Annotated in this window: 100 protein-coding genes, 2 tRNA genes and 2 pseudogenes (2 of these 104 cut by a window edge); 53 read left to right on the top strand and 51 right to left on the bottom strand. The window is 26.7% G+C overall.

All coding sequences use genetic code 4. The features are described from left to right. From Q346_RS0100860 to asnS, 3 genes are all read right to left on the bottom strand, one after another. On the bottom strand, positions 1-367 hold the 5' portion of the coding sequence (locus Q346_RS0100860) for an RDD family protein (protein ID WP_027332654.1). The gene continues 287 nt to the left of window position 1, outside the view; the window shows 367 of its 654 coding nt (coding positions 1-367); it begins with the start codon at positions 365-367; its stop codon lies off the left edge, out of view. Positions 368-473: 106 nt separating this feature from the next. After that, complete coding sequence (locus Q346_RS0100855) at positions 474-1,478, bottom strand: glycosyltransferase family 2 protein (protein WP_027332653.1); 1,005 nt, start codon at positions 1,476-1,478, stop codon at positions 474-476. A gap of 6 nt (positions 1,479-1,484) precedes the next feature. Then, on the bottom strand, positions 1,485-2,852 hold the full coding sequence (gene asnS, locus Q346_RS0100850) for an asparagine--tRNA ligase (RefSeq protein WP_027332652.1): 1,368 nt from the start codon (positions 2,850-2,852) through the stop codon (positions 1,485-1,487). An 88-nt stretch (positions 2,853-2,940) separates the two neighbouring features. On the opposite strand from asnS, the gene Q346_RS0100845 reads away from it, so the two are divergent. Beyond that, positions 2,941-5,286 (top strand): MIP family Ig-specific serine endopeptidase, encoded by a 2,346-nt coding sequence (locus Q346_RS0100845; RefSeq protein ID WP_027332651.1) that lies wholly within the window; start codon positions 2,941-2,943, stop codon positions 5,284-5,286. 12 nt (positions 5,287-5,298) lie between these two features. Continuing rightward, entirely contained in the window at positions 5,299-6,615 is a 1,317-nt protein-coding gene (locus Q346_RS0100840) for a C1 family peptidase (RefSeq protein ID WP_027332650.1), read from the top strand. Positions 6,616-6,639: 24 nt separating this feature from the next. On the opposite strand, the gene mf1 is transcribed toward Q346_RS0100840, so the two are convergent. The 3 genes from mf1 to Q346_RS0100825 form a co-directional block, all read right to left on the bottom strand. Then, positions 6,640-7,461, bottom strand: a complete 822-nt coding sequence (gene mf1 / locus Q346_RS03755; protein ID WP_051521779.1) for a diacylglycerol cholinephosphotransferase Mf1 — start codon at positions 7,459-7,461, stop codon at positions 6,640-6,642. 92 nt (positions 7,462-7,553) lie between these two features. After that, a complete protein-coding gene (locus Q346_RS0100830; protein ID WP_027332649.1) occupies positions 7,554-10,262 on the bottom strand; it encodes a cation-translocating P-type ATPase in 2,709 nt (902 codons plus the stop codon). A gap of 80 nt (positions 10,263-10,342) precedes the next feature. Next, positions 10,343-10,433, bottom strand: a tRNA-Ser gene (locus Q346_RS0100825). 119 nt (positions 10,434-10,552) lie between these two features. On the opposite strand from Q346_RS0100825, the gene Q346_RS0100820 reads away from it, so the two are divergent. Continuing rightward, positions 10,553-11,278 carry a phosphotransferase gene (locus tag Q346_RS0100820; protein WP_027332648.1) on the top strand — a complete coding sequence of 242 codons (726 nt, stop codon included), beginning with the start codon at positions 10,553-10,555 and terminating at the stop codon, positions 11,276-11,278. 19 nt (positions 11,279-11,297) lie between these two features. On the opposite strand, the gene Q346_RS0100815 is transcribed toward Q346_RS0100820, so the two are convergent. Further along, the gene (locus tag Q346_RS0100815; RefSeq protein ID WP_027332647.1) at positions 11,298-12,113 is read right to left on the bottom strand and encodes an HAD-IIB family hydrolase; all 816 of its coding nucleotides are present in this window, start codon (positions 12,111-12,113) and stop codon (positions 11,298-11,300) included. A 23-nt stretch (positions 12,114-12,136) separates the two neighbouring features. On the opposite strand from Q346_RS0100815, the gene Q346_RS0100810 reads away from it, so the two are divergent. From Q346_RS0100810 to plsY, 5 genes are read left to right on the top strand one after another with little or no spacing between them, the layout of a single operon-like run. Then, the gene (locus Q346_RS0100810; RefSeq protein ID WP_027332646.1) at positions 12,137-12,595 is read left to right on the top strand and encodes a hypothetical protein; all 459 of its coding nucleotides are present in this window, start codon (positions 12,137-12,139) and stop codon (positions 12,593-12,595) included. Further along, the gene (locus tag Q346_RS0100805; protein ID WP_027332645.1) at positions 12,595-13,110 is read left to right on the top strand and encodes a hypothetical protein; all 516 of its coding nucleotides are present in this window, start codon (positions 12,595-12,597) and stop codon (positions 13,108-13,110) included. Before Q346_RS0100810 ends, Q346_RS0100805 begins: the two co-directional genes overlap by 1 nt. Then, positions 13,100-13,474, top strand: a complete 375-nt coding sequence (locus Q346_RS0100800) for a hypothetical protein (RefSeq protein ID WP_036437830.1) — start codon at positions 13,100-13,102, stop codon at positions 13,472-13,474. Before Q346_RS0100805 ends, Q346_RS0100800 begins: the two co-directional genes overlap by 11 nt. A gap of 55 nt (positions 13,475-13,529) precedes the next feature. Next, complete coding sequence (locus Q346_RS0100795; RefSeq protein WP_027332643.1) at positions 13,530-14,537, top strand: nicotinate phosphoribosyltransferase; 1,008 nt, start codon at positions 13,530-13,532, stop codon at positions 14,535-14,537. Continuing rightward, positions 14,537-15,253 carry a glycerol-3-phosphate 1-O-acyltransferase PlsY gene (gene plsY / locus Q346_RS0100790; RefSeq protein ID WP_027332642.1) on the top strand — a complete coding sequence of 239 codons (717 nt, stop codon included), beginning with the start codon at positions 14,537-14,539 and terminating at the stop codon, positions 15,251-15,253. Before Q346_RS0100795 ends, plsY begins: the two co-directional genes overlap by 1 nt. Positions 15,254-15,307: 54 nt before the next feature. Here the strand turns inward: plsY and Q346_RS0100785 are convergent, their stop codons facing one another. Then, complete coding sequence (locus Q346_RS0100785; protein WP_027332641.1) at positions 15,308-16,855, bottom strand: TrkH family potassium uptake protein; 1,548 nt, start codon at positions 16,853-16,855, stop codon at positions 15,308-15,310. Positions 16,856-16,940: 85 nt separating this feature from the next. Here Q346_RS0100785 and Q346_RS0100780 point away from each other — a divergent pair, with 85 nt between their 5' ends. The 5 genes from Q346_RS0100780 (at position 16,941) to ftsZ (ending at position 21,520) form a co-directional block, all read left to right on the top strand. Beyond that, positions 16,941-17,615: a potassium channel family protein gene (locus Q346_RS0100780; protein WP_153019323.1), complete on the top strand. Its 675-nt coding sequence runs from the start codon at positions 16,941-16,943 to the stop codon at positions 17,613-17,615. 167 nt (positions 17,616-17,782) lie between these two features. After that, a complete protein-coding gene (locus tag Q346_RS0100775; protein WP_036437827.1) occupies positions 17,783-18,220 on the top strand; it encodes a division/cell wall cluster transcriptional repressor MraZ in 438 nt (145 codons plus the stop codon). Next, a complete protein-coding gene (gene rsmH, locus Q346_RS0100770; RefSeq protein ID WP_027332638.1) occupies positions 18,204-19,112 on the top strand; it encodes a 16S rRNA (cytosine(1402)-N(4))-methyltransferase RsmH in 909 nt (302 codons plus the stop codon). The genes Q346_RS0100775 and rsmH overlap by 17 nt, the downstream gene beginning before the upstream one ends. 24 nt (positions 19,113-19,136) lie before the next feature. Further along, on the top strand, positions 19,137-20,357 hold the full coding sequence (locus Q346_RS0100765) for an MAG3720 family protein (RefSeq protein ID WP_027332637.1): 1,221 nt from the start codon (positions 19,137-19,139) through the stop codon (positions 20,355-20,357). 50 nt (positions 20,358-20,407) lie between these two features. Then, on the top strand, positions 20,408-21,520 hold the full coding sequence (gene ftsZ, locus Q346_RS0100760; RefSeq protein ID WP_036437824.1) for a cell division protein FtsZ: 1,113 nt from the start codon (positions 20,408-20,410) through the stop codon (positions 21,518-21,520). A gap of 81 nt (positions 21,521-21,601) precedes the next feature. Here the strand turns inward: ftsZ and Q346_RS04215 are convergent, their stop codons facing one another. The 6 genes from Q346_RS04215 to Q346_RS03745 form a co-directional block, all read right to left on the bottom strand. Then, a complete protein-coding gene (locus tag Q346_RS04215; protein ID WP_244874343.1) occupies positions 21,602-22,273 on the bottom strand; it encodes a DUF4368 domain-containing protein in 672 nt (223 codons plus the stop codon). Beyond that, positions 22,174-23,256 (bottom strand): recombinase family protein, encoded by a 1,083-nt coding sequence (locus Q346_RS03750; protein ID WP_027332634.1) that lies wholly within the window; start codon positions 23,254-23,256, stop codon positions 22,174-22,176. The genes Q346_RS04215 and Q346_RS03750 overlap by 100 nt, the downstream gene beginning before the upstream one ends. A 79-nt stretch (positions 23,257-23,335) precedes the next feature. Then, entirely contained in the window at positions 23,336-23,497 is a 162-nt protein-coding gene (locus Q346_RS04185) for a transposon-encoded TnpW family protein (protein WP_162148275.1), read from the bottom strand. Positions 23,498-23,653: 156 nt separating this feature from the next. Continuing rightward, positions 23,654-24,559 carry a phage major capsid protein gene (locus Q346_RS0100740; protein WP_027332633.1) on the bottom strand — a complete coding sequence of 302 codons (906 nt, stop codon included), beginning with the start codon at positions 24,557-24,559 and terminating at the stop codon, positions 23,654-23,656. A 15-nt stretch (positions 24,560-24,574) separates the two neighbouring features. Further along, a complete protein-coding gene (locus Q346_RS04135) occupies positions 24,575-24,844 on the bottom strand; it encodes a hypothetical protein (RefSeq protein ID WP_155946922.1) in 270 nt (89 codons plus the stop codon). Between the two features lie 422 nt (positions 24,845-25,266). After that, on the bottom strand, positions 25,267-27,570 hold the full coding sequence (locus tag Q346_RS03745; protein ID WP_155946921.1) for a phage/plasmid primase, P4 family: 2,304 nt from the start codon (positions 27,568-27,570) through the stop codon (positions 25,267-25,269). A gap of 500 nt (positions 27,571-28,070) precedes the next feature. Between Q346_RS03745 and Q346_RS0100720 the strand changes: the two genes are divergently transcribed. The 7 genes and pseudogenes from Q346_RS0100720 to Q346_RS04280 all read left to right on the top strand — a co-directional run bounded on the left by Q346_RS0100720 (position 28,071) and on the right by Q346_RS04280 (position 34,158). Further along, positions 28,071-29,141: a DNA adenine methylase gene (locus tag Q346_RS0100720; protein WP_027332630.1), complete on the top strand. Its 1,071-nt coding sequence runs from the start codon at positions 28,071-28,073 to the stop codon at positions 29,139-29,141. A gap of 83 nt (positions 29,142-29,224) precedes the next feature. After that, positions 29,225-29,881 (top strand): PDDEXK family nuclease, encoded by a 657-nt coding sequence (locus Q346_RS0100715; protein WP_027332629.1) that lies wholly within the window; start codon positions 29,225-29,227, stop codon positions 29,879-29,881. 13 nt (positions 29,882-29,894) lie between these two features. Next, positions 29,895-30,416 (top strand): hypothetical protein, encoded by a 522-nt coding sequence (locus Q346_RS0100710; protein ID WP_036437816.1) that lies wholly within the window; start codon positions 29,895-29,897, stop codon positions 30,414-30,416. 46 nt (positions 30,417-30,462) lie between these two features. Then, the gene (locus tag Q346_RS0100705) at positions 30,463-30,987 is read left to right on the top strand and encodes a hypothetical protein (protein ID WP_027332627.1); all 525 of its coding nucleotides are present in this window, start codon (positions 30,463-30,465) and stop codon (positions 30,985-30,987) included. 25 nt (positions 30,988-31,012) lie between these two features. Continuing rightward, positions 31,013-31,765 (top strand): TRM11 family SAM-dependent methyltransferase, encoded by a 753-nt coding sequence (locus tag Q346_RS0100700; RefSeq protein WP_027332626.1) that lies wholly within the window; start codon positions 31,013-31,015, stop codon positions 31,763-31,765. Further along, positions 31,765-33,480, top strand: a complete 1,716-nt coding sequence (locus tag Q346_RS0100695; protein WP_027332625.1) for a DUF262 domain-containing protein — start codon at positions 31,765-31,767, stop codon at positions 33,478-33,480. Before Q346_RS0100700 ends, Q346_RS0100695 begins: the two co-directional genes overlap by 1 nt. Before the next feature lie 333 nt (positions 33,481-33,813). Further along, a pseudogene (locus tag Q346_RS04280) lies at positions 33,814-34,158 on the top strand (DUF6809 family protein). Between the two features lie 145 nt (positions 34,159-34,303). Here Q346_RS04280 and Q346_RS0100685 read toward each other — a convergent pair. The 6 genes from Q346_RS0100685 to Q346_RS0100655 form a co-directional block, all read right to left on the bottom strand. Further along, the gene (locus tag Q346_RS0100685) at positions 34,304-34,765 is read right to left on the bottom strand and encodes a hypothetical protein (RefSeq protein WP_051521777.1); all 462 of its coding nucleotides are present in this window, start codon (positions 34,763-34,765) and stop codon (positions 34,304-34,306) included. 197 nt (positions 34,766-34,962) lie between these two features. Then, on the bottom strand, positions 34,963-35,844 hold the full coding sequence (tsf, locus tag Q346_RS0100675) for a translation elongation factor Ts (RefSeq protein ID WP_027332623.1): 882 nt from the start codon (positions 35,842-35,844) through the stop codon (positions 34,963-34,965). 22 nt (positions 35,845-35,866) lie between these two features. Further along, positions 35,867-36,739: a 30S ribosomal protein S2 gene (gene rpsB / locus Q346_RS03740; protein ID WP_036437813.1), complete on the bottom strand. Its 873-nt coding sequence runs from the start codon at positions 36,737-36,739 to the stop codon at positions 35,867-35,869. A 367-nt stretch (positions 36,740-37,106) separates the two neighbouring features. Next, entirely contained in the window at positions 37,107-37,670 is a 564-nt protein-coding gene (locus Q346_RS0100665; RefSeq protein WP_027332622.1) for a hypothetical protein, read from the bottom strand. A gap of 59 nt (positions 37,671-37,729) precedes the next feature. Continuing rightward, entirely contained in the window at positions 37,730-39,250 is a 1,521-nt protein-coding gene (locus tag Q346_RS0100660) for a hypothetical protein (protein ID WP_027332621.1), read from the bottom strand. Further along, positions 39,234-41,264: a S8 family serine peptidase gene (locus Q346_RS0100655; protein WP_027332620.1), complete on the bottom strand. Its 2,031-nt coding sequence runs from the start codon at positions 41,262-41,264 to the stop codon at positions 39,234-39,236. The genes Q346_RS0100660 and Q346_RS0100655 overlap by 17 nt, the downstream gene beginning before the upstream one ends. Before the next feature lie 292 nt (positions 41,265-41,556). Here Q346_RS0100655 and deoD point away from each other — a divergent pair, with 292 nt between their 5' ends. From deoD to Q346_RS0100620, 7 genes are all read left to right on the top strand, one after another. Beyond that, positions 41,557-42,258: a purine-nucleoside phosphorylase gene (gene deoD, locus Q346_RS0100650; RefSeq protein WP_027332619.1), complete on the top strand. Its 702-nt coding sequence runs from the start codon at positions 41,557-41,559 to the stop codon at positions 42,256-42,258. 6 nt (positions 42,259-42,264) lie between these two features. Continuing rightward, the gene (locus Q346_RS0100645) at positions 42,265-43,560 is read left to right on the top strand and encodes a thymidine phosphorylase (protein ID WP_027332618.1); all 1,296 of its coding nucleotides are present in this window, start codon (positions 42,265-42,267) and stop codon (positions 43,558-43,560) included. 11 nt (positions 43,561-43,571) lie between these two features. After that, complete coding sequence (gene deoC, locus Q346_RS0100640) at positions 43,572-44,243, top strand: deoxyribose-phosphate aldolase (RefSeq protein WP_027332617.1); 672 nt, start codon at positions 43,572-43,574, stop codon at positions 44,241-44,243. Between the two features lie 100 nt (positions 44,244-44,343). After that, the gene (gene rmuC, locus Q346_RS0100635) at positions 44,344-45,924 is read left to right on the top strand and encodes a DNA recombination protein RmuC (RefSeq protein ID WP_027332616.1); all 1,581 of its coding nucleotides are present in this window, start codon (positions 44,344-44,346) and stop codon (positions 45,922-45,924) included. A 157-nt stretch (positions 45,925-46,081) separates the two neighbouring features. After that, on the top strand, positions 46,082-46,492 hold the full coding sequence (locus tag Q346_RS0100630) for a hypothetical protein (RefSeq protein ID WP_051521776.1): 411 nt from the start codon (positions 46,082-46,084) through the stop codon (positions 46,490-46,492). Positions 46,493-46,502: 10 nt separating this feature from the next. After that, on the top strand, positions 46,503-47,888 hold the full coding sequence (locus tag Q346_RS0100625) for a site-specific DNA-methyltransferase (protein WP_027332614.1): 1,386 nt from the start codon (positions 46,503-46,505) through the stop codon (positions 47,886-47,888). Continuing rightward, positions 47,875-50,235, top strand: a complete 2,361-nt coding sequence (locus Q346_RS0100620) for a DEAD/DEAH box helicase (RefSeq protein WP_027332613.1) — start codon at positions 47,875-47,877, stop codon at positions 50,233-50,235. Before Q346_RS0100625 ends, Q346_RS0100620 begins: the two co-directional genes overlap by 14 nt. A 59-nt stretch (positions 50,236-50,294) precedes the next feature. Here the strand turns inward: Q346_RS0100620 and Q346_RS0100615 are convergent, their stop codons facing one another. Genes Q346_RS0100615 through Q346_RS0100605 form a run of 3 tightly spaced genes read right to left on the bottom strand, consistent with a single transcriptional unit; the run spans position 50,295 to position 53,931 of the window. Then, complete coding sequence (locus Q346_RS0100615; RefSeq protein ID WP_027332612.1) at positions 50,295-51,197, bottom strand: MSC_0882 family membrane protein; 903 nt, start codon at positions 51,195-51,197, stop codon at positions 50,295-50,297. 60 nt (positions 51,198-51,257) lie between these two features. Next, positions 51,258-51,905 carry a DUF402 domain-containing protein gene (locus Q346_RS0100610; RefSeq protein WP_198763691.1) on the bottom strand — a complete coding sequence of 216 codons (648 nt, stop codon included), beginning with the start codon at positions 51,903-51,905 and terminating at the stop codon, positions 51,258-51,260. Position 51,906: 1 nt separating this feature from the next. After that, complete coding sequence (locus Q346_RS0100605; RefSeq protein ID WP_027332610.1) at positions 51,907-53,931, bottom strand: MYPU_1760 family metalloprotease; 2,025 nt, start codon at positions 53,929-53,931, stop codon at positions 51,907-51,909. Positions 53,932-54,147: 216 nt separating this feature from the next. Here Q346_RS0100605 and rpmF point away from each other — a divergent pair, with 216 nt between their 5' ends. From rpmF to pip, 8 genes are all read left to right on the top strand, one after another. Next, the gene (gene rpmF, locus Q346_RS0100600) at positions 54,148-54,348 is read left to right on the top strand and encodes a 50S ribosomal protein L32 (protein ID WP_027332609.1); all 201 of its coding nucleotides are present in this window, start codon (positions 54,148-54,150) and stop codon (positions 54,346-54,348) included. Positions 54,349-54,417: 69 nt separating this feature from the next. Continuing rightward, positions 54,418-56,052: a coiled-coil domain-containing protein gene (locus tag Q346_RS0100595; RefSeq protein ID WP_027332608.1), complete on the top strand. Its 1,635-nt coding sequence runs from the start codon at positions 54,418-54,420 to the stop codon at positions 56,050-56,052. Beyond that, complete coding sequence (gene thiI / locus Q346_RS0100590; protein ID WP_027332607.1) at positions 56,009-57,148, top strand: tRNA uracil 4-sulfurtransferase ThiI; 1,140 nt, start codon at positions 56,009-56,011, stop codon at positions 57,146-57,148. The genes Q346_RS0100595 and thiI overlap by 44 nt, the downstream gene beginning before the upstream one ends. A gap of 126 nt (positions 57,149-57,274) precedes the next feature. Continuing rightward, positions 57,275-58,642: a phosphopyruvate hydratase gene (gene eno / locus Q346_RS0100585; protein WP_027332606.1), complete on the top strand. Its 1,368-nt coding sequence runs from the start codon at positions 57,275-57,277 to the stop codon at positions 58,640-58,642. 129 nt (positions 58,643-58,771) lie between these two features. Then, a complete protein-coding gene (locus Q346_RS03735) occupies positions 58,772-64,951 on the top strand; it encodes an MGA_1079 family surface serine endopeptidase (RefSeq protein WP_051521773.1) in 6,180 nt (2,059 codons plus the stop codon). Between the two features lie 439 nt (positions 64,952-65,390). Continuing rightward, positions 65,391-66,716 carry a hypothetical protein gene (locus Q346_RS0100575; RefSeq protein ID WP_027332605.1) on the top strand — a complete coding sequence of 442 codons (1,326 nt, stop codon included), beginning with the start codon at positions 65,391-65,393 and terminating at the stop codon, positions 66,714-66,716. A 430-nt stretch (positions 66,717-67,146) separates the two neighbouring features. Beyond that, complete coding sequence (locus tag Q346_RS0100565; RefSeq protein WP_027332603.1) at positions 67,147-67,620, top strand: hypothetical protein; 474 nt, start codon at positions 67,147-67,149, stop codon at positions 67,618-67,620. Positions 67,621-68,137: 517 nt separating this feature from the next. Continuing rightward, complete coding sequence (pip, locus tag Q346_RS0100555; protein WP_027332601.1) at positions 68,138-69,082, top strand: prolyl aminopeptidase; 945 nt, start codon at positions 68,138-68,140, stop codon at positions 69,080-69,082. 28 nt (positions 69,083-69,110) lie between these two features. Here pip and Q346_RS0100550 read toward each other — a convergent pair whose 3' ends face one another. The 6 genes from Q346_RS0100550 to Q346_RS0100530 form a co-directional block, all read right to left on the bottom strand. After that, positions 69,111-69,422 carry a hypothetical protein gene (locus tag Q346_RS0100550; RefSeq protein WP_027332600.1) on the bottom strand — a complete coding sequence of 104 codons (312 nt, stop codon included), beginning with the start codon at positions 69,420-69,422 and terminating at the stop codon, positions 69,111-69,113. 237 nt (positions 69,423-69,659) lie between these two features. Then, positions 69,660-69,896: a hypothetical protein gene (locus Q346_RS04005; protein WP_051521772.1), complete on the bottom strand. Its 237-nt coding sequence runs from the start codon at positions 69,894-69,896 to the stop codon at positions 69,660-69,662. Continuing rightward, positions 69,877-70,314 carry a hypothetical protein gene (locus tag Q346_RS03730; protein ID WP_051521771.1) on the bottom strand — a complete coding sequence of 146 codons (438 nt, stop codon included), beginning with the start codon at positions 70,312-70,314 and terminating at the stop codon, positions 69,877-69,879. Before Q346_RS03730 ends, Q346_RS04005 begins: the two co-directional genes overlap by 20 nt. Positions 70,315-70,417: 103 nt before the next feature. After that, the gene (gene lpdA, locus Q346_RS03725; protein ID WP_081774417.1) at positions 70,418-71,860 is read right to left on the bottom strand and encodes a dihydrolipoyl dehydrogenase; all 1,443 of its coding nucleotides are present in this window, start codon (positions 71,858-71,860) and stop codon (positions 70,418-70,420) included. A gap of 127 nt (positions 71,861-71,987) precedes the next feature. Further along, entirely contained in the window at positions 71,988-74,339 is a 2,352-nt protein-coding gene (locus Q346_RS0100535) for an MSC_0775 family lipoprotein (RefSeq protein ID WP_027332599.1), read from the bottom strand. Between the two features lie 8 nt (positions 74,340-74,347). Next, complete coding sequence (locus Q346_RS0100530) at positions 74,348-75,208, bottom strand: MAG4940 family membrane protein (RefSeq protein WP_027332598.1); 861 nt, start codon at positions 75,206-75,208, stop codon at positions 74,348-74,350. Between the two features lie 129 nt (positions 75,209-75,337). On the opposite strand from Q346_RS0100530, the gene Q346_RS0100525 reads away from it, so the two are divergent. The 3 genes from Q346_RS0100525 to Q346_RS0100515 are packed head-to-tail and all read left to right on the top strand — an operon-like array spanning position 75,338 to position 80,802. Next, positions 75,338-77,161 carry a M3 family oligoendopeptidase gene (locus tag Q346_RS0100525; RefSeq protein WP_027332597.1) on the top strand — a complete coding sequence of 608 codons (1,824 nt, stop codon included), beginning with the start codon at positions 75,338-75,340 and terminating at the stop codon, positions 77,159-77,161. Positions 77,162-77,176: 15 nt separating this feature from the next. Beyond that, on the top strand, positions 77,177-78,988 hold the full coding sequence (locus tag Q346_RS0100520; RefSeq protein WP_027332596.1) for an ABC transporter ATP-binding protein: 1,812 nt from the start codon (positions 77,177-77,179) through the stop codon (positions 78,986-78,988). Positions 78,989-78,999: 11 nt separating this feature from the next. Further along, positions 79,000-80,802, top strand: coding sequence for an ABC transporter ATP-binding protein (locus Q346_RS0100515; protein WP_036437806.1), 1,803 nt, complete (start codon positions 79,000-79,002; stop codon positions 80,800-80,802). Positions 80,803-80,853: 51 nt separating this feature from the next. Here the strand turns inward: Q346_RS0100515 and Q346_RS0100510 are convergent, their stop codons facing one another. Beyond that, the gene (locus Q346_RS0100510) at positions 80,854-81,225 is read right to left on the bottom strand and encodes a hypothetical protein (RefSeq protein ID WP_027332594.1); all 372 of its coding nucleotides are present in this window, start codon (positions 81,223-81,225) and stop codon (positions 80,854-80,856) included. Between the two features lie 164 nt (positions 81,226-81,389). Here Q346_RS0100510 and map point away from each other — a divergent pair, with 164 nt between their 5' ends. Genes map through rplQ form a run of 7 tightly spaced genes read left to right on the top strand, consistent with a single transcriptional unit; the run spans position 81,390 to position 84,637 of the window. Continuing rightward, positions 81,390-82,139, top strand: coding sequence for a type I methionyl aminopeptidase (gene map / locus Q346_RS0100505; RefSeq protein ID WP_027332593.1), 750 nt, complete (start codon positions 81,390-81,392; stop codon positions 82,137-82,139). Further along, positions 82,139-82,354 (top strand): translation initiation factor IF-1, encoded by a 216-nt coding sequence (gene infA, locus Q346_RS0100500; protein ID WP_027332592.1) that lies wholly within the window; start codon positions 82,139-82,141, stop codon positions 82,352-82,354. Before map ends, infA begins: the two co-directional genes overlap by 1 nt. Before the next feature lie 8 nt (positions 82,355-82,362). Continuing rightward, positions 82,363-82,476, top strand: a complete 114-nt coding sequence (rpmJ, locus tag Q346_RS0100495; RefSeq protein ID WP_027332591.1) for a 50S ribosomal protein L36 — start codon at positions 82,363-82,365, stop codon at positions 82,474-82,476. Positions 82,477-82,482: 6 nt separating this feature from the next. Beyond that, positions 82,483-82,851, top strand: a complete 369-nt coding sequence (gene rpsM, locus Q346_RS0100490) for a 30S ribosomal protein S13 (RefSeq protein ID WP_027332590.1) — start codon at positions 82,483-82,485, stop codon at positions 82,849-82,851. Between the two features lie 18 nt (positions 82,852-82,869). Next, entirely contained in the window at positions 82,870-83,253 is a 384-nt protein-coding gene (gene rpsK, locus Q346_RS0100485) for a 30S ribosomal protein S11 (protein WP_027332589.1), read from the top strand. Between the two features lie 17 nt (positions 83,254-83,270). Continuing rightward, on the top strand, positions 83,271-84,278 hold the full coding sequence (locus Q346_RS0100480; protein WP_027332588.1) for a DNA-directed RNA polymerase subunit alpha: 1,008 nt from the start codon (positions 83,271-83,273) through the stop codon (positions 84,276-84,278). Further along, a complete protein-coding gene (rplQ, locus tag Q346_RS0100475) occupies positions 84,278-84,637 on the top strand; it encodes a 50S ribosomal protein L17 (RefSeq protein WP_027332587.1) in 360 nt (119 codons plus the stop codon). The genes Q346_RS0100480 and rplQ overlap by 1 nt, the downstream gene beginning before the upstream one ends. Before the next feature lie 176 nt (positions 84,638-84,813). Here the strand turns inward: rplQ and Q346_RS0100470 are convergent, their stop codons facing one another. Both Q346_RS0100470 and secA read right to left on the bottom strand, forming a co-directional pair. After that, the gene (locus tag Q346_RS0100470; protein WP_027332586.1) at positions 84,814-89,262 is read right to left on the bottom strand and encodes a M60 family metallopeptidase; all 4,449 of its coding nucleotides are present in this window, start codon (positions 89,260-89,262) and stop codon (positions 84,814-84,816) included. A 231-nt stretch (positions 89,263-89,493) separates the two neighbouring features. Next, on the bottom strand, positions 89,494-92,001 hold the full coding sequence (gene secA / locus Q346_RS0100465; RefSeq protein WP_027332585.1) for a preprotein translocase subunit SecA: 2,508 nt from the start codon (positions 91,999-92,001) through the stop codon (positions 89,494-89,496). A gap of 60 nt (positions 92,002-92,061) precedes the next feature. Here secA and Q346_RS03720 point away from each other — a divergent pair, with 60 nt between their 5' ends. Beyond that, the gene (locus Q346_RS03720; protein ID WP_051521770.1) at positions 92,062-92,598 is read left to right on the top strand and encodes a DUF4256 domain-containing protein; all 537 of its coding nucleotides are present in this window, start codon (positions 92,062-92,064) and stop codon (positions 92,596-92,598) included. Between the two features lie 32 nt (positions 92,599-92,630). Here the strand turns inward: Q346_RS03720 and Q346_RS0100455 are convergent, their stop codons facing one another. Together Q346_RS0100455 and secY are read right to left on the bottom strand one after the other, a co-directional pair. Further along, a complete protein-coding gene (locus tag Q346_RS0100455; protein WP_027332584.1) occupies positions 92,631-93,290 on the bottom strand; it encodes an adenylate kinase family protein in 660 nt (219 codons plus the stop codon). Further along, positions 93,284-94,786 (bottom strand): preprotein translocase subunit SecY, encoded by a 1,503-nt coding sequence (gene secY / locus Q346_RS0100450; protein ID WP_155946920.1) that lies wholly within the window; start codon positions 94,784-94,786, stop codon positions 93,284-93,286. Before secY ends, Q346_RS0100455 begins: the two co-directional genes overlap by 7 nt. Before the next feature lie 192 nt (positions 94,787-94,978). Between secY and Q346_RS0100445 the strand changes: the two genes are divergently transcribed. Next, positions 94,979-95,650, top strand: a complete 672-nt coding sequence (locus tag Q346_RS0100445) for a LemA family protein (RefSeq protein ID WP_027332582.1) — start codon at positions 94,979-94,981, stop codon at positions 95,648-95,650. A 55-nt stretch (positions 95,651-95,705) separates the two neighbouring features. Here the strand turns inward: Q346_RS0100445 and Q346_RS0100440 are convergent, their stop codons facing one another. Next, a complete protein-coding gene (locus Q346_RS0100440) occupies positions 95,706-96,911 on the bottom strand; it encodes a YitT family protein (protein WP_051521769.1) in 1,206 nt (401 codons plus the stop codon). A 95-nt stretch (positions 96,912-97,006) separates the two neighbouring features. Between Q346_RS0100440 and Q346_RS0100435 the strand changes: the two genes are divergently transcribed. Next, positions 97,007-97,834, top strand: coding sequence for a Cof-type HAD-IIB family hydrolase (locus tag Q346_RS0100435; RefSeq protein WP_027332580.1), 828 nt, complete (start codon positions 97,007-97,009; stop codon positions 97,832-97,834). On the opposite strand, the gene Q346_RS0100430 is transcribed toward Q346_RS0100435, so the two are convergent. From Q346_RS0100430 to gyrA, 10 genes are all read right to left on the bottom strand, one after another. Further along, complete coding sequence (locus tag Q346_RS0100430; protein WP_027332579.1) at positions 97,831-98,562, bottom strand: DNA-processing protein DprA; 732 nt, start codon at positions 98,560-98,562, stop codon at positions 97,831-97,833. The genes Q346_RS0100435 and Q346_RS0100430 overlap by 4 nt on opposite strands. A gap of 88 nt (positions 98,563-98,650) precedes the next feature. Continuing rightward, a complete protein-coding gene (gene rpmA, locus Q346_RS0100425; RefSeq protein WP_027332578.1) occupies positions 98,651-98,911 on the bottom strand; it encodes a 50S ribosomal protein L27 in 261 nt (86 codons plus the stop codon). 9 nt (positions 98,912-98,920) lie between these two features. Then, positions 98,921-99,220 (bottom strand): 50S ribosomal protein L21, encoded by a 300-nt coding sequence (rplU, locus tag Q346_RS0100420; RefSeq protein WP_027332577.1) that lies wholly within the window; start codon positions 99,218-99,220, stop codon positions 98,921-98,923. Positions 99,221-99,349: 129 nt separating this feature from the next. Then, positions 99,350-99,595: a hypothetical protein gene (locus Q346_RS03715; RefSeq protein ID WP_051521768.1), complete on the bottom strand. Its 246-nt coding sequence runs from the start codon at positions 99,593-99,595 to the stop codon at positions 99,350-99,352. 60 nt (positions 99,596-99,655) lie between these two features. Next, a complete protein-coding gene (locus tag Q346_RS0100410) occupies positions 99,656-100,537 on the bottom strand; it encodes a nucleotide exchange factor GrpE (protein WP_027332576.1) in 882 nt (293 codons plus the stop codon). 4 nt (positions 100,538-100,541) lie between these two features. Then, positions 100,542-101,558, bottom strand: a complete 1,017-nt coding sequence (hrcA, locus tag Q346_RS0100405; protein WP_027332575.1) for a heat-inducible transcriptional repressor HrcA — start codon at positions 101,556-101,558, stop codon at positions 100,542-100,544. Between the two features lie 88 nt (positions 101,559-101,646). Continuing rightward, positions 101,647-101,865, bottom strand: a complete 219-nt coding sequence (gene rpmE, locus Q346_RS0100400) for a 50S ribosomal protein L31 (protein WP_027332574.1) — start codon at positions 101,863-101,865, stop codon at positions 101,647-101,649. Between the two features lie 23 nt (positions 101,866-101,888). Then, entirely contained in the window at positions 101,889-102,491 is a 603-nt protein-coding gene (gene rpsD, locus Q346_RS0100395; RefSeq protein WP_027332573.1) for a 30S ribosomal protein S4, read from the bottom strand. Positions 102,492-102,659: 168 nt separating this feature from the next. Continuing rightward, the gene (locus Q346_RS0100385) at positions 102,660-104,180 is read right to left on the bottom strand and encodes an MAG5620 family putative phospho-sugar mutase (RefSeq protein ID WP_027332572.1); all 1,521 of its coding nucleotides are present in this window, start codon (positions 104,178-104,180) and stop codon (positions 102,660-102,662) included. Beyond that, complete coding sequence (gyrA, locus tag Q346_RS0100380; RefSeq protein ID WP_027332571.1) at positions 104,173-106,887, bottom strand: DNA gyrase subunit A; 2,715 nt, start codon at positions 106,885-106,887, stop codon at positions 104,173-104,175. Before gyrA ends, Q346_RS0100385 begins: the two co-directional genes overlap by 8 nt. A gap of 177 nt (positions 106,888-107,064) precedes the next feature. Here gyrA and gltX point away from each other — a divergent pair, with 177 nt between their 5' ends. Further along, entirely contained in the window at positions 107,065-108,459 is a 1,395-nt protein-coding gene (gene gltX, locus Q346_RS0100375; RefSeq protein ID WP_027332570.1) for a glutamate--tRNA ligase, read from the top strand. After that, a complete protein-coding gene (locus Q346_RS0100370) occupies positions 108,450-108,854 on the top strand; it encodes a hypothetical protein (protein ID WP_027332569.1) in 405 nt (134 codons plus the stop codon). Before gltX ends, Q346_RS0100370 begins: the two co-directional genes overlap by 10 nt. Before the next feature lie 21 nt (positions 108,855-108,875). Here Q346_RS0100370 and Q346_RS0100365 read toward each other — a convergent pair whose 3' ends face one another. Further along, positions 108,876-110,237 (bottom strand): M17 family metallopeptidase, encoded by a 1,362-nt coding sequence (locus Q346_RS0100365; protein ID WP_027332568.1) that lies wholly within the window; start codon positions 110,235-110,237, stop codon positions 108,876-108,878. Between the two features lie 74 nt (positions 110,238-110,311). Between Q346_RS0100365 and Q346_RS03710 the strand changes: the two genes are divergently transcribed. Further along, positions 110,312-111,289, top strand: a complete 978-nt coding sequence (locus tag Q346_RS03710) for a glycosyltransferase family 2 protein (protein WP_051521767.1) — start codon at positions 110,312-110,314, stop codon at positions 111,287-111,289. Positions 111,290-111,419: 130 nt separating this feature from the next. Here Q346_RS03710 and Q346_RS0100355 read toward each other — a convergent pair. The 4 genes from Q346_RS0100355 to Q346_RS0100340 form a co-directional block, all read right to left on the bottom strand. Then, a tRNA-Gly gene (locus tag Q346_RS0100355) sits at positions 111,420-111,493 on the bottom strand. 58 nt (positions 111,494-111,551) lie between these two features. Further along, on the bottom strand, positions 111,552-112,229 hold the full coding sequence (locus Q346_RS0100350; protein ID WP_027332567.1) for a chromate transporter: 678 nt from the start codon (positions 112,227-112,229) through the stop codon (positions 111,552-111,554). Then, the gene (locus Q346_RS0100345) at positions 112,223-112,804 is read right to left on the bottom strand and encodes a chromate transporter (protein ID WP_027332566.1); all 582 of its coding nucleotides are present in this window, start codon (positions 112,802-112,804) and stop codon (positions 112,223-112,225) included. Before Q346_RS0100345 ends, Q346_RS0100350 begins: the two co-directional genes overlap by 7 nt. A gap of 1 nt (position 112,805) precedes the next feature. Then, a complete protein-coding gene (locus Q346_RS0100340; RefSeq protein WP_027332565.1) occupies positions 112,806-113,513 on the bottom strand; it encodes a B3/B4 domain-containing protein in 708 nt (235 codons plus the stop codon). Between the two features lie 217 nt (positions 113,514-113,730). Between Q346_RS0100340 and Q346_RS0100335 the strand changes: the two genes are divergently transcribed. Continuing rightward, positions 113,731-114,324, top strand: a complete 594-nt coding sequence (locus tag Q346_RS0100335; RefSeq protein ID WP_027332564.1) for a PMP-22/EMP/MP20 family protein — start codon at positions 113,731-113,733, stop codon at positions 114,322-114,324. 87 nt (positions 114,325-114,411) lie between these two features. Here Q346_RS0100335 and fusA read toward each other — a convergent pair. Then, positions 114,412-114,704 (bottom strand): annotated as a pseudogene (gene fusA, locus Q346_RS04270) (elongation factor G); the annotation flags it as partial. 103 nt (positions 114,705-114,807) lie between these two features. Here fusA and Q346_RS0100325 point away from each other — a divergent pair. Further along, on the top strand, positions 114,808-115,343 hold the 5' portion of the coding sequence (locus tag Q346_RS0100325; RefSeq protein WP_027332563.1) for a hypothetical protein. 85 nt of this gene lie beyond the right edge of the window; the window shows 536 of its 621 coding nt (coding positions 1-536); it begins with the start codon at positions 114,808-114,810; the stop codon falls past the right edge of the window.

Raw genomic sequence — 115,343 nt, 5'->3', positions numbered from 1 at the left:
ATTCATGAAAATTATCAGGTCTGACAGTGATTAAAAAAATAATTACCAATAATAATCACATGAAAAAAGTTAATTGCGCTTTTTTTAATACTAATTTAATGGTTGATATTTCTTTTTTAACGGGCAAAAATTGTGTTCTTAAGATTAACATTCCAATTGTTCTGGCTTGAAAAAACAAAGGAATTCAAATAAAAAGAATTGCAGCAATAATTGAACTAAAAAATAAAAAATAATAAAAATGATTGATATTAATTTTCACTTGTCAAACAATTAAAAAATAATAATTAATTATGATTAAACCCAGAAAAAGACCAAAATCTATTATTCCAGTTAATAATCTTGGAAAAACAGAAATATTTTTATGCACAACCACCCCATATATAAGTTAAATTATATTCTTTTTATTAATTAATATTAATTATCAAAAATACATAAAAATATCAATTAGCTTTTTTTAAATGCTTAATTGATATTTAAAGTTCATTAAAAATTTCTTTAATTAATTTTTTGGTAATTTTACTTTTAATAAATTTAGTTTCATTCAAATTTGAATTGTTAATTAAATAAACATTCGTATTATAAAAATTGATATCTTTTTCTTGTTCTTTTTGTACTAGTTGAATTAATTTTTGTAAAGCGTTAATAAAACGTTCTTTAGTTTTTGAATGAAATGTTTTATTCATTAATCTAGTGCTGCTTAATTCATAAATGAAAGCCATTAATCAAATATTGAAAAAATATTTTTTTGCATAGGCAATTTCATTTGCTAACTGAATATCATTATTTTCTAAATAATTATTTAAAAACTGTCACTCTTGTTGATAAGCGTCTAAATTAATTGAAATATTTTTATCTACTTTCTCTCTTATTATTCTTTTATCGAAATATTGATAAGTTTTAGCATTAATTAAAAGTAAATAATTAATAATGAGTGCAAATTTATTATCAACCAAATTCTCCAATTTTAAAGTTTGTAAATTTTGAATCAAATTTTTCTTGAAAATTTTATTAGTGATTGTAGGAAAACTAAAAGCAATAATTTCAGGATGTTCTTTTAAATCAAATTTGAAATTTTCTTTAATTCTGCCCTTCGGTTTAATAGTAACTTCATCAATAAATCTAGGTTTAATTTCGATAATATCGGTTTGTGCTGAATCAATTTTTTCTACTAAACGTAAAATATATGAACTGCGCAACTTGTTTTCATAATTAATAATTGTGAAATAGTCAGCTTTTACCATTTCAAAAGCTGCAAATATTTGTTCTTGATACTTAATTTTATGATTATTTAAAATGAATTTTAATCTTGAACCAAAAGTTGCAAAATGTTTTTGCACAACGTTAATTAAAGATTTAGCTAAAGAATTTAAAGATAAAATAATTTCAAAATCTTGATTTTCTTGATTTTTTAAATCATCAAGAAAATCATCTAAAATTTTAGAATTATTAATATTTGGGCTAATTATGCTTAATTTCATGCTTACCTACATTTTAATATTGCCAGAAGTTCTTGGGTATGGAATAACATCTCTAATGTTATCTACTCCTGTTACATACATTACTAATCTTTCAAAACCAATTCCAAAACCAGCAGAACCAGAATCTCCAAAACGACGCAAGTCTAAATATCATTGTAAATCTTCTTGATTGATACCAACTTCATTAATTCTATTTAACAATTTATCATATCTTGCTTCTCTTTGGCTTCCACCAATTAATTCACCAATTCCCGGTACTAATAAATCAAAAGCTGCAACTGTTTCATTATCATCATTTTGATACATGTAAAAAGCTTTAAATTCTTTAGGGAAGTTAATTACTGCGACTGGACCATTGAATAATTTTTCTGAAATATATCTTTCATGTTCAGTTCCTAAATCTAAACCAAAGTGAATGTTTTTTTCTTCAAAAATATCTTTAACTTCTGCTAATTTTTGAATTGCATCACGATAATCAATAATAGATAATTTAGTATTGATGAAATTATTCAATTTTTCTAATAAGTTAGCGTCAACATTTTCAACCAAATATTTAAATTCTTGTGGATGTTTTTCAATTGTGTTTTTGATAACAGTTTTTAATAAATCATCAGCTAAATTAATTGCATCTTTTAAATCATAAAAAGCTACTTCTGGTTCAATCATTCAAAATTCTGCAGCATGCTTTTTGGTATTTGAGTGTTCCGCTCTAAATGTAGGTGCAAAGGTATAAATTTTATTAAATCCAGTTGCATAACTTTCTCCATGCAATTGGCCCGTTACTCCTAAAGTTGCTTTATTTGTGCCAAAGAATGGATTTTTACTGTTTCCATCATTAACAAAAAAAGTTTCTCCAGCCCCTTCTCCGTCATTACTTGTAATAATTGGAGCATTAAAATACATAAAGTTATGTGCTTGGAAATATTTATGAATTTCAAAAGCTAAAGTAGATCTGATCAAAAATACCGCTCTTAAAACGTTAGTTCTGTGTCTTAAATGAGGAATTTCTCTTAAAGTTTCTAAATTGATTTCTTGTTTTTGAATTGGATAATCACTATCAGTATCTTTTAATAAATCAATTTTAGAAGCCTCAAGTTCAATTGTTTGTTTGCCTTCAGGTGTATAGTGTAAAATTCCTTCAACATTAATTGCTGCACCTAAATGAATTTTGTCAAGCAATTCAAAATCAAAAACGATATCTTTGTTGTCTTTTAAAACAATTTGCAATGATTCGACTGTTGAACCATCATTTAAAGAAATAAATCTAATTTTTTTATTTCCCCTATTAGATGTAACTCAACCCTTTAAAATAATCTTTTGAGCGTCAAAATTTTGAGAATTTAATAAAATATTTTTAATTGTTTGGTATTGCATAAAACCTCTTTTATTTAATAAAATACTTATTATAAATTTTACCACATTTTATATAAATAATTGGTTATAGCAGTTATAAAGGAATAAAATGAAAAAAAGATGGCATTTATTATCATTAGGCACTTTCTCACTACCATTGATTGCCACAAATTGTCAATTCGATCTTGTTGATCAAGAAAAAAATGAATTACAAGAGACTTGAAATAATATTCAAATCACAATAGCAAATAAAGATCTTTTGCCTTCAAACGTTCATAAAGATCAGATTGTTTTTAGCAATTATGATGCAGAAAAATATCAAATAGTGGGATTAAATTTTGAAGCTGATGACAATTTAGGAGCTTTAAAAATCAATTTTTATTTAAGTAGTAAAAACTTACTTTCAAATTTAAAAACAATAACTATTGATAATTTTCTTACTATAGTCAAAGAAAAGAAAATTCTTAATTCTGTTGTTGATAATATATCTATTTCAATTCCTAATCACAGTGAAATTGTTAATCAAACAATAAATTTAAATAATTTAAATTCATATTTAGAAATTCAAAATTTTAATAATGAAATTTACGAAATTGAAATACAAAATTTAACTTATCCAGATAATCATTCAATTAGTTTTGACTATTGAATTAATTCAAAAATCAATAATTTAAATAGCAAAATTAAAACTTTTAGATTAAATAATTTTAAAAACCCTTTTTTAGCTACTAAAAAAGAAATTGATCAAGCTGGTCTAAAAATAAATTTAGATATGAGAAATAAAAATCAAATTTATTTACAAGATGTAGATTTATCAACCTTTAATCAATATAAAATAGTTCAAAATTTAGATACTAATAGATACATATTTGAAGTATTAAATTTAACAAAAAATGATACAGATTTAACAATTTCTTTCAGGTTAAAAAGCAAATATGATTCAAATTTAGTTTCCAATATTGTTCAAAGAAATATTTCAAATTTTAAAATTTATTCTGCTAATCAAATTTTAAATGCAAACCAAATTAACGATTTTTATGAAAGCCATCCTAATTTAATTAAATTTGAAAATCAAAATAGTAACTTTAATTTAAATTGACAAAATAATAATCAATATTTAAAAACTATTTACAATCGTTCCTTGAGTTTTTCATATTTATTTACTAATGAAGAAAATAATAAAAGTTTAACTACCGGAACAATGTGATTATTAGATTATGCAAAATTAGGAACTGAAAAAGATAAGAAATATAAACTCTTTTTTGCTACCAATTATCATGTAGTTCAAGATTTAGTCTTTGCTGATGACTATCCACTTTATTTGCAAAGTTCAAAATTAAGTCAAAATCATGATATTGATACATTTGTTTTTGGTTATAAAAAAAATTTCAATGATTTAAATAGTTATGAAATGCAATATGCTGCTTTTGATAAAAATGCTATAAATAAGCCTAAAGTATTTTTCGAAGCCGTTGATTTTATGAATAAAAGTGCTTTAACTGAAGAGTTTCAAAATGTTAAACATTATGCTGATTTTGCAGTAATTGAATGAGATGTTGATTTAGATAGATTACGCAATAGCCCAACTTACAACGCTATTCCACTTTTTAGAGGCAATGCAGGTAAATTAGCTGATTTTATTGAAAACACAATGCTACCAAGCTTTAATAAATCATATGAAATTTACACTAATAATACAAATCAGTGAACAATGTCTAATAATCAATATTCATATGCTAATTTAGATTATGGTTCAGTGAATTGAGTAATGAATAATTTAATTGGTTATAAAAACAATACTAATGAATTGAATTCTATAAACACTATTAATGAAATTTACAATATTAATAGTTATATTCAAAATTTTAAAGATATTTATTACTATACTAACGAACCAACCAAAGTCTTTTTCTATGGATATCCGTTTAATACTGAAGTTCCAAGACATGAATTTATTTCAAACATTTCAAAAGAAAACTATGCTAATTTAAATTGAAATAATAATCATTGAGAAGATATAAATAGTTGGCATGGCATAACTTTTGGTAAAGAAAAAGAAATTAATTTCGATGGAATTAGTTTAAAAAATTACGGAATTTATTATGCAACTTATCAAAATACTGAAGTTAGAGGCGGAGCAAGTGGATCATTATTAATTAATGAACAAGGCTTACCAATTGGCCTATTATTTGGTAATAAAGGAAGTAAAAATTTCAGAGAAAATAATAAATTAGTTACATTAAATTCGGCGTTATATATATTATTTAGTCAAAATGTGGTAATGAAATGACCTGCAGGCTATAATACAAACAAATATAAAATAGTCGAAAAATACAATTTAATTGACGGGACAGATAAAAATAAATATCCACATCAAATTCAGTCATATAGACAAAGATTAATTGATGTTTATGGTTTAGAATTTGGAACGAAATTATTCCCAAAAAGCTTATAAATAAGGAGAAATATGAAAATAAGTACTGAAATGATAAAAAAGTTTTATCAAAAATATCAAAATAATAATCAAAATAAAATAATTGAAAGTGCCATTACTAAAAATGGAATTAAAAATGCAACTTTTAATAATGATATGTTAAGAAAACATAATTTTGAATTCTCACTTGAGAGCAAAAAAGTAGGAATGACTAATCAAAAAAATTCAGGTCGTTGTTGAATTTTTTCTGCTTTAAATATTTTAAAGGTGCAAGTAGCTGAAAAATTAAATATTGATAATTTTGAATTATCACAAAACTATTTGCTTTTCTGAGACAAAATGGAAAAAGCTAACAATTTATTTGAAAATATTATCGCCAATCCCAATTTAGACTTTGATGATAGATTATTTCAAATGTTAGTTGAATCTTCTCTTTCTGATGGTGGTTTTTGAGAATGAGCCCAAGGTTTAATTAAAAAATATGGTATTGTGCCAAAACAAACAATGCCTGAAACTTTTAATTCTGAAAATACAACAGTTTACAACGATGTTATCATGGTGCATATCGTAAGTACAATTAAGAAATTAAAAAAATTAGTGCTTGAAAATAAAATGATTCAAGCAGAAGAATTTAAGCAACTTGCTTTAGATAGATTATTTGAAATTAATGCTAAAGTTTTTGGTTTGCCTCCTCAAAATTTCACTTTAGAGTACCGCGATAAAGATAAAAAATTTCACTTAATTGAAAACTTAGATCCATTAACATTTTTAAATAAATATACAGATAATCAGTTTATAAATTATGTTAATTTATTGGATGATCCAAGAAATAAATATCCAAAAAATCGTTTATTGGTGTCAAAATACTTTAAATCAGTTATTGAGGAAAAAACTTTAAGTTCAATTAATACTAATATTCAAGAGATTAAACAAGCTATTATAAAATCATTAGAAAATAATGAACCAGTTTGATTTGATTGCGATGTTTCAAAATTTAGTGATGTACAAACTGGAATAATGGATACAAATTTATACTTAATCGATCAAACTTTAAGACCTTTTAATGATTTATCAAAAGCTGATCGATTAAATTATCGAATTACTTCTCCAACTCATGCAATGACTTTAGTAGGAGTAGATTTAGATATAAGTGGGAAACCAATTAAATGAGAAATTGAAAACTCTTGAGGAGATCAAAAAGGAAATAAAGGCTATTTTTCAATGTCTGATGAATGATTTGATGAATATGTTTTTGCCGCTATTGTTAATCCTAAATATGTAAATCCAGATGTACTTGAAGCCTTAAAACAAGAGCCAATTTTCATTGAACCATGAGATATTTTGTCTTAATAAATTCAAAAAAAGCAGATTAATCTAGTCTGCTTTTTTCTTTCCTTTTTCATAATAGCCATAAAAATATCGGTTTTTTTCTTGAATTGGAATTTTTCAATTTGGACCATATCATTGTTCCATAATAGCTTCTTGATCTTTAAAAAAACTAAATTGATGATTATTTATATAAACTGTTGTCAAACCGTTTAAAACATATTTATTTTTCAACAAATGTTGATTTTTGATTTTTTTAAAATTACTTGGTCAAATAGTTAAAACATATAAACTGTCTGGGTCGTTTTTGTTTCAATTTGATTCTAATAATTGATTTATTGAACTGTCAATAGTTAATGTTTTGTTTTTAAATAAGAAAAAATTCAATAATTTTTGCACAAATTTCATTAATTTGGGTTGAATAAAAAATATATTACGATTGAAATAGCCTTTAGTTGCATCAGCTTTATTTTTAAATGAATTAATATATTTTTTTACTTTTTTTATTGTGGTAGGAATTAAAATAAACATATCTATGAATATTGGTTTTTCATTTTTTTCATCCACATCATTTGGAAAAATGAAGCGTGGAAATTGATAACAATGATGAGAATATTGATTATCTAAAATTCGATTTGCATAATGTTTTTTCAAAAATTCATATGTTTTTAAATCAATAATTACATCAATATCACAATCTCAAGGAATTAAATTTTGATCACGAATAGCTCCCAAAGCAGTTCCATAAGCTAATGTATAAAATAAGTTATTTGCTTTGCAAATTTGATCAAATTCTAATAATAATTCAAAGTTTTTTGCCTGTCTTGTTTCAATTTCATTACATAGTTCAATTTCTGAATTTGAATGCATAAAAAAATTATAAATAAACAAAATTAAAATATGAACTTAATTATCATAAAAGTTAATAAAAAACACCTCTGATGCGAAGTGTTTAATATTTTTTAAGCTTTTTGACTTTGATAAACTTTCATAGTTAGTTTAATTAGTTTTCACAACTCATTAGCCAAAGTTAAACCTAAGCCTAAAAGAATTGGCATTCATAATAAATATGAATTTTGATATAAATTGCCAGACATTCTGAAAACTAAAGAAATATCAGGGACTAAAACAACGAAAAGAGTAAGGAATGTTGATGATAAAGCAGCTAATCAAACTAATCAATATTTTTTAAGTGAAGAAATAAAAATTGATTTATCAGACATTAAATTAATACTATTTAGTGAAGCAGCCACTCCCATAGTTATAAAAGCGGTTGTACTTGCAGTTACTAAAACACTTAAATTATTTTGAATAGCAAATTCTGCACCCAAAACATAAGCAATTAAAGTTAAGGTTGATAAAACTACTGACTGAAATATCAAGTTTCAACCCATTCCGCGAGCAAATAAACTTTCTTTTTTATCATATGGTGGCCTATTCATAACATTTTTACCACCGTCAACTAAACCTAAAGCAATTGCAGGAATACCGTGAGTTAATAAATTAATTCATAATAATTGACTAGCACCAAAAATATAAAATTCAGTTTGAAAATGGTTTTTATAAGCGAAGAAGAAAGCAACCATTCCAATTAACATTACTAAAATTTCAGTTAGTGAACTAACTAATAAATTCAAAATGACTACTTTAATTTTGTCGAAAATTAATCTACCGTTTTCAATAGAATTAACAATAGTGTTAAAATTGTCGTCAACTAAAATCAAATCAGCAGCTTGTTTTGAAACATCAGTTCCAGTAATTCCCATCGCACAACCGATATCACTTGCTTTTAAAGCAGGAGCATCATTTACTCCATCACCAGTCATAGCAACAACTTTATTATGACTTTGTCATGCTTTAACGATTCTTAATTTATCAGTAGGATTTACGCGAGCATAAACACTAATTAATTTAACTTTTTCTTTCAATTCTTGATCAGACATTTGGCTTAATTCTAAACCTGTAATAGCTAAATCATTTTCATTATAAATTCCTAAATTTGAAGCAATAGCTTTTGCAGTGTCTAAGTGATCACCAGTAATCATTACTGTTTTAACCCCAGCTAATTTAGCTTTTTCAATACTTTGAGCTACATTTTTTCTTGGTGGATCAACCATTGCTACTAAACCAACAAAATCTAAATTTGATTTGTCGGCAAAATTTATGGTTTTTTGTTCTTTTGCAACTTTTTTAATTCCTACTGCTAAAACACGATAAGTTTTAGTTGCAAAATTTTTATTAATTTGTTCGATTTCATCTAAATTATTAACTTTTGAATGTTTTAATATGACATCAGGTGCACCTTTAGTAATCATTAAATTGTAATCACCTGCATCAACCAAAACTGACATCATTTTTCTGTCGCTATCAAAAGTTAAAGTTGATAATAAAGGCATTGATTTTAACAAATCGTCTTTATAGATGCCCAAATCATAGGCAAATCTTAATAAACCAGTTTCAGTTGGATCACCCACTTCATTGAAACTTTCACTTTTGATATCAAAATTAATATGTGCATCATTAGCCAAAGTTAGATACTTAGCTAAAGGTTTAAATTCTGATTTATTTTCAGCTTCTGATAATAATAAATTATTATAAAAAGCATCAACAACTGTCATTTTATTTTCAGTTAATGTACCTGTTTTATCACTACAAATAATTGAAACTGAACCTAAAGTTTCAACGGCTAATAAATTTTTTACTAATCCTTTGTCTTTAGTCATTTTTTTAACACCGATACTTAAAAGTACAGTGGTGAAAGTAATTAAACCTTCTGGAATTGCAGCAACTGCCAATGAAATAGCTGTCACTAAACTTGAAGTATAAATATCTCAATTATTTCATACACCTGTATAAATATTATTGAGCAAAATTTGCATAATTAATGAAACAAAAAGTAATACTATTCCACCGATACCAAATACTTTTCCTAAACGATTCAATTTATCTTGTAATGGAGTAGAACTTTTCTTTTGATTCTGTAAACTTTCATTAATTTTACCTATTTCAGTTTTATTGCCAGTAAATTCAACTATTGCTAAGGCTTTCCCATTAGTTACATAAGTGCCAGAAAATAATAAGTGATTATTTTGAGCTAAAATTGAATCTTTTGCTTTATTAAAGTTAGCAATTTTTTCCACTGCTAAACTCTCACCAGTTAATGAAGATTCAACAACAGCTAAATTTGAAGCTTCAATAATCCGACAATCTGCACTAATTACATCTCCAGCATTTAAAATAATTAAATCTCCTGGTACTAATAAATTAGCCGGAATTACTTTAACTATTCCGTCCCTTTTTACTGTTGCATTAGTTTCATTTAATTTAGCCAAAGCGCGTACTGCTTGATCACTTTTAACTTCCTGATAAGCACCAAGCATACTATTTAATGAAACAACTAATAAAATAATGGCTGGTTCAATATAAGAAACTATTAATTCAGTTTGACTTTTATGACTTTTAATGTGTTCGTAAATTGCTAATCCAAGACTAATTGCAGCTGCAATTAGAAGTAGAATTACCATCGGATCCATAAATTGTCTAAAAAAAGCTACAATTGGATTAACTTTTTTACTTTTGGTTAGAGTGTTTTCACCAAATTCTATTAATTTGGCTGCAACTTCTTTTTCAGTTAAACCATTTTGCTTAAACTGTTCCAAATTATTATCCATTTCATCCTTTCTTTTATTATTTAAAATAAATAATAATTATAGAGTTTAAATAAATAAACTTAAAAAAGATATAAAAAAAATGGCGGAACAGAGAGGATTTGAACCTCCGCGGGAGTTGCCTCCCCTACAGTCTTAGCAGGACCGCCTCTTCAGCCTCTTGAGTACTGTTCCACAGTTTCTTAATTATATGGTAAAAATAGGAAATTGAAAAAAATATTTTTGACTTTTCATAATAACTTATTAAATAAAAAGTATTATTAAATTAACAAAGTTCAATTTAAGGAGCAAAAATGGAAATTATCAAAAAAGGTTTTACTAATATTTCGTATAAAGATGGTAATTTATTTTGTCAAGAAAAAATACTAAATGGATTTAATCATAATGTGAATTATGAACAATTAAATCAATTTGATTTTGTGCCTCAGTTTATTAAAAAAGATACAAAATTTGTTTGATGAGAATTTATTGAAAATCAAAAATTGGATCTTAATCCTTCAAATCTAAAAACTATTAGTCAAAATTTAAAACTTTTACATAATTCAAATTGTCAATTTCAAAATAATTTCATGTTAGATCGGTTAAAATCTTTTATGCAGCAAATTCAACAATTTAATCGAATGACTAATTTAATTTTAGAAGCTTGAAAAATCGTAGAAAAAATTTTTACCAATGATAAGGAACCAAAAGTCCCTATTCATAATGATTTATATTTTTCAAATATTTTAGTAGATAAAAATAATAAACTCTGATTCGTAGATTGAGAATATGCAGCAATGGGTAATAAATATTATGATTTAGCTTTATTTACTTGTGCAACTGATTTGAATTTTGCACAAGAATTAATATTATTATTTAGTTATGGAAATATTGATTTACAAGCTTATTATGATCAAAAATTAGTCGCATACTTTTTTATCTTAACTTGAGCTTTAAGTAAAGAAATTATTCCAATTAATCATCAATATTTTGCACAAAAATTAGACGAGCAATTAAATTTATGAAAAAAGACAAATTAAAAATATAAGGTATTTAGCCTTATATTTTTAATTTTAAGTCTTCCAAATCATTTAAAAATAGTCCTAAACCACTATTTTCATAACTATTAATCACAGCATCAGCCATTTTTTTAATATTTTCTGGAGCATTAGCCATTGCATAAAAATTGAAATTATTTTCTTTAACACTAATATCATTGCCGCTATCACCCAAATGTAAAGTTTCTTCAGGTTTTAAGTTTAATAATGAACAAATAAATTCATTACCAATTCCTTTAGTTGATTCTTTATTAGTAATTTCCAAAGAATAACCTTTAGATACAGTATGAGTACGCAACATCGGAAACTTAATTTCAATTTCTTTAGCTAAATTAGCAATTGATTCAATATCTAATCCAAAAGTTAAAAATCTAGTAATATCTCTTTGAATATTTGCTTCAGCATAGGTTTTTTTAGCAAATTTTTGCGCTCAAGGGCGATCAAAAGTGAAATTATGCACACTTTTTCCATATATTACTTCATCACCATTGATTGTGTAATATAAACTACGCTCTTCTAAAAAATTCTTTAATTCTTGGGCAATTTTGTCTTCAATTAATCTTAAGCGTAATAAATTATTCTTTTGATCAACAATAACTGCTCCATTTTGTCCTATTACATAAGGAGCATTTATTTTTTTGGCTAAATCCATTACAAAGGGTGAATTAGGTCTTCCCGTTGAAATAATTAAAGGCTTTTTCTCATTAATTTTTTGTGCGACTAAAACATTAAAATCTGAAACTTGTTTTTCATCATAAGGCAAATCTAAAAAGGTGCCATCCAAGTCTATAAAATATGCTTTATATTGTTTTTTCATACGTTCCATTATAAAATATTAATATGAATATTATTATTGAAAATTTAAAAAAGAAAATAAAAGAAGACAAGCGAAAATTAATTATTTACAATATTGTTGATCGAATTATCGGTTTAGCAATTACTTTTTTAAACTTAATCGTCATTAGCATTGCCATCTATATTTTGTCAAGATTAATTAAGTTAAATCAAAGTGGTGAAAGAAGTAGCGTTTTCTTTATTATTTTAGCTTTTGTTATTTGCACTATTGTTTCATTTTTTTTAAACATTTTTTTAATTGTTTATAAAGAAAATACTCGTCTGACACTGTATAAAAAAGTTAAAAATACTTTAATCTATTTAGTTGTTAAATACAATAATAAAATTATTGATGAAAAAGAATTAGCTCAATTAAGTCAAATTTTATGGGATAAAGTGAATTTAAAACAAAAAATTGTAATTACACACTTAATTAAAAATTCTTTAGAATCAGGAGCTAAATAATGCAAAGTGAAAAAATTATTGCTTATTACAAAAGATTAGTAAAAAATACTACTAATTTAGTGTGAATTCTTGGTTTTATTTACTATTTATTTAATTTTATTGTTTTTTTAGCAACTTTAAGTACTGGGGTAATTGGAACTTGATTTTTAGCGGGAAATTCTAAATTTTTTACAAATACAAATCCTTATACTACATGATTAAATTTAGATTCTAACTATATTATTACTTTAACTTACATTAACTCAATTGTTGCCTTAACAACTGGTCTACTGTCATTTTTTTTAGTTAATGATCGTTATAAAACTAAAATGAGTCAATTAAGAAAATTAAAATTTGAATATGCATTATTTCAAGCCAAACAATTGTATTATGCTGATAATACAACCATTGATAGACAATACATTTTTTATAAAAGAATTTTAAATATTATTAATTATGATCGTTATCGTAAAGATTCATATGCTCAATTAGAAACTGAAATTAAAATTGAAAAGGAAAAAAGAAATGGCAAGTAAACCAATTATTCAAGATTTAACAAAGAAAATCAAAAAATTAAAATTTAAATATGGTTGAAGACACGGTTTGTTCATTTTTTTAAACATTTTGACTATTTTAATTGCAGCTGGCATGATTGTTTTAAACCTATATTCAATTCGTTTTAACATTTTTGCTGATCAAACAATGATTTATTTTGTTTTAATGTCAATTTTATCAACAGTTATTACTTTTTTAGTTACAGTTAAGTCGTTTTTAAATATTCAAGATAAGAAAACGCAATTAACTCAAAGTCTTTTAAAAAATCAAGAAACTTTAAGTCAAATTCAAGAAAAAAAATCAATTAGTGAAGAAGACGTTGACAATATCACAAGCACATTTTAATTGCAAAAATTACTTTAATTTTTGTTAAAATTTATTGATGCTTTTAGAGGAAAATATGCAAAACAAATTAGACAAATATATTGCAAGTTACTTTTTAAAAACCACTGAAATAATTAAACAAATTAATCCAAATAATATTATTAAATTGCAATTCTTTCAAAGAAAAGAATTTGCAATTTTAGCAGGTATGCAAGAAGTGCTTGAATTATTAAAAGAAAATAGTGACATTAGCAAATATAAAATTAAATACTTACCAGATGGTAGCAAAATTAAAGCGATGGAAATAGTTTTAGAACTTGAAGGACATTATCAAGATTTTGGTAAATTTGAAGGTTTAATTGATGGAATTTTATCAAGAGCAACTTCAATTGCTACACATGCTTATAATTGCGTAAATGCAGCCAAAAACAAGAAAGTAATTTTTATGGGTGATAGAATGGATCACTATTTAATGCAACCTTTCGATGGTAGAGCAGTGCATATCGGAGGAATTGAAATAGTTTCAACTCCTGCGCAAAATGTAATTGATATTGCTTCTCCTTTTGGTTCAGTTCCACACGCTTTAATTCAAAATTTTGATGGAAATACTGCAAAAGCTATGTTGGCTTATAAACAAATTTTTCCTAATGACAAAATTATTGCTTTAGTTGATTATCACAACAATGTCATAGCACAAACCAAAGAAGTTTTAGAAGTTTTAGGTTCAAATTTATGAGGAATTAGATTAGATACATCTAAAAACATGAAAGATCATATGTTTGACGATTTAGCAGATGAGCCAAAATATTATGGGGTAAATGTTGAACAAGTAAAAAAAGTTAGAGAATTTTTAGACCAAAATCATTCTCAAGAAGTTAAAATTGTTGTTTCATCAGGATTTAATGCTGAAAAAATTGCTCATTTTGAAGAAAATAATGCGCCTGTTGATTATTATGGTGTCGGACAAGCAATTTTTAAACCTTATGCTTCTTTTTCTGCTGATGCAACAATGTTAAACGGTAAAAAACAAGCTAAAGAAGGTAGATTTTATCGTGAAAATGAAAGGTTAATAGAATTTAACTAATGACAATTTTTTATTCATTTTTACTTAATTTTGCCTTAGTTCTTGTAGGATACTTAACAATTGGCTCTCTAAATACAGCTATTTTATTAGCTAAATGAATTAAAAAAGATGATATTAGAAACTACCATAGTGCTAATGCGGGTGCTACTAATTCAATTAGAACTTATGGTAAGGCTTTTGGAATTACAGTTTTTTTTATTGATTTATTAAAAGTTTATTTACCAACTTTAATTTTAAGCATTTTAATTAATCAATTTTTTAAGAATTTTGCAACTACCTATTTTATTAGCCCGCAAGCTTTAGCTTTGGGCATTATTGTAGGACATATTTATCCTATTTATTTTCAATTTAAAGGTGGTAAGGGAGTTGCTTGCACAATTGGACTATTTTTATCAATTAATTTAATTTTAGCCCTTAGTGCAATTTTGATTTTTATTATCGTAGTTTTAATTTTCAGAATGGTTTCTTTAGCTTCACTTTTAAGCATTTTATTAGTAGCAATCTTAACTTTTATTCCTTGAATGACACAAGGTATTTTAGGTTTTTATTTTAATAATTTAACTTTAAATAACAGTTTTATAAACTTAAATAATTATTGGTATGTTTCGGGAATAATTACTATTTTTGCCACTTTTTTAGTTTGATTTAGTCATCGGAGCAATTTAAAGAGAATTATTCAAAAAAGTGAAAGAAAAATTAGACTTTTTAAAAAGTAAAATAAAAAAAGATCAAATATAAGTTTTGAAAAATCTTTATATTTGATCATTTTTTTATCCCGTGACAATGTCTTCAGAAATATATTCATAATATCGTGAATAATTTCTTTTTTTACCTCAAATCAATATTGTACTTGTAATGCCTAATTGTCCAATGAACATTAAAATTGAAATAATAATTTTTGAAAATAAATTCATATTATCAGTTATACCTACAGTTAAACCAGAAGTACCAAAAGCTGAAGCTGTTTCAAAAATATAATGCATATATGGTGTGTCTGCAGGAACTTTACCTCCACCAAAATAGTCCACAGATGAGGTTGAAATTCCAAAACCAATTGCAATTACTAAAGCTAAACTGATGAAAAAGACCATAAAACTGTTATTGATTGAATTTTGACTAATTCTTCTTTTAAATACTCTTGGTTGAGGATGCCCTAAAATTTTAGAAAATAATGTAATAATTAAAATTCCAAAAGTAGTGGTTCTAATTCCTCCTCCGGTTGATGAAGGGGCTGCTCCTATAAACATCAACATTGTAATCATAAATAAAGCAGGTGTAGATAATTTAGCTAAGTTAAAAGTGGCGAATCCTGCACTCCGTGAAGAAAAGCTTAAAAACAATAAAGCTCATAATTTTTGCCCATATGTGCCTAAAGTAGGATCGTCCACTTTTCAAAAGCCACTAGGATTTTTATGTAAACCTTCAAAAGTTAACATAGTTAAAAACCCTAAACAAGTAACTATAAAATAGGTGCTTAAGCTTAATTTAGTAAACAATGATCAATGATATTTTCGTGGTTTATTTGCCAATTTATGTCTGAAATAATTGCTAATATCATGAATAACTGGGTAACCTAAACCACCTATTAAAAATAATATTAAGAAAATAATTTGTAGTGTGTAATTTCCATAATAAGCACTTAAAGAATTTTTGCCAATAATATCAAATCCGGCATTATTTAAGGCACTAATACTATGGAAAAAACCATACCTAAAACTTAAAGCTCAATTACCTTGAGGAGAAATATAATCTCCAATATCTTGTTTATTGATTAAATTATCAGCTCAAGGGGTAGCAAAATAGAAATAAAGACTTAAAATAAATGAAAAAAGTACAAAAGTGATTAACAAAAACAAAATTGAATCTACAATTACTTTTTTAATCATTCTGCTATTTGAGCTACTACGTTCAGTTGACACTAATTCCAGTTCAGTCAAAGAAGTTCTTTTTCTTTGTAAAAAAATAAAATTGATAATAAAAATTTTTAAGGCGAAAATACCTAAACCACCTATAAAAATTAAAATCGCTATAATAGCTTGTCCAGTTATTGTCCAAGTTGAATAAGTTGGACTTGTAACTAAACCAGTGTCGCTAAAAGCAGAAATGGCTGTGAAAAAGGCATCTGAAATAGATACTTTTTCATTGCCGGTTTGACTAAAAGGAAGTGAAAGAAACAATCAACCTGCTAAGACAATTAAAAGATAAATGATAAAAACAAATCTAACTTTTAAGCCTTTTTTTCTTTTGTTATGTAAAAAAGAAAAAAAAGAATAAAAGCGAGAGTTTTTTCATTTTCGAATAAACTTTCAATTTTTCATATTCAATATTTTAATATTAATTATTATTAATTATAAAATATTATAATGTTTTATAAGAATTAGTCATTAAAGAGGGTCTATGCATTTAAAAAATAAAAAAAATGAAAATATTTGTGTAATTGGCGCAGGACGTTTTGGTGGATCAGTAATCAACCAATTAGCTAAAACTTCTTGTTCTCTTTTATTAATAGATAAAAGTGAAGAAATTTTGAAAAATTATGCTGACATTGCAGAAAAAGTTGTAATTGCAGATGCAATGGAAATCAAATCATTAAGAGCTTTGAATGTTCATGAAATGGATACAGTTATTGTCGCTGTTTCTGACAATATTGAAATTGTTGCTGCTTTGCTTGAGTTAAAAGTTTCAAATATTATTGCGCGCGCTACTAGCAAAAGACATGCTAGAGTTTTAGAACAAATTGGAGTAAATGTAATTATTCAACCAGAATATGAAGCTGGAATTAGAACTGCTTTAATTGCAACTAATTCAAATTTCATTAAATATTCAAAAAATTTACAAGAAGTTGCTGATGGTTTTGTTATCGGTACAACTACAATTACCAATGAAGATTTAGTTAATAAAGAAATTAAGGATATTCAATTTAACGAATGAGGAGTTTCAATTGTTTTAATCAAAAGAAATGCTGAATCAATTCTTCCTAATGGTAATACTGAATTAAAACCATATGACTTAATTACTTTAATTGGTAAAATCGCTGACGTAACTAAAGTTACAGGTTTACTAAATCAAGAAAAATAGCTTATTTTTGATAAAAAAGTATCAAAAATGAGCTTTTTCTTTTTTTCTAATTGAGATGTGAAAAATGAAATCAGTTTTTCACATAATTTTTTTTATTTTTTTGGCACTTTTTTTGCAAAAAATTGCTAATAAAATATAAAATAGTGGTGGATAGTGGAGGAATGTGGATGTTTGGTTTATATGAAAAAAATCTTGACAGTAAAAACCGCATTATTGTGCCAATAAAATTTATTAATCAATTAGGTACAAAATTTTTTCTCACTCTTGGAATGAATGGAATTTTAGAATTGCGCTCTCAAGAAGAATTTGCTAAATTAACTAATGACTTAGTTAAAAGAAGTAATTATGACCAAAAGGCAAGACTACTAAAAAGATTTTGACTAGGTAATAGTTATGAAGTTGAATTAGACGCATTGAATCGTTTCACTTTTCCAAAATTATTAGTAGAAAAAGCAGCTATCCAAAAAAATGTTGTTTTGGTTGGACTCGGTGATTTAGTAGAAATTTGATCTGCTGAAAAATATTATCAATACAATCAAGACTTAAGTAATGATGAAATTCAAGAAGCAATGGAAAGTTTATTAAAAGATGCAACAGAAAAATAATCACTATTCTGTTTTACTAAAAGAAACTATTTTAGCCCTTAATATCAAACCTAATGGTATATATGTAGATTTAACTTTAGGAATGGGAGGGCATTCATCAGAAATTTTAAAATTAATTCCTGATGGTCAACTTATCGCTTTTGACAAAGACACTTTTGCTATTAATGAAAGCAAAAAACGTTTAGAAAAAATTGCACCGAATTTTCAATTAATTCATTCAGACTTTGCAAATATTATTGAAGAATTAACAAAATTGGGAATTCACCAAGTTGATGGAATTATTGCTGATTTAGGGATTTCATCACCTCAAATTGACAATGCAGAACGAGGTTTTTCTTACAACAAAAATGCGCGTTTAGACATGCGGATGAACAATGAACAAGAATTAGATGCTCATTATGTAGTTAATAATTATTCTGAAGTTGATTTGACTAAAATTATTTATGAATACGCTGAGGTAAAATTTGCTAAACCAATTGCGAAGGCCATTGTAAATAATCGTCCTATAAATACAACTTTAGAATTAGCAGATGTAATTAGAAATAATTTACCTGCAAAAATTGTTAGTCAAAAAAATTTTTTAAAGCCTGTTTTTCAAGCAATAAGAATTGAAGTAAATAATGAGTTTGATTCAATTAGAAAAATGTTAAGTGATGCAGTCAAATTATTAAAAGTTAATTCATCATTAGCTATTATAAGCTTCCATTCTTTGGAAGATTCAATAGTGAAGCACTTTTTTGGTAATTTAACTAAAGATAAATTACCATCTAAAATGCCAATTAATGAAAACAAACAATATATTGTAAAAACTGTTAAACCTTCTAAAAATGAACTAAGTGAAAACAACCGATCACGAAGTGCAAAATTAAGAATTTTAACTAAAATACAATAGAAAATCGAGAAAGGAAAATTAATTGTGGCAACTAAAACATACTATTTTAATTGTGTTTTAGATACTAACACAATTAAATTTGACCTTGTAGAACAATCACAAATCCAAATTGTTTCAATTTTTGAAGAAAAATTGGAATTATTAAACAAAGATAATTTCGATTTACTAAATAAAAAATTAAAAAAAACTTTAAATTTTGTAAAGAAAATTGTTAATAAAAAGAAAAACAATCAAATTTACTTTAATTGTTTTTTAAACAGTTCATTGGATAATGAAATTAAAATCATTTTTTACGATCAACAATTTGATCTTAATAAACAGATTGTTGATAAAAAACTTCATGATGAAATTAAAAAAGAAATTAATTTAAAGACTCAACATCAAAATGTAACTTTGCTAAACCAAAACACCTTACTTTTTAGCATAGAAAATGATGAAGAAAATGATAAAAAATATTTATCTTTTCCTTTAAATCGTAAAGGCAATAAATTAAATTCTTGATATTCTCTTTTAGCAGTCAATAATGACTCTTGAATTCAAAAATTAATAAATGAATTTAAAAAACAAAATTTAATTTTTGATAATTTCTTTTATGAAAATGAAGCTTTATTGGCTTCACAAGAAAAAAGTGATAATTATTCTTTATTAATTAATTTATCGCTAAGCAAAATTACTATTGATGCTTTTTTCAATCACAAAATTTATTTACACAAAAGTATTAATTTAAATTGAGAAAATGTTTTTGATAAATTTACAAAAATGTTTAATTTAAATTTTGAACAAAGCAAAATACTTTTAAATTCTGTTTTAAATAATTTAGAGTTATTTCAAAATGAAAGAGATAATTTAAATGTTAATCAACAACATGCTTTATCTTTTATTGAAATAATGTATGACAAAATTTATGATTTAATTAATGAACAACTTGAAAATGAAATCTTATTTTCAAAATCAGAAAAAATTTTTATTAAAGATAATTTAATAAATAAAAATCAAACAAGCTTACTTTTTAGCAAAATAAAAGAAAATTATTTTGAAAAAAATACTTATTCTTTTGATGAAAATCTTGCATTATTAAAAGGTTTAAATAATCTTGAAATGGGTGTTATTAATATTTATAATCAGAATATTGATAAAACAAATACAATCAAAAATTACACAGCAGATTTTAAAAATGAAAGAAAAAATAACAACTTTTTCATTAAATTTAAGCGTTTTTGCAAACAAATAACTCAACTAAAATAAATTAATTTTTACTGATCATAAAACTTAATTTATTGAAGGGACAGATATTTATGGAACACAAAGAAATTAAAATGAAAGTAATAGGGGTAGGCGGCGCCGGTAATAATTCTATCTCATTACTATTAGAAGAAAATTTCCCAAATGTTGAACTTTGAGCGGCTAACACTGATTATCAAGATCTTCAAAAAAGTGAATTTCCAAATAAAATCTTGTTAGGAAAAAGCACTGAAGGTTTTGGAGCTGGTGGAGATCCTTTAGTAGGAAAAAAAGCAGCTAAAGACAGCATGGAAGAAATTTCAAAAGCAATTAAAGACGCAAATATTTTAATAATTACTGCTGGACTTGGTGGTGGAACCGGAACAGGGGCCACTCCTGTTATTGCTGAAATGGCCAAAGATCAAGGTATTTTAACAATCGTGATTGTAACCACACCTTTTGAAGCTATTGAAGGTTTTAAAAGATATGAAAATGCAAAAAAAGGTTTATTAGAATTAAAAGATAAGTGTGATGCTTTAATTGTTTTGTCAAATGAAAAACTTTTAGAGCAATATTCAAATGTACCTTATTTAGATGCATTTAAAGTAGCTAATACAACTTTAAAAAATTCAATTAAATCAATTCATGACATTATTTATCACAATGGAAACATTAATATAGACTTTAATGATTTAAAACAAATCCTTTCTAATTCAGGCCAAGCAATCATTGCTTTAGGCCGTGCTAGTGGTAAAGAAAGAGCAACTAAATCAGTAGAAAATGCTTTTGAAAATATTTTGAGTGATAACAAACTCGAAAATTATGAAAAAATGATTTTATTTATTCAAACCGATTATGCTTCATCTCTTGATGACATTAAAAAAACAAAAGATAAAGTTAACGAAATTTTTAATGTAAATGATAAAACTAAATCATTGATTTTAGGAATTCAAAATATAGAAACTAAAGAAACTGAAGATTTTTATCAAGTTTTTATTATTGCTTCGGGTGTTAATCCAACTTCAAAATTATTAGCAGAACGAGCAGATCAAGTAACTAATAATCATGAAAATAATATTAATCAAGAAGTAATACAGATTGTTCAAAAACCTGTTGAAAATAAATTGGAAGAAAAATTTGATATTGCTTCATTAACTGAAAATTGATTTGATGAAGATGATGAATAAATGAAAAACGCACGTTATTTGGTGTCTTCACTTAGGGATTTTTAATCCCGGAAATAATCGGCATAGTCGTAATCATAGCGGCTATGCCGTTTTTTCATGTTCTGTAGGTGGTGTTTGGAAATCACCTATGCAATTGTAAATGATTTTAATGCGTTGTAACTTTTTGCCGTTAATACGCTCACTTTGATACACATAAACCTTTTCAACAAACTCACGGAGAATTTCAGCCGTGAGTTCTTTTATGTCCGTATGCTTTCTCACAAGTTTTAAGAACCTATCAGCATTAAGAGAGTTTTCTTTTTCCGTATTCATTATACCTTTAAGTTCGACAACTCTGCTTTCAAGAGTTTGTTGTTCGGTTTCGTAATTGGCGGTCATTTTACTGAAACGCTCATCAGAAACCTTGCCCTCAAGGTTGTCCTCATAAAGACTTTGGATTATTTCATCGAGTTTCTTTATACGAGCCTGTGCCTGCTCAAGTTCTCGTTTGCTATCTCGAAGTGTCTTGTCTACATCCGCTCGGCATTTCTTTGTAACAAGCTCTACAAATTCTGTTTCATGCTCCCTTGCAAATGCTGTAATGCTACGTATTCCGTCAAGGAGTAAAGCCTCAATTGTTTCGTTCTGTATTTGGTGTGAGGAGCATCCGCCTTTTATTTTTCGGTATGTAGAGCAAACCATATATTCCTTTTGCTTCATTGTTGTGCAGCGGACTTGATATAATTTCTTACCACAATCCGCACAGAACAACATACCTGAGAGAATTGGCATTTCTCCATCCTTGTGACCTTTCTTCTGCCATCACGGATTCGTTGCACGATGCGGAAAGTTTCTTCATCAATTATCGCTTCGTGCGTATTCTCAAAAATCTGCCATTTAGAAGGGTCATTCCACATTTTCTTCTTGTTCTTGTATGACTTTTTATAAGTCTTAAAGTTTACTGTGTGACCGAGGTATTCAGGCTTTTGCAAAATGTCTGCCACAGAACGAGCCTGCCAAGCGTAAATGTCATCCGGCACTCTCGCAGGAGTGTTAATGCCAAGGCTGTGCAAATGTGCTGTTGGCACAGGTATCTTTTCACTTGAAAGTATCTTAGCTATCTGCGTGGGTCCATATCCCTCGATGCACAATCGGAAGATTTTTCTTACCACATCCGCTGCAACATCATCTACTACCCATTGAAGTTTATCTTCAGGACTTTTAAGATATCCATAAGGTGGGTTCGTACACAGCGGTTTTCCGCTTTCACCCTTTGCCTTGAATACGGCTCGGATTTTCTTACTTGTATCTTTGGCATACCACTCGTTGATGATATTAAGGAATGGTGTGAAATCGCTGTCCTGCTGATTGGCACTGTCGACACCATTGTTGATTGCTATAAAGCGGATGTCAACACCGGGGAAGAAAACTTCCGTGTAGTAACCTACCTTAAGGTAGTCTCTTCCAAGGCGGCTCATGTCTTTTACAATGACGGTTGCAACCTTGCCATCTTCAGCAAGTGCAATAAGCCTTTGCCAATCTGGGCGATCAAAGTTTGTACCTCTGAAACCATCGTCCACAAAAACTTGAGTGTTACCAAAGCCGTTATCATCGGCATACTTCTGCAGCATAGCCTTTTGGTTAATGATGGAGTTGCTGTCGCCTTGCAGTTCGTCATCTCTTGAGAGTCTGCAATACAAGGCTGTTATTTTATCTGTTATCTTCGCAGTTGAAGACTGTCTTGTTTGTATATTCATATTTACCTCCTTTCTGACAATCTTCAAGCGGTACTACATATTACCGTACACCTGCGAAGATATCAAGATGTATTTTGAACTAAAATACTTTCTTTATTTGTACACTATTTGTGTCGCTTAAAATCAAGCGTTTCAGCTTGTCATATGCGGTCTCTTTTGCATTACTGCTGAATGCTGATTCTACTATGTATATTGTGTCACCAATTTGCTTCTCGGTGGTATGAACTACTTTTTCTTCCATATATAACTCCTCTCTTCAGTGGGTGGGGGTGGTAAAATCTCTACGACTATTTCTTTGAGCAACGGGCGTGGGCTTTCGTACACAAAAAGCGGAAATCAAAGGGGGTATTAACCCCATAATCAAACATTGGTTATGAGGCATACATCCAATGTGGTTTTATGCTGTGATATTCAGCGTTTTGATTGCATCCGAGCGGATGAGTTTTCCGTCAAGGTGTTCGTAGCCAAGATAACCTATTTGCTGATGAAGAGCATACTTTTCGGTAAGCGGTCTTACTGTTAGCGGTAATCTCTGCACAATCCAATAGTAACTGAAGTCGCCGAAAGCAATAGGCTTTCCTGTTGTAGGCATAGCATTTGAGATTATAACACGCTTACCCATAATGGTATCGTTAGTGTGATTCCAAATGTAGTTGCCTCCTTCATCTTTGAGAGTGCGGAGTGTCTGTGCAGTTTCATCATTCATCATCCACACACCATTCTTACGATACTGCTTGTCCACAAAGAAGTAGAGTTTCACCACATCCTCATATGTAAGCTTGGATGTTTCTGCACCAACTTCAGCTGTGGTAAGAATACCCGTAGGTTTGTCAACTCCATCACCATTTACAAAGGCATCTTCCTCAGTTCTTCCGATACGCTTTGCAAATGAGGTTGTGAGATACTTTTCAATATCGAATTTTGCATCAGCGGTGAAGTCATCGGATATACGGATGATAGTTCCGAGTCTGTGGTTTTCTACCGAGATGCTTCTGAAATCGTCTACACCATCGTAAAACTCAAGGGTGTTTTCTCCGAGCCAAGTGGCAATATCCTCGGCATCGTAGGTTTTGATGGTGTGGTCTGTACCGGGTGCATTGATAATGGTAGCAATAGATCTGAAAGGGTTTTCTTCCAAAAGTGCTGCCTTGTACTTCTTCATAGATACCACCGGAAGCTTGAATGTCCCGGTCATATTGTGTTTACCTGCATCAAGGTTTTTCTTTGCATTGGAATTACCTCTTACGGCATTCCAAAAGTCTCTGTCATATTCGGGGGAATTTACAAGATAATCGTTAAACATAAGTGTTACCTCCAATTAATGTTTTTTAATAAGTCTGTTGTATTTGTGCTTCATGAGCACATTCTGAAGTGTGTTTGTATATCCAAGTTCGGATGATACGGCAAGCATATTCTCAAGAGAGTTGTACCATAGGCTTCTTTCTCCGAGTTGAAGATTGAAGAACTTGTCCTTTCGGCTGTCCTTGGGAGCAAGCAATATTGCCGAAGGCTTATTCTTTGCCTTGAATATTCCGATCACCCAAAAGGTGTCGAAATCGATGTGTCCGCAGAGGTCTTTGATTCTCATTTTCTTTTACCTCTTTTAACAACATAACCATGCATATCGCAGTAGTCAATAGCCTGCTTGTATGTGGTAAAGAACACATTGCTGTTGCCCTTCTGCACTACCCAAGGAGCAGGTGTCAATCTTTTGCTTTTTAACACAAGCACATACTCTCCATCCTCTGCAATACGAAGTTGCTGTCCCGAGTATTTTTCGTTATCAAAGTCGGATGCTTTGATGCCTACGGGAAGTTTGAATTTGTCGGTAATAATACCTTTTACATTAAAGTGTTTCATGATTGTTTCCTTTCTGTTTTTAATTGATTTTTATTGTTATTTCCTATGCTCATGCTTATGCAATCATTGGCATCACCTCTTTCATATGTGTGGGTGACACCGTTGACGGTCATTTCTATATCTTTTTTATATGTCTTTTTGTTTTTTTGACTATATAAAAATTTTATATATATGACTGTCATAGGCTGTCACCAATTTATTACGCAGCACGGAAATCGCTGACGCAAGGAAGAACTCTGTCTTTGATGCGAAGTCCCAAGATGTATCTGCATTCCTTTGTGCGATGCTTTTTGTATCCGGCATTTCAAGAGCTGTATAAAAGTCGCTTGTACTTCTTGCAAACTCACCCATAGTAATGCAGTAACTGCGGTATTCGGAATAAAGTTCACTTGACTTTTCCTTGTAGCTTTCACCAATATCACAGCAATCTTCTATGAAGTGACCAAGCCAATCATTGTCTTGCATATATTTGCTGATGGCTTGCTGTACGCAAAGAGGTGTATCAAATTTAAAGTTTTTCTCAATTACCATTCTTGCACCTTCTATCATCCAAGCAAGGATGCTTTCGCCTGCGTGTTCATAAAGATAATCGGCATAGTTTTTGATGTCGGATTTTCCGCTGATGGTTGCATTAAAAGGAATGACTATCAGCCTTCTCCATGTTCCCGAATCACTCGCACCTACCTTCGGCAGATGGTTTGTGTAAAGAACAAGAGTGTGTGTCGGTGTATAGCTGAAAGGATCTTTGTACTTTTTCTCGGCAAATATCTTATCGGTGGAACAGAATTGTTTTACATTTGAAGTGCTGAGTCTTGTGCCTTCTTCCAATTCAGCAGCAATGAGAAGTCTTTTTCCTCTTGCTTCTGCAAGCTCCGGCTTTACATTTCTGCGACATCCCACTGTGAGAGTGTCAGCAGATATGTTTCCGCTATATGTGCCGAGAATTCTTGAAAGGACATTCCAAAATGTTGACTTACCGTTCTTTCCGTCACCGTATGCAATTATCAATGCTTCAAGATTGACTTTGCCGATAGTGGCAAGTCCGGCAATTAGCTGAACATACTTGATAAGTTCCTTGTCACCGCAGAAGAAGGTGTCAAGTGCTGACATCCACTCTTCCGAAACTTCTGTGCCGGGTGATACAGAGGTTATCTTTGTGATGAAATCTTCGGCTCTGTGTTCACGGAGTCCGTTCAAACCTTTACGAAGGTCATAGGTGCCGCTTGGGGTATTAAGCAGGTATTCATGTGTGTCCAACTCATCCTGACCGATTTCAAGCATCGGTCTTGCTTCCTTCAAAGTTGCGGATATGGATTTTGACTCTCTGCGTTTGATGACATAATTTTGGTAAGCAAGAGCATTGCAGAGCATGTTGTATGCGGTACTCTGTTCCTTGTTAAAAAGCGAGAGTGCCTTTGTTTTGCCTACGCCCGTGATGAGTGCGGTTGCCCCGGTGTTGGTCATCAGCTTATTTGCCTTTGTGATTTCCGCTTGTGCTTCTTCTAACTGTCGGGATGTCAGTTCTTGTGCCACTGCTTGTGCTTTGGACTTTGATTCTTCCCAATACATTCCGTTGTAGCGGATGTAGTCGGTAGAAGGTGAATACCTGAGTTCAGATGCGTATTCTCTTGAAAGAACCTCGGCTTGTCCAACATCGGAAAAATCTCCGGGTTTCAATAACACATCAGAGTTGTACACTTCAGGCGGTATATACCCATCTTCGGAGGATACCTTATCTGCAAAACCTTCAGCACTTTTCCATATGGCAGCAAGTTCATCTTCTTCAAGTGGCGGTACGCACTTTTCTGCTTTAGAAATAAACCTTTCATATGCATCCACTCCTGTGCCATACCTTTTTACAATGCGACCTGCGAATCTTGAAAGCGTACTGTTGCGACTACCTTCGGGAATGATGTCGATATTCACATCGTTTTCAATAAACTCAGATATCAATGTGTTTCCGGGAAAGAACTCTACTTCGGGGTTTTCAACACCAAAGAAGAATCTTGCAATATCGACAGCATTTTTGTCGAAGTATGGGAATCGTTGTAGGACTTCCGTTTTCAGATTTTCATATTGCTTTGCCTCGGTTATGGTTGTAATCGGGAAAACAACATGGAAACGAGGACGAGCCGAGCGTGAGGCTTTTACTTTGTTGTGGCTTTTGCTGTAGCTTACATAGAACGGCACATCTACAAAGTTTGAAGCAACATCGGTAGGCTTAACCCAATCGGTAGGATTATCAGTATGGTCATTGTCGCATTCCATTGCCACACAATCGGAACTTACAAAGTTACTTGCGTTGCGGTAGTTGTCCATGTATTTTGCAAATACATGGTCGTGGCTTACGGCTTTGCGAAAATCATCCAATGATGTAACTACTACCTCATTGGGGTAGATGCAGTTCTTGGGGTTGCCTATGCATCCGGCGGTGTAAAGTGTAATCTTTTGCATTTTTCTTCAGCTCCTTTCTTGTAAATTTTTGTTTTAACTCTCATATTGACCACCTCCTTTCAGTTGGCGTTGTTTTTGTTCCTCTCACCATACGGAGATTTCAAAGGCTTTTTGATAAGTGTTTTTTGAAAAAATAATCGTTTCACTATACGGAGAAAAAAGAGTTGTTTTGTTAACCCTTTTTATAAAAAACTTTGAGATTTTTTCGTCCTTCACTATACGGAGATTTCAAAAGCGTTTTGATAGGGGTGTTTTTGAAAATATTTCTTTCACCTTCTTACGGAGAAATGAAGGGCGTTTTGAGGGAGCTTTATCAAAAAAATGCAAAAAAATAAAGCCGTAATAAATACGACTTAATGTGAGTTTCTATTGTTATATGTTTTATGTGTAAATAAAAGATAAAAATACTTGTGCAAAAAGTAGAAATTAACAAAATGGTATTGCTTTTATTCGAGTTTTGGAATATAATAATACTTACAATATGCAAGGAGTGTATTAGTATGAACTTTATATCTGCACGAGAAGCTGCTAACAGATGGGGAATTTCCCAAAGAAGAGTGGCTGTTCTATGTTCCGAAAATCGTATCGAAGGAGCAACTATGGTAGGCAATATGTGGATCATTCCGACAACTGCAAATAAACCTATTGATGCAAGAAGTACAAGGTACGTTTCCGAAAGTAAAAAAACTGTACGTCCTTTTTTGAAATGGGCTGGCGGCAAGGGTCAGTTGTTAAAAGAAATTGAAAAATATTACCCATTTGAAAATAGTAAGATCACAAAATATGCAGAGCCGTTTGTTGGTGGAGGAGCTGTTCTTTTTGATGTATTAAGCAAGTATAACCTTGAAGAAATATATATAAGTGACATTAATGTAGAATTAATAAACACTTATTATGTCATTAAAAATATGACGGATGCATTGATTAAACTTTTGAAAACATATCAAGACGAATACATATCTCTTGATCTTGAAGCTCGAAAAAAATACTATATGGCAATGCGAGAGCAATTTAATGTTATCAAGGTTAATGGAGATGAAACACAAAACATTGTAAAGGCTGCCCTAATGATTTTCTTGAATAAAACTTGTTTTAATGGTCTTTACCGAGTAAATAAAAAGGGGTTATTCAATGTTCCTATGGGTTCATATAAAAACCCACTTATTTGTGATGAAGAAAATCTTCGTGCTGTAGCAGAAAAACTCCAAAAAGTAAAAATTGTTTGTGGAGATTATAAGGAATCTGCGAGTTTTATTGATGAAAATACATTTGTTTACTTTGACCCACCATATAGACCGCTTACGGAAACATCAAGTTTTACTGCATATACAGAAAGTCTGTTTACAGACGAGGAACAGATAGAACTTGCTCACTTTGTTGATAATATGCATAAAAAAGGTGCCAAAATAGTAATAAGTAATTCCGATCCAAAAAACATAAATGAAGATGACGAATTTTTTGATACCATTTATAGCAAGCATCAGATAAAACGTGTAGAAGCTACAAGAATGATAAACAGCAATAGTGAAGCAAGAGGCAAAATAAAAGAACTTTTAATATCGAACTTCTAAACACATAACTTTAATTAAATAATATTTTTAACACTGTGGAATGTTATTCCGCAGTGTGTATCTCTTGTGGAGGAAATAATGATATGAGATTGAAAGAAGCACAAGAAAAGATATTCAATTTATGTAATATACCTTTTTCTGAAATATTTACAGAAGAAGATTTTTTGACGATTATAAAAAACAAAGGAAAAACCGGGCAGCTGCTTGAATTAGCTCTTGGGAAAAAACTTGATAGTTTTAATATTGATTTTGAAGATGGTGAGCTCAAGAGCAATAAATGTGATGCAACCGGGAAACCTTTGGAGACCGTGTTTATCACTCAAATATCAAGTATTATTGATGAATTGCTTCAAGAAAGAACTTTCGAAGAAACACATCTTTATGAAAAAATCAGCAATATGCTTTATGTTCCAGTTTGCAAAGTAGGCAATCCTCGTAATTGGATGTTTTTAGATGCTATACATATCGACCTTTCTGACAGAAGGTTTTCATATCTGTTGAATATATGGAGAGATGATTATTATAATATTTGCAAACAACTTAGATATCACATTGAAAATAGTCATGATGGTTTTATACATACATCGAATGGCGAACATATACAGATAAGAAGCAAGGATTCTCAACCTTATCACCCCATATATTCATCCACTTACGGAAGATATGTTTCTAATAAGAATCATGCTTTTTATTTTCAAAAGCAATTTGTGTATGATGTATTAGCTTTGTATAACAAATAATGGAGGTGTAAATATGCCAGTAAATATATATGGCGGTGGAGCTCGTACCAATGCGAACGGGTTGAGATTTGAGCAAGAAACAAGTCTCGAAGAAGCATTGTTAAATGCAGGATATTCAATAAACGATAGAAATGTCATTAAAGATGAACATAACAATTGTATAGGAATAATTGCACCCAAGCACGCCTTTTATAAGGTAATATTGGAGCCGGAAGGAATTAATTGGGAAGATTATATTTCCAAGAAACTGTTACCTGATGAAGCTTTATTGAATTTCAATAATAATACAGTGTACATAATCGAAAAAAAGTTTCAGCACGATTCAGGCTCTGTGGATGAAAAACTTCAAACTTGTGACTTCAAAAAGAAACAATATCAAAAATTACTTCAAGACACTCCTTACGATGTAGAATATTTATACGTTTGCAATGATTGGTTTCAACAAAAATGTTACCTTGATGTTCATAATTATATCAATTCCGTTGGATGCCATATATTCTTTAATGCAATTCCACTGGAGTTCCTCGGTTTGTAGTTAAGATATTATAACTTAGAATGTTAAACAAAAGGAGGCAAATGATATGGCTGAACATGAAATCACACGTTTTTTTTCAAATGAAGGAACACGAAATGAAGTGCGATTAAGGGTTGTCAATGCTCTTTCAGAGGAAGACCCCGGCAATTCAACCGAAACTGAAAGATATACATATTACGTTGAAACCTTGGATGATGGAAATAGGGTTTATCTTCGTCGTCCGGCAAATCTTCATTTCGGTTTTGATTTTTTGGTGTGTGTAGAAAATGCAAATTATGCAGAACCTGGGAAAAGACGTAGAAATTATCCCAAGCATGACGATTTAGGCATAGATTTACAAGCAAAAAAGGCTGAAGATCCTGAAATGTATAAAAAACTTTATACTTTATTGAAGAAAGTATACGAGTGCAACGATGTATTTGAAACTGACATAGAAAACATTTCTTTTTCATCAGGATTACCCGTGGATCATATTTTAAAGACAATAAAATGGCTTTTTATTGAGCAAGACATAAGATATTGGAATTACTCCGGCAGAAGCATGACATGGGGAATCGTGCCTGAGCCATAAGTAAATTGTGAAAAGGATAGTGCATATGAAAAAAATAAAGAAATGGGAGCCGGAAGATTTCGAACTGGAAATGACGACACATTGGTCATTTCCAAAACGTGGCGATTGGGCTACTCATGATGCAAAATGGAGAGGAAACTGGTCACCATATATACCGAGAAATATTATATTAAGATATTCGCAAGAGAACGATTTGATTCTTGACCAGTTTGCCGGAGGAGGCACCACTCTTGTTGAAGCAAAACTCTTAAATAGAGATATAATCGGAGTTGATATAAACGATGTTGCTATAGAGCGATGCAAAGAAAAAACAGCCTTTGATTATCAGCTTGCTACTGGCAAGGTGTATATAAAAAAAGGTGATGCACGAAACCTTGATTTTATCCCTGACGAAAGCATAGACCTGATATGTACACATCCGCCATATGCAGATATCATTAAATATAGCGAAGGAATTGATGGGGACTTATCCCAATTAAAAGTCAAGGATTTTATTGAAGAAATGAAGAAAGTTGCGTCAGAAAGTTATCGAGTCTTGAAAAAGGACAGGTTTTGTGCTGTGCTGATGGGAGATACACGTCAGAAAGGACATATGATACCAATGTCTTTTGATGTAATGCGTGTTTTTGAAGAAGCAGGATTCAAATTAAAAGAACTAATCATTAAAGAACAGCATAATTGTAAAGCGACTGGATATTGGAAAACAAATAGTGTCAAATATAACTTTTTGCTTATAGCACACGAGTATTTGTTTGTATTTAGGAAGGAGGAAAAATAATGTCTTTATCAGCAGTAGATACTGCTTTGACCAAAATTCTACTTATTGATTCTCAATATACAATACCGAGGAACCAACGAAAATATGTCTGGGAACGGGAACAGATAGAATATCTATTTAATGATATTTTATATAATATGCAGTGTTCATCAAATGGAACTACATATAACCATTTCATTGGAAGCTTTATTTTTCAAAAAGAAGGAAAAAAGTTAAAAGTAGTTGATGGACAACAGCGTTTAACAACATTAACCTTATTACTTGCTATAATAATCAAATTTCTAAAAAAGTATGATAAAAGCACTTTAGCTGAAAATACTATTCCATACGTGGCATCAAAGGATGATGAGATTGAAGATAAATATAATATGAGGATTGATAATAGCTACTTTTCTATTTATTCGATGCTCATCTTTGATTTTTGCATAAAAAACATTGATTGTTTTGATGCATATGATTTTTGCAAAAAGATAAACAAGCAACTTTCCACATACGATAAAAAGTTCGTTGAAAATTGCAATCTTTTAATAAACCTTATACAAAAATCTTTAAATGAATTACCGACCTACGAAAGAAAATCCAATTGGCTAAAAGATGTTCGTGAAACAATTCTTGCTTTAAGCTGCATTGAGATAACCTCAACTGAAGAACAGGAAGGGTATATCGTTTTTGAAACATTGAATGCAAGAGGGGTTCCTTTGGAACAAGCGGAATTAATAAAAAACTACATTTTCATGTATGCGAAAGGTTCGTCTGGTTCCGATTTGCCGGAAGAAAAATGGAACAATATAATAGGGACGCTGGAAACTTGCAAAGAAGGAACCGTAAAATTGTTTTTCTCGCATTATATTACACATAAATATGGCAAAGTTGCTGGTACAAAAGAATATCAACAAATAAGGGATAATGTTAAACCTGCTGAAGTTAATAATTTGTTGGATGATTTATTAAAAAAAGCCAAAACATATAAAAAAATATGTGAACCGGACACAAGTGAATACAGTAACATTGTAAAATATGTATTAAAATATTTGAACGAAATAAACAACAAACAGTTCCGTCCGCTTTTGTTGAGCGTTCTGTCTGCTTTTGAAAATGGTCAGATGTCGGAATCTTATTTAAATAAATTTGTTGTTAATATAAAAAATTTCATATCAGTTTATTTCACCATTTGTCAAAGGAAAGCTAATGAACTTGAAGACTTAATATATGAAAATTCACTTGCTTTGTCACAAACTTATTCAAAACAAAAACTTGATGCATTCATAACAGCATTGTATGAAAAAAAGCCTAATTACGAACTTTTTTGTCAACAATTCTATAAGATAGGATTTAGTAAACATAAGGATAAGTACCCTGAATTATCTGATAATTCAAAAAAACGGTGCCAGCATATAATAAGAGAGTTTGAATTACATACAGCAGGCATAGAAGATGGTGTATTACCTACATTTACTATTGAACACATAAAAGCAGATTCGCAAGGAGGAAAAGCTTGTTATATAGGAAATATGCTGCCTCTTTTGCAGCGAGAAAACAAAAATTTAAATGATAAGAATTTTGACGAAAAAATTGTTGTATATAGAAGTTCTTGCTTTAAATCAACCACTAAATTTGCTTCTCGATATGATAGTTGGAGTGATAAAGATATTGATTCACGTTCGGTACATTTGGCAAAAACACTATTCGAAAATGTTTGGCAACAAAAATCATAATTAAAACACACACGCATATACTATTATAGGTGATCACAAATGTTTATTATTAAATGCGTGCGTGAAGGAGAACCTTGTTTTATTTGGGCGAATAGTAGCGAATGGGACTGTTGGTGTGTGTCAGAAATCCCATATGTGTTCCCGAATTATGAGTTCGCATATAAGGTGTATTGTGATGTTATTAATCGCCAAAACTCCTGTTTGGTTAATGTAGAAATATGCCCTGATAAATGAGTAAATTATTGTCTTGACTTTCTCAAAATTGTATGGTATAGTGTCGTGCTACAAGGAGGTGCAGCACTATGCAGCAATTAAAACGAAAAACAGTTAAAAATGCAAAAACGACCGTGTTACCGGGAATGCTCTCGGTGATGCGGTCGTTTTCTTTATGTGAGGAGGGATACAATGAGGAAACTACTTGAGGAGTTTTGGTATGGGAATATATTTCCGCAAGAACAATATGCTGCTCAACACCCGGAGATAAAGCCATTACTACGCCTTATGGACAAAAACCGAACAAGCCTTTCAGAAACATTAACCGATGCTTAAAAGGAAGTCTTGGAAAAATATGACGATGCGGTTTCTGAAATGAACAGCCTTTTGGAGAGAGAAATCTTTATATATGCTTTCCGGCTCGGTGGAAGGTTTGCAATTGAAACTCTTTCAAAGGACGAGTAAAGGCACAGAAAAAGACCACACAAAAGGTAAATTCCTAATGTGTGGTCTTTCCATTCGCACCGCTTGAGGAGTGTCAGATAAAAATTTACTTGATTTTGTAAATCCCTATGTGAGCACCCCTTTAAGTGCGTTTTTTTTGTTCTCCTTAATTTTGCTCCTTTTTTCGAATAATTACTAAATGTGGTAAATTATCATTAGAATTTAATTTTGTTGTAATTTGTTCCACAATATTGATTTGATCATTAATTCCTAAATAAGGTAATGATTCAATTTCATCCGATTTAGTAATAATTTTATCTATTAAATCAAAATATCTGATTTTAAAAATAGTTCCTATATCAACTCCCTTAATAGATGATATTTGTTGTAATTTTCCATTTTCATCCATTCCTTCACTTGAAATGATTGAAATATGGTCAGGATTAGAATTATCAAAATTCTTTTCTTCTAATCCGTTAATAAAAAATACAAATTCCTCATCTTCTGCAATTAGCAAAATAATTTGGGTTTTTAACTTATCTCCTTTAATTTTTTTAATAAATAATTCATCAAGCACAAGTGGTTTTAAAACAGGTAATGGAAAAGGTGCTTGATTATAGCTATTCATATTTACATTTACATTTTCCATACTTAAATTTTAAAAATTTCAATATTGATTTTATTTTTTATTTTAATCAATTTCTTTTTTGTTAATAATTTGAAAAAAATGAAAATTAAAGCTATTAAGAGGTAAAAAATTCAATTTTTTATGTTTTTTAAAAGTTAATAAAAAATAAAGCATTTCTGCTTTATTTTTCAATTAAATTAAACTGTCATTTGTGCTGCAACTTCTGCTGCAAAATCTGTTTCAACTTTTTCAATACCTTCGCCCACTGCAAAACGTACTGCTGAAACTAATTCTTCGTGATGGTTAGCTAAATATTTTTCAATTGTTAAAGCTTCGTCCATCATGAATGCTTGTTTAACAAAAACAATTTCACCTAATTTTTTATTTAATGAACCATTTCTAATTGTTTCTTGAATGTTTGCTGGTTTTTTATCAAAACCTGCTGGTTCAACAAATTCTGCTTTAAATGTTGCAATTCTTTCCGCAGGAACTTCATTTTCAAAAATAAATTCAGGTTTCATTGCGGCTAAGTGCATAGCTGCATTTCTTGCAACTTCTTCGTTAGCGCCTTTAACTTTTATAATAGAACCAATTTGTCCATTAACGTGTACAAAGTGTCCTAAAATTTCACCCTCAGCAGCTTCAACTAAAGCAAATCTACGGAAAGAAATTTTTTCTCCGATAGTTGCAGTCATTGTTTCAACTGCTTCTGCAATAGTTTCATTGTTGTTGAAAATTGCTTTTTCAGCTTCTTCCATTGTTTGAGCATTTGTTTTTAATAATGCTTGAGCAACTTCTGAAACAAAAGCCACAAATTTTTCATTTTTTGCAACGAAGTCAGTTTCACTGTTAATTTCAACCATAACAGCTTTTTTGCTATCTCCAGCAAGAGCAATTAAACCTTCTGCAGAAACACGACCAGCTTTTTTAGCTGCTTTAATTTTTCCATTACTTTTTAATCATACGATTGCTTTTTCGATGTCATAGTCAGTAGCTTCTAAAGCTTTTTTAACATCAACCATTCCACCGTTAGTTCTTTCACGCAATTCTTTGATTAATTCTAATTTGTTTACTGACATATTTGCTCCTTAACTAACAAAATTAAGCATTGTTAGTTTCTTCTTTTTTGGTGAAGTATTTATTTGTTTTTACTTCTCTTTTTTCTGATTCGAATTTAGGTAAAACGATTGCTTCGTCACCTTGGTATGCATATTTAGCTTTTCCACCACGTGCTAAAGCAATTGCATCAGCTAAGATAGTGATAATTAAATTAATACTTTTAGCTGAATCATCGTTAGCAGGAATACCAAAGTCCACTAAATCAGGATCTACATTAGAGTCAATAATTCCGATGATTTTTACACCTTTTGCTCTTGCTTCTTTGACAGCAATTTCATCCTCTTTTGGATCAGCAATAATCATTAATGAAGGAATTTCTTTCATTCTTCTAATTCCTTCTAAGTTTTTGTGTAATTTATCAAGCATTTTTTGTTTTTCTAATGCTTCTTTTTTGGTGTAACCTAAATTAGTGAAGCCTTGTTCTGCTTGCGCTTCAAGTTCTTCCATAAATTTGATTCTTTTGTTAATTGTTGAAAAATTAGTAAATGTACCACCTAATCATCTTTCAGTTACATAAAAACTATTTGTTCTTAATGCATTTTCTTTAATTGCATCTTTTGCTTGTTTTTTTGTACCAACAAAAATCACATTCATACGTGGATTTTTACTTAATTGTTTCAATAATAATTTAAATGCAAATTCTAAACGTTGAAGAGTAGAATTTGAATTAATGATGTGAATTCCACGTTTTGGTTGTGGAAGTAAGTAATCTTTCATTTTTGGATTTCATTGACTTGCTTTGTGACCAAAGTAAGTACCAGCTTCTAATAATTTATCTTTAGAAACGATTAATTTTTTTTCTTCTTTAGTTGCTTTTACTTCTTGAGTAGCAACTTCTTTATTTAATTCTGACATATTTTAAATTTCCTTTAGTTTGTTAATACTTCCTAATACTTCTAACATTTAGCACTATTTCTACTAGCACACCCAAATGAATCCATATTAGTGTTTTAAATTTAATTTGATCAAATTGAATTTACTATAAATAAATTCTTTTTTATTTTATTAAAAAAAACTAAATTTGTAATTAAAAACGAATTATTTATTTAACTTTTAAGTATTGCAATTGGATATTAAAAATAAAACTTTTAGTTATCAAATTAAAATAAAATCAAAAAACACGAAAATTGTATTTCATGTTTTTTGAGCTTTTTTGAGCTTGAGTAACCTGTCCTAATGGAGATTAAACTCAAGCTTTTGAAATTATCTTTAATTTTAAATTTTAATTTTCATTTAGAAAAATACTTAATTGTTGTTTTAAAGTTGGCAATATTGTATTAATTTGTTCATCATTCATAAGTGGGATGATTAATTTGATGATAGTAAAATTTTTCAATGATAATCCAATAGTTTCCTTGAGTGGATCTGGCATATTGGCTATTTGAGTTTTCATTTTTTCAACCATTTGGTCAATTAAAGAAGCTAACTCTTCTTGTTTTTCACTTGTAAACACTGGATCAGCAACTTCTTTGCCATTTAAAACCGCAATAGAATCTTTAAGCACTTTTATTAAAGCATCTAGTTTTTCATCATCATATTTGGCAATTTCTTTGGTAAATTCATCTTTATTATTTAATTCACTCATAGAATTAAAAAGAGATTGTAAATTGTTGCCTAAAAGTGGAACAAATGTCAAAATTTTATTCATAAATTGATCATATAAGTTTTTTAATTCGGTTTCTTTTTCTTCTCTTGTTTGTTTATTACATGATATAGCAATAAAAACAGGTGAAAAAACAATTGGAAAGATTGGACTAAGTTTAATTATTTTTTTCATTTTATTCATAATAATATTCCTCTTATGATTTTATTAATTGTTATTCTTACAAATAAGATTTTACTTTTTTATTCATTAAAACCATTTACAAATTCAATAATTTTAGGGTCAATTGCTTCTGCAATTGAAAAAGTTTTGTCAAATTTCAATTTTTCTATTGCTTGTTTTTCTTTTTTAGATAATCTATCAATATAACTATTTGCATAATTAACAATTAAATAAGGAATTTTTTGATCATCTTGTATCCGATAAACAACATTGCCTAAATTTTGATAATAATCAATTGGCAATAATTGACGTTTGTTAAAAGCTAATTTTTCTTTTAAAATTGTTTCAGTAGAATTTTCAGATAAATCTAAAAAAGGGAAATACTCTCTAAAAGTATAAATTTTTAAATCTTTATTAATTGAAGTTCTTCAAAAACCTAATTTATCAGGAATTAAAGTTTTCATAAACTCAATAAAAAGATTACTATTAATAAATTCTTTTTTAGTTGTAGGTAAAATGAATTCACCGCTTTTGATTTTATTATCAAGATCAGAAATAAAATTATTAATTTTTTCTTTATTTTCTTTTGTAAATAAACCTGAAATATAAAAAGGTATAGAATCATTTTCAAACATTCAAGAAGTTAAAAAAATCTCAAAATCTAGTTTTCTTTCTTCTTTTAATTCAATAAAAGCTTCTTCTCATTTATTATATTGAGCAGGTCTTATTGAATCTAGCATTTCTAATTTTTGATCTCAAAGATAATTATAAGTAAAAATTTTTTTAAAGTCAATTTCCTTGTTTTCTAGACCATTATTTAAATTAAATTTAGAGGAATATTTATCAGTTAATAAATTTAATTTTATTGGCTTAATCACCTCATTTAAGTTAAGACTATTTGCATAAAAATTAAGTTTTAAAACAATTTGCTTATTAGAAAATTGATTTTTTATTTCTATTGGTTCAATTGCAAAACGTTCATTAATTTCTTCTATTTTTTTTGTTTTAAAATTATAAAATTCAATCTTTTCATTTATAGGAATTCTTGCATTTGTTTGCAAAATGTTTGGAATAAAATTAAATATATCATTAGATGCGAGTGCATAAATTTCCTCACTATTTACAATTAAAGGAGTTAAATTAATCATTTTTTTTAATTTAATGGGTGAATATTCTAATTCTTTTTTATTTTTTGAATTAATTTTAAAGGTATTTACTTCTCCAAAAATTATTTGTGAATTGTTTTTTCTTTCTTTAATTCAATAGTTTTCATCTATTTTGAAATTAGGATTTTGAGAGATATTAAGTTCTTCATATTTTTGCCCTAATATTCCCATTGGATTAAGAGATCATCATCAAAATCTTTTAACTGTTGGTTTAGTAGTTAATATGTTTGAAATAGTTGATGTTCTAAAATTAGTTAAAGTATTAAAATTACCATTTTCATCAGCAATTAATTGAGATTTACCATCATTCAAATTAGCAATTATTTCTTCAGTATCTTTATTATTTACATATTTGTTATATTCGCAACTAATTGAAGTAGTTAAGATAGTAACAATAGGCGCAATGATTAAACTTTTTTTAAATATTTTCAACATAATGTGCTGTTACTATTTTATTTGTAGTTTGATTAATATATTTGTTACTATTATCTAACTTAGTTTTAATTTTAAAATTTACAGTTATAGCCTTATTAGTTGTATTAACATATTCTAGAATTTTAATTGATGATGAATGTTCTAAATCTGTTTCAGCCAATATTTCACGAGATTGAGTATCTACTAATTTTAGTCCATATACAGGTGGCTTGTATTCTTCAACTAATTTAGTAACTTTTCTTAATTGACTTTTCATAGTAGAAGATAACGCAACTCTAATCTTTTGATTTGGTAAAAGTAAAATTCTTTTAGTTCTTCTAAGTTCTTTTTCATGTTCTTCTTCGATTGGAGCATCAAAAAAGTTTATATTTTTTGTTATTTCTATCATTTTTTTAAAATCTGGCATTCCCACACCACTTCTGTTGTATAAACCATTCTTTTTTTTCGTTTCTTTGGATAGAAAAGAATTATTTTTTTGCGAAGATGAAGCAGCTAAAACAGCTTTTGATAAAGGAACCATATATATTCCAGGCATTCCTGAAATTTTTTTTGCTTCTTTTCTTCTTAACCAAAGAGAAATCAATCCTGCAATACTTGGAGCCGAAAAACTTGTTCCATAATCAGGAATAATAATGTTTTCATCGTAAACTATAGAATCTGAAGAAATAAATGTGCCAGGTGCAATTATATGCGGTCTTTCAACGTTGATACCAGCATTTTCATATCAAATTGAATAATTTGCTGGTTTTCATTTATTTTGATAAATATCGATATCCGCTGCTGCAACAGTTAAAACATTTTTGTTTTTAATTAAATTTCTTTCTTCTTGAATTGCATTCCATTTACCATTATTTAAATCTTCTCTTAAATTTCCAACAGCAAAAACAAATAAAACACCTTCATTACTTTTCTTTTCAATTAAATCATTAATTTTATCTAATAAATAAAGTTGTCTGTTTTGTTTAATTATAAAATCAAAACTATTGTTTATAACTTTTACATCTTTTTTACATAATTTATCATAACTGTCCATCAAACTCTTAAAAAGATTTTTTTGAGTGTCTGGATTAATAAAACTATAATACGTTTTTGCATACTTATTTACACCAAATGGACTAGACATAATCAAAGAAACTAATGTCGCATGACTAGAAAATTGATGCTCAAGAGCTAATTTGGTCTCTTCTACATCAATTTGGTTTAAATTATCCAAACTTTCTGTAATTCAATTTAAATTTGGATCATTATTTTGAAAAACATTTAAATTTTTTATTTTTGAAAATCTATTTTTACTAATATTTTTATATTTGCCATTATAATAACTAACTTCCACTATACCAACATTTGAAATAGGGTCATGAATCTGATCTAATTTATATTTTAGATCATTAGTATATATATCTTTATTATTAAAATAATCTTCAAGATTTAAAAATTTAAATTGTTTCATAAATGGCGAAATATGTTCTTCGAGTTTGCCATTATATTTTTTTCAATTTCGAATTTGATTTTCTGACTCAAGAGTCGGATAATATCAACTTCAAAAATTATTTTCTAAATTGATTGTGCTTCCAGTGCTTTTTATTTCTATATCATCATTATTAACCGTAAAAATCATTTTTAAAAATTTTCATTGTTTTATTTCATTTATAAAAATATCTCTTGTTGTCGTATTCTCAAAATCAATAAAAATTAAAGGCAAAGAATTGAAACACTCAATTTTTTTTATTCCGTAAAATTCATTTTTAATTTTTTCTTTAATTAAAGAATTAAAAATTTTTACATCTGAATTTTCATTTAAATTTATAAATTCTACAAAAACATCAGTAGACACATTATCTACATCAACAATTGGCAATTTTTTATAATTAATTTCATTGTTTTCTACATTAAATTTGATTTCTTCTTGATTAAAAAAATTATCCCATTTATCGCAAGTTTCAGTTTTAAAAGAAACTCCAATAAATGGGATAATAATTGAAGAAATAGCAAAAAGTTTTTTTATTCTTCTCATAAACACCACCTTATACTTTAATTATATATTTTTAATAAAAAGTGTTTATTAACTTATTAATTAAACTTTTAATTTAAAACACATTAGCATAGATTGAAATGCAATTTTTCATATTTTCAATTGAAAATTAATGAAAAATAAAAAAATGAATATGAAAAAAAGAGGTATTTTTTCATATTCAATGAATTAAACTTTGGCATTTAAAATTCTTCAAGGTTAAATAATTTATAATAAAAACACATTTTTATTTATAAATTTTTAAATTAATAATTTACAAAATAAGGAGAATATAATGACACCACATATAAGTGCAAAAAAAGGTGAAGTTGCCAAAACAGTTATTATGCCAGGAGATCCATTAAGAGCAAAATTTATTGCTGAAACATTTTTGGACCCAGGATATAAACAAGTAAATAGTGTAAGAAATATGTTTATGTTTACAGGAACATATAAAGGTAAAGAAATTACTATTGCAGGATCAGGAATGGGATGTCCTTCAATTGGAATTTATTCATATGAATTATTCAAATTTTATGATGTAGATAACATTATTAGAATTGGTTCAGCAGGCTCATACCAAAAAGATTTAGATTTATATGAAGTAGTTTTAGCAACTGAAGCGTTTGCTGATGGGGATGCTTTCAGAAGAATTGCTTTAGGTAAAGAAGGTAATATTGCTTACCCATCACAAAAATTAAATGACAAAATTGAAAAAGTTGCACAAGAATTAAACATTCCAATTGTTAAAGGTAGAGTACACTCATCAGATGTTTTCTATTCAATTGTGCCACTTGAAGAAAGAATTAAAGAAACTGAAGCACTTTGTGTAGAAATGGAATCATACGCTTTATTCACAAATGCTGAAGCAACAGGAAAAAATGCTGCTTGTTTATTAACAATCAGCGATAACTTAATTACTCATGAAGAAACTTCAGCTGCTGAAAGACAAGAAGCTTTTACAAAAATGATGGAGATTGCTTTAAATTTAGCTTAATAAATTATGCGTGTAGTAGATTTAATTGAAAAAAAACGTTTAAAACAAACTTTAACTAATGAGGAAATCGATTTCTTAATCGATTCTTATGTAAAGGGTGATACACCTGATTATCAAATGTCAGCTTTTTTAATGGCTGTTATGTTTAATGGGATGGAAACAGAAGAATTAGCACACTTTACTTTAAAAATGATGCACTCTGGTGAAGTAATTGATTTATCAGAAATTCCAGGAATTAAAGTTGATAAACACTCAACTGGTGGAGTTGGTGATAAAACTACTTTAGCTGTTGCGCCTATTATTGCTGCTTTAGATGTGCCAGTGGCTAAAATGTCAGGTCGTGGATTAGGTCACACTGGTGGAACAATTGACAAATTAGAATCTATTAAAGGTTTTACAGTTGAATTAACTGAAAAACAATTTATCGAACAAGTTAAAAAACACAACATTGCCATTATGGGACAAAGTGCAAACTTAGTACCAGCAGATAAAAAACTTTATGCATTAAGAGATGTTACTGCTACAGTTGAGTCTCTTTATTTAATTGCTGCAAGTATCATGTCTAAAAAATTAGCAACTGGTTCAAATGCGATTTTATTAGATGTTAAATGTGGTAAAGGCGCTTTTATGAAAGACCTTAATCAAGCTAGAGCTTTAGCACAAACAATGATTAATATTGGTAAAAGATTAAATGTTGATGTTAGAGCCGAAATTACTAATATGGATCGGCCAATTGGAAAAGAAATTGGAAATAAAAATGAAGTTTTAGAAGCAATTTGAACTTTAGAGGGCAAAGGTCCTGCTGATTTTAATGAATTAGTTTACTCATCATGTGCAACTATTTTAATGCAAGCGAAAAAAGTAGACAAATATGAAGATGGCTTGAAGTTAGTTGATGAAGTAATTAAAAATGGAAAAGCTTTAGCTAAATTTAAAGAATTTATCGCTTTACAAGGTGGAGATGTTGATTCATTATTTGCTAAAGATTTCTGAAATCCAGCACATAAATTAGATATTTATGCAACTAATTCAGGATTTTTAAATATTTTTGATAGTTTAACTTTTGGTAATGTTGCTATGAAATTAGGCGCTGGTCGGGCAACTAAAGCAGATCAACTTGATTTTGAAGCTGGTATTACTTTGCATAAAAAAACAAATGATTTTGTTGAAAAAGATGAATTGCTTTTCACTCTTTATTCATCAAAACCAATTGATGAGTCATTAATTAATGACTTAAGTCAAGCTTACGAAATTGGTATTGATAAAGTTGAAAATAAAATTATTTTAGATAAATTAGCTTAATAAGGAAAATTATGAATAAAGAATACAACCGTATGATTGATCATACATATTTAAAAGCTGATACTAATCAAGCAATTATGGATAAATTGATTAAGGAAGCTAAAGAATTTAACTTCAAAACTGTGTGTGTTCCTTCAGCATGAGTGGCATATTGTAAAGAACAATTACAAGGCACAGAAGTTGGAATCACAACTGTTGTAGGATTTCCATTAGGAAATTCAATTTCAAGTGTTAAAGCCTTTGAAGCAGCTGAAGCAATTAAAGCTGGGGCTGACGAAATTGATATGGTAATTAACATTGGAAAATTAAAAGATAAAGATTATGATTATGTGTTAAATGACATTAAAACAGTTAAAGCCGCTTGTGGCAATCACATTTTAAAAGTAATTGTTGAAACAGCTTTATTATCTGATGAAGAAATTACTGAAGTAAGTAAAATTGTGAAAAAATCAGGTGCAGAATTTATTAAAACTTCAACTGGTTTTTCAACTCGTGGTGCTAACTTAAATGACATTGTTTTAATGAAAAAAGTTGCAGGTGATGAAATGTTAATCAAAGCTGCTGGTGGTATTTCAACTATGCAAGATATGATTGATATGTTCAATGCCGGAGCTACAAGATTTGGCACAAGTCGTTCAGTTTCAATTTTAACTAACACTGAAGCTGAAAAAGGCGCATACTAAAAAATATGAAAATCCCAAGTGAATAAACTGGGATTTTTTTATTTAAATTTAATTAAAATTTTGAATAATTTAAATATATAAAAGAAGGAGGAAAATAAAAGTGCAAATAGCATTACTTAGTATAAGCATTTTGATTTTTATTGCTATATTAGCCACTTTAATTTGATTTATAGTGGTAAAAATCAAAAATAAACAATCGAATAGTCAAATTGTAGCAACTCAATTAAATAATTTCGTAGCAAAATTTAAAGAAAACTTCGAGAATGAATATAGAGTAATCATTAATAAGGAGTTAAATAATTTAATTGAAGAAAATAATAAAAAAACTAATGAAACTAAAGAACAAATTTCTTCTGAATACAATAAAAATTTCGATGATTTTAATAAATCAATTGAAGAAATTAAAACTTCTTTGTCAAGTGATGGCGAAAATTCATTAAAAAGTCAATTAATTAAAAAAATTGATACTATAAAAACCGAATTAAGTGGTGATAATGACTTGTCACTTAAAACTAATTTAATTAATAAAATAGAATCTTTGAAAAGTGATACTACCGATAATTTATCTCAAATTAAAAATAACTTAACAGGCGATAACGATAACACTCTTAAAACTACTCTTAATAAAAATTTAAATGAACAATTAGGGCAATTTCAAAAATTAATTAATAATCAAATTGAATTAATGAAAAAAACTCAAGAAACTAATTTAAATGAAATAAGAAACGATATTAATGAAAAATTACATAGTGAATTAGTTAAAAAAATTGAAGAAGAATTCAAAACTACTGTTGAATCTATTGATAAAATCAACAAATCAATCGGTTTGCTTAATAATGTTGAAACTAAAATCACTAGACTCAATAACATTTTTGAAAATAACAAAGCATATGGTAATTTAGGCGAAAATCTTTTGGAAACTTTAGTTAAAACCTGATATGGGCCTGAAGAAGAACTATATAAAACTCAATATAAAATTGATAAAGAAAAAACTGTTGATTTAGCTTTTTTCATTCATGATCGTGAAAATAAAAAATTAATTTTACCTATTGATTCTAAATTTCCTGTCGCATCATATGAAGCGTATTTAAATGCCAAAGATGAATTTGAAAAATCAAACGCCAATAAAAAATTAATAGAATCATTTAGGAAAAGACTAGAGGAAACTTCTAAATATGTTGTTGCTGATGAAACTACTGAAAAAGCTATTATGTATATTCCAAGTGAAGCAATGTATTATTTTTTCATTTCTAATAACGAATTTAGAGAAATAATTAGACAACATTCAGGAAAAGTAATAGTTGCTGGCCCCTTGTCTTTAATTTATTGTATTGAAGCATCTTTACAATATTCAAAAAATTATGCAATTATTGAAAATTTAGATAATATTAAAGGCGCTTTCACTTCTTTTGTTTCTTCATTTAAGAAAATTTGACTTTCTTTAAAATCATCAAAAGATGCACAAACTAAATCGTTAGAAGAATTAAATAATTTAAATAAAAATTTAGTAACTTCTTTTAATGGAATTTTTAAAGCTGCAAGAAAAACTAGCGAATTAAAACTTGAGGGAAGAGAATGAACCGTAAAAATGAAAAAAGATTTTGAAGAAGAATTGCAAAATGATTTTGATGCAGAAATTTTAACTAAAAAGATGATAGATAAAATAGTGTCAACTGATTAATAAAGTAAATTAAATCGCAAAATATAAAATTATATTTTGCTTTTTTTATCCTAAATATAAGGTTTATTAATGAATATTTCAATTTGAAATCAATGCAGCAACATAAATAACTTTTTAAATCTAATATAATTAAAAAGCATAATATAGGAGGATTAAAATGCAACAAGAAAAATCTAATTTAATTGATTTAGAAAATAAAGAAAAATCACTTAAAGAAGAATATTTAGAAAAGATAGATAACCTATCAACTAGTACTTTTAATAAAGATCAAAAAGAACTTTGTAAAACAATTATTCGCAACGCAAAAGAAGAAGATGTGCAAAATATTTACCAATTATTAATTCAAAGAATTAAACTTGGTTTTGTTTTTGATATTGCACCAACCCCAATAACTACTAATAAATTTATTACTTTACTTAAAGAAAATAAAGAACTTTCTTTTGAAGGTAATGATTTTGATTTAAATAATTCAAAAGAAAAGGATGTTTTAATTATTGGCGAAAATTTTGATGTATTAAATAACTTAATAGTAATAGAGAGAGAGAGAGAGAGCGGGGCTCGACTTTAATTACGATGTAATTTACCTTGATCCTCCTTATAATACTGAAGCTACAGAAAAAGATGGTAATAATTTAGCCAACGATAAAGAAAATATTTCTGCTTCTAAATTTATTTATCGTGACAAATTTAGTCGCAATGGTTGACTAAATATGATTCGTGAAAGATTAATTAAAGCTAGAACTATTCTGAAAGAGAATGGTGTTATTTTTGTATCAATTGATGACAGCGAACAGGCTTATTTAAAAGTCTTAATGGACGAAATTTTTGGTGAAGAGAATTTTGTAGCAAATATTACTATAATAAATAATTTAGGCGGTAGATCAGATCAAAAGCATATATCGCGAGCAAATGAATACTTATTAATTTATGCAAAAAATGAATCAAAAATAAAATTAAATGGTAAAAAATTAGAATTAAGCGAAATAGAGAAAAAATTTTCACTTGAAGATTCTGAAGGATTTTATAAATTAATGGATTTAAAAAAAGGTGGTAGCGAATCTAAAAGAGAAGATAGACCTTATATGTTTTATCCTATTCTTGTAAAAAATAATGAAATTTTTTCCATTCAAAATGAAGAGCATAAAAATATATATGACAAATTTAATAAAAAATTTAATGATTCATATTTAGAAGTTTTAAGAAAAAAATATGAATCGTTGGGATATAAATTTATATTACCTCATCACAAAAAAGATGAATTTGGTCGTTGAAGAATTGGTTTTGAAAGTTTTAAAGAAAAAATTTCTTCATTACAATTTAAAGAATCAACGAATTCTATTATGGAAAAAATAAGACCTACTTTGGAAAACGGTGATTTAAAATTACCAAATTATAAAAGTATTTGATATCAACCCGCTTATGATTCTGGTTCTGCAACAATGTTTTTAAATTCAATTGTTAATGAAACTTCGATTTTTAATTTTCCTAAATCAATCCAGTTAATAAAAGATTTAATAAAACTTCATACAAATAAAAATGCTCGTGTTTTAGACTTCTTTGCTGGCTCAGGAACAACAGCACATGCAGTTTGAGATTTGAATAGAGAAGATGGCGGTAACAGAAGTGTAACTGTAGTCACCAACAATGAAAATAATATTGCTAAAAATGTAGCTTATGAAAGATTACATCGAATTAGTCTTGGTAAAGCTACTGATGGAAGTTCAAATTTCAAATGATTAGATAAAAATAAACCATTTGAAAATTCTTTAAAAGTCTATGAAACTAAACAATTTCCAATTGATATAAATGAAAGTTTGGATGAAAAAATAAATTTATTTATTCAAGAAATTGCTGATTTAGCAAAAGTTTATTTAGATGAAAATGAAGATAAAGAAAGAATTCTTTATTATTTAAAACAATTATATTCATTGAAAAATAATAAGGAACAAAATGAAACTAACTAAAGTTCAAGAAAAAGCTGTTAATCAAATTGTTAGTTGTTTTGATCCTTTAAATAAATCAAAAGTGATTTTTAAAGCCCCTACTGGAGCTGGTAAAACTTTCATGATTGCCAATGTCATTGATAGAATAATCAATCAAAGAAACGGCAAAAAATTAATTTTTGTCTTAGCAACTATTTCTGATGCATCTCTTCCACAACAATTAGAAACACATATTAGGAAATATTTACCTTATTTAAATAATAGTTTTGAAATTAAATATATTGTTTCTCCCTCATCATCTAAAACTGGAAATAAAGTCAAAGACTACACAGCAAATATTCCTTTAATGCCTAATGGTGGGCTTTTAATTTTTGGACTTGCGTCTTTTGGTAAAAATCGAATTTTTACTGAAGAAGGTATTTTAGATACCTTTATAGATAATGTTAAAAATTCATTAGATGCCGAATTAATTTATATTCGTGATGAAGCTCATCGCGCTAATGACGCTAAAAGAGAAAATTCATTAAATAAGGATACTGAAAAAGCTAATGAAAAATTAAAAAATGCAGCTCATTTTTATATTGAAATGACTGCGACACCTAAAAATATTAATGATTCAATCATAGTAGAAATTACTGAAAAAGAATTAAGAGAAGATGAAACAAAATTATTAAAAGAAAGATTGCTCTACAATGAAGGCATAGACGATATTAAAGAAGAAGAAATCGAAAATTCTCAATTACTTGAAAAAGCCTGTCAAAAATTTAAAGAAATTAAAGAGGATTATGTAGATAAAGACAATAAATACGGACTTAAAGGCATTAATCCTGCAATGTTAATTCAGGTTGAAAATAAAACTAAAGAAAATGAAGAAGAATTTAATAAGCAAATTGAATTAATAATAAGAATTCTTAAAAAATATCATCTAAATTGAGTTACTTATTTTTCAGATGATAAAAAAGACTCAAGTGGTAGAGAAGAAATTTCGCTTGATAAAATTTCTAAAAATAATTCAGATATTGATGTAATTATTTTCAAAGTTGGCCCTTCAGTTGGTTGAGATATTCCAAGAGCTTGTATGCTGGTCCAATTAAGAAATGTTTCTTCAGAAACATTAAGCATTCAAACAGTAGGAAGAATTAAAAGAAATCCTGCTGTGAAAGGTGTCAATAACGAAAATTGAGATACCAAAAATCCTGCCTTTTCTTACTACATTTATTCATACTCTAGAGTCCCTTCAATTGAATATTTAGCCTCTTTTTCACTTAAAACAGAATATAAAAATATTGATTTTATTTCAGGTGTAATTGACAAAAATCAATATTATGATTTTAAAAGATCTAGTGAATACAGAAATAGAATATTAAATTTAATAAGTAAAGATCAATTACAAGAACAATGTAATTTATTTATAGATGAATATAAAGAAAAATCGAAAATTATTTTTGAAAGTGAAAAACTTTTAAATACTAATAAAAGAATCATTAGCAAAGCTATTTTTAATACTATTGATTTAGCTTTAGCTAATGAAAATTTAATTGAAAAACAAAAAAACTATTGAAATCTAAATTTAAAGAATGAAGTCTTAAATCAACTTAAACAAGTTGCCAAAGAATTAAAAATAAATCCTGAACTTGTAATTTATGCATTTTTCACCCTTAAAAAGAGTGAAATTAGACAAATTTATTTAAATTTTCAAGAGCAAAAACATCAAAATCAACTTGGCATTGATTATAAAATTATTAAAGCTAAATTACCTGATTTTGTACCCATTGAAAAAGATAATTTTAATAACAATTGAAACGTATTTAGACTAGAAAATAATGAAAATTTAAATCTCAAATCTGCTTACGAAAATGCTTATATTTCCAAAGAAACACAGTGAATTGCAGAAACAAGTACAAAAGAGAACTTTTTTGTTTATACTTCCAATCCTGAAAAATCATTTTTAAAAAAATTAAGAAGTTTTTTAAATAAAAAACCAATTGAATCTAATTCAATTAGTGTATGAGCCATTAATCCTGTTTATACTGGTATATACTTTGAATATATTGATGGCGATATTAAAGAAATCAGAAAATCTTTTCCTGATTATTTAATTAAAATTAAAGATCATTTAGTTGCAATCGAAGTTAAAAGTACTAATGATTATGATTTGAAAAAAACAACTAAAATCGAAAAAGGCTATAAAGAATTTTTACATCAGAAAAATTTAAAAATCTTTGAAGATTCTTTTACTTTGGTTATTTATAAGCCTGAAGAAGATGAATTTAGTGGAATGTCAACTATTGAAAATGTCAATAAAAAAATTGCAGAATATGATTCTCTTAGTTTATTTTTGAATGATATTATCAAAGAATTAAATTAAAACTTATAAATAAAAATCAAGACTTAATATGTTTTAATTCATATTTTGTGTCTTGATTTTTATTTAACTAAATTTTTCTTGCGTTTAATTAACCCTCTTCAAAAGGCATAAAGAATTAAAGCCACAGGAATTAAAATTGTTAAAGAAACAATAACAATATAACTTCTAAATCAAATTTTGTTTCTTTCTTTTTTTAATTCTTGTACTTTATCACTAATTTCAATAAATTTTTCGCCTAAAATATTTTCTAAATCTTCAATTCTTTTTTTGTCAAATAATTTAATGCTTGCATACAAAATAATTAAAAGACCTAAAGCACTAAAACTGATATAACAAAAAATTCTTGTGTTGCCAAAAACATTGTCCATTCATTTAGTTCAAGTTAAATTTAAATAAATTACACTTTGTGCATCAGGTTTGCCTATTACTCAATCACCACCATTGTATAAACCTAGGGTTATCGCTGTAAAAATTCCAACATAAGTTAAAATAAAAATTAAAATTCAATTTAAATTAGTGTTTTTTAACACTAATTTTTTATATGCAATTTGAAAATTATTCAATCAAGAGTAATCACCTAAAGTGATAGAATCGCGTAAATTGGCAATGGTATTTTTTCATCTAATACTATCAATTAAATTTTTAGTTCCAAGAAACAAAGCAATTAAAGCAATTAAACCAAATGAAATTAATCAACCAACGTATAAATGATTTTGAAATGGCGCAATTTGAGCTGCTACTAAAGTAAAAGCGATAATCATTAAAGTGGTCAAAATAAATCAAAAGCCAATTCCGATATCTTTAATTAATTTTTCATTTTTAATTATTTTATAAGCAGCTGGAGGAATTTGTCCTTTGGGATCTTTATAAAATTTTTTAACTTTTTGTTGCGCAGTCATTTCTTCATTGTTTTGAATGATTTGCAACGTTTCTTGATTATTGATAGGTTGATACTTTTTCATTTTAGTTTCCATTAACTTTCATATCTACAATATAATTTTATATTTTATTTATTATAAATTTTATAAAGGACGTTTAAATTTTGTATTTTTTTTAGCATTTTGACGGAAATTTTCACTAATTGATTTATCTTTAATAGCTAAATCAATGTAATAATTAACTACTTCATCATTGTAATAATATTCATCATTTTCATATTTTGTAAAAATGTTTTCTAAACTGTTATAGATCATATTAACGAGTTTAGAGCTGTAATTATATTTCTTGCGATTTTCTTTAAATTCATCACGATCAACAACAGTTAATTCGTTTTTTAAGTAATTTTTGACATCTAAATCAAAGTCAACAAACTTAATTGTATTATCTTCATAAATTGGTTTAGATGCTAAATTAACATAAACATAATTGTTTTTTTTCTTTAAAAAAACAAACGCATTATGCATTTCATGTTTCGGCATAAATCATAATCATGGTTCACTTAAAATTCAATTTCTTTTATTTAATTCTGCTACTTTAGTTCTTTGCATTAATAAAACATAATGTTGTTTAGTATTACGTAAAACTTTCACTCCATTTCATTGACGATAAAGTGTTCCATCATATTTATAGGCTTGAACATTAATTATTGAACCAATTAAGGGAAAAATATGTTTTTTTCTCTTAATTGGTTTTTCTTTTTGATTCATTTCTTTTTGCAATTCCTGTTGCATTTTAGTTACTCCTAATTTTTAATTTATAGTTTCCATTTTCGTTTTCATTATAAATACGGTAATATTTTGGTCTGTCAAATTGCTCGCTGTCTGAATTAATAATTGGTCTTTGCGGTAAAGCAGTAGAATCAAAAGTGCTTTTTACTTCAGTTTCTCATTGAATTTCATTATCTTGATTAAGATCTTTTCAAAAAGCAATTTCACTATTTAAAGATTTATTAATATTGAAATAATCAGAATAATACACATATTGTTTGGCAGATAAATCATCTAAGACATCTTTAGGTTTTAATTTATATTCACGATCTTCTGGATGATTTTTCCCTTCAAAACGCACATAATTTAAATAATTTAAATTTACCTTTTTTAAGTTTCTTTTTTCATTTTCAACTGGTTCGTAAATTAGCAAAGCATCATATTTATTATCTAAATAACCAGTTAAAGATACTTTATTTTCATCGCTTTGAAAATTGTTATAACTATTGTTTGCATAGTTTTTCATTTGACTAATAACTTTGCCGTATCCCATTGTATCTAAAAATAATTTGTAAAAAAGTTTATAAGTTGGCACTTGAGTATTTTCAGTAAATTGTACTTTATCCAATCAAACATTATTAGAAAAAATAATTTCTCTTTTTTGTTCTGAACTAAGACCATTATAACCAATAAAAGGAGTTGCATTAATTAAAGATCTCGATCAATCTGAAACATAAGAATTATTAATATATTGTGAATAATATGCACTTTGTTTAAAAGTGCCTAAATAATTTTGCGAAATTTTATATTTTTCTTCATCATTAGAAATTGTTCATAAAATTTTATTTGTTGAATTACTTGGCGAATAATCACTTAAATAATTGTACTTAATTCACTCTCTTGGAATCAGTTCCACCATTGAATAATAATATGATAAATTAGAGAAGTCATAATCTGTAGTTATGTTTTCATTTTTTGTATTTCTTTGTTTGCCAAACAATGAACCAAAAATATTCATTAAATTATTATTTTCACTATAAGGATTAAATGAAATTTTATCATTAGCTGGATTACTATGATTTTTTAGTTTTAAAAATAATTCTTCAAAAAGTGCATCATCAGTGGTATTGGCTAAGTCAAAAATTTCACCGATTGTAAAGTATTTGCCTATAAAATAAGGGTTTGTGGCTACAGCACTTTTATTAATATCAGTTCCACCTTGATAATTTAAATAAAATTTAAATTTATTATAAAAATCACTATAAAAGTATTTATTCGTTTTAATTGAAGGCTTTTCACTAAGCCCATCAGGAGTACGATATTTAACTTGCGTAAATAAATTTTTACGACTTTGACTATCTATATAATTGCCATAGTTAACATAACTATTTGCTCAATGATGCATATATTCATGATAAAGTGAACTCATTAAATAAATTACTTTTTGTTCTAATGAAAATCCAAATTCTGCTACAAATCCGCCATTTAAATGAATTTGTTTGATTGAAGGTATATATAGACCTAAAGATGAATTATCAATAATAGAAAAATTATTAATATTAATTGAATCAAGATAGGCAATTTCAGAACCAAAAGTCATTTTATTGTAAAACATTTTTGCTAATAAAGCTAAACCGGTTTTACCTAAAAGAAAACGATTTTCTTTTTTCCCTGTTTCATTATTAGTAATTTCACCATAAGAAAAATCTCTAAAAATAATGCCATTAACTGGATCATGATAAACTAAAACATTTTGATTATCAATTATTTCTAAATTAAATAATGAATCATCTAATCAATTTACTTTGTCTATTTCTATTTCATTTTGAAATATGTATCCAGGTAATTCTACTTTGTATTTATTTAAAATTAAACTATCCAAATTGTAATTATCGCTCTCTCTTACTAATTGAATTCCACTATCATTAATTTCTTTTGAATCTCAAAAAATACAACTTGGTGAAATAGTTGCAAATGGAATAATTGGCAAAAAACATAAACTTTGATATTTCAATTTCTTTTGTAAGTTTTTATATTTTATTAGTTTCATAGTCTTCCAATCTAATTATTTTTAATTATATAAATAAATATAAAATTGCATAATTGAGTAAAAAATTCATCAGACTTTCATAAGTATTTTTTTATTATTGAAAAGATTTTTTTTATTTATAATTAATACATATTTTTTTATTTTTATTTTTTTGCGCAAAAAATTAAATAAAACTCAAATTTAAACTAGTTTAATAAAATATGTAAAGGAGAAATCATGGCCATAGTTCCAAAACGTAAAACTTCAAAACAACGTAAACATAAAAGACGTACTCACCATGCTTTAGATCTTCCAAATTTAGTAGCATGTTCAAACTGTTCAAAAATGATTCAACAACACAAAGTTTGTCCAAATTGTGGTTTTTACAAAGGTAAAAAAGTTGAAGGTTACGACAGTCTTGATTCACGTAATCAATAATTTAAGAAACAATAATAGCTTTATTATTGTTTTTTTATTTTTGTAAATTTAATTATTATAATTAAACGTATGAATTGAATATTTTATTTGAAAATTTCAGCTGTTGCATTACTGATTTTACTTTGTTTAATTGCTCTAGGATTTTTAACTTACTTAGCAATTCGCAGAAAAAAAATTAATTTTTATGAAGCGGAAATAAATACATGAAATAAAGAAATTTTTAAAATTGAAAACAACGAAAATGCTAGTTTAGCTATTATCAAAAATTTAGTTAAGTTAAGTAGCGACTATTTAAAACATAAAGATGAACTAATTCAGATCAATCAAGAAACTAATAAAAAAATTCAACAAATTAACGAAATTAAAATTCAACTCAATGAAGAAATTGATAAGAAAAAACTATCTAAATCCACTAAAGAATACAAAAAAATGAGAAAAGAAATTAATGAGTTAAATTTAATTCACAATCGTTTTTATGTTGCTTTACCTTTTGATTTGACTAATTTATATGAACAAATGCAAATTGCTCTTGATCATTCTTTTAAATGTTTAAATACTTTAAAAGAATACTTAAATAATCATAAACAAAAATTTGCTAAAACTTTTGAGAGTTTAGAAACAGAATTAAAAGAATTATTTAGAACAACTCAATCATTAGAGGAAGAAAACAAAAAAAACAATTTAAATAATCTTTTAAATGAAATTTACGAAAATCAGAAAAAAATTGATTTATTTATTAAAAAGATTAATGGTATTAAAAATTTAGAATGATTTATTTTCAATTATTTACCACATTTAAATGAAGAAATTTTAAATCTCTCAAACAATCATTCACAATATAACGATTATCAAAAAGCAATTCTTGTTTTACAAGAAACTTGATTAAATAATCAATTTCCAAAAAATGTTAAAAAAGTACAAAAATTGGCTTTTACTTTAACAAAGATTAAATATAGATATGAAGTTAGATTAGAAGAAATAAAATTTATTGAAAATAATTTAAATGAATTAAAAAATCAAATTTTAATTGTTGTTAATACTTTAAAAGACTTCAATGATGCTGTTCGTGAAAAAGATAGAGAAATTATTTATGAAATGCTAACTGAAATTAAAAATGATTTCAATTTAATTAAAAATGATTTAGAAAATGAGGAACTAATTTTCCATTTTAAAAATTTAGCTCTAAAAATTTTAGATTTACAAAATAAAGTTAATGAACAAATCATCAATTATCAAAAAGCTCACAATCATAAAAATTACAAAGATTTCTTAATCAATAATTTAGAAAATTTATATAACTATATTTTTAGTAATTTGACTATTTATTTAGACAATAACAAACAAAGTATGAATAAAATGAAAGAATTATTAAAATATAATAAATCCTTTAATGATGAATGAATTAAAAGAAAAAAAATGAGTTTGTCGTCAAAAAATTTCATCAAACGAAATGAATTAATTCAAGAAATTTACATTGAGGCAACTACTAAGAAAATTTATCAAAAAATGGTTGAAATTTGAATTAGCCAATTAGAAAAACTTAAAATTCAAAACAAAAAGATCGTTAATTTACTTTTAAGTATTAATCAATCAAAATCACAAAATGATTATGAGCAAATTTTCAATGATTTAAAAAAATATACAAAGCGAGAAAGTAAAAATGTATTCAAAAATTTTAATGAGATACGGAGAACTAACTCTTAAAAATAAAAACCGTAATTTGTTTGTAGATTATTTAAATAATAATATTAGACGAATTTTTAACTTAAAACCTGAAATTGAATATGACAGAATGTTTATTCCTTATAGTGAAGACAATTTAGAAAAAATGCAATATTTATTTGGAATTTCTTCTTATTCTCCTGTTGTTGTTTGTGAAAAAGATTTAGAAACAATTAAAAAAACAGCTGCTGCTTTATTAAGTAAAAATCAAGCTAAAACTTTTAAAGTTGAAGCAAGAAGATCGGATAAAAATTATCCATATAAATCTCAAGAAATTAATATGCTTTTAGGTGAATATTTATTAAAAAATATTGATGGAATAAAGGTTGATGTACACAATCCTGAATGCATAATTGCAGTTGAAATTAGAAAAAATAATGCTTATATTTTTGACCAATACATTATGGGGCTTGGTGGCTTGCCAGTAGGTTCAGCTGGAAAAACTTTACATTTAATGTCAGGTGGCATTGATTCTCCAGTAGCTGCTTTTGAATTAATGAAAAGAGGTTTAAAAGTTGAATTTTTCTCTTTTATTACTCCTCCTCAAACTGATAATAAAACTATAGACAAAATGCAGAGACTAGTCAAAGTTTTAACTAAATATCAAGGTAATAGCAATTTATTCTTAGTTGATTATGCTAAACCAATGAACTATATTTCTTTAGTTTCAAATGAAGCCTTTAAAATTAATTTAATGCGTCGTAGTTTTTATAGAATTGCTACGCAATTCGCTAAAAAACAAAACTTTTTTTGTTTATCAAACGGAGAAAATTTAGGTCAAGTTGCTTCACAGACACTTGAATCAATGTATACAATTAATCACGTAACCGATTTATTAGTTTTAAGACCTTTAATTTCAAATGATAAAAACGAAACTATTAATATCGCTAAACAAATTGGAACATATGAAATTTCTATTGAAAAAGCCAGCGAAACTTGTGAATTATTTGCGCCTAAAAAACCTGTAACAAAGCCAAAATTAGCTGATGCTGAAAAATTAGAACATGAATTAAACTTATTAAATGAGCTAGAATTAGAAGTATTAAATAACGAAATTTCATTAGTACAAATTAAATAAAATGAATGTGAAAAATATGCAAAAAACACATTCATTTTTTTATAAAAATCTTTATTTCTATGCAAAATAAATATAATTAAACAAGTGTTTTAAATAAAAGAATTAATTAAATTAATAAGGAGACAAATGTCAAGAATAGCAATGATTAAAGCGAGAGAAATTTTAGACTCTCGTGGTAATCCAACTGTACAAGTTGAATTATGAACTGAAAATGGAGGATACGGAATTGCTAATGTACCTTCAGGAGCTTCAACAGGTTCAAAAGAAGCTTTAGAATTAAGAGATGCTAATACTGCTTATGCTAATGATTGATTTGGTGGCAAAGGAGTTCATACTGCTGTTGATAATGTAAATAACATTTTAGCGCCTGCGTTAATTGGCTTAGAATCATTTGATCAAAGAGCTTTAGATAAAGCAATGATTAAATTAGATGGAACTCCAAATAAAAGCAAATTTGGTGCTAATGCTATTTTAGGTATTTCATTAGCTAATGCTATTGCTTCAGCTAATGAATTAGGATTACCATTGTATAGATATTTAGGAGGAGTAAATGCTTCTGAATTACCTGTACCAATGTTAAATGTTTTAAATGGTGGAGCACATGCTTCTAATACAGTTGATTTTCAAGAATTTATGATTATGCCTTTAGGTGCTAAAACCTTTAGACAAGCTTTACAAATGGCTAATAAAGTTTTCCATACTTTAGCTAAAATTTTAAAACAAAAAGGCCATGGAACTCAAGTTGGAGATGAAGGTGGATTTGCTCCAAATGCTAAAAGTCATATTGAAGTGCTTGATTTCTTAACTCAAGCAATCAAAGAAGCTGGCTATAATCCGGCAACTAGCGGTGAAAATGCAATTGCTATTGCTATCGATGCTGCTTCAAGTGAATTCTATGATGAAGAAACTGGAATTTATACTTTCAAAAAATTACAAAAAGCTATTAATAATAAACAAGCTGGTTTTGAAAACTTAACTGATACTAAATTAACCTTTACTACAGAAGAGTTATTAGATTACTATGGCGAATTATTAGCACAATATCCAATTATTTCAATTGAAGATGGTTTTGCTGAAAATGATTGAGCGGGATTCCAAAAATTTACTACTAAATTTGGTAATCAATTACAAATTGTGGGAGATGACTTAACTGTAACTAATCCAGCATTATTACAAAAATCAATTGAATTAAAAGCAATGAATTCAATTTTAATTAAATTGAATCAAATTGGAACTTTAACTGAAACTATTGATGCAATTCAATTAGCACAAAAAAACAATATGACTGCTGTCGTAAGTCATAGATCAGGTGAAACTGAAGACTCAACTATCGCTGATTTAGCTGTTGCCTTAAATACTGGCCAAATTAAAACCGGATCATTATCAAGAAGTGACAGAATTGCAAAATACAACAGATTATTACAAATTGAAGAAGAATTAGCAGAAGCAAGCGAATTCAAAGGTTCAAATGCCTTTTACAATTTAAAAAAATAATTTAACTTAAGCCAGAATATGAAATATTCTGGTTTTATTTTTAATTTAAGTTTTAAAACTGATTAAATATTTTTTAGTTTTTTATAATTGTTGCACATAAGGAATTTAAAAATTGAAAGGTTGGTATTTATGAAATTTAAAAAGAGTTTAACTTTATTATCATCTGCATCATCAGTTTTAGTTTTTTTATCAACTAGTTGTTTTAATAAAAAAAATAATAATGAACCTAGTTTTAATTTTGATATGGAATTTAATTATGAAGGTAATAAAACTTTAACAGTCCAAGAACTGGATTTAGCTAAAATAAAACCTGATTTACATAATATTGGTAATGATTTTGAAACTAATTCTTTCATTGTTACAAATATTAAAATTAAAAATATTAATCAAAGTACAGGCACTATCTTTTTTTCATATGATTTGCAATTTACTTATCAAAATAAAAATTATCAAAAAACTAATTTAGAAGGTAAAATCAATGGTTTTAATTTTATTAATCAAAGCTTAAATGATCAAGAAATCGAACGATTAAATTTATTAATAGAAAATGTAAATTTAACTTATCCAGAAATGGTAAACACTTTACCAAGCGAAGTTCAAATTGCAAAATTTGATTTTGAAAATGCTAATTTAGCTGATGCTAAATTACATATTATTACTTTAAATAATTTAAATGATAATGAGGGTTCATTAGAAGTTAAGTTTGAATTATTAAGCACAAAAACTAATTTTGAAAATTTAAAATCAAAAACAAGAGTTGTAATTTTAAATAACTTTGATAGTTTGAATCAAAGAAACGAAAAAACAATTAAAGCAATAAAAAATGAATTAAAAAACTATGAAGTTGCCTTCGATTATGTCAATAAAGATGAAATTTTACCTTCCCAAAGTTCTAGCGAACATTTAATTTATAATAACAGACCAAATAATGATATTGATGTAATTGATGTCAAAATCATTGATTTCAATGATTTAAATGGTGAAATTACTCTTGAATATACTTTAAGCAAAAATTTTAATCGAAATTTAATTAAAGTAATTAAATATGCTTCCCTTTCAGGTTTTAAAACTCAAGATGAATACGACAGTGAACAAAATAAAATTGCCATTCAAAACGAACAAAATCGTTTAAATTCTTTAATTGATTCTTTAAATTTAAGCTATTCAGATTTAGATGATTTGCCAAGTGAAATAAACAATACCAATTTTATTTTAGTAGATAAACCCAATGATATTGCTTTAAACATTATTAATGTATCTAATCAAGATAATGAAAATGGATCAGCAACTATTGCTTATAAAATAATTTCTAAAAAGGCAGGCTTAGAAAATACCAGTTCAAAAATTAGAACCATAGACTTAAATAATTTTAATAGTTTGAAAAAAATTAGACAGATCAAAAAAGATGAATTAAATAATATTTTACAAAATTCAAATGTTCAAAAAATTGTTCTTTATAATCAAGGTGAAATTGCAAATGTTAAAGCTTCACAAGTTAATGAAAATGATTTATCAACATTTTTAAGCCCAGTGCAAAATAATACAAGAATAGTGTTTGTTAATTTAAATCCTAATGATGATTTAGGAACTTTAGAAGTTTCATATTATTTAGAATTTAACAATTCTTTAATCACTGTTAAAAGCAACGTTAGCAGTTTAACTCTACAAGGTTTTAAAACTAATGAGAGAGAAAATCAAGAATTAATTAATCAAGAATTAGAAAGATTAAATCAAAATAATTTCATTTTTAACTATCCTAATCAAAATAATACTTTTGCATTAGATGCAGTAGCATCTAATTTCCAAAGCAATTCAAATGATTTAATTGCGATTGTTGATCCGAGAATTATTCAAGTTGAAAATGAAAAAGGCAAATTAATTCTGCAATATAAACTAAAAAGTTTGAAAACTGAATTAAATGCTAATATTATTAGTCAAGTTTTAACCAAAGAAATTGATAATTTTAAAATTGGTAAAAGTTTAGCAACTTTAATTGCAGAAGAAAAAGCAAAATTAAATCATTTGGAGCTAAATTTTGCATATCCTGATAAACAAAATATCTTTACAGAAGATACACAATTAAGTTCAATTACTTACAATTTAAATAACTCATACACACTCGATGGACCCAAAAATTTAGTAAGAAATTTAGAAAATAATACAATTTCATTTATTTATAACATTATAAATATGGACTTTTATGGTCAAAAAGTAATTTCAGAAACTAAAAACTTTACGATTGAAGGTTTTAAAGATAAAGCTTTATATGATGATAGTAATACAGTTAACAATTTTGTTAATTCTTTTAATTTAGAAATTAATCCTAATATTAATCCTAAATTAAATATTCAATTTTATGCAACAAGTATCACTAAACAAAATGCACCATATTTTTTAAATTTGCAAAATCAAAATGGTATTGAATTTAATATAAAAAGTTTAATTATTGATGAGGATAACTTAAATCAATTAAATTTAGAATTAGAAGTTTCTAAAGGCAAATATAGCAAGATAATTACTAAAAATGTTGTATTCCCTAATGATTTAAAACAATTAGTTAATGATATAAATATTACTTCAATCACTCAGCTTTATGATATTGACTATGGTTTTATTAATTCTTTAGCTGGTAATAATTTAATTACACATCGAGATATTTTAAATAAAGCTTTTAGTAAAAAAGTTTCAAAAATTAATAATTTATTTGATTTTGAAATTAATTGAGATAAGTCATTTAATGATATTAGAGAAGTGGCAAAAAGAATTAGAATTGGTAGAGATTACAAAGATGTTAGGGCTTATGAATCAAGATTATCTTTATCAATTGACATTAAATTGAATAATTTAACTTTGAAAACTGTTTCTAATTTATTAACTGAAAATAATCGTAATATTAATGATGCTTTTGGCGGAAATTATATTTATACTTATTTAAATAATTTGAATAAAAACATTACTTTTCAGGCTTCTGAATATTATTTAAATAAATTAAAAATAGCTAAAAATAATCCTGATTTTAGTTTACTTGATTATTTATATGAAACTGCAAATGAAATTAAAAACAGTAATAATAAATATGCTGATGTTGAATTGAATCAAATCACTAACAGTTTCAATGTAAACAAATCTTTAAATAAAGAATTGTTTTTAGAAGTTGTTAAAAAATCCTTTAATTTCAATTTAGATGGTTGAGAAATTGTGGAAGTTGTTGATTATTTAAAAACTGATGATAATCAAGAATTGCCATTTTTCTACTTTCAAGGAAATAATTTAATTAAAGCTTTAGTAAAATTACAAAAAAAAGGACAAAGTTTAATTTATCCAATTATTTTTAATAATTTTATTTATGATGAAAATAATTTAGAGGATGCTTTTTTTGTTAATTTGGTTGTTAATAACAATATCAGTAAAATTCTCTCTGAAGTGGAAGTAATAGATCAAAATAACACACATGAAAATTATTTAGCTTCTGAAATTTATGATCAATTAAATTCATTATATAGATTGCCAAGTAATGGTAAATATCAAATTAAATTTTTAACCAAAGATCAAGCTAATATTTTTAATAATCAATATTATGATGATACTAATGGCACTGCTACAGTCCAATTTGGCCTTTTTGAAAATAATAATTACACTGGTATTAGTACTTTAGGTTATAAACTTAAACATTTCAGAAAATTTACGCAAACAGATAATTATCCTCAAGGACGTTGATTGAATGCAAATGATTTTGCAACGCAAAATCAACCTGAGGCCAATATCATTAACCAAATGAATCTAATTAATAGCACGAACTTTATTTACAATTTTGCCCAAGGGCCTAATAATCAAAAAGATAATCGTACTAGAAGAGTATTGGATCCTGCTTTAATTATTCAACAACAAGCATTTGATAAGTTGAATAATTTATTAGTAATGGTAAACAACAATAGTGAGCAAAGTCAAAAAAATCAAATTAAAAACAGCACTGACTTAGCTAATAATCTTAATCTTGCTTCAATCTTAGAAAATTACTATGTATATTATTATGATGTTGTAAGTAATAAAGCTAATTCTTTAAGTTTTAAATTGGGTTTTATTAATAAAAGTGATCCAACTAAAAGATATAGTTCTAATCAAAATATTACATTAGAAAACTTATTTAATGATTATCAACTGGAAGCTTATCCTGAAGCTTTATTGAATAAAATTACTTTAAATGATTTTAATTTTAATTTTGAAACATTAGGAGCAATTTCAAGCAATCAGTTTGCGCAAAATATACTTAATCAAAGTATTAATAATGATTATTTTACAGTGACTGAATTAAATTATCACAATTGAAAATTTCCAAATTGAAATCAGATTAAAATTAAAGAAGTTAAATTAATTAATAATCGCGTTTTTATTCGTTTAGCATATAGCAATTATCAATTTCCGCAAGAAACAAGAAATAGAGAAATAATTGGTGATACCTGATATGAAATTAGCAATTTTAATAATTCTGAGCAATCAGAAATCAGTGACTCAGAATTATTAAAATCATTGCAAGCACAACATAATATGAAAAAAGTCTTTTTAGCTAATCAAAAAGTTTTAAGAGAAAGAAAAATTAAACTTAATTATAAAGATAATTATTTTGATATTGATTCAGAACAAAGAGAAGTTAAATGATTATTTAAAAAAGAATACTATGAAACTTTACTTGAAAGAAATGAAATTAGTAATGCGCAAATTAATTTTGAATTTTTTAGCAATATTTTATTTTTAGATGAAAATCGTTTTAATCGAATTTTAAATGAAAATGAAACTTTAAAAGTGGCTCTCAATTGAGCAGAATTAAAAAGTAATAATTCGGTAGTTATTAATAATCAAAGTTTTAATTTGAATAATATAAATATCCCTTATGAATTAAGTTTTAAATTAGTTGCAAAAGGAATTGAATTTAAATTGAAATTAAGAGACGAAAATGGCTATAAAATAGTAGGTGATCGTATTGCTGAAACCTTAAAATATTATGATACTACTCTGCCAGAAACTAAATTTAATCCTAAACAAGCACTTTATTTTAATCAAAATTATGGAGCTAATGTTTCAATTCAATATCAAAATAATTTAGCTAATGAAATTTTTAGTCAATATCAAACAAATGTTTTTGATTATAAAAATATGACTATGACACCAGAAAATATGCCGCTTTATATTTATAATGATGGTTATAATCATGGTGAATTATTTAAATATAATCCGAATGAAAATTTACCCTACAAATGGCATGAAGGATATAAAACTTCTGTTGAAATTATGCACTTATCATACAATGATCCAAGAATTAAAGATTTAAACAATCGTGTACTTGCTTTCAATAATGGCTCTTCATTGATGTTGGGCAAAGTAAATAAAAACGCAAATGATGGTAAATATTATTTCATTACGAATAATCATGTTATTAATAATAATCAAACTGTAGATAATCCTATTTTAAATGCTTGAAATTCAAGTCCTGTCTTTACCTTAAATGGTACTGCTCATTATGTTATTTCAGCAGATAATGAAAAAGGTGTAGATAATTCAAATGCTGCTAATGCCAAAGTTTTTACCTTTTGAACAGGTTATAAACAATATGATGATGAAGGAATAATGGCTGAGGCAAACAATAAACCAAAAGTTTCGGCTGATTTAGCAACTTACATGATAGATACAAATGAAATTATTACTAACTTGAAAAAGAATGGAAAATTTCAAGCAGCTTTATGATTTGAAAACATGCAAAAATTACCTAATTTAGGTATTAGCGATTACAATAAAGATAATATAGCTTTCTTTTTAACAATGTATCAAGCAGTAAATAAAAATCCAAGTTTTAATCACAAATTAAATTATTCAACTAATCGTTTAATGTCAGGATTTCCTGGATATAAACAAATTGGTTATATTTATAATGATAGCAATATAGGCTTTTATCGTGAAAGTTTTACAAGAACCAACCCTGCTCATTTAACAAGTTATGCACCAATTTTCTTTAGAGGTGGCTTAAGTGGTACTGGAGTAGTTGATGATCACGGAAATTATATTACAAGCCTAAATGCAGCTGGATATTATAATTTTGCTACTTCTTTTAATAATTATTCATACACTTGAAATAAAGAACAAAACAAATTTCAAAGATACAATTGATTTGGGTTTGCCAATAATATAGATGAATTAATTAATTTACCAAATAGTAATTCATTAGCTTCAAACTTTTTAAAATTAAGTGTTTGAGATAACTCTATTGAAATTCCAGATTGAGTCTTTAATCCAAAAAAATTACATAATAACAATTAAAAATATTAAAATGAACCGAAAACAAAGTTTCAATTTCGTTCTTTGTTTGGTTCATTTTTATTATGTTAATTTTATTTATTTTATTAATATAATTAAATTATGGATTGAAAAGAAATATCAAATTTTTTGTTATTAATTTTTTCTAATACATTTTGATTGACTTCATTATTTTTTATTCTGAATAAATTTTTGAGTTTTTTGGTTCTTAAAAAAAATACTAAAAAACTTGAATTTTTATCTCTTTTCTTCTTAGTTTATTTCTTCCTCTTTTTACTTTTGCTCGGTTTTAATGCTACCGTGGTTTTTATGAAAATAAAATTATTATCAAATTCAAACTTAATTGTTTGTTCATTTATTTTTATGTGTTTGATCATGTTTACTCACTCTGTTTTCTATTTTATTTATTGATGCAAAATAAAAGAGAAAGAGAGAAAGTAGTATGGCAAATAAATTTTTAGGTTTAACTTCAATTTTAAATAATGCGGTTTCTATTGTAAATATTGTTAATATTTCAACTAATCCAAATTCATCAGAAAGTCAATGAGATAATAATGCGACTTATGAAAAATATGAACTTTTTTTAAAAATTGATTTATTGAAAACAAATAAAAAAGAAATTGAAAAAATAGTTAACAATATAGAAGATGAAGCAATATTAAGAAATCTTTTTTGAAATGTTCATGGTTTTATGATTGAAGAATTCAGTAATAGAAAAACATGAAACAAAATATTAAGAGAAAAAAGAGATCAAATCATTACAGAATATAAAAAATATTTAATAAAAGATTTATTATCAAAAAGAGAAATTTTAGTTAAAGAATTTAAAAGCAACAAAAATTTAAAATTTGATTATGTTGAAACTGAAGATAAAAATTATATAAATTTAGATTCTGAAATCAGTTCTAAAAAAATTTTTTATTCTGCTTCTAAAATTAAAGAACAATTAAATGAAATAAAAAAGGAAATTGAACCCTTAATCAAACAAGCAAAAGAAAAAGAGGAAATAATTATAAAATTAAATAAATATCTTATTGGTTTGTCTTCAACATCAATTGGTTCTGCAATTTTAACAATATTTTGTCCTTTTTTTGCAGCTCCAACTGCGATTTCAGCTTATGCTTCAACGGCTATAAGTTCTTTTATTATTTATTTGAAAAAAGAAGTTAATATTATTTATGAAACTATAAATAGAATAAATAAATTTTTTATTAATAAAATTGATAAAAAAAATGTTGAAAAAGACGTTATAAACATAGTTTTATCAATTTCTGTTGGTTTAAGATTATCAAGGTATATTCAAGCATTTAAAATTAGTGAAGAAAATAAGGCAGAATTAGACTTTTCAATTCCTGCCGTTTTTGATGCTATTATAACAATTGGACAAGCTGGATATCAACTTTATTGCTCTAGTGAAGATATTAAAGAAAGTAATAACAACATAAATAAATTATTTGAAATGGAAAAAAAATTATTCGAAAATATCCTCAAAACAGAAATGTCAATAGAAAAAATCAAATCGCAAAACACTTTTATTGTAATTGGAGAAACACCATTAACTGATGAATATAAAAATGGAGGTAAGGGAGGGAAAAATATTTTATTTAAGAATATAAAAGAAAATAAGAATTACACACTTGAAGAAATGCTAAGTAAGTCAAAAGAAGAATTATATTTATATAATTTAATAAAAGTATATAACTCTAAACTTGATGAATGATATATAAGGAGCTTGCCTAATAAAATTAAAGAGGACAATTTAGGATAATAAACTATGCAAACAATGATAAGCTCTTCTTCAATATTTTTAATGCTTTTTTATCTATTTTGAAATTTATTTTTTGTTATAAATAATATTTTTTATTTCAAGAGGGCTCCTGAATATATATCCAAAAAGAATAAAAATAAGCTTTTAAGGAAAAGAATTTTGAAGTCTCTTATAATAAATATATTTTTTATGCTTATCTTTTTGGGAATTATTTATTTTTATTGATTTTCTTATTTCTATGAAAATATTTCTTTGATTTCTTTTTATTTATTAACTTTATTTTGAATTTTATTAATCTTTCTTATTTCTTTATTAACTACATTTTGTTGTTATAAAAGTATAAATTTCTATAATAATTATTTTAGTTTTAATGATTTTAAATTTGAATATTTCAAATTTAAAAATTATTGAATTTATAATGGAAAAATTTATGAATTGATTTGATTTGAGTAATAAAAATATTTTAATCTTTATAATAATTGCATTATTTATATTACTTTTTATAGCAACAGAATTAATGTTTATGATGCAAATTTTATATATTTATAAAACTGTTTTAAATTGAGAATATAGTAATTTATTGGCATCTATTTCATATAGAATATATAAAAAAATATTTAAAAATCAATTAATTTTAATTAGTATATTTGGTTCAGTTTTGGGCATATTGACTTATTTTTTAAATAAATTTAGTCAACTTGAAAATTCAGTTTTATCTTTTTTAATTCTTAGCTATTGGTTAGTATTCATTTTTTCAATTTTTGTTTCATTTGTCTCAATAATGGGAGTTTATACTAAAACTTTTTATTGAAATAAAAATAAACCAGATAAAGAACAATATAAATTGATATTAAAACAACTTAGAAGAAATTTGAAAATTAAATTCAAAATTAATTTAATTTAGGAGATTAATGTTAAAAATTTTTATAATTCTTGTTTTTCTTTTGATTGCTATTATTTATTTCATTTTTAATATAGTTTTTTTACTTGATTTAATTAAATTAGGCAATCATTTAAAAGAAGAAAAATTAAATCCTTTATTATTGAAAACTCTTAAAAGTAAACTTTATTCCAAGTCCATTTTTTACTATTTAATATTTATGACTTTAATAGCATTTTTCTTTTTGTTGTTTTCATTAATAAATCATTTTGTTTTAATTTCAATTCTCTTTTTTGCTCCAGTTTTATGTTTAATTTTTAATACCGTTATTTTTATTACTATTTTAATTTTTATTCAAAATAATAAATTTATTTTTAAGTTTGAAAAAATTACTTATTCTGATTGAAAAAATTATAAGCAAGCATCTGAATATAAAAAATTCATAATTAATTTGCGAAAAAAGTTAAATCTGCTTTTAATATAAGCAGATTTAATTTTTATTATCTTCATTTTCTTTAATTTCATTAAGTATAATTTCATTATGCAAACTTATTTAAAATATTTATATCCTCATTTAGAACCTTATGAAACAGGGTATTTAGCAACTAATTCGGTTCATAAAATTTACTATGAAATTTCAGGTAATCCAAAAGGTAAACCAATTGTTTATGTTCATGGTGGTCCTGGAGGGGGAACAAGTCCAATTTCACGTAGATTTTTTAATCCCAAAAAATATAAAATTATAGTTTTCGATCAAAGAGGATGTGGAAAATCTATACCAAAATTAAATTTAGAAAATAATACTACTCAAGATTTAGTTGAAGATTTGGAAAATTTAAGAAAACATTTAAATCTTAAACAAGTAATTTTATTTGGTGGTTCATGAGGAACTACTTTATCTTTATGTTATGCTTTAAAATATCCCGAAAATGTATCACATCTAATTTTAAGAGGAATTTTTTTAGCTCGTCAAAGTGATGTTGATTGACTTTATCAAGAGGGTGCTAGTTATTTAAAACCAATTGAATATGAAAGATATAAAAATGTAGTGTTAAAAAACAATTTAGATCCAGAAAATTTAGTTGCTTCTTATCATGAACTAATGCGTCATTCCAATAAAGAAATTAGAGAAGAGGCTTTAATTGAATGGACTAGATGAGAAAGTGCTTTGGTTTCTGTTAATAAATATAAATTTAAAGCAGACAATTTAGATGCAATTAGTGAAATTTCATTAATAGAAAATCATTTTTTCTATCATCAAACTTTTATTCCTGAAAATTATATTTTAGATAATATTAATAAAATTCAACACATTCCTACTTACATAGTACATGGTGAATATGATTTAGATTGTCGTCCTTCTGGAGCTTATGAATTACATAAAAGTATGCCTAATAGTAAATTATATTTACTTCCCAAAACTGCGCATACACAACGTGAATATTTAATTGCTAAAACCTTAGTCAAAATTACAGATGAAATTTAAAAATCGGGTTAAACCCGATTTTTATATTTTAATTAGTGTTTGAACTTCCCATTGAAGTTTTAAGATTTTTTAAAAGCGCTATTTGTGTTTTTAATTGTTCAATAATAAGGTCAAGTTCTTCATTGCTAGCATTTTTAATATTTTCTTTAGCAGTGCTAAGCATTGTCATATAAGGAGCTGCTTGATCTCCTCCCAATTCATTTACAAGACTTTCAAATTCTTCAAATAAACTTTTAGCTTCTTTTTGTTTAGAATTTTCACAAGAAGCAACAAATGCCACAGGAATTAATGTCATACCTGAAATTGATGCAATTTTCAAAAAATTTTTAATTTTTTTCATAATTCTCCTAATAATTAATATATTGAAAATTATATATATATATATATATATATATTAAAAGTAAATTGCTGAAATTTTCTCTAGATGGTTTTATTTCAACAAACGACAATATTCAAAAATAATTTAGTATTAATAATTTCTAATATAACAATTTACTTATTTTTATTGAATAAAAATAGTCCTATAAATAAGAACTAAATTAGAATATAAAATATCAATTTACTGTTCTTATTTATTTTATTGGTATTTTTCATATATTTCATTTACAACTTCAATTAAACAATTAAATGAAGAATGATGAGAACTTTGTTGTGTTCTTAAATAATAATTTTTTCTTTCCAAATATTTTTCTCTAACTAAATTTCAAGCACCTGGAATTTTTTTTAATCTCGTTATTTTTTCCTTATATTTAATAGAGTTTTTTGATTCATTTCAATAATATTTATCATTAGAACTATGACCATTTTTTTTCATGTATTAATCTCAATCAATTACCATCATTATTTTCAGTAACTATGCATAAATCAATAGTTCATTCTTTACTATCATTTTGAAAATGAATTGGTCTTGTAGTTAACACACTGGTTGAGTCACTAACATCACGTAATCCTTTTTTTCTTAAAACTTGATTAAATGCATTTCTCACATTTTCTTTAAGTTGTTTTAAATTATCTCAATCGTCACAAGAAATTATATTTAAATTATAATCAAAATCTGTTTGGTAATTTCTTCCATTAACTGTAACTAAGTTTTTGGCTCCACTTCCTATGAGAAAAAACTGAGAATTAATTTGATATTTTTCTCTTAAAATTTTTGTCATTTCATTAATCAAATTTGATGAATACTTGCGTGCTCTATTTAAAAATTCCTTATCATCTACAAATTTGTACATAAATCTCTCCTTTTAAATTTTAAAATCATATTATTATATAGATTTTTTATGAGAAATACAAAAAAATGCCAAAAAATTTTATATTTGGCATTTTATCAATTTATTATTTTTTATGTTCTAAATGCAATTTAAGCGCAGCAGCTCTTGCACATTCTCATATTATTTCAGCGTTAGTTGGATGTGGATGAATAACTGTGGTTAAATCAAAAACAGTTAAACCTTTTTGAATTGCTAACACAATTTCACCAATGTAATCTGTTGAATGTGCACCAATGATATGACCACCAAGAATTCTTCCATCTGTTTTATTAACAACTAATTTAGCGAATCCCTGTGTATGTTTGGTTGCAATTGCTTTTCCAAGGAATGAGAAAGCATATTTAGAAGTAAAGGCATCATAACCTTGATCTTTAGCTTGTTGTTCAGTTAAACCAACAAATGAAATTTCAGGTTCTGTATAAATACATCCAGGCACTGGTTTATTTTTGTATTCAGTGTGTCTGCCTAAAATATTATCAACTGCAGTAATTGCATGTTGATAAGCAACGTGAGCTAACATAGCTTGACCAGTTAAGTCACCAATTGCATAAACTCCTTCAACATTGGTTTGCATAAATTCATTAACTACTACTTCTTGTCTTTGACCAACATTAATTCCCAATTCTGCTAAGCCCTGTGAATTTGGAATTCTACCAACAGCAATTAAATAAACATCTGCTTTAATAGTTTTTTCTTCATCATTAACTGTATAAATTAATTCTTTAGCGTCATTTAAACCTTTAGTTTGTGCATTGAAAATAATTTCAATATTTGAGGCTTTTAAGATTTTGGTAATTTCTTTTACCATATCAGTATCAAGTCCCATAAGTAATTGATCTGTGTTTTGTAAAATAGTTACTTTTGACCCTGCTTTATTAAATACTTGAGCAAATTCTACACCAATTACTCCTCCACCAACAATTACCACATTTTCTGGTAAATGATTACTGTAATTAATAGCTTCTTTTGAAGATAAAACAGTTAAATCATTATATGCTTGTTCAAAGCCAGGCAACATAGTAAGTTTTCTGGCTCTTGAACCCATTGCCATAATGATATTTTTACCTTTGTAAATTTTGCCATTCACTTCAATTACTTTTGGACTTAAGAATTTAGCTTCGCCTTCTTCAATTGCACATTTTGACATTTTCATAAGCATTTTTACACTTGATGAAATTTGTTTTACAACTTGTGCTTTTCTTTCATGCATTTTTTGTCAAGTTTCTTGGAAATTAATTTCTAATGCGCCTAAATTACCAACAATTCCGTAATCTGCAGCATGTTTTAAAGTTTCAATAACTTCAACTGATTTTAACATTGTTTTAGTTGGAATACATCCAACATTTAAACAAACACCACCTCAAAATTCTTTTTCAACAATTAAGGTTTTTAAACCTGATTTTCCAGCTTCTTCAGCTGCTAAATATCCTCCAGGACCTGATCCTACAACAATTAAATCAAATTCGTCATCGATATGACCATTATATTCAACTACGTGATTTGACATGATTCTCCTTATAGATAATTTTTAATAATTCTTATTATATTCTTAAATTAAAAAAGCCTTTAAAACATCTTAATAATTATTTTAAAGGCTTTTTAGTTGATAGTGTAAAGATTTAATTTACATTTAATTAATTATCAATTTTAAAGAGTTCAGTAATATCGAAAGTTAAGGTACTATCACCTCTTAATTTATAAATGTAATTTGGATCAATTACTGAATCAGTAATTTCACGATTTTGCATTGGATTATTATAAAACACTGGAATTTCAGCAAGTTTGATTTTTTGACCTGCTTCATCTAAAATAAATTCACCAGTAATTGGGCTAACTTCATAATTAACCGGATCTTTTGAAGCGCCAGCAACTCCAGGCACTCTAGCTGCTGAAGGATTCTTAATTGTTCCGTCTGCATTTGTATAATTAGTTAATCTTTTTTCATAAGGAGATTTGTTTAAAGTACCAAAATCATTAGCGTTAGTTCAAACTTTATAGTTTGAAATAATTGCAATATGCGCATGTGTCATTCAACCACCATTTTCATCACTTGTGCCTAAATAACCAATTACTTCATTTTTATTTACTTTAGATGGATTATTTGGGCTAATTGAAGTAACTATATGCATTTGTCGATTTCCAACCTGAACTTCTTGAGCAATTCAATTTTTAGCTTGATTATTTAAGGTATTTTCTCGATCTAAATGAATAAAACCAATATAAACATAATCTTTTGTTTCTGAATTTTGATCTCATTTACGTTTTAAAATATCTTCATATTCTCTTGGGCTTAAAACTGTTTTTAAATTTTCCACTTCTGTTCTCATGACTAAAGTGGTACCAATTCCAGCTCCCACCTCTTTAGATGGTATATGATATAAAGCAATTACTTCGCCATCAAAAGGTGCGACAACTGCAGTTTTTTGAGGTGCGATATAGTCTTCTCCTAAATGAATAAAAATTGGTACATTGTTATTTGGCCCATAAAATGAACGATTGGTGTCATATCCACCTGCGAAAAGATTAGTTCCAAATAAATTGAAAATATTTTCATTAACTTTAGTTAAATTACTTTGATCTAAACGATTTACATTAAAATCTAAAACATTTGGATTAGCATCTTCAAAATCAGGATCAAAAACATAAGCAAAATTATAATTTCCAATTTCTTTAGTTATTAAATATTGCTTGTTATTGAATTCAAGATTGAATTTGAGCTTTGCCCCTTTTAGATTACTTTCAATAAAATCATTGATATTTCAATTAATCTTATAATTTTGATTAAAAGTATTTAAAAAAACTAAATTATTTTTTAAGAATTTTGGATCCTTTAATCAACGAAAATCAAAATTGTAAATATTATTATTTTTTAGTTCGATGTGTAAATTTTCACTAATAATAATATTTTCAATTGCTTCTAAATATTTACCATATTCATCCGGATTAGTAAATGAATTTTGATCCAAATTAATTTGATAATTTTGACTAAAACCTAAATTAAGTAGATTATTTTCATCAAAAACAACTGTGTCGCCATTTTCAGAATATTTATTTGGTTGTGCCAAGGCAAATCTAACTTTTAAATTGATTTGATTAAAATCATTTACATTGTCAAAGTCAATATTTTCCACAAAGACTTTAAAAATATAGCCTTGAACACTTTTAGCATTAGTCTCTGCATTAGTAACTACTTTGGCTTGATTTTCAGTAATAAAATTAGTTATATTTTCATTTAAATTTAAAGATACTAATTTGTTTAAATCACTTTTTGTCAAATTTTTAATTGAATTTGTGTTTAATTTTGTTGCAATTTCATTATTAAAGTGAAGTTGGAAATTATTTTTATTTAAATTATTATTTGTTACTAATTCTTGAAATTCCAAAAATTTAGTTTTCAAATTTTCATATTTATTAGCATCAGATTTTTCCATTTTCATATTTTTAATTTTGAAATTTAAAACAAATTCTTGATATAAATTGCCTATTTTATAGACTTTTTTATCAGCTAAAATTTTAACTTTTACTGGAATAATAACATCTAAATAATTATTTAAATCGCGATGAATATTAAAATATTGAATTTCTGTTGCAAAGTTTTCTAAATATTTACTATTCAAGCCTAATTTAGTTTGTAAAAGATTTTTGAAACCTGTTTCATCAAAATTAAAATATTTAACAGCAAAATCATTTTGCACAAATTTTTTATAAGTTATTGTCTCGTTAGAGGCTTCTGGATTTTTGAATTTTAATAATTCATTATGTTCATTTTTTGCAAAATAATTCTTGATAAATGAAATTATATCTGCTCTTTGATTATTTTCTTCATAACCAAAATTACTTAAATTATAAATTTGGTCACTTTTTAAATTGCTTCGAATATTGACTAAATTAGTTTCTTCTTGAACCTTTTCATTTCGACAAGCTACTGTCATAATAGTTGGTAAAGTAGCAAAAATACTTAAAGGTAAAAATTTGATTTTTTTCATATTAACTCCTAAAAATTAAGTTTCATTCCTGAATTTTTTGCAATTCCTAAAATTCCGAAAGCACAAATAAAAGCAATTGAAATTGTTAAAACTAAAGCAATTAAAAATTCATAAGAAGCTTTAATTAAACCTTTTTTATCAATTGTTCCATTTTTTGGAATTAAAAATGCAATAATTTTTAAAATTGGAAAAATTAAATGAAAGCAAAAAAATCCAAAAAAACTACTAATAAATAAAATGAACCATATAAAGATGAGCATAAAAATTAATTTAACTCAAGTGCTTGTTCCATAATAAACATTATTAATATAAAACAAAAAAGGAGTAATAATTGTGAAAGCAAAAATAAAAATTACTTCTTTTATACTAAATCTAATCAAACATTTAGGCGATTTAACAAATAAATCTTGTAAATGTAAATTTTGTAAATTTTCTACATCTTCATTATTTTTTAATAATCATTTATTTAAATAAAATAATCCTATAAAACAGATAAAACCAATTATTCCCCCACTAATTTGAGCACCAATTAAATAAAATACACCATTAAATATCGGGCTAAAATTAAAGACTGGTTTAATAGTAATACCTTGTAAAACACTTTGCAATAAAACAAAAATTGGATTTCCAAGCATATTTGCATTTGAACCAGAAATAAAAAATGATCAAGCTCAAGGGATTACAAAAGCTAGAAAAGTACCCAAAACATAACCAGAAGTTAAAAAAATCCGATTATTTTTTTGATTTTTCCTAATTTTAGAAAAATAGGTTCAAATCATAATAAATAAAGTAAGAAGAAAGGTACTTAAAAATTCATAAATAAAACCATCATATGAATAATTTACACTTAAAAGTTGTTTTGGTGTCATAAACTCCTTTCATATCTATTTTATAACAAGAAAATAATAGCTAAATCGCATATTTAAATTAAAAATATATTTACTATATTAATTAAGTATTAATAATATAAAATAATATGAATTAAAAAGGGAGGTTATATGAAACAATATAAAAATATTCAAGAAGTTCCAAAAAAATATTTATTTGATCTTGAATCAATTTTAGAAAATGAAACTTTTGAAAATTGATTAAGTAAATATCAGGAAATTTTAGATTTACAAATAGCAATTAAAGATAGTAAATATGATACTTTAGATGCTTATTTAGAAGGTTTAAAATTAAACGAAAAAGGGGCTTTAATAAGTAATAAAATATCAAATTATTTATCAAATAATTCTAATCGTGAATTAAATAATCCTTTATTTAAAGAATTAGAAAATAAAGTTCAACAAATTAATGAAAAATTCGATGAAAAATTTGGTTCAGAAACCGTTCGTTTTTATCAAAATATTGAAAAAATTAAAGTTTGAATTAATGATCCAAAATTAGCAAATTATAGAGTTTCTTTAAATCAAGATATAGAAAATTATAATCATAAATTAGATGACAAAATTGAAGAGTTTTTAGTTAAAACTGAATCAAGTACTCCTAATTATGAAGAACCATTTGTTTTATTAACTGATAGTGAAACAGATTATGGTTATGTTTATGATCAAAAAAATAAAAAATTAAAATTGAATCCAGTTTCACGTATTAAATTTTTAAAATCTGATGATGCAATCTTAAGAAAAAATACTGTAAAACAATGAAAAAAAGCAACTTCACAATTTAAACAAACATTAGCTAATTTACTTTATCAACAATTTAAGGGCATAAATGTTGAAGCTAAGTTACGTAATTACCAATCCGCTGTTTCAATGCTTACTTCTAATGATAAAGTAAGTGATGAAGTGCTTAATAAATTATTTACAAAAGTGCAAAGTTTAACAAATGAAGTTCATAAATATAATCAAGCTTTCGCTAAATTTTATAATTTAAAATTTAAGGAAAAATTTAACAAAAAATATGATTCACTACGTGAATTAACCAATGTTAAAAGTAATTATAGCGTTGAAGATGCTCAAAAATTAGTTTTAGAGGCTTTAAATCCTTTTGGTACAGAATATATGTCAATTGTAAATAAAGCATTTAATGAAAATTGAATTGATTATATGACAATTGAAAATAAAATGTCTGGAGCTTATTCAATTGGTTCTACTTATGGAATTGATAAAAAATACATTTTAATGAATTTTGATGGTCAATTTGGCTCAGTTGAAACTTTAGCTCATGAATTAGGGCATTCTTTACACTCTTATTTTTCAGATACTTATAATGATTTAGTTAATAGCAAATATCCTATTCTTTTAGCTGAAGTGGCTTCAATTTTTAATGAACAAATGCTTTATAATCACATTTTAAAAACTTCTAAAAATAAAGAATTAAAATTTCAAATTTTAGGTTCAATGATTGAAGGATTTTTTGGCACTGTAGTGAGACAAACTCAATGAGCTGAATATGAATACAATTTATATGCCAAGATAGCTAATTTTGAAGTAAACAGTTCATATGAATCAATTAGTCAACTTTATTATGATGTAACTAAAAATTATATTTATAAACCACTTAAATATAATCCTAATGATTTAATAGCTTCTGTTTCAGTTCCTCACTTTTATTATCATTTTTATGTTTATAAATATGCAATTGGTCAATTAGTGGCTAACTATTTCTTTGCTAAATATGAACTTGAAGGTGAAGAATATTTACAATATTACATTAATAATTTTCTTAAAAAAGGTGGTTCTGATTTGCCACTTAAAATTTTAGAAAATGTGGGTGTTAATTTATTGGATGATGAATTTTATGAAATAGGCTTTAAATACATTAAAAAATTAATTAAACAATATATTGCTTTAGGAAATGAAATTTTTAAAAAATAATAAGAAAGGAGAATTATGTTCAAATTAATGAAAATGATACCTAAAAGACTAAAATGATTTTTTCTTTTAGGTTCATTCTTTATATTAATCACTGTTTTAATTAATATCTTTTTTCCCAATTTGATTTCTCAATTTATTAAATTAATTATTGTGGATAATCGAACAGAAACCACTGATATTATTTTCTTTGATGGCAGAATAGCATTTAATAATATTCCAATTAGTGATGCTAAAAATTATTTAATTATTGCAATTGTTTTATCAACTTTATCTAATATTGCTTTTGTGTTTTTAGGCACTTTTATCATTATTTATGCAGCTGAAAATTGTTCAAAATTCTTTAGAATTACTTTATTTGAAAAAATTCAAAAATTATCATTAAAAAATATTGCTGATTTAAAAAGTGAATCTATTATTACTAGAGTTTCAAATGATATTGCAATTTTTTGAGAATTTTTAGTTAATGGAACCACTACTTTAATTAAAGGAATGTTTTTAGTAATTGGAACTGTAATTTTAGCTATTTGAACTGATTTAAGTTTATCAATTGTCATTGCAATTATGATCCCATCATTATTAATTATGATTGCCATCGTTGGTTTAAGTACTAAAAATTTACTAAGAGATACACAAAAAACAGTTGAATTTTTAACCAAAAATATTGATGAAAATATTAATGGAATTAAAGTAATTAAAACTTATAATCTTGAAAAACAAAGAAAAGTAGTTTTTAAAGAAAATAATCAAAAATGATACCAATTACAACGTAAATCGAGCATCATTTTCATGACTGCTGCTCCTGTTTTCTTTATGTTAATTAATTTTTTAGTTTTAGGAATTTATGGACTTATTGCTAAAGAATTTGCTAATCCAAATGCCACTAATTTACAAGAAGTAATTGCTCAACAATCAGAAAGTTTAGCTAAATTAAATACTTTTATTGATTATTTATATAACTTGTCATTTGGAATTATGATGATGATGTTCTTCTTGATTTCAATGTTTAGAGCAATTGTTTCTGCGAAAAGAATTAATGAAATTTATGACTATAAAATAGATGATTTATATGTTGCAGATGGTTTAGTATTAAATCAAAATTATGATTTACATATTAAAGATTTAAACTTTAAATATTATCAAGAGGCTCCAGAATTAACTTTAAGTAATATTAATTTAAAATTACCATTTAAACATACATTAGGAATTATTGGGCCAACTGGTTCTGGCAAAAGCACATTAGCTAATCTTATTATTCACAATTATCTTTATAATGATGGCTCAATTAAAATTGGTAATCAAGAATTAAAAGAAATTAATTCAAAAAATTTACACGATTCTGTGGGAATTGTTTATCAAAAAGCTTTATTATATTCAGGAACTATCAGAAGCAATTTATTATGAGCTAAAGAAGATGCTACTGAACAAGAAATTCAAGAAGCTTTAGAAAATGCTTGTGCTGCTGAATTTGTTAATAAATTTGAAGATGGACTGGATCATCCTGTGGCTATGGGGGGTTCAAATCTTTCAGGTGGTCAAAAACAAAGACTTTCAATTGCTAGAGCTTTATTAAGAAAACCTAAAATTTTAATTTTAGATGACTCTACTTCTGCTTTGGATAATTTAACTACTAAAAAAGTGATTGAAAATATTAAACAAAACTATGATTGTTCAACCATTATTATTAGTCAAAAAATTGGGGCTTTAAAAAATGCCAATAATATTGCTGTAATGGAGCAAGGAAAAATTGTTTCTCAAGGTAAACATGAGGAATTAATTAATTTGAGCGAACTTTATAATTCAATTTACACTAAACAATTAGATCAATAGAAAGGAGTAAAATGAAAACAAAAAACAAAGTATCTACTTTTACTTTATTTAAATCAATTTTTCAATTTTTAGATAAAGAAGATCGTTATTTTGCAATTATAGGTATGATTTTTGCTTCTTTATCTTCTGCTGCTACAATTATTGGAACTTATTTTACAGGGAAAGCCATTACTCATTTCTTTTTACCAACTATTGGTAATCCGGATTCATTTGATTTTAATGCTTTTATCATTTATTCGGTTGAAATTGGCATTTTATTTTTACTTTATGCAGTATTTGGATTTTTACAAAATAAAATTTTTGTTAATTTATCTTTTAAAACTGCAATGAGAATGCGGAAAATTTCAATGGAAAAATTATTAAAAATGCCTATTAGTTATTTTGATAAACAAAAAACTGGCGACATTATTTCTACATTAGTTAATGATATTAATAATTTTTCAAACTCTGTTTCAATGTTAATGACACAATTCTTTAGTGGTTTAACTAGCATCATTTTAACATTAATCATGATGACTTTCCAATCTGTTGTTTTAATGATTGTCATTGTTTTACTTGCTATTTTGCTATTTTCAGTAACTATTTTTATGCTTAAACAAGCAAGACCTGCTTTAATTAATTTACAAAATGAATTTGGTAATTTAAATGCTTATGTTGAAGAAATGCTAACTAATGCTAAAGTAACACAAGTTTTAGACAGACAAGAAAGTGCACAAGTAAAATTTAATTCGATTGCTCACAATATTTATTCTCACGCATTAAAGGGAGATTTTTGACAAAAAATTTTCGATCCTTGATTTATTTTCAGTAGTAATGTGATTGTTTTAGTGACAATTGTTTTAGGTTTAGTATTTAAAACCAATAACTGAAATGTATATGGTATAGATTATACAAAAGTTGATTATGGAATGATGGTAGCATTAATTTCACTAATTTTTGGTTTAACAGGTAATATTCAAACCATTTTAACTGGATTGTTTCAAGTTCAATTAGGGGTATCGTCTGCAACTAGGGTATTAAAATTAACAAATTTAAATGTGCCAGTTGAACAAACAGTTGATATTGATATTAACAAAATTCAAGGCCTTATTGAATTTAATAATGTTTCTTTCAAATATAATCCAGATAGTGCTAAATATCAAATCAAAAATGCTTCCTTCTATGCTAAACCAGGTCAAACAATTGCCATTGTAGGACCAACTGGGGCTGGAAAAACTACTATTATCAATTTATTAAGTAAGTTTTATGAATATCAAGAAGGTCAAATCAAAATTGATAATATTGACTTAAAAACTATTAGCAAACACGATTTACGTGATATTATGGCTGTCGTTTTACAAGATTCATTTTTATTTAATGACACAATTTTTAATAATTTAAAAATTGCTAAACCTGATGCAACTTTAGAAGAAGTAAGACACATTGCAAAAATGGTTTCAGTTGATGATATTATTATGAGAATGAAAGATGGTTATAATACTATTGTTGATAATTCCGATACTTCATTATCACAAGGTGAAAAACAATTATTAGCTATTGCAAGAGCCATTTTAGGTAATAAAAAAATTCTAGTTTTAGATGAAGCAACAAGTAATGTTGACTCTAATACTGAACAAATTATTCAAAATACTTTACAAAATGTTGTAATGAAAAATAAAACCTCAATTGTAATTGCTCACCGTTTAAGTACAATTAAAAATGCTGATTTAATTTTAGTTGTTAATGATGGAGAAATTATTGAAAAAGGTAATCATCGTGAATTAATGAACGCTAAAGGATATTATTGAAATCTTTACACAAGTCAATTTAATTAGAGCAAGCTATAAAGCTTGTTTTTTTATAAAAAAAGCAAGTTAAACTTGCCACTAATTAATTAAATCATTTAATTTATTAAAAATTACTTCTGTGTAAATTCCTGTATTTAAGTTAATTTTAGTACTTGAAACTAAAATTCCCGATACATATTTTAAATTTTGTAATTCATCAATTTTAAGTAAATTTTTATCCTTAAAATTAACTTTTAAAGTTGAAATTGATTTTTCTAATGAAGCAATATTATTTTTTGAACCAAGCAAAGTTAATAATTCCTCTAAATTTATTTCTTTTGGTAATTGCACTTTATCAGGATTATTCAAATTATCTAAATATTTTTTATTTTGTTTTTTTCAATATAATCAACAAAATCCTAAAGTAATAATGCTATAAAAAACAATTAAAAATTTTTCCTTTTTTTTCATAATTTAATCCACCAATCCATTTATTTTTAAATTATAAATTAGTCTAAATATTTATTATGTAATTTTATTATTTAGTATAAAATAAAAAAACTAAAAAGAAGAAGTCATAAATATGACTTTTTTATCTTTTTAGTAAAAGATAGTTATCGTTTAAGGAATGATTTATGATTATAATCAAAAGTTCTGAAGAAATTAAAAAGATAACTAAAAGTTGTCAAATCTTGGCAGAAGTTAAACAAATTTTGTGAGATTTTATAAGACCAGGTGTTTCATTAAAAGAACTGGATTCAATCGCTTTTAATGAGATAGTAAAACGAGGTGCTAAACCAGCTTTTAAAGGTTTGTATGGCTTCCCTGCCACAGCATGCATCTCTGTCAACGAAGAATTGATCCACGGAATCCCAAGTGAATATAAACTAAAAAATGGCGATTTAGTCAGCGTTGATTTAGGATGTATTTATGAAGGATTTAATAGCGACAGCGCCTTCACAAAAGGAGTTGGCACTATTGCTGATGAAGACCAAAAATTAATTGATGTAGCTAAAAAATCTTTTGAAGCAGGTTTAGCAGCAATTAAACCTGGAGCAAGAATTGGCGACATTAGTTATGCAATTGGTAAAGTAATTAAAGAAAATAATCTTTATACACCTAGTGAATTTTGCGGACACGGAATTGGTCGAAATTTACACGAAGAACCTAATGTTTTTAATGATGGCAAGCCTCATACTGGTCCATTATTAAGAGACGGAATGGTTATTTGTATTGAGCCAATGATTATGCAAAAAAATTCACGTGTTAGAACTAAAAAAGACGGTTGAACCATTGTTAGCGCTAGTGGTTTAAACAACGCTCATTACGAACATACAGTTTTAATTAAAAATGGTAAAGGTGTAGTTTTAACGAAAGGAATTTAATGGCAAAAGATGCTATTAAAATGAAAGCTGTAATTAAAGAGGCTTATTCACAAGATGATTATCTTGTTACTCTTGAAAGCGGCATGGATATTAAAGCTCGTATTTCAGGCAAAATTAGAATGCACCACATTCGGATTTTACCTGGTGACACAGTGGATGTAGAAGTTAGCCCATACAACATTGAATTGGGTAGAATTGTCTACAGACACAAATAAGGAGAATTATGAAAGTTAGAGCTAGTGTAAAAAAAATGTGTAAAGACTGCCGTATTATTAAACGTAAAGGCATTATTAGAGTTATTTGCTCACTTCCAAAACACAAACAAAGACAAGGATAGAATAAAATGGCTAGAATTTTAAACGTTGAAATTCCAAATAATAAAAGAGTAGTTATCTCATTAACTTATATTTATGGAATTGGACCATCAAGGGCAAAAGAAATACTTGAAAAAGCAAATATTGACGAATCAATTAGAGTTAAAGACTTAACAGAACAACAATTAAGTGCAATTCGTGAAGCAGCAAAAGAATATACCACAGAAGGTGACTTACGTCGTGAAACTTCATTAAACATTAAACGTTTAATGGAAATCAAATGTTACCGTGGAATTAGACACCGTAAAGGCTTACCTGTAAGAGGACAAAGTACACAGAAAAATGCGAGAACACGTAAAGGTCCTCGTAAAACTGTTGCAGGTAAAAAAGGTAAATAGAAAGTAGAAGGATAAAATATGGCTAAACCAAAGAAAAAAAATATAACCAATGGTGTTGCACACATCCATTCAACTAATCAAAATACTATTGTTACTTTTACAGATGAATTAGGTAATGTTATTGCTTGAAGTTCATCAGGTGCTATCGGTTACAAAGGTTCAAAGAAAAAAACCCCTTATGCTGCAAGTTTAGCAGCTCAAAAAGCTTCTGAAATTGCTAAAGAAAACGGAATTAAAAGTGTTAAAGTAAGACTTAAAGGTTTAGGAGCTGGTAAAGATGCTGCTCGTAAACAAATTGAAGTTGCTGGAATTACTGTTACAGAAATTAAGGATGTTACTCCAGTTCCACACAATGGGACCAGACCTCCAAAACGTGTTCTTAAACGTGAAGCTAAAAAATAATTTAAGGAGTTAAACATATGGAAAAGATGACTAAACTTGAATACGAACAAGTACAAACCCCTTCAGAAGGGATTAATGAAACAATTTTTACAGTAAAACCTCTTGAAAGAGGATTTGGAAATACTTTAGGTGTTGCATTAAGAAGAACATTATTATCTTCAATCACAGGTCTTGCATTATTTGCAGTTAGAATTGAAGGTGTAGACCATGAATTCCAAGCAATTGATGGAATTAAAGAAGATGTTGTTACTTTAATTATGAACCTAAGAAAAGTAAAATTCCAATATGATCCAACCTTAGTTAATGATGATGACATTATCAAAGTGGTATTAAAATCTAATGATCAAGAAGTTGTGACTTCTCGCAATCTAGAAATTGTTAATTCAACTATTGAGATTTTAAATAAATCTCAACACATTGCAACCATTAATGCTAAAGGTAAATTATATTTAGAAGCATATTTACGTCCAGGTAGAGGCTTTATTTCTTCAGAAGAAAATAAAAAATTATTAAATGGCAATACTGCTTTAATTTCACAATTAAATAGTGATATTAAAGATGGTTTATTCATTGCGACAGATAGTAATTTTAGTCCAGTGGAAAAAGTTAATTACTATGTAAATGAATTAAATACTTCAAGTCCAAAACTTGAAGAACAACTAAAAATGCATTTAATTACTGATGGAACTATCGAACCTAAATCAGCAATTCAACAAGCATGTGAAATTTTAGTAAGCCATTTCAAAGTAATTGGAAATGTTGATGAAATGAAATTAAATGTTTTCCAAGATGAACCTGAAATTGAAGAAAAAGAAGAAGAAAATGATATTGATATCAATTCATTAGGTCTTTCTGTGCGTTCATTAAATGCTCTTAAGAAAATTAATAAAAATACTTTAGCAGAAGTAGCAATGATGACTTATGAAGAATTAGAAGGTACCAAAAACTTAGGTAAAAAATCTCTTGATGAAATTGTTTCTCGTCTTAAAGAATATGGTTACGAATTAAGTAAAGGAGAAGAATAATGGCTAATCCAACCCAAATTTACAGCCGTGACAGTAAATGAAGAAAAGGTGTGATGCGTAACTTAGTTAGTGAATTATTTGCTAATGGTAGAATTCAAACTACTTTAGTAAGAGCTAAAGAAGTACGTAGACATGCAGAAAAATTAATTACCAAAGCAAAAAATCCTACTTTAGCAAATCGTCGTATTGTTGCAAGTTTCATTCGTCCACTTTCAGTTAATAATACAGATCTTTTAAAACATGTTTTTGATAATATTGCTCCTAAGTACGCTGAAAGAAATGGCGGATACACACGTATTTACAAATTAGTTTCACGTCGTGGGGACAATACTCCAATGGCAATCATTGAATTAGTTTAATTTTCATAAAACAAGCTTAATATTCATAAATCCCATTTTTGGGATTTTTTCTTTTATTTTCTAACTTTTTTAAGCATAAATACAAGAAATAAAACGGATATGAATTTAGAAATATTGCTTATCGCAATTTTGAACCAGAGGAGAGATATTAAAAAATGCCTATAAATAGGCATTTTTTAGTTCTGAATGTCTTTATATGAAATGAATGTTAAAATTAATGGTTTGTCTTCTTTGTTTACAATTTTAAGAGTGTGCGGATCATTTCAATTTATATTTGAGTCATTAATTTTAGTTAAGAATAATAACTCATTAAATAATAAGGTATTGCTTGATTCGTTAGAAGCACTAATATTTTTACCTACTAACTCCCCATCAAAATAAACATCAAAAGTAGACATATCTTGGCCTTTTTGTCCCATAATTACCATTTCTGGTGAATTAATTGGAATTTCCATATAGTCATTAGCAGTTACAGATTTAGCTACAAAGCCATTAATTGGACTTTCTACATCATCTCTTTCACTACTTACTATTTCTCAATGTCCATAAAATCTATTATTTGCATTGTTAATTGGAATAATACTATCGGTATTTAACTTGATTCCAAATTTAATTTCAGCTAAAGTAATTCCGTATCTATCTGTATTAAGAGTGTTTCTAGCTTGAATAGTAATTTCTTCTATATCATAAACACGATCAAAGAAAACTCTTTGATAAGAAGAATTGCTTCATCTTGAACTAAAATCATAGTATAAAGTTTGTGTATGATATTCATCAGAATTTTTTTCTTTAATTGTTACTGTCAATTCATTCGGTACATATCAACGTCAATTGCTTTGTCTTGGATATATGTCAATAAAGTTAGCTTTAAAACTTTCACTAGTTCTATATATTAATCTTATTGGCCTATTTTGAGTAGCATTATCATAGAATTTTTCGTAATATGTATCAATATTATTGTCAAATATTTTATAAGAATCTGGAGTATTTGGTGCCATTCTTGTAAGACTAAACTGTGGATCTGCCATTCCTATATTTTTAATATATCTTGAAATTTGAGTTTTGTTTTTACTTTCATTAGTTCTATATCTACGTTCATATTGATAAGATGGATTTTCAATTAAATTACGAAGTTGGTCTGCATTTAAATTATTAGTTTCTAAAGTAGGAGTTATAGAATTGGTAACTAAATTAATTTTTTCTGTGTCGTTAGCTAATCAGAAATTCATATTACCAGCACCTGCTTTGTTATAAACTGCTAGTTTAATTTCGTAAATTTGTCCTTTAACAAATTCAAATGAACCTAAACTTTGTTCACTCTTAGAAGCATTAAAACTGCTTCCAATTAATTTATTATTAACTCAAACTGCAGATCAATCATCAGCAATTGCTTTAAATTCAAAAGTTCCTGTTGTAGGAGCAACAAATTTCATTGTTGATTCTAAAAGGGTATTTTGCTTCTTGTTTAAATAATTAAGTTCATCAAAGTTAAAATCTTGCACAAATGAAATAATATCATTTTGATCTATTTGATCATAAGCAGCATAAAGTTCTTCAAAAGAATTTACATTAGAAGTTAAACTTGGATATAGTTTCATCGCTGGACGATTAACTACATTTCTAATTTTAATTTTCATTTTGTACATTGGCACATAATTACTTGGTTTAGTATCAAATTCATCTGGAATAATATCTAAATCAAATTCATCAATTTCTGCAAAAGTATTCGCATTAGCGTGATAAGTGACTTTGAATTTATTATTTGCATCTATAGTTAATGAATTACCTAATTTAGTTTGATTTGGCACTTGAATACTTTTAATTTTAAAATTAGGGTTGAATGAAGAAATACCTTTTTTGAAATCAAAAACATAATCTTCACCGGCTGGAATTTGGAAAGCAGGCATTGTATCAGAAGTATATTCAAAATTATTGGTTTCACTGTTATATAAATAGTTTCCAACAGCATAAATAGATGAAACAAAATCAAAAGCAGGATATTTATTTAATTTATTCTCATCTTCTTGAGTAACCGGTATTTCTTGAGAACTATCACCGCTAACTTCTTTAATTACTGTAAAATTCTTTTCTAATTTCTCTCCTGTAGTTACAGTTGAAGTATATTGTTTAAGTGCATATAAAGGATTTAATTTAAAGTAATCTGCTAGATAAATCATAGTCGCAAAAAATTTGCCAGAATTTTGACTTTTTCCAGAAGCTTTAACTCAGTTTGCAAAATTCATTGGTCCATATTGATAAACCATATTTGCATATAATGAATATCAATCATTATTATTGGTTTGTTTAGCATTTAAAATGTATCCATTAGCTAATCTTGATCAACCTTCATCTAAGTCACCTGAAAAATTAGCAAAATTACGTAATCTGGTTCTATCATTTATAAATGATAAATCAACTGTTGAAGGAATATTTGTTCATCCGTGGTTTTTAACATGGAATGGATCTTGATATTGTTCAAAGTTGTGATTAATTTCATGGTAATTACCTCAATTGGCAAAACCAAAATCTAAACTTTTACCATCATAATAACCTTTAGCTCAGCTAACTGCAGCTCAAAGATTATTCATACCGCCTCAAGCTCCAGCCCCATCTCAAATATCGTCACAATAATTTAAAGCTATTTTAGGATTTCAGTAATCTCCTCAATAGTATGACATTTCATAAAAACTATTTCATTTCTTAAACACTTCTTCTGGGAAAACCATGTTATCCAATTCCACACCAGCTACAGATGTAGGACTAGTGAAAGGAACTAAAATCGAAGAATAATTAGTTTGAATTGAAGCAACGGGAGCAGTAATTTCACCATTTTTAATTTTTGTAATTTGTGCATTTCATTCTTCTTCAGTGGTTTGATCATAAACATAATGGAATTGTTCTACTGCACCATAAACTTTGAATTTTAAAGAAGCAAAATTTCCATTATATTTGAAGTTTTGTTTTAATTCAAATGATAAAGAACCCCCAAAAGGTGAAGCTACTTTAATTTTTCTAGTTTCTGGATCTATCTCACTAAATTGAAATGTAAATGTGCTTTGTACAAAAGGATAACGGTTAGAAATTCTGGCTGTATTGTTAAAAGCTCTGTTATCTCAGTAGTTTTGATTAATATGAATTTTAATTGGCAAATCTTTACTTCATGCATTTTTAAAAATATTATATGTTTCAGGATCAAATTCAATTTCTGCAACTTCACCTGCAGGAATATATAAACCTAAAGCATTACTTCCTGAAAAACTTCCATCAATTTTAAATTCTTTAGTAAGTGATTTGGTTTCATCAGTTACATTCTTTTGATATCATGAAGTCACTGCTGGATGTTTTTTTAATTCTCCATTTGCAATTTGAGATTTAATTCATTCAGGGTTTGAATATTTAATACCTGTTTTCCCTGGCACTCTTTCGGCAAAAACTAAATCTGAAATATTAACTTTTTCTCCGTCCAATATCATAAATGAATTTTCTGTATTATTAGCTTCATAATTATAATCTCAGCCTGGATATCTAAAACCTTGTGAACCATAACGAGTTAATAAATCTGTTTCGTAAAATTTATTATTTATTTTATTTTCACGTGATTCATAACCTAAAAATTTTTGTTGATAAGTTACAATATCAAAAGCTTGGCTCAAATGAGTCGCAAAATCGGGATCTGTGTTTTGTAAATTATCAGATTCAATTTCTAATTCATTAGTTTTTCAGCTTAAGCCTTCATTATTGAATACAATAGCATAGTATCTACCGGGTCTATTTGTTTCATATGATGAAGAACCTATTTGATCTAATTTTTTATTAAAATAAAATCACTGAGTTCTTGAAAGATCTAAATCGGTTGTTTCATTTAAAGTTAAAGTAATTGGATTACCATTAGTGATAATGGCATTATCACGATTTTTCAAAATAACTGAACTAAGTGGATTAACTTTATGAACAGTTAAGTTGTCAAAAGTTTTAACAAAACTTTTATTATTGTAAGTTCCCTTAATTGCAACAGAATAAATTGTATCTGCTTCGATATCATCATATTGAATTTCCAATTGTGGAATTGTAGTATTTTTTAAAAATTCATTATTTAAACTTCAACTATATTGATTAATTATTAAATCATCTTGAGAATTATTAAATCCTTCAATATTGATGCTTAAAACACCAGTTGCCGAGGTAAAATATCCATTATTTTCAACTATAACAGATGCATTTTGAAATAATAAATTAGTTTCTTCAGGACTCAATTCTTTTGGTTCTTCTGGTGTAGGATTTACTGGTTCTTCTGGCTCAATAGGGTGAGTTGGTTCTGTAGGGTTTGTAGGTTCAGTAGGATTAGTTGGATCAGTAGGATCAACAGGGTCAGTAGGTTCAACAGGTTCAACAGAATTTTCTTTATTTGAAAAATTAATTCAATATTTTTCAAAATTAATTTTTGAATTTTCATTTTTTTCATAAATATCAGAAAAATTGGGTGCGGTTAATGTTGAATTATCATTTCAATTATTCTTTTTATTTCTTTTCTTCAAAATTAAAGCTGTAGTTACAACACTTGCAATTGTAAGTGGAGCTAAAACAGCAAGTGCACCTATTAATGCTTTATTTTTATTTTTTTTCATACACACTCCTTATTTAAAATATTGTTAATTTTAACAAAAACACTCTAAATAAATAATATTTAATATTATATAAACTAATGATTAGTAATATTCTAGAATTTAATTTTTTAAATATTTTTAATTTTATTTAATTAATTTGATTAAATGAAATTTAAAAATAAAAAAGCCCTTAAAAAGGGCGGTACATTGGATTAAAAACCTCAATGTCGGCTCATAATTAATTATAACAAATTAATTGGCAACATCAGTTTTTTGTTCCATTTGTTCTTTAAGACTTTTATATAACTCAAGTAAATAAAGTTCTCTTTGTTCAATTGTTTGTGCTTCATCAACAATAATAGTTTCTTGAAGTTGAATAAATAAAGGATCATTTCTGATTTCTTTTGGCACTAATGATTCAAATCCTAATCTATCAGCAAAAATTCCTCTAACTGTATCAAAAGCAATGTTATCAAGCATTTGTTCAAATTTGAGAGTTCCTTCATCTGTATAAACTTGATATGGATTTTTTTGTGAATATTGAACTAAATTAATGTTTGAACGCAATTTATCCATTGTGTCAATGTGATTTTGTCAATATCTATCAATTACTCTTAACATAATATTTTTTTCAGTTCATTTTACAATTTCGCTATCTGAATTTTGAATTGCAATTTTTTGTCAATGATGATAAATTGCAATTAATTTTTCTTTTAAAAATTCAGCAATTTCAGAATCATGAATTTTTTTAACTTGAGCTAAATCCAATTTTTCTTTAATGATCTTACTTAAAATTTCATTGTTAATATAATCAACAAATTTTTCATAATCAAATGAACCAGTTTTGTTTTTAAATTCTGGGAAAAGTACGATTTTGGATACAATTTTTTTAATCATTCTTTCAATTACGAAAGATACATCTTCATTAAGTAAAATTAAATCTCTTTGTGCATAAAATAAATCTCTTTGTTGTCGAATTACATCATCATAATGTAAAACATTTTTACGACTATCATAGTTAAAACCTTCGATTTTCTTTTGTGCATGTTTGAAACCAAATTGCAAGTTTTTATTAGTAATTTCAACATTGCCTTTGTCTTCATATGAAGCTTTAAATTCTTCATAATTAGCAAAACGACGCATTAGTTGATCATCTAATGAAACATAAAATTTAGAAGTTCCAGGGTCCCCTTGTCTTCCTGAACGACCACGTAATTGGTTATCAATTCTTCTACTTTCTGCTCTATCGGTTCCAATTACATATAAGCCACCTAATTCTAAGGCTTCTTTACTTGGTTTAATATCTGTTCCCCGGCCCGCCATATTTGTGGCAATTGTAACCGCTTTAACTTGACCAGCACCTGCGATAATTTCAGCTTCTGAGGCATTTTGTTTAGCATTTAAAACTGTATGAGGAATGGCGGCATTACTTAAAAATTGGTGCAAAATTTCAGAATCTTCAATTTGGGCAGTTCCAACTAATACTGGTTGACCTTTAGCATACAATTCTTTAATTTTTTCAGTTACTGCAATTCATTTAGCTTCATAGTTACCAAAAATAGAATCGGGTAAATCTTGCCTTTGAATTGGCCTATTGGTAGGCACCACATTAACTCGCATATTGTAAATATCAATAAATTCTTGCTCTTCAGTTTTTGCTGTTCCAGTCATACCGCATAATTTATCAAACATTCTAAAGAAATTTTGGTATGTAATAGTAGCTAATGTTTTAGTTTCGGCTTCAATTTTAACCATTTCTTTTGCCTGCAATGCTTGTTGTAAACCCTCAGAATAAGCACGACCATCCATTATTCTTCCGGTGAAAGCATCTACTAACTCAATTTTTCCATCTCTAACAATGTACTCAACATTATTTTTCATTATTTTGTGCGCTCTTAATGCGTTTTGCACACGATGCACAATTTCAGAATTTTCAATGTTATATAAATTATCTACTTTAAAAAATTGATTTGCTTTTTTAATTCCATTAAAAGTTAAACTAATTGCTTTGGTTTCTTCATCAATTTCATAATCTTGTGGTTGTAAAATTCTTACAAATTGATCAGCTGCATAATATAAATGAGTGTCTTCGCCTTCTCCACCAGAAATGATTAAAGGGGTTTTGGCTTCGTCAATTAAAATTGAATCGGCTTCGTCAATTAAACAAAAATGTAAACCTCTTTGCACTTTTTCTGCTAAATTAGCGGCCATATTATCTCTTAAATAGTCAAAACCTAATTCTGAATGCACTGAATAAGTGATATCTGCAGCATAAGCTGCTCTTTTTAAATCAGGTGCCATTTGTGCTTTATTGATACCTACTGTTAAACCAAGAAAGTTGAAAACTTCTCCCATTTCTTTGGCATCACGCTCTGATAAATATTCATTAACTGTTGAAACAATTGCCCCTTTACCACTTAAAGCATTTAAATAAACTGGCGCAATTGAAGTTATAGTTTTTCCCTCACCGGTTTTCATTTCTGCAATTGATGAAAGGTCTAATAAAACCCCTCCGATCATTTGGACATCATATGGTCTTTTACCCAAAACTCTTTTAGTAGCTTCACGACATACAGCAAATGCTTCTGCTCTTAAGTTTTCTAATTTTTCCCCATTAGCCAATCTTGCTCTAAATTGAATAGTTTTATTTTGCAACTCTTCATCTGATAATTTAGCAATCAAGGGTTCAAATGCATTAATTTTTTTTAAAGTTTTTTCTGCAATTCGCATTTCATTTGATTTAATTTTAAATAAATTCATAATTGTTATTTTACAATATTAACAATTAATTAATTAGATAATATTAAAAATGAGGTTCAAATGAACAAAGATGTATATAAAGATAAATTACAAAAAATTTACCAAAAGAGTTTAGATTTGTTTAGCTTGCCCGATGATTTTATTAGCATTTATCAAAAATTAAATGAAAAATCTAATTATGAAATAATTTTTAAATGAATAAGCAACAATGATGATTTAATTTTGGCTTATTTCAATGATTTGTATTTATTAGTTGATAATTTTAAGGAACAATTACCTAGTCGTGTAAATGTTTGTTATGACTTAGAAGCAAGAAAAAGCCGTAAACAATATCCCCCTCAAAATTCAGCTTATGAAATTGCAAATGATTTAAATTTAGATTTATTAGATAAGGATGAATATTTATTTTTACAAAGTAAATTGGATTGAGATAATAAAACATCTTCATGATTAAAAACGCCTCTTGATTTTCGCCAAAATAAATTTGCATATTTTGGTGATAAAAAATTCGGCCACACCTTTATTTATCACAATGGGGTGCAATCTTATTATGCAACCAGAGGTTTTAGATTAAAATTTGTTTTTAAACTTAAATAAAAAATCGATCTTTTGATTTCAAGATCGATTTTTTATTTAAATAATTCTTTGACAATTTGCGCTTCAATAATTTCAGGTTCAGTATTAGCATCAAAAACATGTAAAGTATGATGTTCACGATAATAATCTAATAATGGAGCTGTTTGTTCTTGATAAATTTGTTGTCTAACTTTAATATTTTCAATACTGTCATCTTTTCTCATTATTAAAAGGGTTCCACAGTTATCACAGTAGTCTCCATTTTTTGAAGGCATAAATTTAATGTGAAAACTTGCCTTGCAATTTGGGCAAAAACGTCTTCCATTTAATCTTTCCATAATTACATCTTCTGGAGCAGTTAATTCAACCACTTCATATTTAAAACCTGAAATAGAATTTAAAAAATGTACTTGATCTAATGTTCTTGGATAACCGTCTAAAATAATATTTTGATTTTGTGCCAAAAGTTTTAAAACTTTCACTTTAACAGTTTCATTGGTAATTTCGTCTGGTACATATAAACCATTATTTACATAAGAAGCTAATTGTTTTCCTAATTCAGATTGACTAGCAATTTCTTCTCTAAAAATTGCTCCAGTTGATAAGTGAATCATATTGTTATTTTTTGCTAATAAAGCAGCAACAGTTCCTTTACCAACACCAGGTGGACCCATAAATACAATATTAGGCAAATGATTTTCTTTGTTTATCATAAGATTCCATCTCCATTATTTTTATCATTTGATTTTTTAGTTTTATTTTTATTTTTATTTCAAAATAAATCATTGTCAAATTTACGTGAATTTTTTTCTTCAGCTATTAATTCTGACATTGCTCTTGATTGGCGTTTTAAGTTTGCCATTTGATTAGTTTTCTTTCTTGCTTGATATTGTTGAATAGTTTCTAGAGCTACAGAAACTAAAATCATCAATCCAGTTCCACCAAAAGCAATAATTTGTGGAAAGTTTAAAATAATAATTTGCAAGTATTGGAAAGTCGCTAAAAAGACTAAATAGAAACCGCTAAATAATGAAAGTCTCATTACAATTCCAATTAAATAATCTTCTGTTTGTTCTCCTGGTTGAATACCTGGAATAAAAGTTGAATTTTTTGCGAAATCTTCAGCAATTTTATCAACTCTTGATTGTTGTAAGCCCATGATGAAACTAAAGAAGAAGGTGATAACAGCTAAAAGAGTTAATCCTAATGGTTTAGTAAATTGTAAATTTTCATTAATTCATTGTTTAGCCACATTTGCATCGGGTAAAATTCTTGCTATCATCAAAGGTAGTGAAATTAACATAGTCGCAAAAATAATTGGCATAATTCCGCCTGGATTTGCTTTAATTGGTAATTTACCCATTTCCTTGATATTTTTAGAACGACCTGCTCCAATTTGTTGAATTGGAATATGTCTTTCAGCATTATAAACCATTGCAATGATGAAAATCAAAACACAATAGACAAATAAATAAGTTAAGAATTTTAAAGCTCCAACAAATAAAGCGGTATTATCATTTAAAGACACAAAATAATTAAATGCACCTTGGAATTGCGCTGGCAATTGAAAAGCAATTCCGACCATAATAATTAAACTCGTTCCATTTCCTATTCCTTTATTTGTGATTTGTTCTCCTAAAAATAAAGCAAATAAAGAACCACCAATTAAAATCATAGGAATTAAAAAATAAACTAATAAAGCGTCGTTTTGTAAACCAGGGATTGGAATAATTTCGATTAAAGCAGAACCTCCACCTGCTGAAAGTGATTGAGTTAACAAAATAGCTTGTGGATAAGCAATAATTAAAGTTAAAATTCTAGTAATAACATTTAACTTGCGCCTGCCTTCAGGCCCACTTTGACTCAATTTTTGAACAGCTGGAAATAATCGAGTTTGCAGTAATGACATTATTAAGGAAGCATTAATAAAAGGACTAATTCCCAAAGCCATAAGAGAAAAGTTTCTTAATCCCCCTCCTCCGACTAAGTTTAGGGTATTAAAAAATGCATCTTGTTCAATTAATTCTGAATTTTTAATTTTAATAAACGGAGATGGTATTGTGGTTGCAATAATATAAATAGTTAACAAAAATAAAGTAAATATAAGTTTTTTAACTAATTCTTTAGATGATCAAAAATTTATTCATCTTGTTTTTAAATTAAAAAACTTTCTATTTATTCAATATGAAAAATTTGAAAATAAATTCACAATACTCCTTAAAAAAATACTCCGTAATTATACTATAAAATACTTTTAAGATGTAAATGTCTCTAATAAACTATTTACTATCTTTATATATCATAAGATTAAAAAAAGGTAAGAAATCTATTAAAAAAAGTCATATAAAATGTAAAAAATAATTTAATATAATTTAAAAAATAAAAATTAATAAGGAGAGCAATGTCAAATTTATTTGATCAAAGAAATAACCAACCAAATCCTGAAGGTTACAATCCAAGACCAGTTAATAACTATGTTAAAGCTCAAGCATCAGGCGGAGAAAAATTTTTCTATGGCATTTTTGCAGTTTTTACACTTGGTATTTATCCAATTAAATTAAAAAATAGATTAAATGCAATGCAAAATCAAGTTAACACAGCTGCATCAACTATTGATACTCAAGTTGCAAAAAGAACTAACATTATTATTTCTTTAACAGAAGCAGCAAGTTCATATTTAAAACATGAAAGAGAAATTTTTGAAGAAGTTGCTAAATTTAGAGGAATGATGGGGCAAATGCAAAATGCTGCATCTGCTACAGAATCAGCTAAAATTGGTAATGAACTTAACAATGGTTTAACTGGCTTTATGTCAAGATTAATTGCTGTAAGTGAAAATTATCCTGACTTAAAAGCTGATAAAGTAGTTAGAGATTTGATGGAACAGTCTGTTTATTTAGAAAATGAAATTGCAGCAGCAAGAAGACTTTACAATACATATGTAAATGAATTTAACACTTCAATTACAACCTTCCCTACCAATGTAAAAGCTGCTAAAATGAATCTTTCAACCTTAGAATTATTCCAAGCAAAAGCATCTGATTACGAAAGACCTTCAACTAAATTAAATTAATTTATTAAAATTAAATTTTAAAATAAAAGCTAGTTCACAATAACTAGCTTTTATTTTAGCTATCAACAAATTGAGTTGAAAATTTTCCAATTATTTTTGAAACTGGTTTAATTTGAATTCAAATATTTGGATCTAAACGTTTTAAATCACGAATAATTGCTCGAGTTTCAAATAATAACATAGTAGTTTCAATTCGATAAACTTCATTACCGGTATAACCACTTTTATTATTAGCAATTGAATATGCGTGTCAATAATTAATATGTTTTAAATATTTAATAATTAAATTTGGATTTGAAGATGTAATTGATACACTAACTTTTTTATATTTAGGATAAATAATAGCAACAATAGTATTAACTACAAAAATATAAATAATAGTGGTGATTTCTGACATCCCAATAAATGGCACTCTATCAGCACTCATTGAAATATTATTAACAATTAATGTATTTTTACCATTTTCAGCAATTAAATTTAAATATTCCTGTTTAATAAAATGATGATTTTTAGTTAAATTATAAGTTCCAAAAATTATTAAAAAAGTTAAAGTAGTTATGAAAGAAATAATTGTCAAAATTGTTGCAATACTTTTTTTCTTTTGAGTTGAAAAATAGAAAGCAATAATATCGGTTCCTCCAGTAGAACCTCCATTTTTTCAGGCAATTGCAATTGAAAGTCCAAGTAGGGTTGAACCTATTAAACCATTAATAAAAATTGGTCATGTTGTTGGATTTTGAAATTCCATTATTTCATTTGTTGCTTCATTAGTTACTTTAATTCATTTTTCTCAGCCGGGAGCAACATTTATATATTTAGTAATAAAACCTGAAACTTCTGGTAAGGTGAAAATTATATTAGTCAAAATTTGAAATAACATAAATGACAATGTTAAAAAAGTAAAACTTTTTTTAATTTTAAAGCCAAAAATTAAAAATAAGGGAATGTTAAAAGCTAAGTACATTAAAGCAAAATATGGTTTTGTTACTGGAGCCATATAAGTTATTAATGTGGGAATTCCCGAAACTCCACTGGGGATTGTATTAGCAGCTGATAAAAAAGCTAAAACACCAAAATTGAATAAAACAGCTGAAATAAACATAAAAAATAATCTTTTTGTATAAAGTTTAATATTTTGTTTTTTAACTTCAGGATTATTTTTATTAATTTTACTGAAATTATATTTATTCATTTCAGTCTGATTTAAAAGTTCTTCATCTATATCGCAATAATTACGTTCAGTTTCTTTAATTTCAGTCATAAAAACCTCTGTGTTTTTTAATAATAAATATAATATAAAATAATGAAGTAAATTATAACTATCAAACTTAAAAAAATAAATATTTTAGGAGAGAAATGGAAAGAAAAATTTTTGCTTTTGATATGGATGGAACTTTAATGTCAAAAAACAATCAAATTAATCTTTTTACACAAGAAATGATTATAAAATCTCAAAAATTAGGCAATATAAATGTTATTTGCACTGGACGAGGTCTTTCAAAAGTAATTCCTCTTTTAAACGAATTAGAGGGATTTGATTATTTAATATGTTCTAATGGAGTAGCAATTTATGATATAAAAAATCATAAAATTTATTTAACAGGTTCAATCGATAAAAAAGTTTTTGATGAAATGTTTATTTTTGCTAATAATCATAATTATGTTTTAACAGTTGACGGCCCGGAATTTAGCGGAACTTGATTAAAAAATAATGAATGACCTGATTATGTTGATAAAAATAATATGATGGATTTATCAAAGTTTTACGTAAAATCATTAATTGAAATTCATAATTATATAGATAACAATAATCCTATTACACAAATTGCTATTCGAGCTCCAAAAGACAATGCAAAGAAAGTTTTTGACTACTTTAATAATCTTTATCAAAACGAGTATTCTGTTTATTTAACTAATTCTATTTATATCGATATTGTTCCTTTAAACACTTCAAAATGAAATGGCTTAAAATTTTTAGCAAATTTATTTAATTTAAATTTAAATAACACCTATACTTTCGGTGATTCAGGAAACGATGTAGAAATGATTAACAATGCTTATTTTGGAATTGCAATGGGAAATGCAACAGAAGATGCTAAAAAGGTAGCTAAATTAATTATTGGGGATCACGAAACCGATACTATTGGAAAAACAATTCAACAAATTTTAGATAATCAATTTTAATAATATTTAATATCTGCAAAATGGGTGATCATAGTAGCACCCATTTTTATTAATTCTGTATTTCCATCATCATAAGTTTCTCCTGGGAAACAATAAATTTCTTTGTTGTTTTCCAAATAATAATTAACTAGATTTAATAATTTAGAGTTTTGATAACTATTTAACAAAATTAAAAATTTTCCTAATTCTGAGGCTAGTAAATTTCTTTCTTTAAATCTAATATACTTGGGATTGGTTTTGGCAGGATAAATTGAAATAATTAGATTATCTTCATAATTTCAATTCTTTTGAAAATTTTCTATGCCTTGTGCCAAGATTAGAATCTTGTTTATTTTATTATCATCACAAAAAATAGTAATAACATCATTAAATCCTTTAAAATCGCTAATTAAAAGAGTATGTTCCGAATTTAAAATGCTTTTAAATTTTTCTAAATTTTTTAAACACAAATCATTAACATAATCTGCTTCAATTTGAATTTTGTTCTTTTTTAATAGTTCTTTATTTCCTTTTAAATATATTACAAAGGGTGGATATTTGGCTTTTTTTAGTTCTTTTGGATAAATTTCATCAAAAATTGTAATATATTCAATTTGATTTTCACTCATTATATTTTTTCAATTATTTAAATCATTTGTATTAACTGATTCTCCATTTTTTAAAGCTTTAAAAATTTCAAAATTATTTCCTTTATATTTATGTGAAAAATAAATTAATAAATCATTCATCTTTACTCCTTTAAATTAAATTGACTCCTGGAGTTAAATTTTGAAAAAATAAAAAAAAGCGAAAAATCCAATATTTTTCGCTTAAATACTAATTTTGTCTTTCTTCATATACAGAAGCAAACTTACGGTTTCTACGTGATTCAAATTTTACATATCCATTAATTTTTGAATATAAAGTGTCGTCTTTACCAATTCCAACATTTACACCAGGGAAAATTCTTGTTCCCCTTTGACGATAAATAATTGCACCAGCTTTTGCAAATTGGCCATCTGCTAGTTTAATTCCTAGTCTTTGACCACGGCTATCACGGCCGTTCTTAGTAGAACCACCGGCTTTCGTATGTGCCATTTTTCTTTCCTATCCTAAAATTTGTGTAATTTCTACACGTGTATAAGGTTGACGGTGCCCTAATTTTCTTTTGTGTGTTGATTTGGCATTGTGACGATAAACAACGATTTTTTTGGCTTTACCTTGTTTTTTGATTGTGCCTAAAACTTTAGCACCTTCAACATATGGTTTACCAATTTTTGAATCAACTAATAAAACCTTGTCAAAAGCAATTTCATTGCCTTCTTGACCTTCAATTTTTTCAATAAAAATTGTTTGGCCTTCTTTAACTAAGATTTGTTTGCCCCCAGTTTCGATTATAGCTAACATGTATAATCCTCCTGTTTGTGGCTCATCTTGGAGGTGATAATATAAAATTATGCTTTTTTAACCTCTTTAGAATGGTTACAAAGGTAACAAATGTATTTTATATTAGTTACGAAAATAAAAAAGAAAAAATTAATATGCCATATAAATAATTTTAGGTTCTCTCGTTGAACCTTTAGAATCATCTCATTTCATAGTATTTTCTTTAGTCTTCAATTCTCCAGTTTTAGAAGAAAACATTTTTATTACATTAGAAATTACTGTAATCCCACTTAAAATTAAAGGAGTTAAAGCAACAATTGTACTTAAAATTACTCCACCCCCATAAATGGCTTTTTCTTGCTCAGAATTTAATTTATTTAATACTTCAACAGCCATATAACCTCCTTTAATATTTAATTAAGATTACTTTTATAAGTAATAAAAAAAGTAAAAAAATTAATTTTTACTTTGTTTTTTTGATTTAAAGTGGTGTTTCTTTTTAAATGTGTTTTTCTTTTTATTTGATTCTTGGTTTTCTAATATTTTTCCTTTTGAAACAACCACAATTGCTGGTTTGATTACTCTATCATGTAGTTTTAAACCTGATGATGTTACTTTTAATACAGTATTATTAGGCTTTTCGTAATCTTCGATTTGTTCAATTACTTTTGAAGTTTCCGGATCAAAAATTGAACCAATTTCGGGACTAAATTCAATAATTCCGTGATTTCTTAACACATCTTCAACTTGATTAAGAACCATATTAAAACCTAAAACATAATTTTTTACAGCTTGATCGTTGCTATTTGATCCCACATTGACAGCTACTTTTAAAATTGAAAAAGGATTAGAAAAATCATCTACAAATTTTTGTAAGGCATATTTTTGTGCTTTTTCAAGTTCTTCTTTAGGTAAAGTTAAAGCTTTATTTTGATTTTCTGATCTTACAGTTTTTAAAATTTCCAATGTGTCTTTTAATGTAATTTCTAAATTATTTTTTTCAGTTTTTAAATCACTTAAAATTTTGTTTTTAATTTCTAATTCTTGTAAAAATTTGTTATTTATTTGCATTAAATTCATTTCAAAAGAGCTTTTATAATCTAAAATTTCTAAATTTAATTTTCAGGTTTGCTCATTATACTCTTGCAAGGCAATAATTTCGCTTGTAAGTTCGTGTCCAATTACAATTTCATTTAAATTAAATTTCAAACTTTCATTTTCATGTCCTAAAATTAGTTCTTGATTTTTTAAATTTAAATCCTCAACTAATTCGTTTTTTAAGTTTCTAACAACTAAATTGAATTTAATGTAATCTCCGTTTTTAAAATTAAATTTCATTATTTTACTCCTTATTTTTTAAATTTTCCTGTTCAGCTAAATTAGCTAAGTAAGCAATAGCCTCTAATCCTGCTTGATAATCCATTTTTTGTTTTGAACCAATTACTGAAATTTCTTCAATTTTAGAATTATTTAATTTTTTAGTAATAATTGCGCTATTGTCTTTTCTGACATCAATTTTAATTTGTTGTTCATTATCATATGCCACTTCTAACTCTTGTCAAATTGAATGTTTTTCAATTAAATCGAGGATTTTTACAATATCTTTTCTTTCAATTTCATCTGCCAAAATAATCTTGTCTTTTCCATAAACCTGATTAATTTTTTGTAATTCAAAATTGAAAACATTTGTTGCAAATTGTTCAAAAATATATTGATAATTTTCAATTTTTTCTTTTAATAATTCTTCCATTGTTTGAATCAAATTAGGAATTTCATTTAAGGGAACATCAATAAGACGATCATTAAAAATTTTAACTGCGATTCTTACATCATCAATTGAAGTATGCTTTGCATCAACACTTACTTTCTTATTGGTAACATTTCCTAAAGAAGTAACCATAATAATAATTGCGTTTTCATTATCTAATGGTGTAAGTTGAATTGATTTTAAAACTTCATCATCATTAGTTTTAACTATTGATAAAGTCAAAGAAGTTAGTTGAGCAATTTCTTCAGCTGCTTGCTCTAAAGTTAAATTGTTTGAATTATATTTTTTTCTAAAAATATTTCTGAATTTACTTTTTAAAGTATCTGTGTTATGGCTCAAATAGTTAGCATAATATAAATATCCCTTATCTGAAGGAATCCTTCCACTTGATGCATGGCTCTTAATTAAGTAACCTTTTTCTTCTAATTCGCTCATTATATAACGAACTTTGGCACTTGAAATAGTCAAATTATATTCTTCAACCAAAACTTTAGAACCTACTGGCTCGCCATTTTTAATAAACAAGTCTACAATATGTTTTAAAATTAATTTCTTTTCTTCATTTAATTTTTCGTTATCTTCAAAATTCATATATCAATTATATATTAATTTAGCACTTTCAATAGTCAGTTTGCTAATTTTTAGCAGATAAAATAAAAAAGGGCACAATGCCCTTTGATTATTTGTTCAATTGTTGTTTTTTTGCCATTCTTTGATTAAATTTATCAACCATACCTGTTGCTCTTGTTTTTGTTCTGTCGCCTGTGTAAACTGGGTGGCATCCTGAACAAATATCGACTGTAAAGCTTTTTTTAGTTGATTTAAATTCGAATTTTTTACCGCAAGTTGAACATGCTACATTAACATCAAAATATTCTGGATGAATTTCTTTTTTCATAATAATTTAATTCCTTTAATTAACTATTTTGAGTAGAACTCAACAATAAGGTTTTCTTTGATGTCTGGAAGAATTTCTGTTCTATCTGGCATTCTGTCGTATTTAACACTAAATTTATCTTTGTTGAAAGTCAATCAAGCAGCAGCTGGTTTTGATTCAATAGCAGCAACGATTTGAACATTTTTTTGTGATTTTTCTTTTAAAGTAATCACATCTCCAACACTAATGTGCATTGAAGGAATGTTAGCTTTATGTCCATTTAATTCAAAGTGTCCGTGACTAACTAATTGTCTTGCTTGACGACGAGTTGTTGCAAAACCTGCACGAAATACAAGGTTATCTAAACGACTTTCAAGCAATTGAAGTAAGTTAACCCCTGTAACACCTTTCATTTTTGAAGCTTTAACATAAGCTTTTTGCATTTGTTTTTCGCTAATTCCGTATAAGAATTTAGCTTTTTGTTTTTCATAAAGGTGAAGACCATAGTCTGATAATTTTACACGTTTGTTTCCATGTTGACCAGGTGCGTAAGTTCTTTTTCTACCTTTTGAAAATTCTTTACCAGTTTCTAAAATTGAAAATCCGTAACGACGTGATTTTTTAAAAACAGGACCTGTATATCTCATTTTTCCTCTTTCTGCATAAAACTTCAAAAGGGATTTTCTCTAAATAATGAATAAAATTTTAATGAGTTCGATGTTAGCAGCGCTTCTACTTTCAAATCTTAAATGAAATTTTATTGTTATTATTTATGAAAATCTGCTGTCATATGCAATGCATATTATAAATATTTATTATTTATTAAATAAAAGATTTTTTATTTTTTTTCTTAATTTATAAAAAAGAATAATAATTCTTAATTTTTTTAGTAAAGACAAATTATTTAAGTTTTGATATTCTAAACATAAATTGAATTCAATTAAAATTTCATCTTTTCGTGGATCAAATCAAATAATAATTTGACTGTGGTGTTTTAATTCTATTTTGTAAATACAAAACTTATTTAAATTTCAAGTTCCAATTAAATTTATTTTTTCAATTAATGGATTTTTCAATTTCCTTAATTCATCTAATTTAAGGGCTAAAGTTTCAAAGTTAAGATTTTTGATTTTTATATGCTTTTGAGTATTTTTATAAACTCCATAAAGGGTTTGCAATTGATTAATTTTATATAACAACAAGTTATTTCGATTTTTATAAGTATTTAGCATTAGGATAAAAACAATTAAAAAATTGTAATTATCAAAATAGCTATTTAATTTGGGATTTAAATTGAATTTACCTTCAACATAGGCAAAAAAACAATTTTCATTATTTAATAATTCATAATGTTTCTCGTTTTGATATCATTCAATTTTTAAATTAATTTGTTCTAAAAAATTGATAAAAGCAGGCGAAGCATCATTTGATAAAACTACATAATAATTGTCAAATTTTTTATTCATTAATCTTGATTCTTCATATAAAAAATTTAACAGTAAAAAAGCTAAAAAAGATTCAGAAAGTTTAGAATAAGGGTTTCAGTAATTAAGTTTAAAATCAAAATTGCTGCTATTTTTAAAACTAATTACTCGTCTATTTAAAACTTTCAAAGGATTTCAAACAAAAGAAGTTTTATTTTTTTCTTTTTTAAAAAATCAAAGTTTTTTTAAAAAAAAGAAATCGCATATTTTTTGATTAATATAAGAAAAAATTTGATAATTTGCCTTATTTTGCGTTTTTAAGATCAAATGCTCACTTCTTCACCTTTTTATTTTTAATCAGTTTTGATTGATTTGTGAAGTTAAAATTTCATTAATTTCCAAATCTAAATTAATTAAATTTAAATTGGCTTTATTAAGTTTACATAATTGCCTGTGATAATCTCTTGATAATAAAGCATTATCTCAATCTAATTTTTCTAAAAATAAAAACAATTTTTTTAATAATTCGTGATTGTAAAATTCATTATTTTCGTATAGAAAAATCATTAATTTTTTTGTTTCTTTTTCATAATCAAGTTGCAACAAATAATTTATTTTTCTATTGGTTGCAAAATAATAATCAAATTCATCAATAGCATTGAAGTCTTTTTTATATTTAAAAATTTGGAATTTTTGAGAAAAAAAAGCAACAAAATCTTTAAGAAGATTTTGTTTGATTTTTTTACTTTTAATTGAAAACAATATTTTGTTTTCTGATGCAATAATATTTTCATTATTTAAAACTTTATCCATTGCATAAGATAACAAATAAAGTCCTTTTTCAAGGTCTTCTTTTTTATCTAGATGTTCGATTGCAATAAAATTAGTATAGAAATTTAAATGTTTATTCATCTTCGTTTTCTTGATTTTCTTCTAATTTGTTAATAGTTTCTTTTAAACTTTGATTTTGATCTTTTGCTTTTTCAACTGCTTCTTTGTCAAGTAATTCATTAATTTTAATAACTTCAATTGCTTTAATTGAATCATTTTCTCTTAATTTAATAATTTTGACACCTTTTGCAGTTCTTCCTGAAATACTTATTTCACTAATTTCAGTTCGAATAGTTAAACCACTATTTGTAATAACTAACAATTGATCTTGTAAATTAACATAACGAGCAAAAATTAAGTTACCTGCATTTGCTCCAAGTGCTTTTACACCTTTTCCATTTCTATTAGTTAATCTAAATGTTTCCGGATCAGATAATTTACCAAAACCAAGTGAACCAATTGAAAGAATGAATTCACCCTCTCATGAAGCAGAAGAAGAAGTTAAAATTTCATTATCTTCTAGTTTAATTCCTTTTACTCCAAGTGCTGTTCTTCCTAGAGATCTAAAATCCTTAGCATTAAATTTAACAACTCTACCATTAATATTTGATAATATTACTTGATCATTATCAGTAATAATGAAAGCTCTATGTAATTCATCGCCTTGATTTAAAGAAAAAGCATTTTTACCATTTGCATTAATTCTTTCAAAGTTATCTAATTTAGTTTTTTTAATTAAACCTTTTTTAGTTACGGTTAATAAATATTCATTATCTTCATAAGTATTAATTGGAAGAATTGAAACAATATTTTCGCCTTCTTTTGCTTTTAAAGAAGGAATGATATTAATAAATGGTACTCCTTTAGATTGTTTTGATAATTCAGGAATTTGGTGAGCTCTAATTCTATAAACTTTTCCTAAATTAGAAAATAGTAATAAATCTGTATGAGTAGTCGTAGTAATAATTGAATTTACGTCGTCATCATCATAAGTTTTAATAGTGCTGTGGCCAATTCCTCCACGTTTTTGTGCTCTATATTCTTCTAAATCAATTCTTTTTGTGTAGCCATTTGTTGAAGTAGTAATAACAATATCTTTTCTTGGGATTAAATCTTCATCAGTGATTGATCCTTCAACATCAAAAACAATTTGGCTTCTTCTTTTATCATTGTATTTATTTTTAACTTCTTGTAATTGTTCAATGATTAAGGTGATTAATTTATCATGGCTTGCTAAAATTGCTTGAATTCTTGCAATTTCTTGATTCAATTCCGCCATTTCATTAAGCATATTATCAATTGCTAAGCCTGTTAAACGACCTAAACGCATATCAACAATTGCTTTGGCTTGAATTTCTGATAAATTAAATCTTGCACTTAATTTCTCTTTGGCTTCGTTATCATTTTTAGACTGACGAATAATTTTGATAACTTCATCAATATTTTCTACAGCAATTTTTAAACCTTCAAGAATGTGCAATCTCTCTTGTGCTTTTTGTAAATCAAAATTTAGTTCTCTTGTAACAACATCCTCTTGATGTTTTAAATAAACTTCTAATGCTTCTTTTAAATTCAATAATTTAGGTTCGCCATTAACTAAAGCAACTAAATTCGCATTATAATTTACTTGTAAATTAGTTTGTTTATAAAGCTTATTTAAAATCACATATGGATTGTGATTTTTCTTAATGTCTATTACAATTCTAATTCCTTCTCTTGAAGACTCATCCCTTAAGTCACTAATTCCTTCAATTTCTTTAGCTTTAACTAATTCAGCAATTTTTTCAATAATTGCAGTTTTTTTAATTTCATAAGGAATTTCACTTACTATAATTTTGCTTTTTCCATTTGCTAATTCATCTACTTTAGCAACAGAACGAACTGGAATTGAGCCTTTTCCTGTTTTATAAGCATCTTTTATACCTGCATTACCTAAAATCATAGCTCCTGTTGGAAAATCAGGTCCAGGTAAGTAATTCATTAATTCTTCAATAGTAATATCCGGATTTTTTGCAAGTGCTACAGTGGCATCAATTACTTCTCCTAAATTATGAGTAGGAATTGAAGTTGCCATTCCAACCGCAATCCCTGAACCTCCAGAAACCAATAAATTAGGATAACGAGCTGGTAAGACTGATGGTTCTATTTCAGAAGCATCATAGTTATCGACAAAATCAACTGTATTTTTCTTAATTCCTTCAATCATTTCTGAAGCTAATTTAGACATTCTTGCTTCAGTATAACGCATCGCAGCTGCTTCATCACCATCAATTGAACCAAAATTTCCATGTCCATCCACTAAAGGATAACGCATTGAAAAATCTTGTGCCATTCTTACCATGGCTTCATAAACAGATGAATCACCATGAGGGTGATATTTACCTAATACGTCACCAACAATTCTCGCGCTTTTTCTATGTTGAGAACTATGAGTAATTCCTAGTTCACTCATATCAAATAAAATACGTCTATGTACAGGTTTTAATCCATCTCTAGCATCAGGCAAAGCCCGAGAAACAATAACACTCATTGCATATTCCAAAAATGAATTTTTCATTTCTTTATGCACTTGAATTGGACTCATTCCTGAAGTTGGGCCTTCAATTAATTGGGGTTTAACTTGATATTCTGGTTTACTTTGTGGAGCTTCTTCATCATCTTCCAAGTTTTCTTCTTTGGATTCTTCATTTTTAAAAGCTACAAAAAGCTTGTCTTCAATTATTAAATCATCATCATTTAATTCTTGAGTTTTTTTCTCATCAAGATCAAAATTTTTATTATCGATCATTTTACCTCCATAATAGGCGAAATTTTCAACAATTATACCATATATATTTATAATATATATGGTAGATGATAAGTAAATGTAATTATGTTCTAAATTAATACTTAAATCTTAAAAAATTTAAATTATTATTTTAAATATATAAAATTAATTTTAAACATATTTAATAGGAGTTACAAAATGAAAAAAATTAGAACTCGTTATGCCCCAAGTCCAACTGGTTATTTACATATTGGAGGAGCAAGAACAGCCTTATTTTGTTATTTATTTGCAAAACACTTTAATGGAGACTTTGTTTTTAGACTTGAAGATACTGATGTAAAAAGAAATGTTGAAAAAGGTGAAGAAAGTCAATTAGAAAATTTAGCTTGATTAGGAATTATTCCTGATGAAAGTCCGCTAAAGCCGAATTCAAAATATGGAAAATATAGACAAAGCGAAAAATTAGATAGATATCAACAAATCATCAATGAACTTTTAGACAAAGGGTTAGCTTATAAAGCATATGATACTTCTGAAGAATTAGAACAACAACATGCTGAAGCAGAAGCAAAAGGTATTTCATCTTTTAGATATGATAAAAATTGATTGAAAATTTCTGAATTTGAAAAACAAAGAAGAGATGATGCCAAAGAATATTCAGTTCGTTTAGCAATGCCTAAAAATGTTGAATATAAATGAAATGATATTGTTAGGGGAGAAATTAGTTTTCAATCAAATGATATTGGAGATTGAGTAATTCAAAAAAGTGATGGTTATCCTACATATAATTTCGCAGTAGTTGTTGATGATCATGATATGGAAATAAGTCATGTATTAAGAGGTGAGGAACATATAACTAATACTCCTAAACAGCTTGCAATTTATCAAGCTTTAAATTGAGAAAGTCCAGAATTTGGCCATATGACAGTAATTACAAATATGGAGGGCAAAAAACTTTCAAAAAGAGATACTAGTTTAAAACAATTTATTGAAGATTATAGAAATGAAGGTTATATTCCTCAAGCTATTTTTAATTTTCTTGCTTTATTAGGTTGAACAGATAGTCAAGCACGTGAAATAATGTCTAAAGAAGAAATAATTAATGCTTTTGATCCCGAAAGATTAAGTAAAAGTCCTTCTAAATTTGATATTCAAAAAATGCAATGATTCTCAAAACAATATTTGAAAAAAATTTCCACTAGTGATTTATTAACAATGTTAAATCTTGAGGATGATGTTTGAAATAATTTATTTGTTGATACTTTTAAAGAAAGTGTTTATACAATTCAACAATTAAAAGAAAACATGAATATTTATTTAAACTATAAATCACAAGTTAAGCCAGAATTATCAAATAATGAATTAGAAGTTGTAAAAATCTTTAGAGAAGAAATAAACAAAGTTAATTTTAATGTTGAAAACATTCAAAAAGCAATTAATTTAACTGCAAAAATCACTGAGAAAAAGGGCAAAAATTTATTTATGCCTATTCGTTTAGCCACAACATTTGTCTCACATGGTCCTGAACTTGCAAAAGCAATTTTTCTTTATGGAGAAAAAGTAATTAAAGAAAGATTAGAATTATGAAAATAAAATTTAAATCAATTGCAGATCATTCTGTAGATACTGAAAAAAATATTATTGAATTTGAGGCTGAAAGTGAATTTGAAATTTTTACTGATAACTCAAATAATGAATCAATTGAATATTTAACATATCAATTTTTAGAACCTTCAAAAGGAATTGCTAACAGAATTGAAATTAATGAAAAGCAAATTAATATTTTTGCTGGTGATACAACCTTAATTTTGAAAAAAAATGAAAAGACGGCTAATTCTTATATCTCTGTAAATAATCAAAAATTTGTCTTAATTAGTTTACTTCATGATGTAGAAATAACTGATAATAAGCAAACATTTAAATATGAGTTATTTGCCGCTAATGAGACCTTAATTGGCAAATTTGAAATTTCAATTGAAAGAATTTAAAAAATAGAACCTTTCTTGGTTCTATTTTTCATTTAATAAAGCAAATTCAACTAATGTATCAATTAAAACACCTTGAGGTTTTCCACCGACATCAGCGGTTCCGGCAACATCACAATGAATATAATCTACATTGTTAGTAAATTGTTTTAAGAACATTGCAGCAGTATTAGAATCTGATTTTTCACTATTATTATAATTATTTAAATCAGCAACTTCAGAAGCCAAATTAAATTGATGAAAATCATCATGTAATGGCATTCTTCAAATTTTCTCATGACTAATTTGTCCTGCTTTTTCGAAAAGTCCTCATTTTCCTTCATTTGTTGATCAAATTCCAGAATAAGTATGTCCTAGTGCTGTTAAAACTGATCCTGTTAAAGTTGCAACATCAACTAATGTAGTTGCTTTTAATTTAGTAGCTCCATAATATAATCCATCTGCTAAAACTAAACGTCCTTCAGCATCGGTATCAGTTACTTCAACACTCAAACCTGACATAGATTCATAAACATTTTCGGGCAATGAAGCATCTCCGTCTTGACGATTATCAGTTATCATCATAATTGCAGCAACATTAACATTTGCTTTTAATTCGGCTAAGGTTTTTACAGCATAAGCCACAATGGCAGAACCTGACATATCATATTTCATTCCTGACATATGATAGCCTTTTGTATTAATTCCACCTGTATCAAAAGTAATTCCTTTTCCAACAAAGACGATTTTATCTTTTGATTTCTTGTTTCCATTGTATTCAACAATAACCACTCTTGGTTCGTGTGTTGAACCCTTATTTACAGACAAAATTAAACCCATCTTTAATTTTTCTATCATATTTTTATCTAAAACGGTGACTTTTAAATTTTTTAGATTAGAAAAATCTTCAACAATATAATTAGCTAACTCTACTGAATTGCAGTAATTTTCAGGCATTATTTGCAAGTTTCTAATTTTGTTTCTATTTTCTGCGATTAAATTAAATTTATTAAAAACTTCTTTATCTTCATCAGAATTAAATAATAAAGAAAAATTAGTTTTTTTACTTTTTTCTTTTTTCTTGTTAAACAATTTTGCTTGATAAAAAACGATTGAAGAAATAAAAGCTTTTAAAATATCTTCATAATTTATATTCAATACGTTTTTAAAAGAATTTAAATCAATTTGAAAAGCTCTTTGAGAATTCAAAATATTTTTCTTGATAAATTCTACTAATTCATCATAATTTTTAATTTCTTTTATAGTTATATATGCTTCATTTTTAGATAAATTTTCACTTATTGCGCCATTTTTTTTAGAAATTCATTCAAATGGTAAATTATTATAATCGACTGCAACTAATAAAAAATTGTTGTCTCTTTTTGTCAAAAATTCCAATTTATTCATATATCTCCTTATTTGACATTTTTTTAATTTTATAATTATATAAAAATATAAAGACAAATATATAAAGGATTGTAATGAAAAAAGTGGACTTGAGCATCTTAATTCCTTGTCATAATATTAATAAATTAAATTTTTTTTCACTTAAACATATTATGAAACTTAAGAGCAAATATAAAATTGAAATTTTGGTATTGAATGATTATTCAAATGATAATACTTTGGAAATATTAAATGATTTATCTAAAAAAGATTCAAGAATTAAAGTTTTAAATTTAAGTGACTATTCAGAAAAAAAAGGAATCGGTTTTAATCGTGATTTTTTAATTTCTCAAGCTAAAGGAGAATACTTTTTTTTCATTGACGATGATGATAAGTTAAACTTAAAACATTTTAATTTTTTATTAAATAATTTTTTATATAAATATGATTTAATTACTGCCAAACATTATTGCAGTTATGCAATTACTAACAAAATTCAAATGAAAGTTTTCAATATTCCTCAATATAAATGTCAAACGGGAGAATATTATTCACGTGATTTAATTTTTAAAAATTTACTTTTTGCCTGAGGTAAGATAGTAAGAAAAAATATTTATTTACAAAATAAAACACAAAATAATATCTTTTTTAAACAAAAAATTTACGAAGATTTAGATGTGGTTTATAGTTGATATTTAAATAATAATATTAAATGTTTTTATTTAAATAAAAATTTGATTGAATATCGCATTAGAAAAAATTCTTTATCTACCAATTTAAATAAAGCCTATGAAAAATTTGCTTTAGCTATTCAAACATATCAAAACACATTTAATAAACTAAAAGAATTTGACTGATTAAATGAAAATCAACAAACTCAATATAAATTTAAAGCAATTACAGAATTGCTAATTATGATTTATGCTTTAAACTGTTCTACAAAGCAAGATCTTTTTCATGAAATCAAAATTGAATTAAACAAAATAATAAATGAAACCAATTTTCAAAATTATATTTTTTCAACCAAGTTAACCAAATTTTTTACTAAATTAGCCTTAAATAAACTTAAATAAATTCCTCCTTTCTTTCCACATATTTCAATTGATTTTTTAGATATAAAAAAATAAAAAAGGAAAAAATAAAATTTTTCCTATTTTTTTATAAAAAAAGTAGCCTAATAAGCTACTTCGGTGATTAAACATTTGGAGGAGATGACGGGAATCGAACCCGCATAGTCAGCTTGGAAGGCTGAAGTTCTACCATTGAACTACATCTCCAAAATGCTTTATTATTATAATGTAAATTACATTAATACAAAACATTTTTTAATAAATATTAATTTAATCAAGGCTCGAAAACCAATAATGAACTAATAATTGATCCCAGCATTAAATAAAAAAGACCAATTTTTAATTTTTTATAAAGAATTAAATTAATAATAATATTAATTGGTACATAAATTAATAGAGCAATTAAACGTCAATTTTTAAAAAAACCTAATTTATTTTTATCTCAATTGATTCCAAAATAAGTTCCTATTTCATTAAATGTAATAAATGGTAATCAAATATTTAATAATAATTGCACACCAATTGTAATCATAATTCCCGCTACTACAGGTTTAATTAAAATTAAAGCTTTCTTAATATAAGAATTATTTTTCACTTTATTTAAGTATTTCATAGCCAAAATCATAATTAAAATAGCTGGTAAACAAAAAACTAAATAAGTGATGAACATGAAAATTATTCCTCATCAATTAAATTGTGCACCTTCATAATTAAAGTAAATAAAACCGGTAAAGAAAGCGAATTTAGTTGAAACTACACCTGGAGTTGCATTAGATATTGTAAAAACTTTATTTATTATGTTGTCACTTATATTAGTTTTAAATAATTCATTGCTTAACTTTCATAGCCAATTAAACATTGGCATAAATACTTGTCCACCGCCAAAAACTGAAAGACTGATTGCTATTACTAAAACTAAAATCAACAAAGTTCCGACTAACATTTTTTTTCCTTTTCTCTTTTATGTTTTAAGTATGAAAATAAAGCAATTAAAGCAATAATTAAAAAAACAACTAACATAACTAAAATAGGCAAATTACCAGGCACTGGCACAAAAAAGCAAAAAGCAAAAGTGAATAAAAATAGAAAAATTCAAAGAGGTAATTTAATTAATTTTCTAGTTTTTTGCATATAAGTTCAACCAAAAACAATTAGAATTCCAATAATTGTACTTAAAACTCCAACTGCTATTGTTCATAAATATTCTAAAGGTAAAAAAGTGGCTGCAATATATAAAGCAAAAGCAAATAAAACATGAGGTAAAATTGCAATTAATGTGCAAAGAGAGCCTCAAAATTTTCCCAATTCTTTTATTGCTATATAACTAATACTTTGAATAACAGAAGGACCAGGCAACATATTAGTCACAATAACAATATCATCAAATTCTTCTTGGCTAAGTCATTTTCTTTTTTGCACAGCTTCATTTTGGATAACAGGTAATAAGGCATTGCCTCCACCAAAACCAATAAAAGAAACTTTTAGAATGAAAAGAAAAATAATCCAAAATTTTTTCATTTTAAATTTCTGCTTCTTGGAAATTAATATCAAAAATATATTCTTGAACTTGGCCATTTAATTGAGTTTCAATTAATTGTTTCATCTCATTTAAAGCTAAAACTAATTCTTCTTCATATTTATTATCATTAATTTCTATTACTAAAATGGCATTTTTAGTTTCAGTAGTTAAAATTGTTCTTAAAGCTTCTCGTCAATTTCATGAACGACAAATTGCACCTTCATCATCTTTATAAATTAACTCATCCTTGCGTGGTAAATCAACTTCTTCAGAACCATAGGTTTGAAAAAATTCATCCCCTTTGGCAAAAGTTAATTCAAAATTACCTACAATTTTGTCTAAATCTTCTCCGCCACAAGGAAGTCCATATTTTAAACTAATTGCATTATAAATGTCGACTAAAGGATTAATATTATTAATTTCATTTCCATTATTAACTCTTTTTAATAATGCTTCAATTGAACACCTTGCACCTTTTTTAGTTACAATTTTAGAATATGCTTCTCTTCAATTTTTAATAATTGGATTATCGCTAAAAACTTCAGCTTGTAAATGTTTTTTAGCCTCATTCATAGCATTTTTTAACATATTTGTATAAGCAATTTCATTACCATCATAATTATTATTTAAATTATTTACAATTAAAATACCGATTTTTGATGTGGGAAAAATTTCAAAAAATTTTTCGTTAATTTTAATTTTTTTCATTTTAAATACCTCATTTAAATTATTTATTAATAAATAAAATTATAAGCAATTGTTTTATATTTATATTAAATAGCAAATTTAATTAATTACTGTAAATAATGGACGATTTTAAATTTTTGTGGAAAATTTCATATTTTTTGACGCTTTTTTCACTTTTTTTTTTTTTTTTTTAGAACTATCTAAAATAAAAGCAATGATTAGTAATTTAGGAGAAAAAATGTCAAATAAAAGTTTAGAAGAATTACAAATAGAACATTTTAAAAGAACAGTAGCTGAAAGCGATAGAGAAAAAGCAAAGGAAAAAAGACGTTTAGAAGTCACAGTGGAAAAATTAAAGAATTTAATTTCTCTTACTTCTTCTTTGGATTATAAAATAAAAACAATTTTTCTTTATTTAGGACTTGGATTAGCAGTTTTAGGAATAGTAGGTCTTCTTAGTTCGCTCATGATTAAAGAAATCACATTAATTCTTGCGATAGTTGCTGCTATTTGTTTCGTTGTTGGTTCAATTTTTGTATTTTTATTTTTTAAACAAGAAGCTTCAAAACGTAACAAATTAGTCGCAACTGCTAAAGAAGCAACTAATATAGGAAAACAAGTAATTAATACATTAACAGCATATCAATTTACAGATGAAGAAAATATGCAAGGTACAATTGGTAATATTGAAGCTCATTTTACAATTAGTCCAAAAAGAAACATGAAGCAATTAAGAGCTATGGGAAATTCAATTCTCAATGAACTTATTATTTTAAACCAACAAGCTAAAACTATGCTTGGAAGAGTAAATGATGATTTAGTTGAAATTTAATTCAATGATTGCAAAGCTAAATGCTTTGCAATTTTTATTTTGATAATAAAAAATCATAAAGTCCAATATTTTATGATTTTTAAATTATTAATCTTCGTCTTTAACTTGAATATTACGACGTTTGATAATTTCATCAGCAATATTTTTAAGCATTTTTTTATAGTCATTAAATTACTTTTGGCATGTACCATAACCTGAAGTCATACTACAAAAACCAAACATTTCACTAAGGGGTACTAAAGCCGAATAATGCTTGCGCCGTCGTTTCTAGTTTCATTTTCCTGTAATTGACCACGACGGCGAGTTAAGTCTCCCATAACATAACCGAAGTAATCTTCTGGAATAACAACAACTACGTCCATAATTGGTTCTAATAGTAAAATTATGAAAAATTCCATATTTTTTCTCGCTTTTTTCACTTTTTTTTTTTTTTTTTAGAACTATCTAAAATAAAAATGATTACTTAAATTTTAGGAGCTTGAAATGTCAAACAAAAATTTAGAAGAATTACAAATAGAACATTTTAAAAGAACTGTTGCTGAAAGTGATAGAGAAAAAGCAAAAGAAAAAAGACGTTTAGAAACCATGGTGCAGAAATTAAAAGATTTAATTTCTCTTACTTCTTCATTAGATTTAAAAGTTAAAAAACTTTTCTTATATTTAGGAATTGGTTTGATGGGTGTTGGAATAATTTTTGTCATTATTATGTTTGCTATCTTTAATCAAGGATCAGGTACCACATCAATGGTGCTTTTCTCAGTTTTCGGAATTATAGCCTTGGGTAGTGGTATTACTGGTTTTATTTTATTGAATATATATCTTAAAAATAAATTAAAAAAATTCAAAAAGAATATTGATATTGCTAAAGAAGCAACTAATATAGGAAAGCAAGTAATTAATACATTAAAAGCATATCAATTTGCAGATGAAGAAAATATGGAAGGCACTATTGCTAATATTGAATCACGTTTTTTAATAAATGTAGGTCAAAACAACAAACAATTAAGAATATTTGGCAA

The sequence above is a fragment of the Mycoplasmopsis gallinarum DSM 19816 genome (assembly GCF_000621085.1).
GTDB lineage: Bacteria > Bacillota_I > Bacilli_A > Mycoplasmatales > Metamycoplasmataceae > Mycoplasmopsis > Mycoplasmopsis gallinarum.
Note: the sequence above shows the minus strand (reverse complement) of the source record. Positions and strands in the feature narration are given on the sequence as shown.